Annotated in this window: 93 protein-coding genes and 2 tRNA genes (1 of these 95 running past the window's edge); 57 read left to right on the forward strand and 38 right to left on the reverse strand. The window is 71.6% G+C overall.

The window, feature by feature from the left end; genetic code table 11:
* The first annotated feature begins 60 nt into the window (after window positions 1-60).
* Entirely contained in the window at window positions 61-1551 is a 1491-nt protein-coding gene (locus tag OTB20_RS04880) for a bifunctional phosphatase PAP2/diacylglycerol kinase family protein (protein ID WP_267815376.1), read from the forward strand.
* A 99-nt stretch (window positions 1552-1650) separates the two neighbouring features.
* Here OTB20_RS04880 and OTB20_RS04885 read toward each other — a convergent pair whose 3' ends face one another.
* Window positions 1651-2280 (reverse strand): hypothetical protein, encoded by a 630-nt coding sequence (locus OTB20_RS04885; protein ID WP_267815377.1) that lies wholly within the window; start codon window positions 2278-2280, stop codon window positions 1651-1653.
* Window positions 2281-2476: 196 nt separating this feature from the next.
* On the opposite strand from OTB20_RS04885, the gene ettA reads away from it, so the two are divergent.
* The 3 genes from ettA to OTB20_RS04900 are packed head-to-tail and all read left to right on the forward strand — an operon-like array spanning window position 2477 to window position 5315.
* On the forward strand, window positions 2477-4141 hold the full coding sequence (ettA, locus tag OTB20_RS04890) for an energy-dependent translational throttle protein EttA (RefSeq protein ID WP_267753687.1): 1665 nt from the start codon (window positions 2477-2479) through the stop codon (window positions 4139-4141).
* Between the two features lie 11 nt (window positions 4142-4152).
* Complete coding sequence (locus tag OTB20_RS04895) at window positions 4153-4614, forward strand: acyl-CoA thioesterase (protein ID WP_267753689.1); 462 nt, start codon at window positions 4153-4155, stop codon at window positions 4612-4614.
* Entirely contained in the window at window positions 4611-5315 is a 705-nt protein-coding gene (locus OTB20_RS04900) for a hypothetical protein (protein ID WP_267815378.1), read from the forward strand. The genes OTB20_RS04895 and OTB20_RS04900 overlap by 4 nt, the downstream gene beginning before the upstream one ends.
* Window positions 5316-5364: 49 nt before the next feature.
* Here OTB20_RS04900 and OTB20_RS04905 read toward each other — a convergent pair whose 3' ends face one another.
* Complete coding sequence (locus OTB20_RS04905) at window positions 5365-5769, reverse strand: globin (RefSeq protein ID WP_267753692.1); 405 nt, start codon at window positions 5767-5769, stop codon at window positions 5365-5367.
* Window positions 5770-5897: 128 nt separating this feature from the next.
* On the opposite strand from OTB20_RS04905, the gene OTB20_RS04910 reads away from it, so the two are divergent.
* Window positions 5898-6884, forward strand: a complete 987-nt coding sequence (locus tag OTB20_RS04910) for a methyltransferase domain-containing protein (RefSeq protein ID WP_267815379.1) — start codon at window positions 5898-5900, stop codon at window positions 6882-6884.
* Between the two features lie 67 nt (window positions 6885-6951).
* Here OTB20_RS04910 and OTB20_RS04915 read toward each other — a convergent pair whose 3' ends face one another.
* From OTB20_RS04915 to OTB20_RS04980, 14 genes are all read right to left on the reverse strand, one after another.
* On the reverse strand, window positions 6952-7980 hold the full coding sequence (locus OTB20_RS04915; RefSeq protein ID WP_267815380.1) for an FHA domain-containing protein: 1029 nt from the start codon (window positions 7978-7980) through the stop codon (window positions 6952-6954).
* A gap of 90 nt (window positions 7981-8070) precedes the next feature.
* Window positions 8071-9396, reverse strand: coding sequence for a vWA domain-containing protein (locus OTB20_RS04920; RefSeq protein WP_267815381.1), 1326 nt, complete (start codon window positions 9394-9396; stop codon window positions 8071-8073).
* Between the two features lie 26 nt (window positions 9397-9422).
* Complete coding sequence (locus tag OTB20_RS04925) at window positions 9423-11213, reverse strand: protein phosphatase 2C domain-containing protein (protein ID WP_267815382.1); 1791 nt, start codon at window positions 11211-11213, stop codon at window positions 9423-9425.
* A 3-nt stretch (window positions 11214-11216) separates the two neighbouring features.
* Entirely contained in the window at window positions 11217-13922 is a 2706-nt protein-coding gene (locus OTB20_RS04930; protein ID WP_420716333.1) for a tetratricopeptide repeat protein, read from the reverse strand.
* Window positions 13923-13927: 5 nt separating this feature from the next.
* The gene (locus OTB20_RS04935; RefSeq protein ID WP_267815590.1) at window positions 13928-15226 is read right to left on the reverse strand and encodes a hypothetical protein; all 1299 of its coding nucleotides are present in this window, start codon (window positions 15224-15226) and stop codon (window positions 13928-13930) included.
* Between the two features lie 86 nt (window positions 15227-15312).
* Window positions 15313-16248, reverse strand: coding sequence for a glutamate ABC transporter substrate-binding protein (locus OTB20_RS04940; RefSeq protein WP_267815591.1), 936 nt, complete (start codon window positions 16246-16248; stop codon window positions 15313-15315).
* Window positions 16249-16442: 194 nt separating this feature from the next.
* Complete coding sequence (locus OTB20_RS04945) at window positions 16443-17846, reverse strand: hypothetical protein (RefSeq protein ID WP_420716328.1); 1404 nt, start codon at window positions 17844-17846, stop codon at window positions 16443-16445.
* Window positions 17847-18119: 273 nt separating this feature from the next.
* Entirely contained in the window at window positions 18120-19139 is a 1020-nt protein-coding gene (locus OTB20_RS04950; protein ID WP_267815383.1) for an N-acetylglucosamine kinase, read from the reverse strand.
* Window positions 19130-20395: a 6-phospho-beta-glucosidase gene (locus tag OTB20_RS04955; protein ID WP_267815384.1), complete on the reverse strand. Its 1266-nt coding sequence runs from the start codon at window positions 20393-20395 to the stop codon at window positions 19130-19132. The genes OTB20_RS04950 and OTB20_RS04955 overlap by 10 nt, the downstream gene beginning before the upstream one ends.
* Window positions 20396-20400: 5 nt before the next feature.
* Window positions 20401-21318, reverse strand: coding sequence for a carbohydrate ABC transporter permease (locus tag OTB20_RS04960; protein WP_267815385.1), 918 nt, complete (start codon window positions 21316-21318; stop codon window positions 20401-20403).
* Window positions 21319-21322: 4 nt separating this feature from the next.
* Complete coding sequence (locus OTB20_RS04965) at window positions 21323-22273, reverse strand: carbohydrate ABC transporter permease (protein WP_267815386.1); 951 nt, start codon at window positions 22271-22273, stop codon at window positions 21323-21325.
* 4 nt (window positions 22274-22277) lie between these two features.
* Window positions 22278-23612 (reverse strand): extracellular solute-binding protein, encoded by a 1335-nt coding sequence (locus OTB20_RS04970; protein ID WP_267815387.1) that lies wholly within the window; start codon window positions 23610-23612, stop codon window positions 22278-22280.
* Window positions 23613-23779: 167 nt separating this feature from the next.
* Window positions 23780-25027: an ROK family transcriptional regulator gene (locus OTB20_RS04975; RefSeq protein WP_267815388.1), complete on the reverse strand. Its 1248-nt coding sequence runs from the start codon at window positions 25025-25027 to the stop codon at window positions 23780-23782.
* 217 nt (window positions 25028-25244) lie between these two features.
* Complete coding sequence (locus OTB20_RS04980; RefSeq protein WP_420716329.1) at window positions 25245-26357, reverse strand: mechanosensitive ion channel family protein; 1113 nt, start codon at window positions 26355-26357, stop codon at window positions 25245-25247.
* A 259-nt stretch (window positions 26358-26616) separates the two neighbouring features.
* On the opposite strand from OTB20_RS04980, the gene OTB20_RS04985 reads away from it, so the two are divergent.
* The gene (locus OTB20_RS04985) at window positions 26617-27168 is read left to right on the forward strand and encodes an HNH endonuclease (protein WP_267815389.1); all 552 of its coding nucleotides are present in this window, start codon (window positions 26617-26619) and stop codon (window positions 27166-27168) included.
* A gap of 239 nt (window positions 27169-27407) precedes the next feature.
* On the opposite strand, the gene OTB20_RS04990 is transcribed toward OTB20_RS04985, so the two are convergent.
* Window positions 27408-30449 (reverse strand): beta-N-acetylglucosaminidase domain-containing protein, encoded by a 3042-nt coding sequence (locus OTB20_RS04990; protein WP_267815390.1) that lies wholly within the window; start codon window positions 30447-30449, stop codon window positions 27408-27410.
* Between the two features lie 395 nt (window positions 30450-30844).
* Between OTB20_RS04990 and OTB20_RS04995 the strand changes: the two genes are divergently transcribed.
* From OTB20_RS04995 to OTB20_RS05005, 3 genes are read left to right on the forward strand one after another with little or no spacing between them, the layout of a single operon-like run.
* Complete coding sequence (locus OTB20_RS04995; RefSeq protein ID WP_267815391.1) at window positions 30845-31087, forward strand: hypothetical protein; 243 nt, start codon at window positions 30845-30847, stop codon at window positions 31085-31087.
* 15 nt (window positions 31088-31102) lie between these two features.
* The gene (locus OTB20_RS05000; protein ID WP_267815392.1) at window positions 31103-33172 is read left to right on the forward strand and encodes a 4-alpha-glucanotransferase; all 2070 of its coding nucleotides are present in this window, start codon (window positions 31103-31105) and stop codon (window positions 33170-33172) included.
* A 20-nt stretch (window positions 33173-33192) separates the two neighbouring features.
* Window positions 33193-33432 (forward strand): hypothetical protein, encoded by a 240-nt coding sequence (locus OTB20_RS05005; RefSeq protein WP_267753717.1) that lies wholly within the window; start codon window positions 33193-33195, stop codon window positions 33430-33432.
* A 161-nt stretch (window positions 33433-33593) separates the two neighbouring features.
* Here the strand turns inward: OTB20_RS05005 and OTB20_RS05010 are convergent, their stop codons facing one another.
* Window positions 33594-34151, reverse strand: coding sequence for a MarR family winged helix-turn-helix transcriptional regulator (locus OTB20_RS05010; protein WP_267815393.1), 558 nt, complete (start codon window positions 34149-34151; stop codon window positions 33594-33596).
* Between the two features lie 115 nt (window positions 34152-34266).
* Here OTB20_RS05010 and OTB20_RS05015 point away from each other — a divergent pair, with 115 nt between their 5' ends.
* The 3 genes from OTB20_RS05015 (at window position 34267) to OTB20_RS05025 (ending at window position 37103) form a co-directional block, all read left to right on the forward strand.
* Window positions 34267-35196: an EamA family transporter gene (locus OTB20_RS05015; RefSeq protein WP_267815394.1), complete on the forward strand. Its 930-nt coding sequence runs from the start codon at window positions 34267-34269 to the stop codon at window positions 35194-35196.
* A gap of 70 nt (window positions 35197-35266) precedes the next feature.
* On the forward strand, window positions 35267-36193 hold the full coding sequence (locus tag OTB20_RS05020; RefSeq protein WP_267815395.1) for a DMT family transporter: 927 nt from the start codon (window positions 35267-35269) through the stop codon (window positions 36191-36193).
* A 10-nt stretch (window positions 36194-36203) separates the two neighbouring features.
* Window positions 36204-37103 (forward strand): LysR family transcriptional regulator, encoded by a 900-nt coding sequence (locus OTB20_RS05025; protein ID WP_267753722.1) that lies wholly within the window; start codon window positions 36204-36206, stop codon window positions 37101-37103.
* Between the two features lie 179 nt (window positions 37104-37282).
* Here OTB20_RS05025 and pepN (OTB20_RS05030) read toward each other — a convergent pair whose 3' ends face one another.
* The gene (gene pepN / locus OTB20_RS05030; RefSeq protein ID WP_267815396.1) at window positions 37283-39862 is read right to left on the reverse strand and encodes an aminopeptidase N; all 2580 of its coding nucleotides are present in this window, start codon (window positions 39860-39862) and stop codon (window positions 37283-37285) included.
* 138 nt (window positions 39863-40000) lie between these two features.
* Here pepN (OTB20_RS05030) and OTB20_RS05035 point away from each other — a divergent pair, with 138 nt between their 5' ends.
* Entirely contained in the window at window positions 40001-40498 is a 498-nt protein-coding gene (locus OTB20_RS05035) for a DUF1203 domain-containing protein (protein ID WP_267815397.1), read from the forward strand.
* Between the two features lie 73 nt (window positions 40499-40571).
* Here OTB20_RS05035 and OTB20_RS05040 read toward each other — a convergent pair whose 3' ends face one another.
* The 4 genes from OTB20_RS05040 to OTB20_RS05055 all read right to left on the reverse strand — a co-directional run bounded on the left by OTB20_RS05040 (window position 40572) and on the right by OTB20_RS05055 (window position 46237).
* The gene (locus OTB20_RS05040) at window positions 40572-41600 is read right to left on the reverse strand and encodes an aspartate-semialdehyde dehydrogenase (RefSeq protein WP_267753727.1); all 1029 of its coding nucleotides are present in this window, start codon (window positions 41598-41600) and stop codon (window positions 40572-40574) included.
* Between the two features lie 128 nt (window positions 41601-41728).
* Window positions 41729-41929 (reverse strand): hypothetical protein, encoded by a 201-nt coding sequence (locus OTB20_RS05045; RefSeq protein ID WP_267815398.1) that lies wholly within the window; start codon window positions 41927-41929, stop codon window positions 41729-41731.
* Between the two features lie 156 nt (window positions 41930-42085).
* Complete coding sequence (locus OTB20_RS05050; protein WP_267815399.1) at window positions 42086-45403, reverse strand: S8 family serine peptidase; 3318 nt, start codon at window positions 45401-45403, stop codon at window positions 42086-42088.
* A gap of 273 nt (window positions 45404-45676) precedes the next feature.
* A complete protein-coding gene (locus OTB20_RS05055) occupies window positions 45677-46237 on the reverse strand; it encodes a CGNR zinc finger domain-containing protein (RefSeq protein ID WP_267753768.1) in 561 nt (186 codons plus the stop codon).
* 127 nt (window positions 46238-46364) lie between these two features.
* Here OTB20_RS05055 and OTB20_RS05060 point away from each other — a divergent pair, with 127 nt between their 5' ends.
* Window positions 46365-46823: a VOC family protein gene (locus tag OTB20_RS05060; protein ID WP_267753730.1), complete on the forward strand. Its 459-nt coding sequence runs from the start codon at window positions 46365-46367 to the stop codon at window positions 46821-46823.
* Window positions 46823-47704, forward strand: a complete 882-nt coding sequence (locus OTB20_RS05065; RefSeq protein ID WP_267815400.1) for a pyridoxamine 5'-phosphate oxidase family protein — start codon at window positions 46823-46825, stop codon at window positions 47702-47704. The genes OTB20_RS05060 and OTB20_RS05065 overlap by 1 nt, the downstream gene beginning before the upstream one ends.
* A gap of 38 nt (window positions 47705-47742) precedes the next feature.
* Here OTB20_RS05065 and OTB20_RS05070 read toward each other — a convergent pair whose 3' ends face one another.
* Window positions 47743-48702 (reverse strand): hypothetical protein, encoded by a 960-nt coding sequence (locus tag OTB20_RS05070; protein WP_267815401.1) that lies wholly within the window; start codon window positions 48700-48702, stop codon window positions 47743-47745.
* Between the two features lie 192 nt (window positions 48703-48894).
* Window positions 48895-51450 carry an aminopeptidase N gene (gene pepN / locus OTB20_RS05075; RefSeq protein ID WP_267815402.1) on the reverse strand — a complete coding sequence of 852 codons (2556 nt, stop codon included), beginning with the start codon at window positions 51448-51450 and terminating at the stop codon, window positions 48895-48897.
* Window positions 51451-51560: 110 nt separating this feature from the next.
* On the opposite strand from pepN (OTB20_RS05075), the gene OTB20_RS05080 reads away from it, so the two are divergent.
* Window positions 51561-52208: a DsbA family protein gene (locus tag OTB20_RS05080; protein ID WP_267815403.1), complete on the forward strand. Its 648-nt coding sequence runs from the start codon at window positions 51561-51563 to the stop codon at window positions 52206-52208.
* Between the two features lie 76 nt (window positions 52209-52284).
* Complete coding sequence (locus tag OTB20_RS05085) at window positions 52285-53001, forward strand: hypothetical protein (RefSeq protein ID WP_267815404.1); 717 nt, start codon at window positions 52285-52287, stop codon at window positions 52999-53001.
* Between the two features lie 39 nt (window positions 53002-53040).
* Here OTB20_RS05085 and OTB20_RS05090 read toward each other — a convergent pair whose 3' ends face one another.
* The 3 genes from OTB20_RS05090 to OTB20_RS05100 form a co-directional block, all read right to left on the reverse strand.
* Window positions 53041-53697, reverse strand: a complete 657-nt coding sequence (locus OTB20_RS05090; RefSeq protein ID WP_267815405.1) for a superoxide dismutase — start codon at window positions 53695-53697, stop codon at window positions 53041-53043.
* A gap of 163 nt (window positions 53698-53860) precedes the next feature.
* Window positions 53861-55282, reverse strand: coding sequence for an amino acid permease (locus OTB20_RS05095; protein WP_267815406.1), 1422 nt, complete (start codon window positions 55280-55282; stop codon window positions 53861-53863).
* A gap of 183 nt (window positions 55283-55465) precedes the next feature.
* Window positions 55466-56848, reverse strand: coding sequence for an amino acid permease (locus tag OTB20_RS05100; RefSeq protein WP_267815407.1), 1383 nt, complete (start codon window positions 56846-56848; stop codon window positions 55466-55468).
* A 316-nt stretch (window positions 56849-57164) separates the two neighbouring features.
* On the opposite strand from OTB20_RS05100, the gene OTB20_RS05105 reads away from it, so the two are divergent.
* Window positions 57165-57746, forward strand: coding sequence for a biotin transporter BioY (locus OTB20_RS05105; RefSeq protein ID WP_267815408.1), 582 nt, complete (start codon window positions 57165-57167; stop codon window positions 57744-57746).
* 143 nt (window positions 57747-57889) lie between these two features.
* Here the strand turns inward: OTB20_RS05105 and OTB20_RS05110 are convergent, their stop codons facing one another.
* Complete coding sequence (locus OTB20_RS05110) at window positions 57890-59329, reverse strand: amino acid permease (protein ID WP_267815409.1); 1440 nt, start codon at window positions 59327-59329, stop codon at window positions 57890-57892.
* A gap of 220 nt (window positions 59330-59549) precedes the next feature.
* Between OTB20_RS05110 and OTB20_RS05115 the strand changes: the two genes are divergently transcribed.
* Both OTB20_RS05115 and OTB20_RS05120 read left to right on the forward strand, forming a co-directional pair.
* Window positions 59550-60035, forward strand: coding sequence for a ribose-5-phosphate isomerase (locus OTB20_RS05115; RefSeq protein WP_267753748.1), 486 nt, complete (start codon window positions 59550-59552; stop codon window positions 60033-60035).
* A 67-nt stretch (window positions 60036-60102) separates the two neighbouring features.
* Entirely contained in the window at window positions 60103-60909 is an 807-nt protein-coding gene (locus OTB20_RS05120; RefSeq protein WP_267815410.1) for an Fpg/Nei family DNA glycosylase, read from the forward strand.
* A gap of 100 nt (window positions 60910-61009) precedes the next feature.
* Here OTB20_RS05120 and OTB20_RS05125 read toward each other — a convergent pair whose 3' ends face one another.
* Complete coding sequence (locus OTB20_RS05125) at window positions 61010-62245, reverse strand: GNAT family N-acetyltransferase (RefSeq protein ID WP_267815411.1); 1236 nt, start codon at window positions 62243-62245, stop codon at window positions 61010-61012.
* 116 nt (window positions 62246-62361) lie between these two features.
* On the opposite strand from OTB20_RS05125, the gene OTB20_RS05130 reads away from it, so the two are divergent.
* The gene (locus tag OTB20_RS05130; protein ID WP_267753753.1) at window positions 62362-63504 is read left to right on the forward strand and encodes a PP2C family protein-serine/threonine phosphatase; all 1143 of its coding nucleotides are present in this window, start codon (window positions 62362-62364) and stop codon (window positions 63502-63504) included.
* Between the two features lie 346 nt (window positions 63505-63850).
* Here OTB20_RS05130 and OTB20_RS05135 read toward each other — a convergent pair whose 3' ends face one another.
* A complete protein-coding gene (locus tag OTB20_RS05135) occupies window positions 63851-64453 on the reverse strand; it encodes an AAA family ATPase (RefSeq protein ID WP_267815594.1) in 603 nt (200 codons plus the stop codon).
* A gap of 670 nt (window positions 64454-65123) precedes the next feature.
* Between OTB20_RS05135 and OTB20_RS05140 the strand changes: the two genes are divergently transcribed.
* The 3 genes from OTB20_RS05140 to OTB20_RS05150 all read left to right on the forward strand — a co-directional run bounded on the left by OTB20_RS05140 (window position 65124) and on the right by OTB20_RS05150 (window position 67295).
* Window positions 65124-66518: a pyridoxal phosphate-dependent decarboxylase family protein gene (locus OTB20_RS05140; protein WP_267815412.1), complete on the forward strand. Its 1395-nt coding sequence runs from the start codon at window positions 65124-65126 to the stop codon at window positions 66516-66518.
* On the forward strand, window positions 66515-66970 hold the full coding sequence (locus tag OTB20_RS05145) for an HD domain-containing protein (protein WP_267753202.1): 456 nt from the start codon (window positions 66515-66517) through the stop codon (window positions 66968-66970). The genes OTB20_RS05140 and OTB20_RS05145 overlap by 4 nt, the downstream gene beginning before the upstream one ends.
* 130 nt (window positions 66971-67100) lie before the next feature.
* Window positions 67101-67295 (forward strand): hypothetical protein, encoded by a 195-nt coding sequence (locus tag OTB20_RS05150; protein ID WP_250739483.1) that lies wholly within the window; start codon window positions 67101-67103, stop codon window positions 67293-67295.
* A gap of 87 nt (window positions 67296-67382) precedes the next feature.
* On the opposite strand, the gene OTB20_RS05155 is transcribed toward OTB20_RS05150, so the two are convergent.
* Window positions 67383-67456: transfer RNA gene (locus tag OTB20_RS05155), tRNA-Gly, on the reverse strand.
* Window positions 67457-67634: 178 nt separating this feature from the next.
* Here OTB20_RS05155 and OTB20_RS05160 point away from each other — a divergent pair.
* The 6 genes from OTB20_RS05160 (at window position 67635) to OTB20_RS05185 (ending at window position 72876) form a co-directional block, all read left to right on the forward strand.
* A tRNA-Pro gene (locus OTB20_RS05160) sits at window positions 67635-67711 on the forward strand.
* Window positions 67712-67900: 189 nt separating this feature from the next.
* The gene (gene tig / locus OTB20_RS05165; protein ID WP_267815413.1) at window positions 67901-69295 is read left to right on the forward strand and encodes a trigger factor; all 1395 of its coding nucleotides are present in this window, start codon (window positions 67901-67903) and stop codon (window positions 69293-69295) included.
* Between the two features lie 297 nt (window positions 69296-69592).
* Window positions 69593-70210 carry an ATP-dependent Clp protease proteolytic subunit gene (locus tag OTB20_RS05170; RefSeq protein WP_267753207.1) on the forward strand — a complete coding sequence of 206 codons (618 nt, stop codon included), beginning with the start codon at window positions 69593-69595 and terminating at the stop codon, window positions 70208-70210.
* 84 nt (window positions 70211-70294) lie between these two features.
* Window positions 70295-70966: an ATP-dependent Clp protease proteolytic subunit gene (locus OTB20_RS05175; protein ID WP_324290337.1), complete on the forward strand. Its 672-nt coding sequence runs from the start codon at window positions 70295-70297 to the stop codon at window positions 70964-70966.
* A 153-nt stretch (window positions 70967-71119) separates the two neighbouring features.
* On the forward strand, window positions 71120-72406 hold the full coding sequence (gene clpX, locus OTB20_RS05180) for an ATP-dependent Clp protease ATP-binding subunit ClpX (RefSeq protein WP_267815414.1): 1287 nt from the start codon (window positions 71120-71122) through the stop codon (window positions 72404-72406).
* Between the two features lie 176 nt (window positions 72407-72582).
* A complete protein-coding gene (locus OTB20_RS05185) occupies window positions 72583-72876 on the forward strand; it encodes a hypothetical protein (RefSeq protein ID WP_267815415.1) in 294 nt (97 codons plus the stop codon).
* 195 nt (window positions 72877-73071) lie between these two features.
* On the opposite strand, the gene OTB20_RS05190 is transcribed toward OTB20_RS05185, so the two are convergent.
* Window positions 73072-74031 (reverse strand): hypothetical protein, encoded by a 960-nt coding sequence (locus tag OTB20_RS05190; protein WP_267815416.1) that lies wholly within the window; start codon window positions 74029-74031, stop codon window positions 73072-73074.
* 127 nt (window positions 74032-74158) lie between these two features.
* Here OTB20_RS05190 and OTB20_RS05195 point away from each other — a divergent pair, with 127 nt between their 5' ends.
* Entirely contained in the window at window positions 74159-76807 is a 2649-nt protein-coding gene (locus OTB20_RS05195; protein WP_267815417.1) for a valine--tRNA ligase, read from the forward strand.
* An 85-nt stretch (window positions 76808-76892) separates the two neighbouring features.
* Here OTB20_RS05195 and OTB20_RS05200 read toward each other — a convergent pair whose 3' ends face one another.
* Window positions 76893-77498 (reverse strand): vitamin K epoxide reductase family protein, encoded by a 606-nt coding sequence (locus OTB20_RS05200; RefSeq protein ID WP_267815418.1) that lies wholly within the window; start codon window positions 77496-77498, stop codon window positions 76893-76895.
* Between the two features lie 140 nt (window positions 77499-77638).
* On the opposite strand from OTB20_RS05200, the gene OTB20_RS05205 reads away from it, so the two are divergent.
* Window positions 77639-78787, forward strand: a complete 1149-nt coding sequence (locus tag OTB20_RS05205) for a sensor histidine kinase (protein ID WP_267815419.1) — start codon at window positions 77639-77641, stop codon at window positions 78785-78787.
* A gap of 94 nt (window positions 78788-78881) precedes the next feature.
* Here OTB20_RS05205 and OTB20_RS05210 read toward each other — a convergent pair whose 3' ends face one another.
* Entirely contained in the window at window positions 78882-79946 is a 1065-nt protein-coding gene (locus tag OTB20_RS05210) for a rod shape-determining protein (protein WP_267815420.1), read from the reverse strand.
* A gap of 118 nt (window positions 79947-80064) precedes the next feature.
* On the opposite strand from OTB20_RS05210, the gene folC reads away from it, so the two are divergent.
* The 18 genes from folC (at window position 80065) to galE (ending at window position 104346) form a co-directional block, all read left to right on the forward strand.
* Window positions 80065-81579 (forward strand): bifunctional tetrahydrofolate synthase/dihydrofolate synthase, encoded by a 1515-nt coding sequence (gene folC, locus OTB20_RS05215; protein ID WP_267815421.1) that lies wholly within the window; start codon window positions 80065-80067, stop codon window positions 81577-81579.
* 3 nt (window positions 81580-81582) lie between these two features.
* Entirely contained in the window at window positions 81583-81924 is a 342-nt protein-coding gene (locus OTB20_RS05220; RefSeq protein ID WP_267753222.1) for a DUF4233 domain-containing protein, read from the forward strand.
* Between the two features lie 57 nt (window positions 81925-81981).
* Window positions 81982-82392 (forward strand): nucleoside-diphosphate kinase, encoded by a 411-nt coding sequence (gene ndk / locus OTB20_RS05225; RefSeq protein ID WP_214950910.1) that lies wholly within the window; start codon window positions 81982-81984, stop codon window positions 82390-82392.
* A gap of 296 nt (window positions 82393-82688) precedes the next feature.
* The gene (locus OTB20_RS05230; protein WP_112453164.1) at window positions 82689-83708 is read left to right on the forward strand and encodes a rod shape-determining protein; all 1020 of its coding nucleotides are present in this window, start codon (window positions 82689-82691) and stop codon (window positions 83706-83708) included.
* A 164-nt stretch (window positions 83709-83872) separates the two neighbouring features.
* Complete coding sequence (gene mreC, locus OTB20_RS05235; protein ID WP_267815422.1) at window positions 83873-84820, forward strand: rod shape-determining protein MreC; 948 nt, start codon at window positions 83873-83875, stop codon at window positions 84818-84820.
* A gap of 12 nt (window positions 84821-84832) precedes the next feature.
* Window positions 84833-85537 carry a rod shape-determining protein MreD gene (gene mreD, locus OTB20_RS05240; RefSeq protein ID WP_267815423.1) on the forward strand — a complete coding sequence of 235 codons (705 nt, stop codon included), beginning with the start codon at window positions 84833-84835 and terminating at the stop codon, window positions 85535-85537.
* Between the two features lie 13 nt (window positions 85538-85550).
* Window positions 85551-87728, forward strand: coding sequence for a penicillin-binding protein 2 (gene mrdA / locus OTB20_RS05245; protein WP_267815424.1), 2178 nt, complete (start codon window positions 85551-85553; stop codon window positions 87726-87728).
* Window positions 87729-87743: 15 nt separating this feature from the next.
* Window positions 87744-88946 (forward strand): rod shape-determining protein RodA, encoded by a 1203-nt coding sequence (rodA, locus tag OTB20_RS05250; RefSeq protein ID WP_267815425.1) that lies wholly within the window; start codon window positions 87744-87746, stop codon window positions 88944-88946.
* A gap of 82 nt (window positions 88947-89028) precedes the next feature.
* On the forward strand, window positions 89029-90546 hold the full coding sequence (locus OTB20_RS05255) for a CYTH and CHAD domain-containing protein (RefSeq protein ID WP_267815426.1): 1518 nt from the start codon (window positions 89029-89031) through the stop codon (window positions 90544-90546).
* A 72-nt stretch (window positions 90547-90618) separates the two neighbouring features.
* Window positions 90619-92544: a TIGR03960 family B12-binding radical SAM protein gene (locus OTB20_RS05260; protein ID WP_267815427.1), complete on the forward strand. Its 1926-nt coding sequence runs from the start codon at window positions 90619-90621 to the stop codon at window positions 92542-92544.
* Window positions 92545-92618: 74 nt separating this feature from the next.
* Entirely contained in the window at window positions 92619-93689 is a 1071-nt protein-coding gene (locus OTB20_RS05265) for a hypothetical protein (RefSeq protein WP_267815428.1), read from the forward strand.
* Between the two features lie 130 nt (window positions 93690-93819).
* Window positions 93820-94611, forward strand: coding sequence for a TIGR03936 family radical SAM-associated protein (locus OTB20_RS05270; RefSeq protein ID WP_267815596.1), 792 nt, complete (start codon window positions 93820-93822; stop codon window positions 94609-94611).
* Between the two features lie 234 nt (window positions 94612-94845).
* Complete coding sequence (locus tag OTB20_RS05275) at window positions 94846-98892, forward strand: Rne/Rng family ribonuclease (protein ID WP_267815429.1); 4047 nt, start codon at window positions 94846-94848, stop codon at window positions 98890-98892.
* Window positions 98893-99331: 439 nt separating this feature from the next.
* Window positions 99332-99652: a 50S ribosomal protein L21 gene (gene rplU, locus OTB20_RS05280; RefSeq protein ID WP_112446572.1), complete on the forward strand. Its 321-nt coding sequence runs from the start codon at window positions 99332-99334 to the stop codon at window positions 99650-99652.
* Between the two features lie 12 nt (window positions 99653-99664).
* Window positions 99665-99919 (forward strand): 50S ribosomal protein L27, encoded by a 255-nt coding sequence (rpmA, locus tag OTB20_RS05285; RefSeq protein ID WP_030384676.1) that lies wholly within the window; start codon window positions 99665-99667, stop codon window positions 99917-99919.
* Between the two features lie 179 nt (window positions 99920-100098).
* Window positions 100099-101541, forward strand: a complete 1443-nt coding sequence (gene obgE / locus OTB20_RS05290; protein WP_267753239.1) for a GTPase ObgE — start codon at window positions 100099-100101, stop codon at window positions 101539-101541.
* Between the two features lie 127 nt (window positions 101542-101668).
* The gene (locus tag OTB20_RS05295; protein ID WP_267815430.1) at window positions 101669-103291 is read left to right on the forward strand and encodes a glycosyltransferase family 2 protein; all 1623 of its coding nucleotides are present in this window, start codon (window positions 101669-101671) and stop codon (window positions 103289-103291) included.
* A 65-nt stretch (window positions 103292-103356) separates the two neighbouring features.
* Window positions 103357-104346, forward strand: coding sequence for a UDP-glucose 4-epimerase GalE (galE, locus tag OTB20_RS05300; protein ID WP_267815431.1), 990 nt, complete (start codon window positions 103357-103359; stop codon window positions 104344-104346).
* Between the two features lie 98 nt (window positions 104347-104444).
* Here galE and OTB20_RS05305 read toward each other — a convergent pair whose 3' ends face one another.
* Window positions 104445-105632, reverse strand: coding sequence for a glycosyltransferase (locus OTB20_RS05305; protein WP_267815432.1), 1188 nt, complete (start codon window positions 105630-105632; stop codon window positions 104445-104447).
* Window positions 105629-108496, reverse strand: a complete 2868-nt coding sequence (locus OTB20_RS05310) for a bifunctional glycosyltransferase/CDP-glycerol:glycerophosphate glycerophosphotransferase (RefSeq protein WP_267815433.1) — start codon at window positions 108494-108496, stop codon at window positions 105629-105631. The genes OTB20_RS05305 and OTB20_RS05310 overlap by 4 nt, the downstream gene beginning before the upstream one ends.
* 157 nt (window positions 108497-108653) lie before the next feature.
* On the opposite strand from OTB20_RS05310, the gene OTB20_RS05315 reads away from it, so the two are divergent.
* From OTB20_RS05315 to OTB20_RS05345, 7 genes are all read left to right on the forward strand, one after another.
* Window positions 108654-109646, forward strand: a complete 993-nt coding sequence (locus OTB20_RS05315; protein WP_267815434.1) for a glycosyltransferase family 2 protein — start codon at window positions 108654-108656, stop codon at window positions 109644-109646.
* A 64-nt stretch (window positions 109647-109710) separates the two neighbouring features.
* Complete coding sequence (locus tag OTB20_RS05320; protein ID WP_267753381.1) at window positions 109711-110178, forward strand: GtrA family protein; 468 nt, start codon at window positions 109711-109713, stop codon at window positions 110176-110178.
* Window positions 110179-110262: 84 nt separating this feature from the next.
* Entirely contained in the window at window positions 110263-111390 is a 1128-nt protein-coding gene (proB, locus tag OTB20_RS05325; RefSeq protein ID WP_267815435.1) for a glutamate 5-kinase, read from the forward strand.
* Window positions 111391-111487: 97 nt separating this feature from the next.
* Window positions 111488-111886, forward strand: a complete 399-nt coding sequence (locus OTB20_RS05330; RefSeq protein WP_267815597.1) for a hypothetical protein — start codon at window positions 111488-111490, stop codon at window positions 111884-111886.
* Window positions 111887-111976: 90 nt separating this feature from the next.
* Window positions 111977-113260 (forward strand): glutamate-5-semialdehyde dehydrogenase, encoded by a 1284-nt coding sequence (locus OTB20_RS05335; RefSeq protein WP_267815436.1) that lies wholly within the window; start codon window positions 111977-111979, stop codon window positions 113258-113260.
* A gap of 77 nt (window positions 113261-113337) precedes the next feature.
* Entirely contained in the window at window positions 113338-113898 is a 561-nt protein-coding gene (locus OTB20_RS05340; RefSeq protein ID WP_267753251.1) for a hypothetical protein, read from the forward strand.
* A 74-nt stretch (window positions 113899-113972) separates the two neighbouring features.
* Window positions 113973-115112 carry a hypothetical protein gene (locus OTB20_RS05345; RefSeq protein WP_420716330.1) on the forward strand — a complete coding sequence of 380 codons (1140 nt, stop codon included), beginning with the start codon at window positions 113973-113975 and terminating at the stop codon, window positions 115110-115112.
* Here the strand turns inward: OTB20_RS05345 and OTB20_RS05350 are convergent.
* Window positions 115096-115343, reverse strand: partial view of a M48 family metallopeptidase gene (locus OTB20_RS05350; protein WP_267815438.1) — the 3' portion only. 856 nt of this gene lie beyond the right edge of the window; the window shows 248 of its 1104 coding nt (coding positions 857-1104); the start codon falls outside the window, past its right edge; the stop codon is at window positions 115096-115098. The genes OTB20_RS05345 and OTB20_RS05350 overlap by 17 nt on opposite strands.

Raw genomic sequence — 115343 nt, forward strand, 5'->3', positions numbered from 1 at the left:
GTGCTCGGGGTGGGGGGAGGGGGGCGGATTCCGGGCGCGGCGTTCGGGTAGGTGCAGGGAATGGCTGATCAAGAGCTGACCTGGCGGGGCGCGGTCGCACGAGGGGACCGGTGGGTGTTCGACGTGGTGGCCCGGCGGCATTGGCCGGGGGCCGACCGGGTACTGCCGCGGCTCGGGCGGGCCGCGAACCACGGGTTGCTCTGGGGCGGGGCCGCCGCGACGATCGCCGTCCTCGGTTCGGCCAGGGCGCGGAAGGCCGCCGTGCGCGGGGCCGCCTCGCTGGCACTGGCCTCGGCGACCATCAACACCATCGGGAAGTGGTCCGTACGCAGGCCCCGGCCGATGCTTGACGGGGTGCCCGCAGTGCGGCAGCTCACGACGCAGCCGCGGACCACCTCCTTCCCCTCGGGGCACTCGGCGTCCGCGTTCGCCTTCACCGCCGGAGTGGCGCTGGAGCACCCGCTGTGGGGCGCCGCGCTGGCCCCGGTCGCGGTCTCCGTCGCCTTCTCCCGCGTGTACACCGGGGTCCACTACCCCTCGGACGTGCTCGCGGGCGCCGCGCTGGGGGTGGCGGCCGGGCTCGTCGTCCGCCGGTTCACCCGGGACGTCGAGGAGGCCCGGATCGCTCCGGGTGACGAGCGGGCCGCCGTGGGGGCGCCCGCCCTGCCCGACGGGGCCGGGCTCACGGTGGTGGTCAACACCGGGTCGGGTTCGGCCGCCATGGCGGGGCTCGACGTACTGCGGGAGCGGCTGCCGAAGGCCGAGCTCGTCGAGTGCGGGGGGCCGGAGCTCGCCGCCGAGCTGGCCTCGGCCGCCGAGCGGGCCACCGTGCTCGGCGTGTGCGGCGGGGACGGCACGATAAACGCCGCCGCCACCGCCGCGCTGCGCGCCGGGATCCCGCTGGCGGTGTTCCCCGGCGGCACGCTCAACCACTTCGCGCTCGACCTCGGCCTCGCGGGAGCCGAGGACACCTGCCGGGCCGTGGCGGCCGGGCAGGCGGTCCACATCGGTGTCGGCCGTTTCACCCCGGGGCCCGGGCCGGACCCCGAGGACACCAGGGCCGGGTACTTCCTGAACAACTTCAGCATCGGGGCCTACCCGGAGCTGCTGGGCCACCGGCTCCGCTGGGCGCCCCGCATCGGAGGCGGCCCCGCCGCCCTGCTGGCGGCCTGGCGGGTGCTGCGCGCCGAGCGTCCGGTACGGCTCAGCCTCGCCGGGAAGCCGCGCAGTGTCTGGCTGCTCTTCGCGGGCAACGGCACCTATCAGGGCACGGGCCCGGCGCCCCGTTACCGCAAGAGCCTCGGCGAGGGCCTGCTCGACGTCCGGCTCGTCCACGGCGGCGGCCGCCCCGGTCCCCGCCTGCTCGCCGCCGCGTTCGCGGGCCCGCTGACCCGTTCCCCGGTCCACGTCGCCACCCGGCTGCGCAGCCTGCGATTGAGCGACATCCCCGCCGGGACCCCGCTCGCCTACGACGGGGAGCACGCGTACGCCCCGGCCGCCCTCGTCCTGGACGACCTCCCGGACGCCCTCATGGTGTACCGCCCCCACTGACGGCCAAAAGGGCCGCGGACGCGGGTGCGGGCGGCCTGCGCCAGGGTGCCCGTACCCCGGTCGGCCTCCGGACCGTCAGGCCGACGGCCTCCGGACCCGTCAGCCCTCCCGCGGCAGGCCCGGCGGGCCCGTCGCCGGAGCCGCCGGCGGCAGGCAGTCGGCCGCGTTCGGCGCGCCGTCCGCCGAGGCGACCAGCCCGAGATCGGACCGCATCGCGCCCCGCATGCCCACCCAGCGCTGTGTGATCGTCAGGAGCTCGGCGTGGATCTCCTCGAACGAGCCGTCCGGTTCGGGAATTCCCTCCGCCAGGCGCATCGTCCGGGCATGGGCGCCCGCGATGATCTTCGTCATCCGGTCCAGCTCCGCGAGCACGTCGGCGGAAGCGATCATCTGCGCTTCCGCGAAGGCGGCGTGGTGGCCGCCCCTGGCCTCCTCGACCACCGCCCGGTCCGCCGGGGTGGCCTGTGCCCGGTGGACCGCCCACAGGAAGTTCATGAGGGCGATCCGGTAGCGCCGGTACGCCGCGTTGGCCGCCGTGTAGCAATCGCGCCGGCGGGACAGTTCCGTCAGCTCCTGGTCCCGCAGCCACCGCGTGTGGGCGTCCCGCTGCTCCCGGTCGAACTGGGCCGCCTGTACGCGCGCCAGCATCCGCTGGGACACCACGGTCGCCAGCAAAGTCCCGGTCACGCCGACCACGGCGGCCCCGAGCGCGATCAGTCCGCTGTCCATGTTGTGCCTCCCCTGCCCCGCCGCGGCCCCCGGCCACTCCTGGTCAGCGCCATCCTGCCGTGCGGCGCCTGGCTCCGGGGCCCTTTTCCGGACCGGGCAAGGGCGGCCCCGGGACCATACGGGTTTCCCCCGGGGGATGGACGTCAGGCAAGATGGGGTGTATCTGCCCACCCATCGATCTGCCGGACGGTTTCTCTTGGCTGAGTTCATCTACACCATGCGTAAGACGCGCAAGGCGCACGGCGACAAGGTGATTCTTGATGACGTCACCCTGAACTTCCTGCCCGGCGCGAAGATCGGTGTGGTCGGCCCCAACGGCGCCGGTAAGTCCACCGTCCTCAAGATCATGGCGGGCCTCGAGCAGCCGTCCAACGGTGAGGCGTACCTGTCTCCCGGCTTCACCGTCGGCATCCTCATGCAGGAGCCGAAGCTCGACGAGTCCAAGACCGTCCTGGAGAACGTGCAGGACGGCGCGGCCGAGATCATGGGCAAGCTGAAGCGCTTCAACGAGGTCGCCGAGGAAATGGCGACCGACTACACCGACGCGCTCATGGACGAGATGGGCAAGCTCCAGGAGATCCTGGACCACGCCAACGCCTGGGACCTCGACGCCCAGCTCGAGCAGGCCATGGACGCCCTGGGCTGCCCGCCCGGCGACTGGGCCGTCACCAACCTCTCCGGTGGTGAGAAGCGCCGTGTCGCGCTCTGCAAGCTGCTGATCGAGGCCCCGGACCTGCTCCTCCTCGACGAGCCCACCAACCACCTCGACGCCGAGTCGGTGAACTGGCTGGAGCAGCACCTTTCGCAGTACGCGGGCGCCGTCGTGGCCGTCACTCACGACCGGTACTTCCTGAACAACGTCGCCGAGTGGATCCTCGAGCTCGACCGCGGCCGTGCCCACCCGTACGAGGGCAACTACTCCACCTACCTGGAGAAGAAGGCCACGCGTCTCAAGGTCGAGGGCCGCAAGGACGAGAAGCGCCAGAAGCGCCTCAAGGAAGAGCTGGAGTGGGTCCGCTCCAACGCCAAGGGCCGCCAGACCAAGTCCAAGGCCCGTCTCGCTCGCTACGAGGAGATGGCCGCCGAGGCGGACAAGATGCGGAAGCTGGACTTCGAGGAGATCCAGATCCCGCCGGGCCCGCGTCTGGGCTCGATCGTGGTCGAGGTCAACAACCTCTCCAAGGCGTTCGGCGACAAGGTCCTGGTCGACGACCTGTCCTTCACGCTGCCGCGCAACGGCATCGTCGGCATCATCGGCCCGAACGGCGCCGGCAAGACCACGCTGTTCAAGATGCTCCTGGGCCTGGAGGAGCCGGACTCCGGTGCCGTCAAGGTCGGCGAGACCGTCAAGATCTCGTACGTCGACCAGAGCCGCGCCAACATCGACCCCAAGAAGTCCCTCTGGGCGGTCGTGTCGGACGAGCTGGACTACATCAACGTGGGCCAGGTCGAGATGCCGTCCCGCGCGTACGTCAGCGCCTTCGGCTTCAAGGGTCCGGACCAGCAGAAGGCGGCCGGCATCCTCTCCGGTGGAGAGCGCAACCGCCTGAACCTCGCGCTGACGCTCAAGGAGGGCGGCAACCTGCTGCTCCTCGACGAGCCCACCAACGACCTCGACGTCGAGACCCTGTCCTCGCTCGAGAACGCGCTCCTGGAGTTCCCGGGTGCGGCCGTGGTCATCTCCCACGACCGCTGGTTCCTGGACCGGGTCGCCACGCACATCCTGGCGTACGAGGGCGAATCCAAGTGGTACTGGTTCGAGGGCAACTTCGAGTCGTACGAGAAGAACAAGATCGAGCGGCTCGGCGCGGACGCGACCCGTCCGCACCGCGCCACCTACAAGAAGCTCACCCGAGGCTGAGGTCGAAGGCCATGGCCAGACATCACTACCGCTGCCCCCTGCGCTGGGCGGACATGGATGCCTTCGGGCACGTCAACAACGTCGTCTTCCTCCGCTATCTGGAGGAGGCGCGGATCGACTTCATGTTCCGCCTCGCGCCGGGGGAGGGCAGTGAGTCCTTCACGGGCGGTTCCGTCGTGGCCCGTCACGAGATCGACTACAAGCTGCCCCTCGTGCACCGCCACGAGCCGGTCCTCATCGAGTCCTGGGTGACCCGGATAGGCGCCGCGTCCCTGACCATCCGTTACGAGGTCAAGGACGAGGCGACCGACGAGACGCCCGAGACGGTCTACGTGCGCGCCTCGACGGTGGTCGTGCCCTACAACCTCGCCGAGGGGCGGCCCCGCCGCATCACGGCCGAGGAGAAGCTCTTCCTCCAGGAGTACCTGGACGAGCCCGAGGCCGCCGCCGCTGCCAGGGGCATCGCGGCATGAACGAGCAGCTGCACTTCGCCGACTCCGGGGAGGCGGCGGACCTCGCCGCCTTCCTGGGCCGGCTGGTGCACTACGACCGCGCCGCCGCCGTCCGCCTGCAGGCGCAGGCCGGCGGCGGTGCGCTCGCCGTCTTCGGGAGGCCGCCGTCCTTCGACGTAGTGGCCATCCGTACGGTGCGGCTCGCCGCGACCCTCTCCGCTCCGCTCGACCTGACCGTCTCGGCCGGGGAGCTGCTGGAGTCCGTGGACGAGGGCGAACGTGCGGGCGCCGTCACCCCCGCGGCCGTCACCGGACCGCCCTGGGCGGGAGTGCTGCCGCCCCGCGGCGGCTGGACCCCGGTTGCCGGGCTGCCCGGGCCCGAGGCGATGGCCGGCGCCCTGGCCGCGGCCGTCGCCGAGTTCCGGGCCCGCGACGAGGCCCTGCCCCCGCAGCACCGGACCCGCTCCGAGCGCGACCGCATCGGCCACGAGATCTGGTCCCGCACGCTGGGGGACACCGAACTTCCGCTGCGCGCCGTGCACGCCGCGCAGTCGCTGGGCTTCCTGCGGCCGGTACGGGCCACCGTGCCCGCCGCGCCCGGCGCCCCCGAACCGGCGGCGCTGTTCGCCTCCGGGGGCTGGCTGCGGCTGCGCACCCCGTACGGCTCCGTGGCCACGCGCCGCCCGGGCGGCCTCGGCGCCCTGCTCGTCCGGCCGGTCTAGCCGGTCCGGCCCGCCGAGCCGTACGGGATCTCCCGGAATCCCGTACCGGCTAGCCCGTCGTGTTGATCATCGACGCGGCGGCGTACGTCAGGTACCGCCACAGCTGTGCCTCGTGCTCCGGAGCGAGGGCCAGCTCGTCCACCGCCACCCGCATGTGGGCCAGCCACGCGTCGTGCGCGGCCGCGTCCACCTGGAACGGCGCGTGCCGCATGCGCAGGCGCGGGTGGCCGCGGTTCTCGCTGTAGGTGTTCGGGCCGCCCCAGTACTGCATCAGGAACAGCGCGAACCGCTCCTCGGCGGGACCGAGATCCCCCTCCGGGTACATCGGGCGCAGCAGCGGGTCCTCGGCGACTCCCTGGTAGAAGCGGTGGACCAGACGGCGGAAGGTGTCCTCGCCGCCCACCAGTTCGTAGAAGGTCTGCTCCTGTACCGTGCCCCGCGGAATCTCGTTCACCCGACCATCGTCTCAGACGCCCGGACGCAGGACTCCGGTCCTAGGACCTGCTCTCCGCGGGCGCATCCCGTCCACGGCGCGCCCGCAGCGCGGTCGCACCCCGGCGGTGTCGGCAGGACAGTGGAGACATGGGCGCACACGCCGAGGTACGCGACGTCCGGGAGACCGCGCACGCCGCTCAGGTCCGGGAGCTGACCGCCGCCGGGGCGCTGGAGGATCCGCACTGGCGGGCGGCCTTCACCGCCGTGCCCCGGCACGTGTTCGTCCCGTACTACTACACCGGCCGAGGCGCCGGCCACGAGCGGCTCTGGGAGCAGGACCCCGACCCCGGACTGCGGGCCCGCTGGCTGCGCGGGGTCTACACCGACGGCCCGCTCGCCACCCGACTGCGCGACGGCGAGCTCGTCTCCTCCAGCAGCCAGCCCTCGCTGATGGCGAAGATGCTGGAGGCCCTGGACGTGTGCGACGGGGACAACGTGCTGGAGATCGGCGCGGGCACCGGGTACAACGCGGCGCTGCTGTGCCACCGGCTCGGAGACGAGCTGGTCACCACCGTTGACCTGGACGAGGAGATCACCGAATCGGCTCGCTCGCACCTGGCCCGGCTCGGCTACCACCCGGCCGTCGTCACCGGCGACGGGGCCCGCGGCTGCCCCGCCCGCGCCCCCTTCGACCGGATCCTGGTGACCTGCACGATCCCGCTGATCCCGCACGCCTGGCTGGGCCAGTGCCGGCCCGGGGCCCGGATCCTGGCACCGCTGTCGACCGGGCTGATCGCGCTCACGGTGCGGGACGCGGAGTTCGCCGAGGGCCGCTTCCTGCACACCCCGGCCTACTTCGTGCCGCTGCGCGGTGCCACGGCTGCTCCGCCGGGCACGTACGGGACGCCGCAGGGGCTTCCCTACGAGCTGGTGGAGAACGAGCGCTTCCAGTTCATGCTGGTGCTGACCTCGGGCGCACTGCATCCGAGGGAGGCGCTGGACCTGTGGCGGCGCGAGGACCGGCCGGCGCGCGAGCGCTTCGGGGTGACGGTCGGCGCCGCGGGGCAGTGGTCCTGGCTCGACGATCCCCAGGGGCCCTACGTGTGGCCCCTGGGGGAGCCCCCGGCCGGCTAGCGCCGGGGCTTGGTGGTGCTGTGGGCTGCTGAGCCGCTCAGCGGTCGGCAGGCGGCCGGGCGGTCGGTCAGCCGCGCCGGACGGTGATCGTGGTCCAGGCGCCGACGTGGACGCGGTCGCCGTCGCCGAGCGGGACCGGCACGTAGGGCTGGATCGTGTCCTCGCCGCCGTTGATGGTGGTGCCGTTGGTGGAGTTCTGGTCCACCACGGCCCAGCTGCCGTCGGGCTGCTGGACGAGCACCGCGTGCTGGTGCGAGACGCCCGGGTCCTCCGGGGGCACCGACAGGTCGATGTCGGGGGACTCGCCCGTCGAGGCACGACGGCGGCCGATGGTGATCTGGCCGCCCGTGAGCGGGAGGTGCTGCTCGGGGGAGTAAGCGGGCAGGTTGAGCCCGGTCGCCTCGGGGCCGCTGCGCTCCATCATCGCCAGGAAGTACGAGCGGTCCGGGCCGATGGTCGCGGTCCAGGAGCCGCCGCCCTGGTGCTGCGGCTGCTGCGGCTGATAGGGCTGGTGGTGCTGCGGCGCCTGCTGCTGGTGGTGCTGAGGCGGCGCCGGGGGCGGCTGGTACTGCCCGGTCCGGGACGACTGCTGCTGGTACGGAGGCTGCTGCTGGTGCGGCGGAGGCTGCTGGTGCTGCGGCGGCGGAGGCTGCTGCTGGTAAGGGGGCTGCTGGTACTCCTGGCGCGCCGGAGGCGGCAGCAGCCAGTCGTCCTCGCGCTGCAGCGGCTCGGCCGGGCGGTTGACCCGGGAGGGCCGCGAGCCCTGGTAGTCGAAGTGGTCCTGGGAGTACGCCGGCGGGGCCGCGGGCGCGCCCGGGGACGGGGGCGGCGACATGTCCGGGGCGAGCGGCGTGTACGAGGTCGCCGTCCGGGTCAGGAAGTTGTACCGGCACTCCTCGCAGTACGGGGCCATGGCCTCGCGAGGGGTCCGGCACTGCGGGCAGAGCTCGGCCTGTGCGGTCGGCTCGCCGGCGGGAGGGTAGCCGTAGCCGTAGGAGGGCGCCCCGGGGGTGCCCGTAGGGGCGGCCATGCGGTGGCCGCAGACCTCGCACCAGTCGTCGGAGGCGGACTGGTGCCCGTTCGGGCAGGTCGGCATCGCGGCGCTTCCTCCTTCTTCCTGCGTCCATGAGGCAGGGTCTTCTTCTTCGCGTCTGATCCGCGTCTGACCAGGGCGTCAAGCTTTACTTCAAGATTTTCGCACTCGAACGGTTTGAGTGGAACGCGTTTCTAGTGTCATCTCGTCCGCGTCGGCGACCTTGGCCTTCAGCCGCACAGTACCCGCCGCCGCATCGACCACGTCCACCACCTTCGCGAGCAGCTTGGCGGTGTCGGCGTTGCCCGAGGCGCTCGCCAGCTGCACGGCCCGGCCGAGCTTGGCCGTGGCGCCGCCGACATCCCCCAGTTTGCGCGCCTCCAGGCCCTGCTGGATGGCCTGCGCGAGCTCCGCCTGCCCGGTGTAGTGGGCCACCTGCTGGTTGATGGCGGTGGACGCGGCGAGGTCGTCCGTCCAGACGGCGCGGACCAGGCCCTGGGCGAGAACGGCCGGGTCCTCGCCGGGCGCCCCCGGCATGACGAGCGAGGCGCGCGCGGCCAGCATCTCCTGGCCGACGGCCGCGCCCGCGACCCGTACGCACACGTGGTACTCGCGGGACTCGTCGCCCCACGAACCCGTCGGGTAGTCGCCGGCGCGCGGGCCCGCCTGCGTACGGCGACCGGTCAGGTCCTGTACGGCGGGAGCGACCTGTTTGACGTACAGGACCTCCGCGCCCACCGGGGTCCACAGGCGCAGCGAGACGTCCGCGACCTCCTTGCCCATGACGTTCTCCATCATGCGCGTGAAGTCCTCGGCCAGATGGGCCGGATCGGCCACGATGTCGGCCGTGCCGAGCAGCGCGCCCGCGATGCCGGTGACCTCCTTGACCTCCCAGTCGGTTCCCACACCGCGGGCGTCACAGGTGAAACGGCCCGCGCAGGCGTCGAGCGTGGCGCGGAGCACGGCCGGGTCCTCGTGCTCGTTGCGTCCGTCGGTGAGCAGGATCCCGTGCCGGATCGCCGCGGTGGACTGGCGCAGCAGGCCGTCGGCCAGGCGCAGCCAGGTGCCGATGGCGGTGCCGCCGCCGGAGGAGAGGCCGCGCAGGGCCTCCTTGGCCTGGGCACGGGTGACCGGGTCGGCGAGGGCCAGCCGGCCCTGGCCGGGGTAGACCTCCTTGGCCACGTGGGTACCGGCGAGCACGGCGAAGGCGGTGCCGTCGCGGAGGGTGTCGACGGCCGCGGCCGTCGCCTCGCGGGCGCCGCGCATCTTCTCGGGCGGGTACTCCATGGAGCCGGAGCAGTCGACCATGATCACCACGGCGGCGCCGCCCGGGGCGACGGCCGTCCGGGTGGCCGCGGCCCCACCGGTGGAGGTGACCGTGACGATGGCGTGCACGTCGCGGGAGCCCTCGGCGAGGAACTCGTTCTGGTACACCTCCACGCTGAAGCGCGGGGCGCTCGGCTTGGCGAAGTTCGCCATCGGTCGCTACTCCTCGGAGAGGGGGGTCAGGCCTGGGTCTGCGGGGTGGCGGGGCTCGAGGCCGGCGACGGCGGGGTCGGGGAGAAGGGGACGATGGCCACGGTGACGTTGTCGTGCCCGCCGCCGTCGAGGGCGTGCCCCACCAGGACCTGCGCACTGTGCAGGGGCCGGACGGCGGCGTCGGAGGGGAGGATCCGGGCCATGTCGCGCGCGGACTCGGCGTAGTTCCACAAGCCGTCGGTGCAGACCACGACCACACCGTCGTGGTCGGGCTTGAAGGTGGCCGTGTGCGGTTCCAGGTCGTACGCGTCGGCCCCGAGCCAGCCGGTGATGGCGTGCGCGCGGACGTCGGCGTAGGCCTCGGCCTCGCCCATCAGGCCCGCCGCGACCATCTGGGCGGCCCAGGAGTCGTCCTCGGTGAGGCGACGGGGGAGGGCCGCGCGGTCGTCCGGGACCCAGTACGCACGGCTGTCGCCGACCCAGCCGATGGTCAGCAGCCCGCTGCTGATGACGGCGCCGACCAGGGTGCAGGCGGGGGCGTTCTGGGCGCCGGGCACCTCGGGAGCGAGGGCGTTCACCGCGGTGGCGGCGGCCAGGATCGCCTCGTGCATGGCCTCCTGGGGGTGGGCTCCGCGGGGAAGGGCTTCGAGCAGCGCCTCGTTGGCGGCGGCGGCAGCGGCCGCCGAGGCCTCGTCGGGGCGACTGGCGGAGGACACGCCGTCGCAGACGATGGCCACGGTGGCGGCGGATCCGTCGGGCAGCGCGGTGGCGGCGACGGCGAAGGAGTCCTCGTTGCGGTGGTGGCGCAGCCCGCGGTCGCTGACGGCCGCGACGCTCCCGAGCTCCTCTTCGAGGTGGTCCCGTTCCCGGGGCTGCGCGTGGCCGCAGTGCTCGCAGTACCCGTCGGTGTCCACCCGCCCGGCACGGCAGGCCACACAGGTCTTCCCGCCGGTCTCCGCCTGCGGGGCGGGGCCGGCGTGCGGGGCTTCGCCCTCGGGGGAGTGCCCCTGGGCGGGTCCGGCGCCGTACGGGGCCTCGCCCTGCGGGGCGTACTCCTGCGGGGCGGGACTTGCGGTGTACGGGACTCCGTGCCCCGCACCGGGCTCCTGCGGGCCGTCGTCGCCCTGGGCGGCGGGGCCGTGCCCGCCGGTCGCGGCGCCGTACGGGGCCTCGGCCCCGGGGTGCTGCGCCTGTGGGACGGGGTGGTCGTAGCGGGCGGCCTGCTCCCCGGGGCCGGGGGTGGCAGAGCCGTCGTAGGCGGCTCCGGCCCCGGAACCCGCGCCCTGCGCGCTCGCGCCGTACGGGGTGGTGTCCGCCGGGTGCCGGCCCAGAGGAGGCGTGGCGTACGGGCTTTCGGGGGCCGCGGGAGCGCCGTGGGGACCGGGGGCGGACCAGCCGGTGGGGCCCGGGACCAGGGTGGGGGCGGCGGTGGAGACGCTGCCCCAGCCGGGCGCGGACTCGCCGGCGTATCCGGCGGCGGCCGGTTCGGCGTAGCCGCCGGAGTGCCGGGTCGCGCGGCCTTCGTCGGACGACGGGCGTCCGCGCGTCGCGGGGACCCCGGCCGGAATCCCGGCCGGCGGGGTGGGCGGATCCGCCGCGACCGGAGCGTGAGCGGGCGGGGCGACCGCAGCCGCAGGGGCCACCGCCGCAGGGGTCACGGGCGGAGCCGGGGCGGGTTCCGGGGCCCAGGCCCCGGAGGGGGCGGCGCCCGCGAGAGCGGCGCCCGTGAGGGCGTGGCCGCAGAGGCCGCAGAAACGATCACCCTCCTCCAGCGGTTCCGCGCAGCTGGGGCAGCCCGACAGCCGATGCATCGACATCAATCACACCCACGTCCGGGGACGGAAACGGTTTGCCCGCTCCACCAGTTCGATCCTCTCGTCGCCCCGCTGCGCCAGCCGTGCCAGCACGCGGAACGAGCGCTCCAGTCCGAAGCGCAGCCCCCGCTCGTCCAGTTGGCAGCCGAGCAGCGAGGGAAGGCCGGAGTCGGAACCCCGGCTACCCGACAGTACCCAGTCCAGCGCCGTGCCCAGAACTTCCGCCCTGAGCCGCTCATGGCGCACCGAGTCCAGGCCGAACCTGCCCAGCGCCTCCACCTGCGCCGCGGCCGCCTTCAGATCGGGCAGCAGCGCCTCCTGGGGCGACCGGTCGCGCAGGCGTGCCCGTACCGCCGCCACCCGCGCGGCGGTGTGGTGGATCGAGGCCTCCGGTACGGATTCCAGGGTGCGCACGGCTCCGCCCCGGTCCCCGGCGGCCAGCTGCACCCGGGCCAGCCCGAACGCCGCCCCGACGAAGCCCGGGTCCGTGGCCCACACCAGGCGGTAGTACTCGGCGGCGTTGTCCAGCTGCCCCAGCACCTCCGCGCACAGCCCCAGCGCCAGCTTCGGCGCCGGTTCGCCGGGGAAGGCGTCGTAGATGGCGTCGAAGGACAGGGCCGCCGTCTCGTCCTCCCCGACGGCCAGCGAGGAGACGCCCCGGGCCCACACCACGCGCCAGTCGTCGGGATGCCGCGCCTCCAGCCGGGTCAGCGCGTCGGCGACGAGCGGCGCGTCGGCCCCGCCCAGTTCGAGCCGGGCCCGCAGCTCCCGCAGCCGCAGCTCGGCGGATTCGGCCGGTGCCGAGCCCAGCGCGGCCAGCAGGTCGGCCGGCGCGTAGGCCAGCAGGCCCGCCAGGAACCCGGCGTTGGGGTCCCCGGGGTCGACCAGCGGCACGGGCAGCGCCAGCGCGGCCTCGCGGGTGTCCAGCGTGGACCGCTCCGGCCGCCGCGAGGAGGCGGCCTCGACGGGTGGCGGCGGCGCGGCCGCCGGAGCCCGGCGCGGGGCCGGCACGCCGGGACCGGCGGCCCGGTGCGTCGCCGTGGTGACCAGCCCGGTCGCGCCGTACCCCGTATGCGGCGGAGCCGCCGGGGCGGCAGCGGCCGCAGCCCCCACCGCCGGAGCCGCCGCCGGAGCGGGGACCGCGGCCGGCACCCGGGCCGGAGCCGGACCCCGCGCCACCCGCCACCGCTTCACGGGCCGCTCACCCAGCCGGGACGCCTGCGCACCCGACTCGTCGGTGAACAGCCGGTCGTCCGGCACCCGCAGCTCGGGCCCGAAGAGGGTGGACACCTGCGGCCTGGGGCGGCCCGTCTGCAGTGCGACGACCTCCCGCAGCACCCCCGTCAGCTGGTCCGCCATCTCCTGCGCGGACGCGAACCGCCGTCCCGGATCCGGGTCGGTGGCCCGTACCAGCAGCCGGTAGAAGGACTCGTACCGCCCGAACACCTCGATGTGCTCCGGGTCCGGCAGCGAGTCCACGAACACGTTCGTGTAGCCCTGGAAGTCGAAGGTCAGCACGGCCAGCGTGCGCGCCACCGTGTACAGGTCGGAGGCGACAGACGGCCCGACCTCCGCGACCTCCGGCGCCTGGTAGCCGACGGTGCCGTAGATGGCCGACTCCTCGTCGTCCATCCGCCGTACCGCGCCCATGTCGATCAGCTTCAGCTGATCGGCCTGCTGGATGGCGTTGTCGACCTTGAAGTCGCAGTACAGGAGGTTGCGGGTGTGCAGGTGGCCGAGCGCCTCCAGCGCCTCGATGCCGTACGCGCACGCCTGCTCCACCGGCAGCGGGTCGCGGCGGCCGTCCGGCCGGCGCCGCTCGTTGGCGATCTCCTTGAGCGATTTGCCGCCCACGTACTCCATGACGATGTACCCGTCGAGCGAACCGGTCCGCTGGTCCAGGTGCTCCACGAAGTTGTAGATCCGCACGATGTTGGAGTGCTCGATCTCCGCGAGGAAGCGCCGCTCCGAGATCGCGGCCGCCATCGCGTCCTGGTCCCCGGTGTCCAGCAGGCCCTTGAGCACCACCCACCGGTCCGACACGGCCCGGTCCACCGCGAGATACACCCAGCCCAGGCCGCCGTGCGCGAGGCAGCCCGCGACCTCGTACTGCCCGTGGACGAGGTCGCCCGCGCGCAGCTTGGGCACGAAGGAGTACGGGTGCCCGCACTTGGTACAGAAACCTTCCGTCCGTCCCGGCCGCTCCCCACGGGCCCGCCCCACCGGTGCGCCGCAGTCCGAGCGCGAGCAGAACCGCTTGCGCTCCGGGACCTCGGGGTTTTCCAGCACCGCAGCCGAAGGATCCGGCCGAGGCACCTCCGGTACGTTGACCAGCCCGGCCCCCAGCCGGCCGCGGCCCGACCCGGAGGCGGCCGAACCCGAACTGCGCACCGACACCGACCGGGTGGACGCCGCCCCCGAGAGAGCACGCGACAGCCGGCCCGACACGGAACGCCGGGACGAAGAGGACCGTGAGGACCGGGAAGCCCGCGAGGACGATGACGAGGACGAGGACCTTCCCGACCCGTGCGAGCCCTGCGAGTCGCCGTGGCGGGCCGCGCTCGTCATCGCCGTCGGTACCGACACCAGCTCCTCGGCGCCCGCCGCGACGGCTCCGGCCGGCGCCAGCCCGCAGGTGCCGCAGTAGACCTCGCCGCCGCCCATGTCCTCGTACGCCCCCGGGCAGCCGGGGCGCATGCACGCCGTTTCGATCAGACTCACGCGTCCCCCTCCCTCGGCCCGTCGGGCCACTCACGCACCGGTTGCGGCCCTTGCCGCTCTTGGTCCCCCTGCTGCTGCGATGGCAACGCCTCGGCCGCCGCCCACTGGTAGCGCAGCACCGCCTGCTCGGCGGCCCGTAGATCGCACGGCGCACTCCACAGCATCCGCCGAGCCGTGTCGTACCGCTCCATCAGCAGCGGATCCTCCGCCATGCCGAGCCGGGCCACCTTCGCCTTGTAGGCGTCGAGCCGCCCGCGCAGCTCCGCCCGCACCGCCAGCGGCGCAGTCACCGCGGTCAACGATTCGCGGGCCCGCCGCAGTTCCTCACCGGCCCGCTCCTCCAACGACTCCAGCAGCGGCGACAGCCGGTGCCACTGGGCCTGGCGCCGGTACTCGGCCGCCGCCGAGAGCTGCTCCTGCAGCGCCGTCGGCGGTCCGCTCACCGCGGGAACCTCGGACGCCGCGATCTTCGCCAGCACCTCGCCGCGGGCCGTGCGCGCCTCCGCCAGGGTCCGGTCGGCCCGCGAGAGCACGTCCCGCAGACCGATCAGCCGCTGCTCGGCGTCCTGCCGGACGGCCAGCACCGCCTCGACCTCCCGGCGTACGTCCTCCAGCGCGAGCGCGGCCCGGTCGTAGCGCCCGGTGTCCGGACGGCCACCGCCCGGCGCGGAACTCCCGGCCACCGCGAACCAGAACGCCAGCGGGTCCTCGATCACCCGGGCCCGCAAGTCCGCCAACTCGGCCGTGATGGCCTCCAGGTCGTCCCCCGAGGGGTGTTCCCCCGGCCGGACCCCCACCGAGTGGGCGAGGGCGCGGGTGCGGTGCAGTTCGGCCGCCAGCAGGTCGATCCGGGCCGGGAGCGCCGACCAGACCGAGTCCGCGGCGACCACCACGTCCAGCGAGCCCGCGTACAGCTCGTTCATCCGGGCCACCAGTTCGGCGAGCGAGAACCGCTCCGCCAGCGGGACCCCCTCCACCGCGGCTCCGGAGATGAGCACCCCGGGCCCCCGCAGCCGGTCCGTCAGCTCGACCAGGTCCTCGCGGCTCGGCCAGCGCCGCCGCTCCCGGATCTGCCGGGCAGCGCCCAGCGCCCCGCTGTAGGCGTCGAAGTACCGCCACAGCCGGGTGATGGCCGTGTCGGCCTCGGCCCACCGCTCCTTGGTGACCCCGGTCAGACCGGCACCCTCCAGCAGCCGGCGGCCGGCGTGGTCCTGGAGCGCGAGCAGCGAGGTCTCGACGGCCTCGTGCTCCGCGCCCAGCCGTGCCAGGGCGCGGTCCACGCCGTCCCGGTCCATCACTGACGGCTGCGCGCCCACAGGATGTGCTTCCACCGACCCCGCCTCCGGTCTCGTGACATCTGGCTCAGAATCCGCCACCGGCCTCAGTCCCGGTACTTGGGAGCGGGCGGACCGGCCACGCCGGGCAGCACGGGCTCCAGATGGGCCCGGTAAGCCGACATCCACGGGCTCTCGGCGCCGCCCGCGCGGTAATCCTCCAGCACCTTGTTGACCCGGCGCACCAGGTCTCCGGCGTCCTTGTTCATGGCCACCCCGTAGAACTCCCTGGTGAACGGGGAGCCCACCAGCCGGACCGAGGGGTCCTGCGCGGCCTGGCCGGCGGCGAGGGCGTTGTCCGTGATGATGCCGTCCACCTCGCCCAACTGCAGCCGGACCAGGCAGTCGAGCTGGTTGGGCACGCTGACCGGGACGGAGCCGAAGGACTGGACGGCCAGTTCCGCCTCCGCCGTGGAGCCGGCCGCCGTGCAGATGCGGCGGCCCTTCAGCGAGGCGTCGTAGCCGGTGATCGCCGAACCCTTGGGGGCCAGCACCTGCTGCCCGGCCTCGAAGTACGCCGTCGAGAAGGCGACGTCCTCCAGCCGCTTGCAGTTGACCGTCATCGTCCGCACCACGATGTCGACGGTGCCGTCCTTGAGCGCGGGAATGCGCTGACTGGTCGGGACGGCCCGGTAGATGACCTTGCCGTCCTCGCCGAATATGTCCTTCGCTATGGCTTTGACCAGGGCGATGTCGAAGCCGTCGAGCTCACCGGCCGGGTTGCGGTAGCCCCATTTGAAGCTGTTCTGGTCCACACCCGCGACCAGGTGGCCCGCGGCGCGGATCCGCTGGATGGCCGAGCCGTCCAGCCCGTTGGGCCGCAGGCTCGCCTCCGGGTTCTCGCAGGTGTCGGCGGGCGCCAGCGGAGCGACGGCCATCCTGGCCGGCTCGCGCACCAGCGAGGAGCCCCCCGAGGAGCCCGGAGCCGCCTGGGCCAGTGGCAGCAGCACGGCCGCCGCCGTCAGCGCGCAGGCCAAGGCCATCGCACCGACCCCGCCCCAGCCGCGCAGCCGGCCGGTCAGCCGCCGCAGGCCCCGTACCTCCTGGATCTCCGCGGCGCCCTCGTGGCCATCGGCCGCCCAGGGCCCCCCGGCTGACGCCGCGGCCGTGCCGCCGCCTCCGGCCCAGGCTGCCCCCACGGCCGTCTTCCCGCGCTTCACCCGTCCCGGCATCGCTCTCACCTGTACTCCGAAAGCCTGCGCCCGACGCCGAGCAGGGCGGCCGCCGCACCGACGACCGCCAGGGCCGCCGTGCCTGTCACCAAACCGTCGAGCGCCCCGAGCCCGTCCCGCGCAGCCCGGGTGAACTCCCGCTGCTCGTGGACCACGGCCTGTTCCAGCGAGGCGTCCACCGTGTCGAAGGCGCTCCCCGTGGGCTCCTTGTGTTCCTTGTCCCCGATGACCTGCCCGACGGCGCCCTGGTAGTCGCCCGTCAGGTCCGTCTGCCGGGCCGCCGCGTGCAGTTCCCACCACCGCTTCACACCGTCCGCGGCGCGGGTCACCGGCTCCCGGCCCGCCTCGTCGTCGGCCAGTTTCGCCGCCGTCTTCAGGCCCGCGTCCAGGTCCTTCATCTCGCTCGAGAAGTCCACGTCGTACTTGTCGGACTTCTTGTCCTCGGCCAGTACGGCTCCGCGCGAGATCAGCGTCAGGTTCTCGCTGGCCCGCGCCTGGAGCGAGGCGATCCGCGCGTCATTGAGCACCTTGAGGGACTCCTGCCCGTCCGTGCGGGCCTCGCTCAGTTCCGACCGGGCGACCGTGTGCCCCGCGGCCAGCCACAGCAGCAGCACCAGCGAGGCGGCGGTCGCGGCGACGAGCCCGTGGTTGAGGACGCGGTTCGTCCGCAGGTAGTTGCGCCGCTGGGCCCAGCCCAGGGCGACGAGTGCGAGCAGACCCGCCCCGAACGCGGCCAGGGGCAGCGCGCGGGCGTCGTCGTAGTCCGTGTAGAGCCGCCCGGTCTCCGCCTCGTAGAGCCGCTGCGCGGCGGGCAGCAGCTGGGTGCTCATCTGCTCGTTCGCGTACCGGAGGTATGCGCCGCCGAGCGGCAGGCCCTGCTTGTTGGTGGCCCGGGCCTGTTCGATGAGGCCGGTATAGCGGGGCAGCTGCTCGCTCAGCAAGGTGATCTGCTTGCGGGAGTCCTCGCCGGCCGTGGTGCTGGCCGCCGCGTTCACCAGCAGCCGGGACGCGTTGGCTATGTCCTTCTCGTACCGGCTGCGGACCTCGCGGGGCTCTTCGCCGCCCGCGAGGAAACCACTGGACGAGGCGGTGTCGGCGTCCGCGAGCGAACGGTAGATGTTCGCCGCGTCGGCGCTCAGCGGCTGGCTGCGGCCCACGACGTCGTCGGCCGCGTCGACCCGGCCCGAGATCTCCCAGACGGCCACGGCGCCGAACAGCAGGACCAGCGCGGCCAGGGCCGCGCCGATGATCCGCAGCCGGCCGGGCTCGGTGGTGGCCGCCGCGCGCAGCCGCTCCACACCCTCGGCCCAGGCGGTGCCCCGTCGGGGCAGCGCGTCGGGCGGCGGCGCAGGCGGCCCGGAGGGCGCCTGGACGCCGCCGGGCGCGGGCGCGCGTGATGTGATGGCCACCCTGACCTCCCCCTCGGTCCTTCGTGCTTCGCAGCAGTATGGCCTTAGTGGCGGTGGACCACAGCACCCGGTGCTGGATCAGGCACGATCCGCCCCGATCCGTCCCCCCGGTCCTGTCCCGGCAGGTCGCTCCCCGCCCGGTCCCGAACCGTCTGCGGCCCGTACCGGGCCGCTCCGCGATCTACGCCCCGTCCGCCGCGGCCCGTCCGCTCCGCCACCCCTTGACCGTCAGTACGCCCCACGGGCCGCGATGGTTCCGGCGGGGGCCCCGGTTCACCCGAAATGGGCACGCAGCTTCTCGTAGGCCTCGGGGCCGGCCCCCAGCGCGTCCAGGCCCAGCAGGCCGGCGCCCAGCACCGGCGGGGCCGTCACCACCGAGACCCGGGCGTACGGGGCCCGTTCGGCCAGCAGGGCCTCCACCCGCCCGTTCAGCAGCGGATGCCGGGCGGCCAGCACGCTGCCGCCCAGCAGGACGGGCGCCTCCTCGGTCAGCAGCCCGAGCCGCTCCAGCGCCACCGAGGCCAGCGCCACCACCTCCTCGGCCTGCCGCTCGACGAGGGCCGCGGCGGCCGGATCACCGGCGGCGGCCACCGCGAACAGCACCGGCACCACCTCGTGCATCCGGACGGGCTCTATGGCGCCCAGGTGCACCGCCTCGATCAGCGCGTACATGGACCCCAGCCCGAAGTGGCCCGGCAGGGCCGCCGCGAGCTCGGTGGGGCCGCCGCGGCCGTCCTCGGCGCGCGCCGCCCACCACATGGCCTCGGCGGCCAGTCCGCCACCGCCGCCCCAGTCGCCGGAGAGCTGCCCGATCGCCGGGAACCGGGCCGTACGCCCGTCGGGCAGCATCCCCACGCAGTTGATGCCCGCCCCGCACACCACCGCGACCCCGCGCGGCCCCCCGGCGGCCTCGCCGAGTCCGGCGCGCAGGATCGCGAAGGTGTCGTTGCGGACCTCGGTGGACGTGCCCCAGCCGCGCGCGCCGATGGCCTGTGCGAGCCCGAGCTCCTCCACCGGAAGGTCCGCGTTGGCCAGACAGGCCGACACGTGGACGGCGTACGGGGCTCCGGCCGCGGCCCCCTCCGGTCCGGCGGCCCCGACCGCCTCGGTGACGGCCTGCCCGAGGACGTCCACCGCCGCCTCGACCCCGACGCGCGGGGGCTGGAAGCCGCCCGCGCGCCCGGTGCCGAGGACGCGCCCGTCCGCGGCGATCAGCGCCACGTCCGTCTTGCTGTTGCCCGCGTCGACGGCGAGGACGGCCGCTTGCGGCGGAAGGGGCCGGCTCACGCCCATGCCAGGTGCTCCTTGTTGTGCGCCAGCAGCCGGTCCGTCAGGCCCTCGGCGAGCTCGAACTGGCCGACCAGCGGGTGCGCCAGCAGCGCCTTGAAGACCCGCTCGCGGCCACCCCGCAGTGCCGCGTCCAGCGCGAGGTCCTCGTACGCCGTGACGTTGGCGATGAGCCCCGCGTACAGCGGGTCCAGCCGGGGTACGGCCAGCGGGGTCGGTCCGGAGCGGTCCACCCGGGCCTGCACCTCGATGACCGCGTCGTCCGGGAGGAAGGGCAGGGTGCCGTTGTTCAGCGTGTTGACCACCTGCAGGGCGCTCCCGCCGTCACCCAGCAGGGCCGCGGCCAGGTCCACCGCCGCCTCCGAGTAGAAGGCGCCGCCCCGCTTGGCGAGCAGTTCCGGCTTCTCGTCCAGCGCGGGATCCCCGTACAGGCCGAGCAGTTCCTTCTCCATCGCGGCGACCTCGGCGGCCCGCGAGGGCTTGGTCCCGAGCTCCCGGACCACCTCGTCGTGCGCGTAGAAGTAGCGCAGGTAGTACGAGGGGACCACCCCGAGCCGGTCCAGCACCCGACGCGGCAGGCGCAGGTCTCCGGCGATGGCGTCGCCGTGCTGCGCGATCAGCTGCGGCAGCAGGTTCTCGCCCTCCGGCCCGCCCTTGCGGACCCCCAGCTCCCAGGTGAGGTGGTTGAGGCCCACGTGGTCGAGGTAGATGTCGGCGGGCGTCAGGTCCAGCATCGCGGCGAACCTGCGCTGGAAGCCGATGGCCACGTTGCACAGCCCGACCGTCTTGTGCCCGGCCTGGAGCAGGGCGCGGGTGACGATCCCGACCGGGTTGGTGAAGTCGATGATCCACGCGTCGGGGTTGGAGCGCCGGACCCGCTCGGCGATGTCGAGGACCACCGGGACCGTGCGCAGCGCCTTGGCGAGCCCGCCCGCGCCGGTGGTCTCCTGGCCCACGCAGCCGCACTCCAGCGGCCAGGTCTCGTCCTGGAGCCGGGCCGCCTGCCCGCCGATGCGCAGTTGCAGCAGCACCGCGTCCGCGTCGGCGACGCCCGCGTCGAGGTCGGAGGTGGTGGTGATCAGGCCCGGGTGCCCCTGCTTGGCGAATATCCGCCGGGCCAGACCACCGATCAGCTCCAGCCGCTCGGCGGCCGGGTCGATCAGCACCAGCTCGCTGATGGGCAGGGTGTCGCGCAGCCGCGCGAACCCGTCGATCAGTTCGGGGGTGTAGGTGGAACCGCCGCCGACTACTGCGAGTTTCATGGACACTAGCCTTTCACTCCGGTAAGGGTGACGCCCTCGACGAATGCCTTCTGGGCGAAGAAGAAGAGGACGATCACCGGGGCCATGACCAGCACGGTTGCCGCCATGGTCAGGTTCCAGTTGGTGTGGTGGGCGCCCTTGAAGGACTCCAGTCCGTAACTGAGGGTCCAGGCGGCCGGGTTGTCGGACGCGTAGATCTGCGGGCCGAAGTAGTCGTTCCAGGCGGCGAAGAACTGGAACAGGGCCACGGCTGCGATCCCGGGCTTCGCCATGGGCAGGACCACCCGGAGCAGGGTGCGCAGTTCGCCGCAGCCGTCGACCTTCGCCGCGTCGAGGTACTCGTTCGGGATGGTCAGCAGGAACTGGCGCAGCAGGAAGATGGAGAAGGCGTCGCCGAAGGCCATCGGGATGATCAGTGGCCACAGGGTGCCGGACAGGTCCAGCTGCTTGGCCCAGAACAGGTACATCGGGATGACGACCACCTGGGGCGGCAGCATCATCATGGCGATCACCAGCAGCAGCGACAGCCGCCGGCCGCGGAAGCGGAACTTGGCGAGCGCGTAGGCGACGGGCACCGAGGAGACCACGGTCAGCAGGGTGCCGAGGCCCGCGTACAGCAGGGTGTTGCGCCACCAGGTCAGGAAGCCGGGGGTGTCCCACACCTTCGCGTAGTTGTCCCACTCCCAGCTGTGCGGCCACAGGTCGCGGGTCAGCGCCTGCTGGTCGCTCATCACCGAGGTGAGGAAGAGGAACACGAAGGGGAGGATGAAGAAGAGTGCCGCCGCGACGCCGAGGGAGTGCACGGCGACCCAGTGCAGGGCGGCCTGGCGGCGCGCGGTGCGCACGGCCTGTGCGGAGTCCGCCGTACCGGATGCGGCCGGACGCGGGGTCCGCCGCGTGCCGGGGGTGAGGGTCTGGCTCATGTCCTCAGTCACCTGCCTCGATCAGGCCGCCGCGCCGCCGCATGAGCAGCGCGGTGAAGGCCATGGAGAGGGCGAACAGCACCAGGGCGACCACGCAGGCGGTGCCGTAGTCGAAGCGCTGGAAGCCGACGTTGTAGATGACCTGGGGCAGGGTCAGCGTGGACTTGTCGGGGTACCCGGGCTCGGACTGCTGGCCCGAGCCGCCCATCACGCCGGACGCCACCTTCCCCGCCACCAGGGGCTGTGTGTAGAACTGCATCGCCTGGATGACCCCGGTGACCACCGCGAACAGGATGATCGGCGAGATGTTCGGCAGGGTGATGTGGCGGAAACGCGCCGGCGCTCCGGCGCCGTCCAGCTCGGCGGCCTCGTACTGCTCGCGCGGTACGTCGAGCAGCGCGGCCATGAAGATGACCATCAGGTCGCCCACCCCCCACACGGCGAGTGCGGTCAGCGCCGGCTTGGACCAGGCGGGGTCCGTGAACCAGCCGGGCGTGGGCAGTCCGACGGCGTCCAGCAGGGTGTTCACCGGGCCGGTGCCCGGGTTGAGCAGAAACACGAAGGCCAGGGTCGCGGCCACCGGAGGAGCCAGGTAGGGCAGGTAGAACAGGGTGCGGAAGATGCCCGTACCCATCTTGATCTTCGTGATGAGCAGACCGATGCCGAGCCCGAAGGCGACCCGGCAGGCGACCATGACCACGACCAGCCACAGGGTGTTGCGCATGGCCGGCCAGAACATCGGGAGGTCGGAGAAGACGTAGGTCCAGTTGTCCAGCCCGTTGAAGACGGGCGGGCGGAAGCCGTCGTACTTGGTGAAGGAGAAGTAGACGGTGGAGACGAGCGGGTAGGCGAAGAAGACGCCGAACCCGATCAGCCAGGGCGACATGAAGGCCGCCGTGCGCAGCGCGGACTTGCGGCGCCTGGTGCGCAGCTCGGGGGAGAGGGTGCCGGCCATCGGACTACTTCGCCTTCGCGATGTCCGTGTCGATCTGCTGGTCGGTCTTGGCGAGACCGGCCGCGATGTCCGCCACGTCGCCCTTTTCGACCGAGTACGCGAAGTCCGTGAAGGTCAACTGGTAGGTGCCGCCGTCCACCTGCGCCGGGGTGGTGGTCGACTTCGGGTGCTTGGCGATGTCGATGAACGTCTTGAACTCCGGGCTCACCTGGAGCCCCGGGGAGTCCAGGGCGGCCAGCGTGGACGGCACGTTGTGGATGGCGTTGGCGAACTCCACGACCGCGTCGGTGTCGGTCGTCATGTACTTCGTCAGCTCCCAGGCGACGTTCTGCTTCTTGCTGCCCGAGGCGATGCCCATGATCGTGCCGGAGAGGTAGCCCTTGCCGTAGTCGGCGAGCTGGTCGTCGGGGACGGGCATCGGCGCGGTGGCGATCTCGAACTTCACCCCGGCCTCCTTCGCCATGGAGGCCCGCCACTCGCCGTCGATCTGCATCGCCACCAGGCCCTGGTGGAAGGGGTGCTCAGCGCTCCACTCGTCGCCGAAGGTGGTGCGGAACTTCTCCAGCTTCTCGTACCCGCCGAGCTTGGCGACCAGGTCCTTCTGCGCCGTCAGCATCTTCGTGAAGGCGGGGTCCTTGGCCAGGTTGGACTTGCCGGCGGCGTCGAAGTACGTCGGGCTCCACATGGCGGCCAGGCGCTGGGGGGCGGTCTCGTAGCCGTGATAGGTGGGCATGATGCCGAGCTGCTCGTACGAATCGCCCTTGGGCTTCGTCAGCGCCTGCGCGGCGGCCTCGAACTGGCTCCAGGTCTTGGGTGCTTCGGTGATCCCGGCGGCATCGAAGGCGGTCTTGTTGTAGACGAGGCCGTACGCGTCGTTCAGCAGCGGCAGGGTGCACTGGTTGCCGTTGAACTGGGTGTACTGCATCAGGGTCTTGGGGAAGACCTTCTCCTTCTCGATCCCGGACTTCTTCAGGAAGGGGTTCAGGTCCGCGAAGGCGCCGGTGTTGCAGAACTTGCCGACGCTGTCGGTGGTGAAGGAGGCGACCACGTCGGGGGCCTTGTCCCCGCCGGCCCGCAGCGCCTGGTTGATCTTGTCGTCCGTCATGTTGCCCGTGACGTTCACCTTGATGTGCGGGTGCGCCTTCTGGAACCGGGCGATGTTGTCCTCGATGGCCTTGATCTCACTGGGGGCGGACCAGCCGTGCCAGAAGTTGAGGGTGACGTCCTTGTTCGGGTCGTCGGAGGCCGTGTTGGAGGTGGAGCCCGCACACGCGGTGGCGAGTACGGATATCGCGGCGACGACGGTGGCGGCGAGGGTCAGGCGACGGATTCCGGGCATGGCGGAGTCACTCTCTGCGCGGGGGGACTTCCTGGAGGGGTGGTGCGGGTGGGGTGTACGGGGCTGCGTGCGCCGGGGGGCGCGTGTGGGGCGGGCGCTAGGTGCGGTGCGGGCCGTGCGGGGAGGCGCACGGCGGTTCGGGGTGGTGCGGGGCGGGGTGGTGCGGTTCAGCGGCGCGAGGTGTCGAAGACCTCGTCGCGGGTCGCGGCGAGGGCACTCTCCAATGCCCCGCGCAGTACCGGCCTTTCCCGTACCTCGCCGGTCACCAGCAGGGGCCGGGACGGGGCGAGGTCGGCGATTTCGGCTTCGAGGAGTTCGCGCAGCGGTTCCCCGCCCGCGATGGTCAGTGCGCCGGAGAGGATCACGATCTCCGGGTCCAGCACGGCGACCAGCGAGGCGAGTCCGGTGGCGAGGCCGGTGGCGTACTCCCGCAGGAGTTCCAGATTGGCCCCCTCGGGTGCGGCGGCGGCCTGGGCGAGCAGCGCGGCGGCCGCTTCGACCGCAGCCCCGGACTCGGCCCCGTGCACGGCCCCGTGCACCGAGCCGCCCCCGGCCGCGGCGGCCGGGGGTGCTTCGACGCCGAGCCGGGCCGCCATCGCGGGCAGCACCTGCACGCCGGCCAGCTCCTGGTAGCCGCCGGAGTTGACCCGGGTGACCTGGCGGACGAGCGGGTGCCCGGCGACCGGCAGGAAGCCGATCTCCCCGGCGCCGCCGGTCCACCCGCGGTGCAGCCGGCCGCCGAGCACGAGGGCGGCCCCGAGGCCCTCCTCGTTCCACAGCAGGACGAAGTCCTCGTGGCCGCGGGCGGCTCCGAGCCGCTGTTCGGCGACGGCGGCGAGGTTCACGTCGTTCTCGTACTCGACCGGCATCGGCAGGGCCGCGGCGAGCTCGTCGAGGAGCGTGGGGGACTGCCAGCCCTCCAGGTGGTCGGCGTAGCGCAGCACCCCGGTGCGGGGGTCGAAGGAGCCGGGGGTCGCGATGACCAGCCGGTGGATGTCGGCGAGGTGCAGCCCGGCGTCCTTGACGGCCTCGCCGAGGGCGCGGGTGACCTGCTCGACCGGCCCGGTGCCCTCCGCGTAGGGGAGCTCGTGGCTGCCGGTCACCTCACCGGTGAGGTCGGCGACGGAGGCGAGGATCCGGCCCGGCGTGACGTCGAGTCCGGCGACGTACGCGGCCCGCGCGTTGACGGCGTAGAGCTGCGCGTTGGGGCCGGGGCGGCCGGTGGCGGTGCCGGTGGCGACGACGAGCCCGGCGGCCTCCAGGCGGGCCAGCAGCTGGGAGGCGGTGGGCTTCGAGAGGCCGGTGAGATGCCCGATCCGGGTCCGGGACAGCGGACCGTGCGTCAGCAGGAGCTCGAGCGCGGCCCGGTCGTTCAGGGCGCGCAACAGGCTGGGCGTACCGGGGGTGGCGGGCATGGGGTTGCTTCTCCCTCACCGAGGTGAACTGTTAGGTAAGTTTCCTATTGGTGGGTCGCTCGTGTCAATGCCGAGTCAGGGCCCAGTCAGGGCCCATGCCGGCGCCGTGCTCCCACCGTTTTCTCCCCATGGTCTCCCCACGGGCCCTGCACCCCGGCATGCGGCTGCCCCCGCAGGTCGGACCTGCGGGGGCAGCGGCGTACGGATGGGGCGGGTGTTACTTGCTGATGCGCGGTCCCGAGCCCGAGCCCGATCCCGAGGAGCCGCCCACGGCCGGCGCCGGGATGGGCGTGGTGGCCAGGGACTGCGGCGAGGCCGGGTTCGCCATCGCCGACGGCGCGGCGACGGAGGCCGACGGATCGGCCGGGTCCTCGTCCTCGTCGGCCGCCGGCAGGCCCCCGACGATCCCGATACCCGCGGCGTCGAAGGCGTCCTTGATGCGCCAGCGCAGCTCGCGCTCCACGGTGAACTGCTGGCCCGGCATCGTCTTCGCCGACACCTTCACCGTCATGGAGGCCAGCAGCACCTCGTCCAGGCCCAGTACCTCCACCGGACCCCACAGCCGCTCGTCCCACGGGGACTCCTTGGCCATGGTGTCGGCGATCTCCTGGATGACCTCTCGGATGCGCGAAAGGCTCTCGGTCGGCTTGACCTGCACGGCCACGGCGGCGGTGGCCCAGCCCTGGCTGAGGTTGCCGATCCGCTTGATCTCGCCGTTGCGGACGTACCAGATCTCCCCGTTGTCACCGCGCAGCTTGGTGACGCGCAGACCCACCTCGACGACCTCGCCCGAGGCCACCCCGGCGTCGATCTTGTCGCCGACCCCGTACTGGTCCTCGAGGATCATGAACACGCCGGAGAGGAAGTCCGTGACCAGGTTCCGGGCGCCGAAACCGATCGCCACACCGGCGACACCGGCGCTCGCCAGCAGCGGCCCCAGATTGATGTCGAGCGCGCCGAGCACCATCAGGCCCGCCGTGCCGAGGATCAGGAACGAGGCCACCGAACGCAGCACCGAACCGATGGCCTCGGACCGCTGGCGGCGCCGCTCGGCGTTGACCAGCAGCCCGCCCAGGGCCGTGCCCTCGACGGCCTCGGCACCGCGGTTCATCCGGGTGATCAGCTTCGTCAGCGATTTGCGGACCACCGAGCGCAGGGCGAAGGCGATGACCAGGATGAGGAGGATCCGCAGGCCCAGGTAAAGCCATCCGGCCCAGTTCTCCTCGATGAAACTGGCGGCGTTCGTCACGTTCTCGTGCGTATCTCTGATCGTTTGGGACGCGTCCGGGGTGTCGGCTGCGAGGGGGAGCAGGGCGGCAGGCCTGGGCACGGCGGAAACCTCCACATGTAGCGTCCTGCCCGCGAAAGGGTGCGAGCGAGCAGACCATCCACCCTAACGGGGCACTTGCCCGAGCTTGTTGCCCTGTTCGAGGGAGAGACCAGACTCACGCGGGAATGAAGCGTGTGGTTGAAAACACCTCGGACCCGTTACGGGCGCGTGGTGGCGCTTCGACCAGCCGTAAGGGGAGACTGGAAGGCAGATCGTCCCGGCGCGAGCCACGCGCCGCCGACGTACAAGGAGGCAGTCCGTGCCGCACGTCCTGGTCCTCAACGCGTCGTACGAGCCCCTTGGCGTCGTACCGCTCCGTCGAGCGCTCGTCCTCGTCCTGGAGAACAAAGCGGTCTCCCTGGAAGAGTCCGGCGCCTTTCTGCACAGCGCGACAAGGGCCCTCCCCGCGCCCAGCGTGGTTCGGCTCAAGCGCTTCGTGCGGGTCCCCTACCGGGGGCCCGTTCCGCTCACCCGGCGCGCGCTGTTCGCCCGGGACGGCGGTCGCTGCATGTACTGCGGGGCCGTCGCCACCAGTGTCGACCACGTCGTCCCGCGCAGCCGGGGCGGGCAGCACGCCTGGGACAACGTCGTCGCCGCGTGCCGTCGCTGCAACCACGTCAAGGCAGACCGGCACCTCGTCGACCTCGGCTGGCGGCTGCGGCACCAGCCGGCCCCGCCGTCCGGGCTGGCCTGGCGGATCATCGGGACGGGGCACCGGGATCCGTGCTGGATGCCGTACCTCCAGCCGTACGGGGCGGAAGACGCGCTGGACCGCATCGGGGTACCGGTCGCGGTAGCGGCCGCGTCGTAGCCGGTCCGGCTCCCGGGCGCTGCCCGGCCCCGGTCCGCGAACTCACCCAGCTACCGCTGGGAGGGGCCCCCGGGGCCGGGCTGTACTGCTCCTGGGGCTCCGCCCCGGACCCCGCGCCTCAGTCGTCGGCGAGGCTTGGTCTGGCCGGCGCCCCAGGCAGCGGTGCCGCGCGGGGCGACGGGTCCGGGGCGGAACTCCGGGGAGCGGGGAAGGGCGGGGAGGGACCTGCCCCCGCAGGGTCAAGGGGCCACCGCGAAGGCTTCCGCCGAGAGCAGGCTGCAGCCGTAGCGGGTGGCCCGGGCCTCGCAGGTGACCCGGACGAAGCGGGACGGGGCCGCCGGCAGGTCCAAGTGGACCGCGTCCGGCCCGCCACGCGAGGCGACCGTCGCAGACGGATGCCAGGTGACACCGTCCGAAGAGGTCTCCACCCGGAACCGGGAGGGGTACGCCTCCTGCCACCGCAGGTTCAGCAGCCCGATCCGCGCCGGAGCCCGCAGCTCCGCCTGCCACCAGGCCCCGTCGACGGCGGGCGAGGACCAGCGGGTGGCCGGGGAATCGTCCAGCGCCCCCGAAGCGGGGAAGGCCGGGGTCTCGTCGGCCGAGGAGGAGGCCACGGCGGAGCGCAGCAGGTTCGGGCCGGCCGTGCGCGGGTGGGCGCGGACCTTCAGGATGCGGGTCTCGGTCCCGAAGGCGACCGGGACCTCGTAGGTGCCCGGCGCCGTGCCCGCGGCCACCGAGACCTCCACCGGGACGGTCGCCGTCGTACCGCGCGGGACCGCGGCCGTCTGCGGCAGCCGTACCGAGACGCCCGCCGGCGGCTTCGCCGACAGGGGCCCGCGCACCTCTTCGGGACGCAGCGCCGACAGTTCCGCCGGGACCCGCTGCGCGGCTCCGCCGATCTCCGCGTCCACGGATCGAGGCAGCTCGAAGCGGGCCTCCGGGCCGTCCTGCGTCCACGGGACCACGCTGTGCACGGCCGGAGCCGGGCCCGACCAGACGAGCCGGACCGCGTCGGCCCGTAGGCCGCCCACGTCCGCCTGGGTCCAGCCCGACGCCGCCGCTTCCGCGACCTTGCGCCAGCCCTCTCCCGGTACGTGGGCCTCCACCACCGCGCCCCGGCTGCCGGGCGGCAGCGGGTCGGTCATCACGGTCACCACCGACACCGGTCGGGCACCGGACAGCTCGACCGTCCACGCGTCGGCCCGCCGGGTCACCGTGCCCGGCGCGCGGGCCGCGCCGGTCCACGCGTCGGCCTCGGCGGCGGCCCGCGCCAGGAAGGGGTCCAGCACCGCCTTGTCGACCCGGGCGGGATCCGCCGCGGACAGCGCCTCGCGGGCGGTGGAGAGGGCCTGCGAGGACCGCCAGGCCGCCGCCCCGTCGCCGCGGGCCTGCGCCTGGAGGACGTCGAGGGCCAGTTCCCCGGCGGCCCCGTAGCGCGCGAGGCGGGACAGCCAGGGCCCCGCCTCATCGGCGAGCGCTGGCAGCCGGTCGGGGGCCTCGCGCAGCACGCGGAAGGCGGCCCGCAGCCGGTCGCCGGCCGCCGGGTCGCCGGCGCCCCGGGCCCGCCAGAACTCCTCGGCCAGCGGGGCCAGGTACGCGGACTCGGGCTGGGCGAGGCCGGAGGAGGCGCTGTTCCCGGCCAGCGCGGCCAGTGCCTCGCGGGCCTCGGGATCGGGTCCGGCGAGGGAGACCACGGCCGCCGCCCAGGAGTCGGCGGCCCGGTAGCCGCGCGGGTTCCACGTGAAGTCCGCCGCCGTGAACAGCGGGATGCGCGACAGAGTGCCCTGGGGCATCGCGTTGGCCAGTACGGCCGCCGAACCGCCCGCCACCACCGGGTCGCGTCCCGCGTACGGGCCGAGGAAGATCCGGCCCGGATCCCAGTCGTTGACGGGATAGTTGTCCATGGTGACCAGCGGATGCTGCCCGAGTGCGGAGCGCGCCCCGGCCACCTCCTGCCCGGTGATCGTGCGCGGCACCACGCCGACGCCCGTCCACGCGACCTCCACCCGGTCGTCCAGGGCCCCGGCCAGCGCGGTCCGGTAGGGCGTCGAACCCTCCTGGTAGTACTCCGTCGGCAGCAGCGACAGTGCGGGCGCCCCCGGATAGCGCCGGGCCAGGTGCGCGGCGAGTTCGCCCGCGACCTCCGCGTGCGCCTTCGCGGCCGCCGCCGGGCCCTTGCCGTACCGTTGCCGGTCGGCCCGGCAGCCCCACTCGGTGTAGCTGACGTCCTGGAACTGCACCTGGAACGCCCGGAACCCGAGGTCCCACATCGCGTCCACCTTGCGGGCGAGCGCCGCCCGGTCGGCCGAGGAGGCCAGGCACATCGACTGCCCGGGGGCCACCGCCCAGGCGAGCACCACCTTGGCGGCGCGCGCCCGGCCGGCCAGCTCCCGCAGTTCGGCCGCCCGCGGCGCCGGGTAGTCGCGGCGCCAGTCCGTGGTCCGGTAGGGGTCGTCGCCGGGCGCGAGCAGCAGCCGGTTCAGCTTGGTGCGGCCCATGAACTCCACCTGCGCGAGCCGCTGGGCGGCCGTCCACGGAGTCCCGTAGAACCCCTCCGTGATCCCGCGCACCGGCGCGGACGGCCAGTCCCGTACGAGGACCCCGGGCACCTTCCCGCCGCCCTGGGCCAGCAGCTGACGCAGCGTCTGGGCCGCGTGGAACAGCCCGTCGTCGCCGACGCCGGCCAGCGCGACCGTGTCCCGTCCCTCGGCGCGGCCCACCGCCAGCCGGTAGCCGCCGGCCGGCAGATCGCCGGCCCCGTCCGCGCCCAGGGCCCGCAGCGCCCGCTCCGTGTCCCCGTCGTACTGCCCCTGGAGCCGTACGACGGGGACCGCCTCGGGCAGCGGCTCCCCGTCGGCCCGCTCGTGCAGGGTCCGTACGCCCGCCCCGTGCAGGGCCTCGCGGACGACCTGGGCGGCGTACGGGTCCACGTCCGCGGGCCGTACGAGTACGGCCTCGGCGCCCAGTGGCACCGCGCGCGCGGGGTCGGCGGCCATCGACTGTGGCCGGGGCCACACCGCGGGCCCGTCGGCGGCGGCCCGCGCCGGATCGGAGCCGGGGCCCGGCACGGGGGCGGGTACGGGACCGGGCGCGGGGTCCGACGGCGCGCCGGGAGCCGCGGGCGCGCCGGGAACAGCAGGGGCCCCCGGTGCGGCGGGCGCACCCGGCAGGGCCGGCGCCGCGAAGGCGGCGGGTGGGCACACGACCGCCGAGCCGCCCAGCAGGCTCCCGATGACGGCGACCGCCGCGGCCGTGGCCCGCTTCCTGCCCCTGGTCTGCACGGAGCCACCCCGTCCCGAGTCGTCCCCCGCTCGTACGAATGAGCCAGAGCCCACCATCCGCACGGCCGGGGTGTCAACGCCGGCGGGGGATCCGACCTGGATCGGCCAGGAATGCGGGGCGGCCTTCTGGGTATGGCTGGGATGTTCTCCGGGATGTTCTCCGGGCCACGCGCACGGGGGCGCTCCCGACGGTCCCGCAGGCCGGGGCCGAAGGCTCCGGGCGCGTGGTGATCGGCGCGGCCCCCCGCAACACCTCTCGCGCGCGCGGCCCGAATGCAGGCACGTCTGTACGAATGGCGGGCCCGCGCAGGAGAATTTCCATTGCCGGAGATGCGCGGACACCGCGCGGACCGACACAGTGGGAGCCGTCCACGGGTCCTGCCCGATCCTCACGCATGAAGGAGTGCCTGCCGGTGAACACCGAAAACCTCACCACCGCCATATCCGCCCCGAAACGGCGTCCGCCCCTGGCCCACCTGCCGGCTCAGGCCGGACCCGACGAACGGCCCCTCACCAGCGAGCCGTCGCTCGCCGACGCCGCGCACTCGCCGTTGACCAGTGAGCCCCCGCTCGCCTGCGAGGCCCCGCTGACCAGCGAGCCGACCACCCATGCCGCGGCCGCCGCCGCCGGTGACTAGACGACAAGGAACCTGATGGACGACCTCGCCCGGCTCGCGGCCCTGTACGCAGTGGCCACCACCTACCAGCCCGCCGAGGACGTCACCCTGCGGGTTCCGGAGACCACCATCGCCGCCGTGTTGCGGCAGCTGGGGGTGGACACGCACACCCCGGAGTCCGTACGGTCCGAGCTCGCCGCCGCCGAACACGAAGCGGCGCACCGGCTGTTGCCGCGCGTGCTGGTGTGGTGGGCCGGGTCGAGGCCGCCCGCGGAGCTGTGCGCGCTGCCGCCGGGGACCCGGACCCTGCTGGAGGCGGAGCGGGACGGCCCGGTGGGGGCGGCCGGGGCGGCGGGCCGGCCGGTGGCGCCGGAGCAGCCGGCCCCGCAGGGCCCGGCGGCGCCCTGGAGTGCCTCCGGCGCCGGGGAGCCGCCGCTCGGTGTGCACCGGATCCACGCCGAGGCCCCCGACGGCCGCACCGCCACCGCCACCCTGATCGTGGCCCCCGACCGGGCCCCGGCGGCGCCGGAGCGCACCCACGGGATCCTGGTCCAGCTGTACTCCCTGCTCTCCGAGCGCTCCTGGGGCATGGGGGACCTGGCCGACCTCGCGGAGCTGGCGCGCTGGGCGGGCCGCGTCCACGGGGCCGGCTTCGTCCAGGTCAACCCGCTGCACGCGGCCGTTCCCGGCACCCCGACCGACCCCTCCCCGTACCGGCCGTCCTCGCGCCGCTTCCCCGACCCGGTGCACCTGCGGATCGAGGACGTCCCCGAGTACGCCGCCTGCCCCGACCGGGACGCCCTCGCGGAACTGGCCGGCCGGGGAGCGGAGTTGCGGCGCGAGGTGCTGGAGAAGGGCGCACTGATCGACCGGGACGCCGTCTGGTCCCTCAAGCGGGCCGCCCTGGAGCTGCTGTACGCCGTCCCGCGCACGCCCGAACGGGAAGCGGCCTACCGGAACTTCCGCGCCGAGCAGGGCCCGGAGCTGGACCGGCACGCCCTGTGGTGCGCCGCGCACGCCGGGCAGGACCCCGAAGCGGGGGCCGATTTCCACCGCTGGCTGGTCTGGCTGACGGACGCCCAGCTCGCCGCCGCCCAGTGCGCCGCCAAGGAGGCCGGGATGGCGGTCGGCATCGTGCACGACCTGGCTGTCGGGGTGCACCCGGAGGGCTCGGACGCCTCCGGATCCCCCCACTACGCCCGGGCCGTCTCCGTCGGCGCCCCGCCGGACGCCTTCAACGCGCGCGGCCAGGACTGGGGACTGCCGCCCTGGCGGCCCGACCGGCTGGCGCAGGACGGGTACGAACCGCTGCGGGCCCTGCTGCGGGGGGTGTTCCGGTACGCCGGCGCCCTGCGCATCGACCACGTCATGGGACTCTTCCGGCTCTGGTGGATCCCGGAAGGGGCCCCGCCAGCCGAAGGCGCGTACGTCTCGTACGACGGGGAGGCGATGCTCGCCCTGCTGGTCCTGGAGGCCCACCGGGCGGGGGCCCTGGTCATCGGCGAGGACCTCGGCACCGTGCAGCCGGGGGTCCGTCAGGCACTGGCCCGGCGCGGGGTGCTGGGCACCTCGGTGCTGTGGTTCGAGCGGGACTGGGGCGGCGACGGCGAGCCGCTGGAGCCGGAGCGCTGGCGCGCCGACTGCCTGGCCACGGTCACCACCCACGATCTGCCGCCCACGGCCGCCAAACTGGCCGGCTCCCACGTGGAACTGCGCGACCGGCTGGGCCTGCTGACCCGCCCGGTGGAGCGGGAGCGTGCCGAGGACGCGGCCGACACCGCCCGGTGGATGGACGTACTGGAGGACCTCGGGCTCGACACCAAGGGCGAGGAGGCCGCCGTACGGGCCCTGTACGGGTTCCTGCTGCGCACCCCGGCCCGGCTCGTGGGGGTCTGGCTGCCCGACGCGCTGGGGGACCGGCGGCCGCAGAACCTGCCCGGCACCTGGGACCAGTACCCCAATTGGCGGCTCCCGGTCGCCGACGCGGAGGGCCGGCCGCTGACCCTGGAGGCACTGTCCGCCTCACCGCGGGCGAACACCCTGCTGGGGGCGGTGCGGGGGGCGCTGGGAACCCGTACGGCACCCCCGGGCGCGCGCGGCGTTTAGGTGTTCGCTACGTTTGCACCGTGGACAAGAAGAACGCTCTGCGCGCCGGCGCCGTCACGGCCGGAACGACGCTGATGATGCTGCTGATGACGTCTCCCGCCCTCGCGGTCACCCGTGACGACGGCGACGACCCGGGTCCGGGCCTGAGCGTCGCCGAGACGCTCGGCCTCTACGTGGCCACGCCGATCGTGCTGTTCCTGATCATCGCCGGTCTGGTGATGGTCGGCGACAAGTCGCGCAAGCCGCAGAACGAGAGCTGACCCCTCCCGGGGTCTCCTCGCTCGAATCGATACGTCCGGGGCGCCGGGGGTCCATGAGGACCCTCGGCGTTTCGTCGTACCCGGATCCGGACTCGTACCGGGGTTCGGGCGCGGTCATGGACCCGTACCGGGATCCGTCGCCCCGGCCCGCCCCGGCCCGGCTACGGGGCCCCCGCGAGGACCTTGCGCAGCAGCCCGGTGACCGCCGCGATCTCCGCCTCGTCCAGCCCGGTCAGCGCCTCGCGCTGGACCGCCAGGCCCGCCTCGACGGCCTCGTCGATGAGCGCGAGACCGCGGTCGGTGATCGTCACCTGAAGCCCCCGCCGGTCGTGCGGATCGGGCTTGCGGCAGAGCAGTTCCGCCTTCTCCAGCTTGTCCAGCCGTCCCGTCATCCCGCCCGTGGTGAGCATCAGCGTGGCCGAGAGCTGGCGGGGTGAGAGCGTGTACGGGGTTCCGCTCCGGCGCAGGGTGGCGACGACGTCGAACTCCCCGCGCGTGATCCCGTAGCGCGCGTAGGCCCGTTCCATTCCGTCACCCATGGCTCTGGAGATCCGGAAGATCCGCCCGAAGACGGCCATGGGCGTGGTGTCCAGGTCGGGTCGTACCGCGAACCACTGGTCGGTGATCGCGTCGACGGGGTCCTTGGCGGGCGCGGCCCCGGCCCCGGGTGTGGTCACGGGCTTGGTCGCGGGCTCCTGCGCGGGCGTGGGCTCGGTCATGGGCGCAGTATCCGGCTTCCGCTTGTTCCTCCGCAAGAAAGTTGCTTGCTGGAAAGTAGCTTAGTGCTAAGCTACTCCCAAGTGAGCCACTCTTTCCTGCCGGAGGAGCACCGCCGTGAAGCGCACAGGCGCCATCGCACTGACCGCCCTCGCCCCCATATCCTGGGGCTCCACGTACGCCGTGGCCTCCGAGCTGCTGCCGCCCGACCGGCCGCTGTTCACCGGCGTCATGCGGGCCCTGCCCGCCGGACTGCTGCTCACCGCCCTGGCGCGGAAGCTGCCCACCGGGCGGTGGTGGTGGAAGGCGGCCGTCCTGGGCGGACTCAACATCGGCGCCTTCTTCCCCCTCCTTTTCCTCTCCGCCTACCGCCTGCCCGGCGGGGTCGCGGCCGTACTGGGCGCGGCGGGACCGCTGTTCGTCATCGGACTGGCCGCCCTGCTGCTGGGGGAGCGGGCGCGGCCGCGGACGGTGCTGGTCGCCATCGCGGGGGCCCTCGGCGTGAGCATGGTGGTGCTGACCTCCGAGGCGCGGCTCGACCTGGTCGGGATCGCCGCCGGTGTGGTTTCCTCGGTCTCCATGGGCGCCGGCACCGTGATGACCAAGCGCTGGGGGCGCCCGGAGGGGGCCGGACCGCTGGCGATGGCCGGCTGGCAGCTCACCGCCGGGGGGCTGATGATCATCCCGCTGGCCGCGCTCGTCGAAGGGGCCCCGCCGGCGCTCGACGGCAAGGCCTGCCTCGGCTACGGCTACATGATGCTGATCAACACCGGCCTGGCGTACTGGCTCTGGGTGCGCGGCATCGGACAGCTCACCGCCACCTCGGTCACCCTGCTCGGCGTGCTCTCGCCGCTCACCGCCGCCGTCATCGGCTGGGCGGCGCTGGGCCAGGCGCTGTCATCGGTGCAGGTGCTGGGCATGGGGGTCGCCCTCGGCGCCACCATCACGGGGCAGGTGGTGGCCGGATCCACGCGACCGTTCGTTTCTGCTAAAGAAATCGATCGAAATGATTCGATGGACCTGATGGGTGAGTCGGTGCGACGGTAGTCGGACGAACAAAGACGACACCGACGTACCGGTAGCGCGGTACACCGAGAGCCCCAGGAGGAGACACACAGTGGCCGTCACGGACCGCGTCCGCACCGTCCCGCAGGAAGCACTGCCCGGCAAGGCGAAGAAGGGGGCCGCCGGGCTCGGCGTACTTCTCGCCCTGCTCGCGACGGTCGTCTGGTCCGGCAGCTTCGTCGCCACCCGCGGCATGGCGGACAGCATCCCGCCCGTGCAGGCCGTCTTCTGGCGCTGGGTGATCGCCACCGTGGCCGTCGCCCCCTTCGCCGTCCGGCAGGCCTGGCAGCAGCGCGACCTGATCCGCGAGCACCTCGGCTACATCGCCCTGGCCACCCTCTTCGGCGTCACCCTCTACAACACCCTCGTGCACCAGGCCGGACTGACCACCTCCGCCTCCAACATGGGCATGATCATGGCGGCCTCGCCGGTCATCATGGCCCTGTACGCCCGGCTCGGCGGCGCCCGGCTCGGCGCCCGGCGCACCTTCGGCCTCGCCCTCGCGGCCCTCGGCGTGCTCCTCCTGGTCGGCAAGGGCTCGATCCGCTTCGACTTCGCCGCCGGCGACCTGTGGATGTTCGGCGCCGCCCTGTCCTTCGCCACGTACAGCGCGCTCCTCAAGCGCAAGCCCGCCGAACTGGGCGGCCTCGCCTTCCTGCTCACCACCTTCGTCCTCGGCGCGCTGATGCTCGCCCCCGCCTACGCCGTGTCCGTCAGCGTCCAGGGCGGCTTCCAGGTCACCCCCTCCACCGCCGGAATGCTCCTGTACGTCGGCGTCTTCTCCTCCGCCGTCGCCTTCTTCGCCTGGAACAAGGCGGTCGCGATCATCGGCGCCGCCCGCGCCGGAGTCGTCTACTACCTCCAGCCGGTCTGCGTCGCGGGACTCGGCCTGCTGCTCCTCGGCGAGACGACCGGCCCGACGCAGCTGCTCTGCATGGCGCTGATCCTGGGCGGCGTGGGTCTGGGTGCCCGGCGGTAAGTTCGGTCCCATGATCGAGTGGGACATCAAGAAGCTGCGGATCCTGCGGACCCTCGCCGAACAGGGGACCGTGACCGCGACGGCCGAGGCGCTGCACATGACGCCCTCGGCCGTTTCGCAGCAGCTGACCAACCTGGCCAGGATGCTGGGGGTCCCGCTGCTGGAGGCCCAGGGCCGCCGGGTCCGGCTCACCGACGCCGCACACCTCGTACTGCGGCACGCGGAGGCCGTGTTCGCGCAGCTGGAGCGGGCCGACGCGGAACTGACCGGATACCTCGCGGGGGAGGCGGGGGAGGTGCGGATCGGGGCCTTCTCCACCGCCGTACCGGTCCTCGTGGTCCCCGCGGTCGCCGCCCTGAGGCGCTCGCACCCCGCAGTGGAGGTCCGCGTACGGGAGACCGAGGCGGCCGAGTCCTACGAGCTGCTGTCCGCCGGGGTCGTCGACCTGGCGCTCTCCCTCGCGGCCCACGCCCCGACCGCCCGCGATCCCCGCTTCACCCGCAGGACCCTGCTGGAGGACCCCCTCGACGTGGCCCTGCCCCCGGACCACCCGCTGGCCGGCGCCGAAGAGCTGCGGCTCGCGGACCTGTCCGGGGACCCGTGGATCTACGGAGGCAGCGGACCCTGGTCGGAGATCACCCGCAACGCCTGCGAGGCGGCGGGCTTCGTACCGGAACAGGCGCATGCGGCGTCCGGCTGGACCGCGATCCTGGCGATGGTGGAGGCCGGGATGGGCGTCGCCCTGGTTCCGCGGATGGTGTCGAGCCGGGCCTCGGGGGTGTCGGTCCGGGTCCTGACCCACGACCGGCCCACGCGGCACGTCATCGCGGCGGTACGCCGCGGCGCCGAATCGGCGCCCGCGGTGGCGCACGTCCTGGAGGCCATGCGGGCGGTGGCGGCGGCGCGCTGAGCGCTGCCTGCCGCGGGAGGGCCGCCGCGCGGAGCCGTCCCCTGCACACCCGACCCCTGCCCACCCGTCCCCGGACTCTGCCCGGACCCGGCCCCGACACGCCGGACGGGCTGGAAATCCAGCCTCGCCGGCGGGTCAGGCACGGGGGCCGGGGCGGAGCCCCGGGAACCCGGGAGCCGTCAGGCCCCAGCGTCGGCCGCGTCGGCCGCCTGGGCCTTCAGGGTGCGCTCGACGCCCGCACGGGACTCCGAGACCAGGCGGCGCAGGGCCGCGTTCGGCTCGGCCGAGGCCAGCCAGGCGTCCGTCGCCGCGAGAGTCTCCTCGGAGACCTGGAGGGACGGGTAGAGCCCCACCGCGATCTGCTGCGCGATCTCGTGGCTCCGGGTCCCCCAGACCTCCTTGACCGCCGCGAAGTACTTCGCCGTGTACGGGGCGAGGAGCTCGCGCTGGTCGATCTGGACGAAGCCGCCGATCATCGCCTCCTGTACCGCGTTCGGGAGCGAGTCGCCCTCGACGACCGAGGCCCACGCCTCGGCCTTGGCCTCCGCCGTCGGACGCGCCGCCCGGGCGGCCGCCGCGTGCCGCTCGCCCGCCGCCGTCTTGTCCCGCTCCAGCTCGGCCGCGATGGCCGGCTCGCCGGCGACACCGGTGGCGACCAGGCGCTCCAGGAACGCCCACCGCAGCTCGGTGTCCACCGCCAGGCCCTTGAGCTCCGCCGAGCCGTCCAGCAGCGCCGACAGGTAGGTCAGCTGCCCCTCGGTGCGGGCCGTCGCCGCGAAGGCACGGGCCCAGGCCAGCTGGTGGTCGCTGCCCGGCTCGGCCGCACGCAGGTGCTCCAGGGCGGCCTCCGTCCAGGTGGCCAGGCCCTGGTCCCGCCACGCCGGGTCGGCGTACAGGTCCACGGCCAGCTTCACCTGGCGGTGCAGCGACTGGACGACGCCGATGTCCGACTCCTTGCCGATGCCCGACAGGACGAGGGCGAGGTAGTCGCGGGTGGCCAGTTGGCCGTCGCGGGTCATGTCCCAGGCCGAGGCCCAGCACAGTGCGCGCGGCAGCGACTCGGTGAAGTCGCCGATGTGCGCGGTGACCGTCCTCAGCGACTCCTCGTCGAGGCGGACCTTCGCGTACGAGAGGTCGTCGTCGTTCAGCAGGAACACCGCGGGCCGGGGAGCGCCCTGGGGGAACGGCACCTCGGTGCGCTCGCCGTCGATGTCCAGCTCGATCCTGCTGGTCCGGACGAGACGGCCGTCCTGGAGGTCGTAGCAGCCGATCGCGATCCGGTGCGGGCGCAGTGTCGGCTCGCCCTTGGCGCCGGCGGGCAGCTCGGGAGCTTCCTGCAGGACCGCCAGCGACACGACGTTCCCGTCGGCGTCGAGCTCTACCTCCGGGCGCAGGATGTTGATGCCCGCGGTCTCCAGCCACGCCTTCGACCAGGCGGTCAGATCGCGGCCGGAGGTCTCCTCCAGGGCGCCCAGCAGGTCCGACAGGCGGGTGTTCCCGAAGGCGTGCGCCTTGAAGTACGCCTGCACGCCCTTGAAGAAGGCGTCCATGCCCACGTACGCGACGAGCTGCTTGAGCACCGAGGCGCCCTTGGCGTACGTGATGCCGTCGAAGTTGACCAGGACGTCGTCCAGGTCACCGATGTCGGCCATGATCGGGTGCGTGGACGGCAGCTGGTCCTGCCGGTACGCCCAGGTCTTCATGGAGTTGGCGAAGGTGGTCCACGCGTGCGGCCACTTCGAGCCCTCCGCGTACGCCTGGCAGGCGACGGACGTGTAGGTGGCGAACGACTCGTTCAGCCACAGGTCGTTCCACCACTCCATGGTGACGAGGTCGCCGAACCACATGTGCGCGAGCTCGTGCAGGATCGTCTCGGCGCGCACCTCGTACGCCGCGTCCGTCACCTTCGAGCGGAAGACGTACTGGTCGCGGATGGTGACCGCGCCCGCGTTCTCCATCGCGCCCGCGTTGAACTCCGGCACGAAGAGCTGGTCGTACTTCGCGAAGGGGTAGTCGTACGCGAACTTCTCCTGGAACCAGTCGAAGCCCTGACGGGTGACGTCGAAGATCGCGTCGGCGTCGAGGAACTCGGCCAGCGAGGGCCGGCAGTAGATGCCGAGCGGGACGGACTGCCCGTCCTTGCCCTCGTAGGAGCTGTGCACCGCGTGGTACGGGCCGACGATCAGGGCCGTGATGTACGTGGAGATGCGCGGGGTGGGCTCGAAGCGCCACACGTTGTCGGCCGGAGCGGCCGGCGTCGGGGAGTTCGAGATGACGGTCCAGCCCTCGGGGGCCGTCACGGTGAACCGGAACGTCGCCTTCAGGTCGGGCTGCTCGAAGCTCGCGAAGACGCGGCGAGCGTCCGGGACCTCGAACTGCGTGTACAGATAAGCCTGCTCGTCGACCGGGTCGACGAAGCGGTGCAGCCCCTCACCGGTGTTGGTGTAGGCGCAGTCGGCGACGACGCGGAGCTCGTTGGCCCCGGCGGCGAGGTGCGCGAGCGCGATCCGGGAATCCCGGAAGACGGCGGCCACGTCCAGGGCCCTGCCGTTGAGGACGACCTCGTGCACGGCCGGAGCGACCAGGTCGATGAAGGTCTCGGCGCCGGCCTCGGCGGACTGGAAGCGCACGGTGGTCACGGAGGGGTACGTGCCGCCCTCCTGCGCGCCGCTGAGATCGAGCTCGATCTCGTACGAGTCCACGCTGAGCAGCTTTGCGCGCTGCTGAGCCTCTTCACGGGTCAGATTCGTGCCTGGCACGCGTTCATCTCCTTCGATGGTGACGGTGCCCGCCATCCTTCCACGCGGGCAGGGTCACCGGGTCGGAGTAATCCACGGGCGAACGCGACGTCCGATTTCCGCCAGCTCCGGCGCCCGCGGCCGAGCACCCTGGACCCCATGACCCCGCACACCGTGCTCCCCATCGCCCCGGCCGCCCTCGCCTCCCTGCGCACGCTCGATGACGCCGGGCGGGCCTGCCTGCCCTACGAGGACCCCGAGGGCGGCGCCCCGCTCCGCTGCTGCCTGCGCCGCAGCGCCCCCGGCGAACGGATCGCCCTCGTCGCGTACGCGCCACTGCGACGCTGGGCCGCCGAGACGGGCGCCGACCCCGGGGCCTACGACGAGCAGGGCCCCGTGTTCATCCACGCCGCCGACTGCGGCGGCCCGGCAGCGGCGGCCGGACACCCCTTCGCCCACTCCGGCGCCCTGCGCACGGCCCGCCGCTACGACAAGGCCGGCCACATCCTCGGCGGCCGGGTCCTGGCCCTCGGCGAGGACCCGGACACGGATGTCGAGCGGGCGCTCGCGGAGGCCTTCGCGGACCCGCTGACCGCCCTCGTCCACGTCCGCGCGGCCGAGTTCGGCTGCTACCTCTTCGAGGTCCGCCGGGGCTGAGCCCTTCCCGCGGATCGCCGAAGGGGCGGCGCCGTGACGGCGCCGCCCCTTGGTGTCGTGCGTGCGAGCGGGATCAGCCGCGCAGCTCCTGCGCGACCAGCTCCGCGATCTGGACCGCGTTCAGCGCGGCGCCCTTGCGGAGGTTGTCGTTCGAGAGGAACAGCGCGAGACCGTTCTCGGTCGTCTCGTCGACGCGGATGCGGCCCACGTACGAGGCGTCCTTGCCTGCGGCCTGCAGCGGGGTCGGGATCTCCGAGAGCTCGACGCCCGGAGCGTCCCTCAGCAGCTCGTAGGCGCGCTCGACGCTCAGCGGACGGGAGAAGCGGACGTTGACCTGCAGGGAGTGGCCGGAGAAGACCGGTACGCGCACGCAGGTGCCCGAGACCTTGAGCTCCGGGATCTCCAGGATCTTGCGGGACTCGTTGCGGAGCTTCTGCTCCTCGTCGGTCTCGAAGGAGCCGTCGTCGACCAGGTTGCCCGCGAGCGGGACCACGTTGTAGGCGATCGGCCGCTGGTAGACCTGCGGCTCCGGGAACTGCACCGCGTCGCCGCTGAAGGTCAGCTGGTCGGCGGCCTCGGAGACCGCGCAGGCCTGGGCCTTGAGCTCGGCGACGCCCGCCAGTCCCGAGCCGGACACGGCCTGGTAGGTGGTGGCGATCAGCGCGGTCAGACCGGCCTCGTCGTGCAGGGGGCGCAGCACGGGCATCGCGGCCATCGTGGTGCAGTTCGGGTTCGCGATGATCCCCTTGGGGCGGTTCTTGATCGCGTGCGGGTTCACCTCGGAGACGACGAGGGGGACCTCGGGGTCGCGGCGCCAGGCGGAGGAGTTGTCGATCACGACGGCGCCCTGCGAGGCGACCTTCTCGGCGAGGGCCTTGGACGTGGCGCCTCCCGCGGAGAAGAGCACGATGTCCAGGCCGGAGTAGTCGGCCGTGGAGGCGTCCTCGATGGTGATCGTCCGCCCCTCCCACTCAAGGGTCGAGCCCGCGGAACGGGCCGAGGCGAACAGCCGCAGCTCGTCCACCGGGAACTTCCGCTCGGCCAGGATGCCGCGCATGACTCCGCCGACCTGTCCGGTGGCTCCGACGATTCCGACCCTCACGGTGACTCCTCTTGTTGCGTACGACGCGGGCGCGCGTGGAGCCATCATGCGTTCGACCCCACGAGCATTGTCCAATCCATTGTCCGCAGTACGGACGATCTGCCGCGCGGCACGGGCCCGCGGACCGGTCAGTCGCTGATCCGAAGGCTCCACTTGCCACGGGCGCGGACGGTGACGAGGCCGGGCGGGACGGCGTAGACCCCGGGCTCCGCGCACAGCCGCTCGCCGGGGATCAGGTACTCGTCGAGGGCGAATAGCGGAGTGAGGGAAGCCTTCCCCTTGTCGAGCCGGACTTCCACCTTGGCCCAGGCCCCGCGTACCAGCACCACCGCCGGGTGTTGGCCCCTCTTTCGATGATCGATATACCGGCATCCTGTCATCGGGCCGAGCCGGTGGAGAAGGGCGGGGCAGCGCGAAGGGGCCGGCGCCCTTCCCGGGCGCCGGCCCCTCCATCATGCGGTCACGCGGTCACTCCGTTACGGGAGTTACGGGAGGACCTTCTCGATCTGCACGCTGCCGGTGCCGGCGGCGGTGCCGCGGGCGTTGAGCAGCTTGACCTCGCCGAAGAACTGGCGGCCTTCCGGAGCGGCGCTGCTGACCAGCACGTTCGCGGAGACGGTCGCCGAGGCGCCGTTGGCGAGGTTGACCTTCGCGGCCTCGTCGACCTGGACGGTGCCCAGGGCGGCCGAGTAGTAGACGTCGCGGTAGTCGTAGGTGGTGGAGCCGGACGGGATCGCGTAGCCGAACACCTCGATGGTGTAGGTGCCCGCGGCCGGGTTGATCAGGCTCACGGCCTCCTCGGAGTCGCCGTCGGCGGAGGAGCCGACCTTGACGCCGTCCTTGTACACGTCCAGGTCGAGGTCGGCGGCCGCGTCGGAGACCTTGCCGATCGCGATGTCGAGGCGGGAGACGCCCTCGCCGATCGTGACCTCGCTGGTGTGGGTCTCACCGGGGGCGATGGTCGGCTTGGCGACCTTCGCGGAGCCGAGCGGGCCGCCCTGGAGCTTGCCACCGGAGATGGCGGCTCCGTCGTTCTTGACGGTCCACTGGACCGGCGCCGGGGTGCCCTGCTTGACCTCGGGCAGGACCTTGACCGCGGGGTCGAAGGCCGCGCCGAGCACGGAGACGTCCAGCTTGAACGGGTTGTCGAGCAGCGGCGACGTACGGCGCGACTCGACCTCGATCTCCCAGACGCCCGGCTGCGGGTTCTCGTACGAGCGCAGGTCGGGGCGGCACTTGTTCGCCGGGTTGTCGTAGTTCGGGTAGCACTGGGTCGTCGCGCTGTCCTCGACGCCCACACCGTACGGGTGGAGCGAGATGAAGCGCGTCTGGCTGCCCGCCGCGAGTCCGCCGAGGGCGACCTCGAGGGTCTTGGCGCCCGCCGGGACGGTCACGAAGTACGACTTGTGGCTGTTGCGCTGCACGGACGAGGTGCCCGAGTAGCTGAACGAGGGCTTCGCCAGCGGGGCCGAGACGACGACCGTGGAGAGGATCTGCTTGTCGATGCCCTCGGTGGTGGGGTCGTCGAGCTGCAGGATGCCGCTGTGGACACCGGCGGTCTTGGCCGTGGCCTCGACCTTGATGGTGACCGGCTTGTTCAGCGGCAGGGTGACGTAGTCGTAGCCGCCGATGACCTTGAAGGTCCCGTCGTTGTTGCGCCAGCTGAGCTCGTGCGGGGTGCCGTACTTGACGCCCGTGGTGCGGGTGACGACGACGTCGTAGACCTTCTTCTGGCCGACCTTCAGGCCGCCCTCGCGGTCGTAGACGCCGGTGCCGAAGCCCGGGGTCTTCAGGAACTGGTCGATCGCGGTGTCGACCGGGGCCTTGACGGTGAACTCGTTGGCCTTCGCGCCGCGCTGGATGGACTCCCACGCGCCGGGGATGTTGATGAGGCCCGCGCCCTGGGCGTGCGCCGGGACGTCGTCGATCTTCTTCGCGCTGCTGGTGAGCGCGATGCGCAGGGTCGCCGGGGTGAGGGCGATGCCCTGCTGCTTGGCGGCCGAGATCAGCAGGGCGCTGGCGCCCGCCGCCTGCGGCGAGGACATCGAGGTGCCCTGCAGCATGCCGTAACCGGCCGGCAGGGTGTAGCCGGCCTCCTTCACCGGTGCGCCGGGCAGCCAGGTCTGGATGGTGTTGATCGACGCGCCGGGGGCGGTGATCGTGGGCGTGAATCCGCCGTCCTCACGCGGACCGCGCGAGGAGAAGGGGAACATGTTGTACTTCTTGGTCACGCCGGAGCCGTAGTTGGCCGCCCAGGTCTCCTTGGAGACCGCCGCACCCACGGAGACGACCTTGTCCGCGAGACCGGGGTCGCCGATGGTGTTGATGCCGGGGCCCTCGTTGCCCGCCGAGATGACGAGCTGGACACCGTAGGTGTCGATGAGGTTCTTGTAGAGCTCGGAGCGCGCGTTGTTGCCGTCGTTCAGGGCCGGCAGGCCGCCGATCGACATGTTGACGATGTCCACGCCGCGGTTGACGACGAGGTCGATCATGCCCTCGGTCAGCGCGATGTTGGTGCAGCCCCCGGACCAGGAGCAGGCGCGCGAGGAGACGACCTTGGCGCCGGGCGCCTCGCCGTTCATCGCGCCGCCGAACAGGCCGTTGGCGGCGGTGATGCCCGCGACGTGCGTGCCGTGCTCGGACTCGATGATGCCGACGTTGACGAAGTCGGCCTTCTTGCCGATCCAGTCACCGCCCAGCGGGTCCATCGGGACGTCCTTGCGGATCTCGATCACGAACGGGATGCGCTCGGCGACCTCGGTCGCCGGGTTGTCCGTGCCGAAGTAGCCGATCTGGTAGCCGTCCTTGTACGGCTTCATCGGCTCGTTGTTCGTGAAGTCGTTGTCCTGGTCGGTGTCGACGCGGACGGTGCCGGCGACCGGGTCGTAGAGGAGGCCGAACCGGTCGGTGGTGTCCCCGTCCCGGTTGACGTCGCCCTTCATGTCACCGTTGGCGGTGATCGACTCGGTGAAACGGCTCCACTGGAACGAGCCCTCCGGAGCCTTCCAGCTACCGCCGCCCGCGGTGAAGGTGCCGCCCGCGACCGGGGTGATCTGCGCCCGCCAGGTGGCGTCGCCGTCGGCGAGCGGGTCGGTCGCGGTGACCCAGTCGACGATCTTGCGCTCGCCGGTGGTGGTCTTCTGGAGCGCCGGGTGGCCGAGGTCGACGCCCGAGTCCAGAACGCCGATGGTCACGCCGCGGCCGTCGGCCTTGGGGTTGTTCTTGATGAAGTCCAGCGCACCGGTCTCGAAGGACGGGTTGTACGGGTTCTTCGCCGGGGTGTTCTTGTTCGGGCCCGGGTAGGTCTCGGCGGCGGTCCGCTTCACCGTCCCGCTCTCGCGGTCCGCGTCCGGACGGGGGTCCGGAAGCTGGATCTCGTGCCGCAGGTCGATGCCGTGCACGGAGGACAGCTTGGCGGCGGCCTTCAGCGCGGCCTCCGCCTTGTCGGTCGGCAGGGTGGCGCGTACGTAGCCGAGCTTGTCGTACGTCTGGCCCACCGAGGCGCCCTGGACGTCGTCGAGCTGCTTGGCCACCTGCTGGGTCTCGCCGGGGGCCGTCGCGAGCATGACGGTGACGGTCTTCTCGCCCTTGGTCTTGGCTTCCTGGAGCAGTTCGACGTCGGCCGAACCGATCTTCTGGTCGGCCGACTTCACCGCGGGGTTGGGCGTGGGGGTATCGGCCGCGGTCGCGGCGAAGACCGGTATGGCGCCGGTGGCCGCGAGGGCGGCCACCAGGCCGGCCGCGGCCGCGACGCGGGCAGCGCGTCGGGTCGCGGATATGGAGCTGGGGGAGTCGAGGGTCATCAGCATCCCTGGCTAAGTGAAAGGTACGGTCCGGATTTCGGTGCCGGATGACCGGTCAGCCTCGCGTAAGTGACAGCTCTTTGGGGATAGTTGTCACGGACCGATACCTACGGTGGCGGACTCCCGCCAGCTCGGGACATACGCCAGAAGGCCCGTACCGGAGTGAACCGGTACGAACCTTCGGGTCAGAAGATGGATTTGTAGATTTCCCGACCGCGTGTCAGGGGTGGGGCGGGCCTCGGTCTCAGATCGGGTGTGACAACTTCAGGGCGTTCAGCGCTCGCGCGTGCGCGCGTAGTGGCGGGAGGCTTTCGCCCGGTTTCCGCAGGCGGACATCGAGCACCAGCGCCGGGTGCCGTTGCGCGAGGTGTCGTGGAAGCGCAGTACGCAGGTCTCGGAGGCGCACTTGCGGATCCGGTCGGGCCCCGAGCCGAGCAGCTCCAGGTAGTCGCGGGCGGCCGTCCAGGCCGGTCCCCAGGTGGGGTCGTCGAACTCGGTCCGCTCGCCGGGCCCTTCGGCGGTCAGGGTGGCCCGGATTCGCCCGTGCTCCAGGACGGCGTCGACCAGGGTGCGCGCACTGTCGTCGGCCGGGTCCGCGACCGCACGGGCCAGCGCCTCGCGGGCGGTGAGCAGGTGGACCAGGGTCGAGGCGTCGGCGCGGAAGCGGCCGGCCAGCCCGGTGCTCTCCAGCCAGAGCGCGAGCCCTTCGACGCGGGTGAGCCCGAAGGCCCCCGCGAACAGGTCGAGGCGCTCGCCCTCCTGGATCCAGCGGGTGTTCAGCAGGTCCAGGGCGACCGGCTCCCCGGTCAGGGGCCGTGGGTCCGCCGCCGTCATGTCCGCCGTCGTCATGTCCGCCTCCTCGCGTCACTAACCCCTCAAGGGTACGTGAGCGGTTGACTCCTTCAGTTCTAACCTTTAATCTCAATTTAGAAGGTTAGATATTTCTGGAGAGGGAGCCGATATGACCACCGTCATCAGCAAGCTGCGCACCGGCCACGTGGGCCTGAACGTCACGGACCTCGACCGGTCGCTCGTCTTCTACCGGGACGGCCTCGGCTTCGAGCTGCTCGGCGAGGGCAAGGAGGAGGACCGGCGCTTCGCCTTCCTCGGCCAGGACGGGGAACTCGTGCTCACCTTGTGGCAGCAGGCCGAGGGGGCCTACGCGCCCGCCGCGGCCGGACTGCACCACCTCGCGCTCTCCGCGGACGCGGTCGAGGAGGTCAGGGCGTACGAGGAGCGGCTGCGCGCTCTGGGCGTGGCCTTCGCCTACGAGGGGGTCGTCCCCCACGGCGAGGGGGCGGCATCCGGCGGGATCTTCTTCCACGATCCCGACGGGACCCGTCTGGAGATCTCCGTGCCGACCGGCGCCGAAGGCGCCGAGGCTCCTACCACAGGGGCCCCGACCTGCGGGTTCTTCTAATGTCCGGGTATCACTGGGGTTCGCTGGCGGTCCAGGACCGGGTCGGTGTCCGCGAGCACGCCGTGCACGTCGGCCGCTCCGTCACCCCGCACATCAAGGACGTGGCCGCGGCCTTCCTGGCGCAGCAGCCGCACCTGGTCGTCGGCGCGGCCGACTCCGGCGGCCTGCTCTGGGCCTCAACGCTGACCGGCGCCCCCGGCTTCGTACGGGCCACCGGGCCGGACCGGATCACGGTCACCGGCGGGATCCCCGACGGCGATCCGCTCGCCGAGGCGCTGGCCACCGCCGGAACCAGGGTCGGGACCATCTCCCTCGACCCGCGCACCCGGCGCCGGATGCGGCTGGGCGGAACCCTGGAAGTGACCCCCGGCGGGTTCGCGCTGGCGGCCGAACGGGTCTTCGCGAACTGCCCCAAGTACCTCCAGAAGCGGCAGCCTGTCCAGCTCGCCGCCGAAGGGGCCGGTGTCGTGCGGCGCGGGGACGCGCTCACCCCCGACCAGGAGCGGGCCGTCCGCGCCGCCGACACCTTCTTCATCGCCACCTCCGCCGGTGCGGACGGGGCGGATGCGAGCCACCGGGGCGGAATGCCGGGCTTCGTCGAGGTGCTGTCCCCGACCGAACTGGCCTGGCCGGACTACCCGGGCAACGCGATGTTCCTGACGCTGGGGAACCTGCTGGCGGACTCGCGGGCCGGGCTGCTGTTCCCGGACTGGGAGAGCGGGGCGCTGCTCCAGCTCAGCGGGCGGGCGGAGCCCGAGTTCGGGCCGGGCGGGGAGCGGCGGGTCCGCTTCCGGGTCGGGTCGGTGGTGGAGAGCGTGCACCCGGGGCGGCTGCTGTGGAGCACCCCGGAGTACTCGCCGGCGAATCCGGCCCTGTCCTAGACGACCCGGCCGCTTCGCCTGCCCTCGTGGTTGCGCCCTCACCTGGGCAGGACGACGAGGTAGGCGGCGGGCTCGCGGTCGTCGGACGCCGTCAGGGCGGTCCGTACGACCGCCGCCTGCTGCTCGGGCCAGTCGCGGAGCTTGCGCGGGGTGATGTGCAGGACGGTCACCCCGCAGCGTTCCAGGGCCTCCCGCTTGCGTACGGACTCCGACCACTGCTCGTCCTCGCCCTGGCGCGGGGCCCGGGTGTCGATCTCGATGGCGACCGCCTGCTCCGGCCAGTAGGCGTCGACCCCGCCCAGGTGCGGGCCGCCGGGCAGTCGCAGGTCGACGTTCCAGACGGGCTCGGGGAGCTCGAAGCCCCGTACGAGCTGGTAGAGCCGGTCCTCGGCGATGGCCCGGCCCTCGGCGAGCAGCGATTCGACGGCGTCCACAACGTGCGGGCGGTTCAGCAGCCGGGCCACGGTCAGCTCCCGCACCACGGCGGCCGGTTCGCAGTGCCCGCCGCGGACGGCCTCGCTGAGCAGGCGGCGGACCGTGCCGGCGTCGGAGAGGTGGGCGACGGCGTCGGCGACGGCGCGGGCCACGGGCGCGACGGGCAGCCCGGTGACCTCCATCGGCCGGGGCGGGGTCTGCGCCCGGACGACGCGGACCTGCCCGGCGGAGCGCAGCCGGCGGGTGCTCGGGACGAGGACGTCGATGTGGGGGAGGCCGAGCAGGGCGGGGGCGGAGGAGAACCGGTACAGCGCGAGGGCCGCCAGCCCGGTGATCATGACCTCGCCGCCGTGCCGCCCCGCGTAGAGGAGCGCCGCGTGCAGCCGCTCCTCGCTGGTCGCGGTCCCCGGGTGGAGCAGGAACACCCCGGGCAGGATCTGCTGCCAGGACCGCTCGGCGGCGTCGGAGGCGGTGACCCCGTGCTCGCGGAGCTGGGCCAGGGACAACACCCGGGGGCGGTTGTCGCTGAGGTGGGCGAGGGGGAGGGGTGCGTTGTGGTTCATGACTCTGAGGTTCCCTCAGGCCATGGCCTCGCTAACCCCTGTTACACATTCGTCGGCAAATCGGGACAAGCCAGGGCTAAAGTACGGGCGTTCGATAGCCGATGGAGTGCGCCGGTACGGCCCGTTCCCCGGGGCTCGCGCCCCAGGCCGCGCGCCCCGAACGCCCGTCCGGCGTCCGAGGACCCCGCAGGGTCAGCCCGCCGCCACGTCGCAGCCCTGCGCGCGCAGCGCGCGGGCCAGGTCGTCGCGGGACTCCAGCACCAGGCGGCGCAGCGCCGGCGGGGCCGGCTCGTGCGCCGCCAGCCACGCGTCGGTGGCGTCCACCGTCGCCTGGGAGCTCTGCAGCGAGGGGTACAGGCCCCTCACCACGTCCATGCCGATCTGGATCGACCGCTCGGCCCAGATCCGCTCGATCACGGCGAAGTAGCGCTCCGTGTACGGCGCGAGCAGGGACCGCTGCGAGGACTGCTGCATTCCCGCGATCGTCGCCTCGACCAGCGCGTTCGACAGTGTGTCCGACTCCACCACCGCGGCCCACGCCTGGTCCTTGACCGCCGCCGACGGCCGCGCCGCCAGGCACCGCACCTGGTGCCGCTTGCCCGACGCCGTGTCGTCCCGCGTCAGTTCGGCCGCCAGGACCTCTTCGCCGATCGCCCCGTGCGCGGCCAGCGGCAGCAGGAAGTCCCAGCGCAGCTCCTGGTCCACCTCCAGCCCGTCGATCCGCGCCGATCCCGCAAGCAGCCCGAGCAGCAGCTGGAAGTCGCCCTCGGTCGTCGAGCTCGCCGCGAAGAAGCGGGCCCACGTCAGCTGGTGCTCCGACCCCGGCTCCGCGAACCGCAGTTCCTGCAGCGCGCACGCCGCCAGCACCTTGCCGCCCTGCTCCCGCCAGGCGGGCGCCGCGTAGTTGGTGACGGCGGTCAGCGACTGCGCGTGCAGCATCTGGAGCACGCCGACGTCCGTCTCCCGGCCCGCGTGGGCCAGTACCAGCGAGACGAAGTCCCGTGCCGGCATCAGCGCGTCACGCGTCAGGTTCCACAGCGCCGACCAGCACAGCGCGCGGGCCAGCGGATCCGCCACGGAGCCCAGGTGCGAGCGCAGCGTGGCCAGCGACACCTCGTCGAAGCGGATCTTGCAGTAGGTGAGGTCGTCGTCGTTGACGAGCACCAGGGCGGGCTTCTCCTGCCCGGCCAGTTCGCCGATGACCGTCCGGGCCCCCGCGACGTCCGCCTCGGCCCGCGCGTAGCGGACCAGCGCCCCGTCCGGGTCCAGCCGGTACAGGCCCACCGCGACCCGGTGCGGGCGGAGTTCGTCGCCGTCCTGGACCACCGCCAGTTCGGTCACCCGGCCGCCCGCGTCGCAGGTCACCACCGGGGTCAACGCGTTCACGCCGGCCGTCTGCAGCCAGGCCCGCGACCATTCGGCCATGTCGCGTCCGGAGACCTCCGCGAGCACCGACAGCAGATCGTCCAGGGTGGTGTTCCCGTAGGCGTTCGCCTTGAAGTAGCGCCGCGCGCCCTCCAGGAAGGCGTCCCGCCCCACGTACGCCACGAGCTGCTTGAGCACCGCGGCGCCCTTGGCGTAGGTGATGCCGTCGAAGTTCAGCTTCGCGTCCTCCAGGTCACGGATGTCGGCCGTGACGGGGTGCGTGGACGGCAGCTGGTCGGCCCGGTAGGCCCACGCCTTGCGGCTGTTGGCGAAGGTGACCCACGCCTGGTCGAAGCGGGTGGCCTCGACCAGCGCGAAGGAGCCCATGAAGTCCGCGAAGGACTCCTTCAGCCACAGGTCGTCCCACCACTTCATGGTGACCAGGTCGCCGAACCACATGTGGGCCATCTCGTGCAGGATCGTGTTCGCACGCCGCTCGTACGAGGCCTGCGTGACCTTCCCGCGGAAGATGTACTCCTCCCGGAAGGTCACCATCCCCGGGTTCTCCATGGCGCCCAGGTTGTACTCCGGCACGAAGGCCTGGTCGTACTTCCCGAAGGGGTAGGGGTAGTCGAAGATCTCGTGGAAGAGGTCGAAGCCCTGCTTCGTGACGAGGAACACCTCGTCGGCGTCGAAGTGCTTCGCCAGCCCCTTGCGGCAGATCGCACCGAGCGGGATCGTCAGCTCCCCGCGCGTGTAGGAGTCCGTGACGTAGTGGTACGGCCCCGCCACCACACAGGTGATGTACGTGGAGATCGGCGCGGTCTCGGCGAAGCGCCGGGTCTGCCCCTCGCGGGACTCCTCGGCGCCGTTGCTCCAGACCTGCCAGCCCTCGGGCGCCGTCACCTCGAAGCGGTACGGGGCCTTGAGGTCGGGCTGCTCGAAGTTCGCGTACACCCGCCGGGCGTCGGCCGGCTCGTACTGGGTGTAGAGGTAGACCTCGCCGTCCTCCGGGTCCACGAAGCGGTGCATGCCCTCGCCGGTCCGGCTGTACGCGCAGTTGGCGTCCACCACGAGCACGTTCTCGGCGGCCAGCGCGTCCAGGGCGATTCGCGAGCCGTCGAAGACGTCGGCCGGGTCCAGCTCGCGCCCGTTGAGGGTCACGCCGTTCAGCGAGGGCGCGATGAGGTCCGCGAAGCTCGCGGCTCCCGGAGCGGCGGCGCGGAACCGGACGGTGGTCACCGAGCGGAACGTCCTGGGGCCGTCGGCCGGTTCGGCCTCGTCCACCGCGGACCTCAAGTCGAGGACCACCTCGTACCCGTCGACGGACAGCAGCTCGGCCCGCTCGCGGGCCTCGTCACGGGACAGATTCTCTCCGGGCACGTGCACTCCTTCGTGCGTGATCGCGATACCTGACAGAATCTTCCCACGGGGGAATGAGTGTGCGGTCGGAGCCGTTGGGCAGGGAGGAACGTTCCGATATGAGGAGAGACATGGCTGACAGCCAGGCGCGCGAGAAGACCCCTGTCGACTTCTGGTTCGACCCCCTGTGCCCGTGGGCCTGGATGACGTCCCGCTGGATGCAGGAGGTCGAGCAGGTCCGTGACGTAGAGGTCCGCTGGCACGTGATGAGCCTCGCGATCCTGAACGAGAACAAGCTCGACGAACTGCCCGAGGTCTACCGCGACCTGCTCGGCCCCAAGGGCTGGGCCCCCGTTCGTGTGGTCGTCGCCGCCCAGCAGAAGTTCGGCGACGAGGTCACCGGCAAGCTCTACACCGCGCTCGGCACCCGCTTCCACAACGAGGGCCAGGGCCCGACCCGCGAGGCCATCGCCGCGGCCCTGGACGAGGTGGGCCTGCCCGCCGAGCTGATCCACTACGCCGACTCGAACGAGTACGACGAGGTCCTGCGCGACTCCCACAACGACGGCATCAACCGGGTCGGCCAGGAGGTCGGCACGCCGGTCATCTCGGTGCCCGGCGCCGACGGCGACGAGGTCGCGTTCTTCGGTCCGGTCGTCACCCCCGCCCCGCGCGGCGAGGCCGCGGCCCGCCTCTGGGACGGCACCCTGCTGGTCGCCTCGACGCCCGGCTTCTACGAGATCAAGCGCACCCGTACCCAGGGCCCGATCTTCAACTAGTCGGGAGGTCCCCCAGGGGGCCCAGGAGGGCCGCTCCCGAGAGGCGGGCGTCGCTTTCCTCCCTTAACGTCCCCCTATGGTGACCAGCTCGACGCATGAGGGTACGCGCGGGGAACCCCTCGGCCGCAGCGGCGGCCGGGCGGAGCCCGCGATACCGAACGGCAACGCCGCACACGCCAGCCTGCCCGCACGCCCCCGAGACCGGGTGCTGCGGGCAGTTTGCGTTGCGGTGCCCCCGCTGTGGACGGCCCTCGGGGTCCGCCACGCCGCCGGCACCCTGCGCCACTACCTCCGGGGCACGGGCCGCCCGTACCGGGTCGACGCGCGGGCCCTGCTCGCCGTGCCCGCCGTGCGCCAGGAGGTGGACCGGCGCCTGGCCGAGTGGCGGGAGGCCGCGCGGGCGCTCGGCGAGCCCGGCGCGTACGCGGCGGACAGCGGCTGGCGCGGGGTGCTGATCACCCGGCGGGGCAGTGCGGACTGGTGGCTGGCGCTGCGCGGGGCCCAGTACCGGATCAGCGGCACGGTACGGGTCCACGAGGGCGGGTCCGTGGTGAGCGACTACCGCTTCCAGGTGCACAAGAGCTGGAACTTCGACCGCGGGGAGTCGGAGTTCGCCATCCCCTTCACCCCGTTCGCGCGGCTCCACGAGACGGGTCTGGCCCGGGAGTTCACGGTGGTCGGCGAGGTGGACGGACTCGTCGACGGGGCGGACGGCGGGGGACGCACAGAAGACCCCCGCGAGTCATGTCCTCGTGAGGGCCTTCTGGTGGACACGCCCGCACGCGAAGGTTGAGAAGACGATCACGAGGCGGACGGGCTTTCGGGGGTGCGATCAGCCCTTGACGGGGATCAGCAGCGGGGTGTTCGCCCTGGCGTCGGCGTAGCGCTCGGCCACGTCCTGCCAGTTGACGACGTTCCACATCGCCTCGATGAAGTCCACCTTCTGGTTCTTGTACTGCAGGTAGAAGGCGTGCTCCCAGGCGTCGAAGACCAGGACCGGGGTGCTGGCGATGCCGACGCTGCCCTGGTGGTCGTAGATCTGCTCGACGATCAGGCGACCGCTGACGGGCTCGTACGCGAGTACGCCCCAGCCGGAGCCCTGCGTCGCGGAGGACGCGAAGGTCAGCTGCTTGCGGAACTTCGCGAAGGAGCCGAAGGACTCGGTGATCGCGTCCGCGAGCTCGCCCAGGCCGTCGGCCGCGGTGGGCTCGCCGCCACCCTCGTCGGTCTTCGGGTTGGCCATGTTGTGCCAGTAAATGCTGTGCAGGATGTGGCCGGAGAGGTGGAACGCGAGGTTCTTCTCCAGGCCGTTCAGCGCGCCCCAGTTCTCCTTTTCGCGCGCCTCCTCCAGCTGCTCCAGCGTGTTGTTGGCTCCCGTGACGTAAGCCGCGTGGTGCTTGTCGTGGTGCAGCTCGATGATCTCCGGGTTGATCACCGGCTCAAGAGCCGCGTAGTCGTAAGGAAGCTCAGGAAGCGTGTAGATGGCCATGCGTGTGATCCGGTCCCCTCAGCGTGCCTGCCAGCTGCTTATTGCAATAGATATGCAACTGCACGCTAACAGTATCTATTGCTCGCCACGCATGAGGGTTGCCTGCAAAACGAAGGCGCGCCCCATGCCATCGCATGAGGCGCGCCCGGGAGTTCCGTCCTGGTCAGGCCGCGGTCGCCGCCCGGCGTTGGAGGGCGTAGCCGGTGACGGACAGCGCCACGGTCAGGCCGCCGGTGAAGATCAGCTGGATCCGAGTGTCGTCACCCATGGCCATCAGCACCAGGATGGCGAGGATGCCCGCCAGCGCGACCCACGTCAGGTACGGGAAGCCCCACATCTTCACGACCGGCTTCCCGGGGGCCTCGCGTTCGATGCGGCGCCGCAGCATGAACTGCGAGACGGCGATGAAGCCCCAGACGACGAGGATGACGCCGCCGACCATGTTGAGCAGCCAGGCGAAGAGGGTCTCCGGGTACCAGTACGACAGCAGCACGGTGACGAAGCCGAAGGCGCAGGAGGCGACGACCGCGCGGCGCGGCACCCGGCCGGTGACCTTGCCCAGGGCCTTGGGGCCCTGGCCACGGGAGACCAGGGAGTAGGCCATGCGCGAGGAGCCGTAGATGTTGGCGTTCATCGCCGACAGCAGGGCGATCAGGATGACCACGTTCATGACCTGGCCGGTGTGCGCGATGCCGAGGTGGTTCAAGGTGGCCGCGTACGGGCCGTCGGCGGTCACGGACGGGTCGTTCCACGGCAGTAGCGTGACGATGACCAGCATGGAGCCGACGTAGACGATGGCGATCCGCCACATGGTGGTGCGCACGGCCTTGGCGACGCTGCGGACCGGGTTCTCGGATTCGGCCGCCGCGATGGTCACCGTCTCCAGGCCGCCGTACGCGAACACGGAGGCGAGCAGCCCCAGCAGCAGCCCGTCCACGCCGTTGGGCAGGAAGCCGCCGTCGTGCAGCAGGTTGGCGGAGCCGGGGGAGTCGGTGCCGGGCAGCACGCCCAGGACGGCCAGGACGCCCAGGCCCAGGAAGAGCCCGATCGCGCCGATCTTGAGGGCGGCGAACCAGAACTCGAACTCGCCGAAGTTGGAGACGGCCCCCAGGTTGGACCCGCAGAACATCGCCATGAAGATCAGCACCCACATCCACGACGGGGTGCCCGGCAGCCAGTTCGTCATGATGTGCGCGGCGCCGATGGCCTCGACGGCCACGCCCACGCACAGCAGCGTCCAGAACAGCCACCCGGCGGTGAAGCCGGCCCAGGGGCCGATGGCGCGGTCGGCGTGGACCGAGAAGGAGCCGGAGGAGGGGTTGGCCGCGGACATCTCGCCGAGCATCCGCATGACGAGCATCACGAGCACGCCGGACGCGGCGTACGCGAGGACGATCGAGGGGCCGGCGGCGGCGATGCCGGCGCCGGAGCCCACGAAGAGTCCCGCGCCGATGACGCCGCCGAGGGCGATCATCGAGAGGTGGCGCTGCTTGAGTCCGTTGCCGAGGGGCGAGCGGCCGCCGGGTCCGGTGCCGGATCCTGCCGGGTTCTGCTGCTCGGGCGGGGTCAGAGTGCTCTGGCTCATGGGGGTGCTGCCTGTCCGGTGTGCGGGGGACGGGGGAGGTGCTCCAGTCTGCCCACCGTCCGTTTATCGGACATTTACCGTCCAAGATCCGGACACCTGCTTCACCCGGCGTGATCACCCACCCGCGCAAACAGGTCGGGCCCGGGGCGAAAGCCCCGGGCCCGGCCCGTAGTGTCCCGCGCCTCAGGGACGAACGACCCGGGACTCCCGCTTCTCGCGGAACTCCCGGATCCACGCCACCAACAGCACCGCCCCCGCGGCGCCCGCGGACCACAGCAGCTGCGGCCGCGCCGAATCGTCGAACAGCATCAGCACCAGCACCGCGGCCATCCCGATCAACGCCGCCCACGTCGCGTACGGGAACAGCCACATCGGCAGCGTCAGCCGCTCCGGCATGTCCCGCTCGATCTTCGGGCGCAGCTTCAGCTGCGAGATCGCGATCAGGGCCCACACGAAGAGCAGCACCGCGCCGACCGCGTTGAGCATGTAGAGGAAGATCGTGTCCGGCCACAGCAGGTTCAGCACCACCGAGACGAACCCGAAGGACACGGACGCGAAGACCGCCCGGCGCGGCACCCCGCCGGCCGACACCTTCAGCAGGGACTTCGGCGCTTCGCCCCGCTCCGCCAGCGAGAACACCATGCGCGAGGACCCGTACAGGTTCGCATTGAGCGCCGACAGCAGGGCCACGAAGATCACGACGTCCATGATCTGGCCGGCGTGCGCGATGCCGATCGAGTCGAGGACGGCTACGTACGGGCTCTGGCCCGGCGCCAGCGAGTCCCACGGCAGCAGGGTCACGATGACCACCATCGAGCCGACGTAGAAGAAGAGGATGCGCCACACGGCGCTGCGCACCGCGCGGGACACGGACCTGGCCGGGTCGTCCGACTCGGCGGCCGCGATCGTGACGACCTCCAGGCCGCCGAAGGCGAAGACGACGGCCAGCATGCCGGCCACCACACCGCTCGCGCCGTTCGGGAAGAAGCCGCCCTGGCCCGTCAGGTTGGCCATGCCGACCGGGTCCGTGTCGGGCAGGAAGCCGAAGACGGCCAGCGTGCCGAGGATCAGGAACAGCACGATCGCGCCGACCTTGAGGGCCGCGAACCAGAACTCGAACTCGCCGAAGTTCTTCACGGCGGCCAGGTTGCTCACGGTGAAGACCACCATGAAGAGGAGCACCCAGACCCACTGGTCCACCGCGGGCAGCCAGCCGTTCGCGATCGTCGCCGCGGCGGTCGCCTCCACGGCCAGCACCACGACCAGCAGGAACCAGTACAGCCAGCCCGCCGAGAAGCCGGCCCAGCGGCCGAGCGCCTTCTCCGCGTAGACGGAGAAGGAGCCGGAGGCGGGCATCGCCGCCGACATCTCGCCGAGCGCCCGCATCACCAGCATCGCGAGGACGCCCGCGAGCAGGTACGAGCAGATGATCGCGGGACCGGCGATGGTGATGCCGGCGCCGGAGCCGACGAACAGCCCGGCGCCGATCACGCCGCCGAGGCCAAGCATGGTCAGGTGGCGCTGCTTGAGGCTGTGGCTCAAAGGCTCCGGTGGGAGCTCGTCCATGGGGGCAGGAGGGGCGGACGGGAGGTCGCGCATGAGGGGTGCTCGTACTCTCTGAGGCCTGGCGGCGGTGGGGGCTCCGCGACAGTTGGAGGGATCCAACAGTCTGTCCGGAGAGCGTCCATCCGCGCAAAACGGACGTGTCATCCGTCATCGCCCGTGACGCGGATCACTTCAACTCGGGCTCCGAGCGGGATCTTTGTGTACTCCCCACCAAACCGGGGAGTACGGCTTTGTCCCGGGCCACCCTGATGCGGCGCCCGGCCCGGGACTAACGTCGGTGATCGTCCTGTCGCCCCCACCTCCCGCGGAGTCCCCGATGAGCACTGCTTCCGTCTCCTTCCGGCCCGGCGCCGTCCTCGCCGACCTGCTGCCCGCGAGTCGCGTCCGCGACATCGCGCTCGTGGCCGGCGGCGCTGCCCTCACCGGTCTGGCCGCGCAGATCGCCGTGCCCGTCCCCGGCTCCCCGGTCCCCGTCACCGGCCAGACCTTCGCGGCCCTCCTGGTCGGGACCGCCTTCGGCGCCCGCCGCGGCTTCCTCGCGCTGGCCCTCTACGCCCTCGTCGGCATGGCCGGCGTGCCGTGGTTCGCGGGCGGCACCTCCGGCGCGGGCGGAGCCTCCTTCGGCTACGTGCTCGGCATGCTGCTCGCCGCCACCGTCGTGGGCGCCCTCGCGCGGCGCGGCGCCGACCGCTCGGTCCCGCGTACGGCGGGCGCGATGATACTGGGCTCCGCGGTCATCTACGCCGTCGGCGTCCCCTACCTCGCGCTGTCCACCGGGATGTCCTTCGGCGCGGCCGTCGCGGCCGGGCTGACGCCCTTCCTGATCGGCGACGCACTCAAGGCCGTACTGGCGATGGGCCTGCTGCCGGCCACCTGGAAGCTCCTCGGCCGCGGCTGACGGCCCCTGGCGCCCTGCCTGACGCCCCACCTCCTGGCGCCCTGCCTGGCGCCCGCCCCTGACGCACAGCGGCCCCGGACCACGCGTGGTGGTCCGGGGCCGCTGCACGTGCGGTGCGGAGCGTCGCTCTCGCGGCGCCGTACCTACGCGGAGACGCGCGCGGCGGCCTTGCGGCGCACGTCGCGGACCACGCCGATCACCAGCACCACGGCCGCGACCAGCAGCGACAGCAGGACGGTCTCGCGGTTGTCCTTGTCGTAGACCATGTAGCCCAGGACAAAGGTGATCATCGCGGCGGTGGCCCAGGTCAGGTACGGGAAGAACCACATCTTCACCGTCACCTTCTCCGGGGCCTCGCGCATCAGGATCCCGCGCATCCGCAGCTGGGTCAGGCAGATGGCCAGCCACACGAACAGCGCGATCGCACCCGAGGCGTTCAGGAGGAAGCTGAAGACCGTGTCCTTGAAGGCGTAGTTGAAGTAGACGGCGACGAAGCCGAACACCACCGAGCCCAGGATCGCGGCCGTCGGCACGCCCCTCTTGTTCACCTTGGCGAAGGCCTTCGGCGCGTCGCCGCGCTCGCCCAGCGAGAACGCCATGCGGGAGGCGGTGTACAGCCCCGAGTTCAGGCAGGACAGCACGGCCGTCAGGACGATCACGTTCATGATCTGGCCGGCGTGCGCGATGCCGATCGAGTCCAGGGCGGCGACGTACGAGCCCTTGTCCACGATCGACTTGTCGTTCCACGGCAGCAGGGTCAGCACGATGAAGATCGAGCCCAGGTAGAAGATGCCGATCCGCCAGATCACCGAGTTGGTGGCCTTGGTGACCGCGCGCCGCGGGTCCTCGGACTCCCCGGCGGCCAGCGTGACGATCTCGCTGCCCATGAAGGAGAAGACGACCATCAGCACGCCGGTGAGGACCGAGCCCCAGCCGTTCGGCATGAAGCCGCCCACGTCGGTGAGGTGGGCGAAGCCCGCACCCGGGTTGTCCGAGCCCGGCAGCACACCGAAGACGGCCAGCAGGCCGACGATCACGAAGCCGCCGATGGCGACCACCTTGATGCCGGCGAACCAGAACTCGAACTCGCCGTACGAGGCGACCGAGCCGAGGTTGGTGACCGTCAGCACGGCCATCACGATCAGCGCCCAGGCCCACTGCGGGACGGCCGGGACCCAGCCTTCGAGGATGACGGCGCCCGCGGTGGCCTCCACGGCCAGCACGACGACCCAGAAGAACCAGTACAGCCAGCCGATGGAGAAGCCGGCCCAGCGGCCGAGCGCCCGGTCGGCGTATGCGGAGAAGGAGCCGGAGTTCGGGCTGGCGGCGGCCATCTCGCCCAGCATCCGCATGACGAAGACGACCATCGCGCCGACCAGCGCGTAGGAGATCAGGATGGCGGGGCCGGCCTTGGCGATACCGCCGCCGGAGCCGACGAAGAGTCCGGCGCCGATGACACCGCCGATGGCGATCATGGACAGGTGGCGGTTCTTGAGACCTGCCTTGAGGCCGTCGGAAGGCTGGGCGTCGCCGGGGTTACCGGTGGGGTCGCCTGCCTTCTGAAGGGTCGTCGTGGAACTCATGCACGATTCCTTAGCTTCTCGGGTTGCGAGCCCCGGCATTCAAACCTGAGATGAACGCAGGACGGAAGACCCCAATCCGGATCGTTGCGTATGGACGAAGGTCCGGGACTTCGGTCCTGCGGTGTCCCATCTGCGTTCTTTGGGTTTACTTGAGCTTTAGAAGTGACTTACGCGACACCCCGCAGCGGGTCGCCCCGCCCGCTCGTGCCACACTCGTCCCATGCGCGTGTACCTCGGATCCGACCATGCCGGCTTTGAGCTCAAGAACCACCTGGTGGACTGGCTCAAGAACAACGGCCACGAGCCCGTCGACTGCGGGCCCCACATCTACGACGCGGTGGACGACTACCCGCCGTTCTGCCTCCGCGCCGCGGAGAAGACCGCCGCGGACGCCGACTCCCTCGGCATCGTGATCGGCGGCTCCGGCAACGGCGAGCAGATCGCCGCGAACAAGGTCAAGGGCATCCGCGCCATCCTCGCGTGGAGCGTCCAGACCGCCGAGCTCGGCCGCGAGCACAACAACGCCAACGTCATCTCCGTCGGCGGCCGCATGCACACCGAGGACGAGGTCGTCAGCTTCGTCGACGCGTTCTTGAAGACCCCGTACTCCGACGAGGAGCGCCACACCCGCCGCATCGACATGCTCTCGGCCTACGAGCAGACCGGCGAGCTCCCCCCGATCCCGGCGCACCACCCGCAGGGCTGATTTCCGCTTCCGGCCGCGGCGCCCCCAGGGCGGCGCGGCCGGTTTTTTCTTTCCGAGGAGTACCGCCGTGCCCGAGGGGCATACGATCCACCGCCTCGCCCAGGACCACACCGAGCGCTTCGCCGCCCGCCGGGTCCGGGTGAGCAGCCCGCAGGGCCGTTTCGCCGAGAGCGCCGCCCTGCTCGACGGGCGCGAGCTGGAATCCGCCGAGGCACACGGCAAGCACCTCTTCCTCGAACTCGGCGACGCCTGGATCCACATCCACCTCGGCCTCTTCGGCAAACTCGGCTTCGGCCCCGCCCCGGCCCCGCCGGCCACCGACACGGTCCGGCTGCGGCTCCTGAACGATGACCACTACGCCGACCTGCGCGGCCCCACCGCCTGCGCGCTGGTCGGCGACGGCGAGAAGAAGGCCGTCCACGACCGGCTCGGCCCGGACCCGCTGCGCCCGGCCGACGACCCCGACCGCGCCTGGGCCCGGATCTCCCGCTCCCGCACCACCGTCGCCGCGCTGCTCATGGACCAGAAGGTGATCGCGGGCGTCGGCAACGTCTACCGCGCCGAGGTGCTCTTCCGGCACGGCATCGACCCCTACCGCCTCGGCAAGGACCTCACCCGGGGCGAGTGGGACGCGATCTGGGCCGACCTGGTGCTGCTCATGCGCGAGGGCGTGCGCAACAACCGCATCGACACCGTCCGCGACGAGCACCTGCCCGAAGCCATGGGCCGCCCGCCGAGGGTGGACGACCACGGTGGCGAGGTGTACGTCTACCGGAGGGCGAACATGCCCTGCCACATCTGCGGGGGCGAGATCCGCACCGCCGGTCTCGCCGCCCGCAACCTCTTCTGGTGCCCGGGATGCCAGGCCCGCTAGCGCTACGCCGGGCGCCGCGACACGGCGAACCCCCCGGTCACAGCACCAGGGCCTGCTCAACCAGGGCTGCTCAGCTACGGCCTGCTCAACCAGGGCCTGCTCAGAACCCGTGCGGCAGCCACGGGGCCACGTCGCCCGCGAAGGCCCGTGAGACGCGGGCCAGTGTGCCCGGACGCAGCTCGCGCACCTGCCCCGCGGCGGCCAGCGAGGTCAGCGTGATCCCGCCGAGGTAGGCCGCGCCGAGCTCCCGAACGGACAGTTCCAGGTCGGCCGGGTCCTTTGTCCGGGTACAGACCGGGGTGCCGTCCGCTTCGGCGGTCAGCCGCCAGCGCCCCGTGTTCCAGGGGCAGAAGGCGTCCTCGACCTCCAGCACCACGTCCACCGGAGCCCCGTAGGTCCGCGCGGTCAGCGCCGCCGGAAGGTCCACGAGCCGCAGGTGCAGCATGTCGCGGTGGCGCGGGCGGGTCCGGCGGATGTCGGTGGCCAGGTGCAGGATCGGGTCGTCCATCGGACGCTTGAAGGTCCGGATGGTCCAGGTCAGGTCGATCCCGAAGAGGTACCGCCACAGCGCCGCGTACGCCGCCGGGTCGAGCGCGTCGAGGTCGGCGAGGTCCACCTTGCCGTCCGAGCCGGTCACGCTCCAATCGGGCTTGACCCGGTAGCGGGCGTAGCCGACCACCTCGCCGTCCGGCCGCTCGGCGACCACGCACTTGAGCGGCGATCCGCCGTTCCTCATCGACTCCGTGTCCAGCAGCGCTTGCAGCTCCCAGCCCGGCTGCCGGGCCGGCGTCCCCGGACGGCCGGGGACCAGCGCCGCGTAGACCCGCTCGCAGTCGGCCAGCGCCTTCTGCGGATCGACGAGCCGCAGGGTCAGTTCGTCGGTGCCCGGCGGCACGGAGAGCCGTACGCGGGTGGTGTCGATGTCGAAGGCCAGCGAGTAGATGGCGGTGCCGTAGCCGAAGCGCCCGTAGATCGCCGGATCCGAGGCCGTCAGCACGGCGATCGGTTCACCACCCGCCCGGATCTCGTCCAATTGACGGCGCATGAGAGAAGTGAGCACACCCTGCCTGCGGTGGGTGGGGGCGACGCCCACCATCGTGACCCCGGCGGCGGGCACGAGCGCCCCACCGGGCACGGAGAGGCGGAAGGAGAAGGCCCCCGCCGAGCCCACGCAGGCTCCGCCGTCCCAGACGCCGAGCGAGCGTTCCATCTCGGTCAGGGACTTGTAGAGTTCACGCTCCTCGGGGGATTCGGGCACACCACCGAACGCCAGTTCCAGGTGGTCGTACCAGACATCCCACTCATCAGCATTCAATACGCGCGTCTCAAGAGCCATACGGCCATCCCTATCAGGGCAATCCGTCCCAGGCGAACCGTTTTCGAGCGCCAATGGGCCCATGTCCGGGGGTACCCCTGCGCACGCACAGCCAGGATGGATAGGGTCCCGAAGCAATGGCCGGAGCACACGTGGAGTCCCTCCTGGCCCGGACGCGCATGCTGTCGCACCGGGCCCGCACAGCCCTGCGCAAATCGGCCGTCGACTACTTCCGCGGCGACGCCTCCGACTGGCTCGCCTTCGTCGGCCTGCTGCTCGCCATCCCGGCCATCGCCTGCGGCACGCTGATGCTGCCCGTGTGGTTCTCGCCCTCCGCACTCGTCCTGCCCATCGTGGCCGGCGGCCTGCTGCTGCGCCCCGCCAGCCTGCTCACGCTGTACGCGGCCTCCGCGGGCGCGCTGATCGTCGAGGCCCTCGTCCTCGGCCCCTACACCCAGGGCCCCGCCCGGGTCACCCCCGGCACGGTGCTGGTCGTCGCGGCCTGCGGCTTCTTCGGCTTGGTCATCGCCCAGTTCCGCAGCCGCGTCGGCGTGCCCTGGCGGCGCGGCGGCACCATGCTCTTCGACCTGCGCGAACGCATCCGGGTACAGAGCAAACTGCCCGCCCTGCCACGCGGCTGGCACCGCGAGATGGCCCTGCGCCCGGCCGGCGGGCAGTCCTTCTCCGGCGACTTCGTGGTCGCCGCCCGCACGAACGGCGGCCGCACCCTGGAGATCGTCCTCACCGACGTCTCCGGCAAGGGCATGGAAGCGGGCTCCCGCGCCCTCCTCCTCTCCGGAGCCTTCGGCGGCCTCCTCGGCGCCCTGCCCCCGCACGGCTTCCTGCCCGCCGCCAACGGCTACCTGCTCCGCCAGGACTGGGACGAGGGCTTCGCCACCTCCATCCACCTCGTCCTCGACCTGGAGACCGGCGACTACGAACTCCTCTCCGCCGGCCACCTGCCCGCCCTCCAGCTCTCCGCCGGCACCGGCCGCTGGCAGGAGATGTCCGGCGAGGGCCCGCTCCTCGGCGTCTACGACGGCGCCGAATTCACCCCCGCCCGCGGCAGCCTCCGCCCCGGCGACGTCCTGATGCTCTTCACCGACGGCCTGGTCGAAACGGCCGAACGCGAGATCAGCGAGGGCATCGACCGCCTCACCGGCGAAGCCGACCGCTACGTCGGCGCCGGCTGGGAGGGCGCGACCTGGCACCTCATCGAAAAGGTCGCCAAGGACGTCAACGACGACCGCGCCCTGCTGCTGATCCGCCGCTCGGTCTGACACGATGCGCGGCTCGGCCTGAACCGCCCGCCGCTCGGCCTGACCGGATCCACCACTCTTTCCGCCGTTCCTTCCCCCGGCGGTCGGTCCTCCCGGCCGTCCGCTGCCCGGCTGATCGTCTCCACCCCTCGGCCCGACCGCTCGCCGCCTGGTCCGACTGATCCACCCGGCTGCCGATGCGCCTGGTCTGCGGATCCTCCGTGGCAGGGGCCGTCACCCGCGGCTCGCCCAGTCCTTTGCCCGGTCCGGCTGTCTGCCGACGGGTCTGGCGTACGGTTCCTCCGTGGCGGCCGCCGCCACCCCGACCCCGGCCTCCACGGCCTCCCTGCCCGCCGCACCCTGCGCCTCAGTCGAACCTGATGTGCCGCACCCCGACCAGCGCGCGCCGAACCCGCCCGCGGAGCGCGCCGTCGGTGTCCGGCGCCACGTACAGCCCGGCGCAGGCACCGACCCGCGCGGCCACCTCGGCCACACCGATCCGATCGGTCTCCACCTGCTCGGCGAACTCCGGCGCCCGCAGGGCCTCCAGACACCCGTCCAGCCGGGCCACCGCGAAACTCTCCCGCTTCAACCCGCGCCCCAAACCCCGCTCGCGCAGTCGTCGCAGCACGGTCGCACGCTCGGCCAGCAGCGCGAAGTGGCGTACGTCGTGCCCGCGTTCGCGCAGCCGGCCCACCGTTTCGGCGAAGTACCCGACATCGGTGAGGGTCATGGGCACGATCACCGCACCGGGGTGCTCACGGGCCGCCAGATCCAGCACCTCGAACACGCCCTGCCGCCACGCGGGAAGATCCTGGAAGTCCCCGCGCAGCGCCGGCGGGGTCATCCGGTGCAGCCCGAACCCGACGTGCTCCGGATCGCACACCACACTCCCGGACACCCGCCGGTGCAGGGCGTACGCAGTCTGCGTCTTCCCGCCGCCGAAGGGCCCGTTGAGCCACACGATCACACCCACGCCCACACCTCCCACCCGGGCCCGCTCCTGCCGAGGCCCGCGGGCCGCGTCGCACGAACCTTGCCGACGTCCGTCAACTGCGCCGGCCGCGGCCTGGTCGCATCACCCCGAGCCACCACCCTGCCCACCCGCCCCGCCACCACACCCCCGGCCGGGGCCCACTCCACGACACCACCGCCCCGAACCCACCGCTTCGCGACCATCTCCAGACCCTACGGCCCGGCTCCCCGCCAGCCCGAACCCCGCGCGCCTGCACTGCCCCGCACGCAGAGGCGCGCGAGGTACCGCCGCGTGCGGGTTTCGGCCGCTGCAGCGATCCGTACGGCTTTGTGCGGGCTCCGGCCCGCGCGGCGACCCACACGGCCGCGTGCGGGCCGCGCCCCGCGCAGCGCAGCGAACCGCACGGCCGTGCATCCGCCCCCGCCGCGCAGCGCCCGGCACCGCTGTGTGCAGGCCCGCCTCGCGCGACGAACCGCACGGCCCTGCATGGGTCCGGCCCGCGCAGCGCCCCACACCGTCGTGCATCCTCCCTAGCCGCGCAGCGATCCGCCCCGCGCGGCGAAGCCCGCCGTCGGGTACCCGTCCCAGCCGCGCAGCGACCCGCCCGGCCACTCGGTTGCGATTGGCCCGTTCGGCGCGGCCCGGCGGGACATAGCGTGCCCCCATGGACCGCACCCTCGCCGCCGACCTGGCCCGCCTCCCCGAGCTCCTCGCCGCCACCCGCGACGCCGCCGCCGCGACGCTCGCGGCGCTGGACGCGCGTCCCGTCGTACCTCCCCGCCCGGACGGGAGCCCGGCTCCGGAGCCGCTCCCCGAACACGGCGCCGGCACCGACTCGGCCCTCGCCGCCTTCGGGGAGCGCTGGGCCGGGCGGCTGTCGGCCTCCGCCGGGCCCCGCTACCTCGGCTTCGTCACCGGCGGCGCCACCCCCGCTGCCCTCGCGGGCGACTGGCTCACCGCGGTCCACGACCAGAACTCCAACTCCGCCCTGGACGGCGCCGGACAGGACCTCGAACGCGAGACCGTCACCTGGCTCCGCGAGCTCTTCCACCTCTCCGACGCCCACACCGGGACCTTCGTCAGCGGCGCCACCATGTCCAACACCACCGGCCTGGCCATCGCCCGCGAATGGCTAGGCGAACGCCTCGGCGTCTCCCCGGCCGAGGACGGCGCGGCCGCCCTCGGCCCGGTCCGCGTCCTGTCCGGTGCCCCGCACTCCTCCATCGCCAAGGCCCTCTCCGTCCTCGGGCTCGGCCGCGCCGCCCTGGTCCCCGTACCGACCCTGCCCGGCCGCGAGGCCGTGGACCCGGCCGCCCTGGACCGCGCCCTCGCCGACTCGGCCGGCCGGCCCGCCGTCGTCGTCGCCAACGCCGGCACCGTCAACACCGTGGACTTCGACGACCTCCGCGCGATCGCCGCCCTCCGCGAACGCCATGACTTCTGGCTGCACACGGACGCCGCGTTCGGCGCCTTCGCCGCGCTCTCCCCGGAGCACGCCCACCTCACCGACGGCCTCGACGCCTCCGACTCCGTCTGCGTCGACCTGCACAAGTGGCTCAACGTCCCCTACGACAGCGCCGTCCAGTTCACCCGCCGCCGCGACCTCCAGGCCCGCGTGTTCCAGAACGCCGCCGCCTACCTCGGCCCACTCGGCGAGGATCCCGACCTGGTGCACCTCACCCCGGAGAACTCCCACCGACTGCGCGCCCTCGCTGCCTGGTTCACGCTGCGCGCCTACGGCCGCGAGGGCCACCGCGAGATCGTGGAACGCGACATCGCCTGCGCCCGTTCCCTCGGCGAAGCCCTCTCCCGGGACCCGTACTTCACCGTCCTCGCCCCGGTCCGGCTGAACGTCGTCTGCTTCACCCTCGCCAAGTCGCCCACCCCGGCCCGCCTCACGGCCCTGCGCGAGGCCGCCGGACCCGAGGTGTTCGTCACCCCCACGACGTACGCGGGAACCCCCGCCCTGCGCGCGGCGTTCTCCAACTGGCGTACCACGCAAGCGGATGTACGCCGGGCCGCGCAGGCCCTCCACGCGGCGGCAAAGGAGCTCGTATGACGGACGGACCGCTGACACTCATCGAGGTCGAGGCACTGGCCCGCGCCGCACACGAGGGCCAGACCGACAAGGCCGGCCGGCCGTACGCCGAACACCTGGCCGCCGTCGCCGAGGGCGTCCGCGTCCGCGGCGGCACCGCCGAACAGCAGGCGGCGGCCTGGCTCCACGACGCGATCGAGGACGAAGCCCTCACCCCGGCCTGGCTGGAATCGGCCGGACTCCCGCAGTCCGTCAAGGACATGGTCCTGGCCGTCACCAAACGGCCCGGCGAACCGGTCGAGGCGTACACGGCCCGCATCCTCGCCACCCCCGGCGCCCTGCTGGTCAAGGAAGCCGACCTGGCCCACAACGCGGACCCCGCCCGCCTCGCGGTCCTCGACGCCCCCACCCGCGACCGGCTGTCCGGGAAGTACGCCAATGTCCGTTCCCTGCTCGGCCTCACCACGCCCTGACGCAAACGCAACCCTGTCTCTTCTTCACGAGACGGATAGCCGGGGCCCGTTGGTGGGAAGATGGACGATGTGGGGGTGCGCACGGCCGCACCCCGGGCCGACCAGGGGACGACCGAAGGTGTGATCAGAAGTGGCCATTTCGCTGTCAGTAGTGGTTCTGTTGGCGATCATCCTGGTGGTGCTCGTCCGTGGAGGCCACCTCAAGGCCGGCCCCGCGATCGTCGCCGTCCTCTTCGGTTTCTTCCTCGCGTCCAGCTCCATAGCTCCGGACGTCAACCGATTCCTGAACTCCCTCGCGGACACGATCGCGGGCATCAAACTCTGAGCAAGCAACCCCGAGGCACCACACAACCCCGGGAACGCATCAGGGCCAGGTCCGAGGAAACATCCTCTGACCTGGCCCTGAGCCATCTGGAGCGGGTGACGGGAATCGAACCCGCGTAGCTAGTTTGGAAGACTAGTGCTCTACCATTGAGCTACACCCGCAACGCGTGCGCCGCAGGTCCGGGGACCTCGGCACGAACAGCATCCTAGCGGGTCCCGGTGGGGGATCGCACACCGCATTTGCCGCCCGCGCGTGGCCGCGGGGGTGCCGGGCCGGTGTTTTCGCCGAAACTCCGCGCGGCGGAGGGTCTCCAGGCATGTACCCTACGTGTCGCACCGACGGGGTGTGGCGCAGCTTGGTAGCGCGTCCGCTTTGGGAGCGGAAGGTCGTCGGTTCGAATCCGGCCACCCCGACCAGCAGGAGTAGCGCGCGGATCTTCTACGGAGACCGCGCCGATGATCGCGTTGTGGGCTGATTGCCGCTTGCGGCTACTATGCAAGCTGCGTGCCCGTGTGTCTGATGTACCGGGCCCGATCCGCTGAGAACCGCTAGACCGCGGCGACAAGCGGAGACCCCCAGCAGTCAGCCACCAAGGAGACCGAACCGTGAAGAGCGCCGTGGAGACCCTGAACCCGACTCGGGTTCGGTTCACTGTTGAGGTGCCCTTCGAGGAGCTCAAGGACAGCCTCGACGCGGCCTACAAGAAGATCAACCAGCAGGTCACGGTGAAGGGCTTCCGCAAGGGTAAGATCCCGGCCCGCGTCATCGACCAGCGCTTCGGCCGCGGTGCGGTGCTGGAGGAGGCCGTCAACGACGCCCTCCCGAAGTTCTACACCGAGGCCGTCACCGAGGCCGACCTGAACCCGCTGGGCCAGCCCGACGTCGACATCACGGAGCTGAAGGACGGCGAACTGCTGGCCTTCACCGCCGAGGTCGACATCCGCCCCGCGATCGAGATCCCGGACTACTCCGGCATCGAGGTCACCGTGGACGCCGTCGAGGTCTCGGACGAGGACGTCGAGAAGTCGGTCGAGCAGCTTCGCGGCCGTTTCGCGTCCACCAAGGACGTCGAGCGCGCCGCCGAAGAGGGCGACGTCGTGACGATCGACCTCGAGGCCAAGGTCGACGGCGAGGTGCTGGAGGACGGTGTCGCCCAGGACGTCTCCTACACCATCGGCTCGGGCGAGCTTCTTGAAGGCATCGACGAGGCCGTCAAGGGCCTGGAGGCGGGTGGCGAGGCCACCTTCGCCTCCCAGCTGAAGGGCGGCTCCGCCGAGGGCAAGGACGCCGAGGTCACCGTCAAGGTCACCAAGGTCTCCGCCCGCGAGCTGCCGGAGCTGGACGACGAGTTCGCCGGCATGGCGAGCGAGTTCGACACCCTCGAAGAGCTCAAGGCGGACAGCCGCAAGCGCCTCGAGAACATGAAGCAGTACGACCAGGCCACGCAGGCCCAGGAGCGCGTCCTGGAGAAGCTGCTGGAGCTCGTCGAGGTCCCGATCCCCGAGAAGCTCCTCGCGGACGAGGTCCAGACCCGCAAGCACAACCTCGAGCACCACCAGCTCGGCCAGATGGGCATCGACCTCGAGAAGTACCTCGAGATCCAGGGCAAGACGGTCGAGGAGTTCGACGCCGAGACCGCCGAGCAGGCGATCAAGGGCATCAAGACCCAGTTCGTCCTCGACGAGCTGGTCAACAAGGAGAAGCTGAACGTGAACCAGGAGGAGCTCACCGAGCACCTCATGCGTCGCGCCGCCTCCTCCGGCATGTCCCCCGACCAGTTCGCTCAGGCGGTCGTCGAGGGTGGCCAGGTTCCGATGCTCGTCGGCGAGGTTGCCCGCGGCAAGGCCCTCGCGGCCGTCGTGGAGGCCGCCAAGGTCACCGACACCAACGGTGAGGTCGTTGACCTCTCCGATGACGAGGACGAGGCCGAGCAGGCCGCTGAGATCGTCGAGAACGCGGTCGAGGCCGACGGCGAGCTTGCCGCCGACGACACCAAGTAACACCCGGGTTCACCCCCGCTGAGCAGCGCCCGAGCACGCCCCGAAGGGCCCGTACGCCATCGCGTCCGGGCCCTTCGGCTTTCCCCCTGGAGGCCCTTCGCGAGGGGCCTTTGACCTTGCGCTCCGAGCGAACAGTTCGGGAAGCGGGATGGCGTTGTCGTAGCTGCGCGTTAGGGTCCATGAATACGAGGGCACGGGAGTACCCGACGCCGGCGGGCATCGTCCGCACGGCCGGTCCGCGCCCCAGAACGAGACGCTGAGACGGCACATGGCCGTCGGAGACGAGCAGGTGGATACGTGACGAATCTGAAGCCTTACGCCGCGGGTGAGCCGTCCATCGGTGGCGGCCTCGGCGACCATGTCTACAACCGGCTGCTCGGCGAGCGCATCATTTTCCTCGGTCAGCAGGTCGACGACGACATCGCCAACAAGATCACGGCGCAGCTCCTGCTCCTGGCCGCCGAGCCGGAGAAGGACATCTACCTGTACATCAACAGCCCCGGTGGCTCGGTGACGGCAGGCATGGCGGTCTACGACACCATGCAGTACATCCCGAACGACGTCGTCACCATCGGTATGGGCATGGCGGCCTCCATGGGCCAGTTCCTGCTCACCGGCGGCACCGCGGGCAAGCGCTTCGCGCTCCCGAACACCGACATCCTGATGCACCAGGGCTCCGCCGGTATCGGCGGCACCGCCTCGGACATCAAGATCCAGGCCCAGTACCTGCTGCGCACGAAGCAGCGCATGGCTGAGATCACCGCCCACCACTCCGGTCAGAGCGTGGAGACGATCATCCGCGACGGCGACCGCGACCGCTGGTACACGGCGGAAGAGGCCAAGGCTTACGGCCTCATCGACGAGATCATCTCCGCCGCGTCCCTGGTCCCCGGCGGCGGCGGCACCGGGGCCTGATCCCGGCCCCGGCGCGCGGGACCCCGCGAAGGGCCCGTACGCCCGCCAGCACAGGCAAGCCTCAGCCCGCAGAACGCCACCAGGATGGTGAACACCCAGATGCACATGAACAACCTCTCTCCCGCGAGCGGCCTCTACACCGGCGCGCCGGTGGACAGCCGCTACGTCATCCCGCGCTTCGTCGAGCGCACCTCGCAGGGCGTGCGCGAGTACGACCCGTACGCGAAGCTCTTCGAGGAGCGCATCATCTTCCTCGGCGTGCAGATCGACGACGCCTCCGCCAACGACGTCATGGCGCAGCTGCTGTGCCTGGAGTCGATGGACCCGGACCGCGACATCTACCTGTACATCAACAGCCCCGGTGGTTCCTTCACCGCGCTGACGGCGATCTACGACACGATGCAGTTCGTGAAGCCGGACATCTCGACGGTCTGCATGGGCCAGGCGGCCTCCGCCGCCGCCGTCCTGCTCGCCGCCGGTGCGCCCGGCAAGCGCATGGCGCTGCCGAACGCACGCGTGCTGATCCACCAGCCCTCGGGCGGTACCGGCCGTGAGCAGCTCTCCGACCTGGAGATCGCGGCCAACGAGATCCTGCGCATGCGTGACCAGCTGGAGAACATGCTGGCCACGCACTCCTCGACGCCGATCGAGAAGATCCGCGACGACATCGAGCGCGACAAGATCCTCACGGCCCAGGACGCGCTGGCGTACGGCCTGATCGACCAGGTCGTCGCGACCCGTAAGACTTCGAACTGATCCTTGCCGTCAGTTGGCGTGGGCACGTCGCCGGATTGGGCGATGTGAACCACGTCAAGGGGGCCCCGCTCGGGGCCCCCGGCAAGGTACCGTCGGATATGAGGCACCAGGAGCGCTGAACCAGGCGTCTCCCAGGCGAAGGGGAAGCACCTCGTGGCACGCATCGGTGATGGCGGCGACCTGCTCAAGTGCTCGTTCTGCGGAAAGAGCCAGAAGCAGGTGAAGAAGCTCATCGCGGGACCCGGTGTGTACATCTGCGACGAGTGCATCGACCTCTGCAACGAGATCATCGAAGAGGAACTCGCGGAGACCTCCGAGGTTCGCTGGGAAGAACTTCCCAAGCCCCGTGAGATCTACGAGTTCCTGGAGAGCTACGTCGTCGGCCAGGAGCCGGCGAAGAAGGCGCTCTCCGTTGCTGTGTACAACCACTACAAGCGCGTCCAGGCCGGCGAGAACGGCGGCGGGACGGGCCGTGACGACGCGATCGAGCTCGCGAAGTCCAACATCCTGCTGCTGGGCCCCACGGGCTCGGGCAAGACGCTGCTGGCCCAGACGCTGGCCCGGATGCTCAATGTCCCGTTCGCCATCGCGGACGCGACGGCGCTGACGGAGGCCGGGTACGTCGGCGAGGACGTCGAGAACATCCTGCTCAAGTTGATCCAGGCCGCTGACTACGACGTCAAGAAGGCCGAGACCGGGATCATCTACATCGACGAGATCGACAAGGTCGCCCGCAAGAGCGAGAACCCGTCGATCACGCGCGACGTGAGCGGTGAGGGCGTGCAGCAGGCCCTCCTGAAGATCCTGGAAGGCACGACCGCTTCCGTACCGCCGCAGGGCGGCCGTAAGCACCCGCACCAGGAATTCATCCAGATCGACACGACGAACGTGCTGTTCATCGTGGGCGGCGCCTTCTCCGGTCTGGAGCGCATCATCGAATCGCGCGCCGGCGCCAAGGGCATCGGCTTCGGGGCGACCATCCGCTCGAAGCGCGAGATCGAGGCGAGCAACCAGTTCCAGGAGGTCATGCCGGAGGACCTGGTGAAGTTCGGGATGATCCCCGAGTTCATCGGCCGTCTGCCCGTCATCACCTCCGTGCACAACCTGGACCGCGAGGCCCTGCTCCAGATCCTCATCGAGCCGCGCAACGCCCTGGTGAAGCAGTACCAGCGGCTGTTCGAACTCGACGGCGTGGAGCTGGAGTTCGAGCACGAGGCCCTCGAAGCCATCGCAGACCAGGCGATCCTCCGCCAGACCGGCGCGCGCGGCCTGCGCGCCATCATGGAAGAGGTCCTGATGTCGGTGATGTACGAGGTTCCGTCCCGCAAGGACGTGGCCCGCGTGGTCATCACCTCGGACGTGGTCCGCTCCAACGTCAACCCGACGCTGGTCCCGCGGATCGTTCCGAAGGACCAGGGGCCGCAGGAGAAGTCGGCTTAACAGCAGGCAGCAGGCACGAGGAAGGGGCGCCCCCGACACGGGAGGCGCCCCTTTTTCATGCCCAAGATCATCCAAATGAGACATGTTCGGCCATAGGGGTGATATTTAATGGACTCCGCAAACGGTGAGTGATCAACTGCTGCCCGGCGGTAATTCACTTGAGCGGGGAGTTGTCGATGATCAAGGTGCGGCGGACGGTCGGGATCCTGGCGGCAACGGTAATGGCAGGTGCGCTGCCCGTCCTCGTGGCATCGCCCGCGCACGCCACGTACGGCGACTGCGCCAACTACATGCGGAACATGGGCTACAAGGTCGGGCCCAACGTGATCTCCGCGTGCGAGCGGGGTGCGACCAGGGGCCTGAACGCCGTCATCGGCAGGTCTGCTTGCCAAGGCCTCCTGGTGCAAGCGGGAGTGCCGAACGCGAATCACATTCAGGAAGCGTGCTACCAGGCCTCGCGTCGAGCGTGAACTCGCCGGTGTACGGCGAAAGGCACTGATGCGCCACGGCACGGCGCGGCGCCGGACCCGACCCGGCCCAGGTGACCGCGCTCAGTGGCGAGCACCCGTACCCGGGGGCCGAGCCCGCGCCCTGAGCTGGTCAGCGCCTCCCGCGCGCGATGGGGGAGCCTCAACCTGCGGACGGACGGGGTGTCTGTCGATCCGTCAAATCTTGGTGCGTGACGTGTTGTACAGCTTTGCGGCCAGCTCGGACACGTCCTCGAGCGAACCGCTGCTGCCCCCGGTCACGCCTGCGATCTGGTCGACGAGACTGGTCCCGGACATGACGGAATAGTCGGCCCAGGCGCAGCTGGGGATCGTCATCTCCTTCGGCATTCCGGGCTTGACGTCCTTGGTGGCGGTCATCTTGATCTCGACGCACTTCATCACGGCACCCTTGAACCCGCTCGGCGTGAACGTCTTCGGGGTGCCGACCAGCCCGTACTTGAACCCGAGCGTCTCGGCCTCTTTGTTGTTCAGGCCGATGTTGGCGTAGTAGGAGTCGACGCTCTTCTCCGGGTCGGCGATTTCGCCCCACAGTCCATTGGCGCTGAGGATCTTGCCCTTGCCGCTCGGGCTGTTGGAGTACGAAGCCGACGCGTTGTGCGGCTTCTGCACACCGAGAGCCTCGGCCTTCGCCTTCTGCTCTCCCGCCAGAGGGGCGTCCGGCACGGGCTTCGACGTCGATGCCTGTGCGTACCCCGCGACGACCTGCGGGTAGGTCAACTTGTAGCCCTTGGTGGAGGCGGAGACGCCACCGTTGCCGGCGCCCGCACCCAGGAACCAGTACGCGCCGCCGCCGATCACGGCGACCGCCAGGACCACCGCGATGATCACGCCGGCCTTCGACTTCTTCGGGGCCTGCGGGGGCGTCCCGCCGTACGGAGGCTGCTGCTGGTAGCCGCCGTACGGAGCCTGCTGCTGGGGGAAGCCGGGCTGCTGCTGCGGGTAGCCCTGTTGGGGAACTCCCTGGGGGGCCTGCTGCGGGTAGCCGTAGCCCGGCTGCTGCCCGTAAGGCCCGGGCTGCTGCCCGTACGGTCCCGGCTGCTGCTGCGGCTGCTGCCCGTAGGGCCCCGGCTGCTGCGGCTGCTGGCCTCCGTACGGCCCCGGCTGGTTGTAGCTCATCCCGCGTCCCCCCATGAGGTTGTTTATGCGTCCCACACATCCTGGCGGAAGCCGGAGGGGCACAGGGCGCCGGGCCCCGGTAAAGCCGGTTTCATGACTGGACTGTTACCGCTCTAAACTGTGCCGCGTGACCGAGAACCCGCAGACACCCAGCAGCCCCGACTCCGAACTGCCGACCGCCTACGCGCCGGCCGCCGTAGAGGGGAAGCTCTACGAGCGCTGGGTAGAGCGTGGGTACTTCGAGGCGGACGAGAAGAGCGAGAAGCCTCCCTACGCCATCGTCATCCCGCCGCCGAACGTCACCGGCAGCCTCCACCTGGGGCACGCCTTCGAGCACACGCTGATCGACGCCCTCACCCGCCGCAAGCGCATGCAGGGCTACGAGACCCTGTGGCAGCCCGGCATGGACCACGCGGGCATCGCCACCCAGAACGTCGTCGAGCGCGAGCTCGCCAAGGAGGGCAAGTCCCGCCACGACCTGGGCCGCGAGGCCTTCGTCGAGCGCGTCTGGCAGTGGAAGGGCGAGTCCGGCGGCCAGATCTCCGGCCAGATGCGTCGCCTCGGCGACGGCGTCGACTGGGCGCGCGAGCGCTTCACCATGGACGAGGGCCTGTCCGAGGCCGTCCAGACCATCTTCAAGAAGCTCTACGACGACGAGCTGATCTACCGCGCCGAGCGCATCATCAACTGGTGCCCCCGCTGCCTGACCGCGATCTCCGACATCGAGGTCGAGTACCAGGACGACGAGGGCGAGCTCGTCTCCATCCGCTACGGCGACGGCGACGCCTCCATCGTCGTGGCGACCACCCGCGCCGAGACGATGCTCGGTGACACCGCCGTCGCGGTCCACCCCGAGGACGAGCGCTACAAGCACCTCGTCGGCACCGAGATCGAGCTGCCGCTGACCGGCCGCCGCATCCCGGTCGTCGCCGACGAGCACGTCGACCCCGAGTTCGGCACCGGCGCCGTCAAGGTGACCCCGGCGCACGACCCGAACGACTTCGAGATCGGCCAGCGCCACGGCCTGCCCAACCTCGCCGTCATGGACGAACACGCCGTCATCACCGTCCACGGCCCCTTCCAGGGCCTGGACCGGCTGGAGGCCCGCTCCGCCATCGTCGCCGCGCTGCGCGCCGACGGCCGGATCGTCGCCGAGAAGCGCCCGTACACCCACTCGGTCGGCCACTGCTCGCGCTGCAAGACCACCATCGAGCCCCGCCTGTCGCTGCAGTGGTGGGTCAAGGTCGGCCCGCTCGCCAAGGCCGCCGGTGACGCGGTCCGCGACGGCCGGGTCAAGATCCACCCGCAGGAGATGGAGAAGCGCTACTTCGACTGGGTCGACAACCTGCACGACTGGTGCATCTCGCGCCAGCTGTGGTGGGGCCACCGCATCCCGGTCTGGTACGGCCCGAACGGCGAGATCGTCTGCGTCGGCCCCGACGAGCAGCCGCCGGCCGGCGAGGGCTGGACCCAGGACACGGACGTCCTGGACACCTGGTTCTCCTCAGGCCTGTGGCCGTTCTCCACGCTCGGCTGGCCGCAGCAGACGGACAGCCTGGCGAAGTTCTACCCGAACGCCGTCCTGGTCACCGGCTACGACATCCTCTTCTTCTGGGTCGCCCGGATGATGATGTTCGGCCTGTACGCGATGGACGGCACTCCGCCGTTCGGCACCATCGCCCTGCACGGCATGGTCCGCGACGAGCGCGGCAAGAAGATGTCGAAGTCCTTCGGCAACGCGGTCAACCCGCTGGACTGGATGGACAAGTACGGATCCGACGCGGTCCGCTTCACCCTGGCGCGCGGCGCCAACCCGGGCGTCGACGTCCCGATCGGCGAGGACTGGGTCCAGGCCTCCAGCAAGTTCGCCAACAAGATCTGGAACGCCACCCGCTTCGCGATGATGAACGGCGCCACGATCGAGGGCGAGCTGCCGCCGGTCGAGGAACTGTCCGCCACCGACCGCTGGGTGCTGTCCCGTCTGAACAAGACGGTCGCGCAGGTCGACGCGTACTACGAGGACTACCAGTTCTCGAAGCTGTCGGACGCCCTCTACCACTTCGCGTGGGACGAGGTCTTCGACTGGTACGTCGAGCTGTCGAAGACGACCTTCTTCGCGGGCGGCGAGCAGGCCAAGGTCTCCGGCCGGGTTCTCGGCGAGGTCCTCGACGTCATGCTGCGGCTCCTGCACCCGGTGGTCCCCTTCGTCACGGAGACGCTGTGGACCACGCTGACCGGCGGCGAGTCCCTGGTGATCGCCGACTGGCCCAAGGCTGTGTCCGTTCCTGGGGCTGACGCCCCGGGCGGCTTCCGCGACGCGGCCGCCGAGGCCGAGATCGAGGGCGTCCAGAGCCTGGTCAGGGAGGTCCGCCGGTTCCGCAAGGAGCAGGGCCTCGACGACAAGCAGAAGGTCCCGGCCCGCCTGGACCTGTCCGCCACCGCGCTGGCCGCCCACGAGGCCGCCATCCGTCAGGTGCTGCGCCTCCAGCCGGAGGGTGACGCCTTCAGCGCCACCGCGACCCTTCCGGTCGGCGGCGGCACCGTCGCGCTCGACCTGTCGGGCACCATCGACATCCCGGCGGAGCGCAAGCGGCTGAGCAAGGACCTGGCCGCCGCCGAGAAGGAGAAGCAGCAGGCCGAGGCGAAGCTGGGGAACGAGGCGTTCATCGCCAAGGCCCCCGACAACGTCGTGGACAAGATCAAGGGCCGCCTGACCAAGGCCGAGGGCGACATCACCCGGATCCAGGCCCAGCTGGACGCGCTGCCCCCCGCGTAGCCGCCCGGAGTACGTACGAAGGCCCCCACGCCGTCGGTCGACGTGGGGGCCTTCGGCGTATGCCTTCCCCGGACGGGACCGGCCGTCACAGCAGCCGGGTACCGAACTTCGTCAGGATGAGCGCCACGACCACCCCGTACAGGGCCAGCGGGACGAACCAGTGCGGCAGCGCCCGCAGCCGGGAGCCGGCCGGGGCCAGGTGGCGGGTGACGTACCAGAACAGCGGGATCATCACCGCCCAGACGACCATGCACCACGGGCACAGTGCCCCGATCACGTACAGGCACTGGCTGATCAGCCACACCGTGAAGGCGAACCCGGCCGCGATCCCGGCCCACAGGCCGCGCCACAGCAGACGGGGGAGCACCGCCCCGGCGACCAGGGCCGCGCCCAGAGCGGCGAGGGCCGCGAAGCCGGCGATGCCGAGCAGCATGTTGGGGAAGCCGAGCAGGTTGCCCTGCCAGGTGGTCATCACGTCGCCGCAGCTCAGCACCGCGTTGAGGTTGCAGCCCGGGGTGAAGAGCGGGTCCTCCAGGGTGCGGATGCGGTCGTAGGTGAGGACGCCGGAGGCCAGGGTGCCGATGAGGCCGCCGATGAGCAGGAGCAGCGGGACGCCCCGGGAGGGGCGGTCGGGGCCGGTTTCCTCGGGGCTCGGCCGGGGGCTCGTTCGGAGGGTCGTTCGCGGGGTCATTCCTTCGACGCTACGGAAGGCGGGCGTCCCGGCGGCAGGGCCATCCGGCCATGGCCGGACCGGTTGGAAGTGCCGTATATCACTGCATGACGGGCGCCGACGACGCGGTTCCCCGGCGCGGACCCCGGATGATGGGGGACATGCACGTCAAGCCCGCCGCCCGCGCATTCCACCGGGCCATGGCCTCAGGCCGCCGGTTCAGCGAGAGCTGGAGCGGGTCGCCGCGGGCGATGGACGTGCTCACGGCAATCGGCTGTTTCGGCCTGATGGCGCTGGACCTGCCGGGTCTGGCGGCCGCCGACAACTCCCTGAACGGCCCGCTCGCCGTCGTGGTGCTGACCGCGGGCTGTCTCACCCTCCTGGTGCGCCGGCGGGCGCCTTGGATCGCCTACCTCACCGCGCTGCTCTTCATCGGCTGGCTGCACGAGCTCACCCTGATCCAGTTCGCCCTCTACTCGGTCGGGCGCTACCGCGGCCGCCGCACCGGGATCCTCGCGACCCTCGGGTACGTGGCCTTCACGCTCGTGGTGTTCGCCGTGCCGGGCTGGCCCGAGCCGAGGGTCGGGACGCTCAGTTCCTTCCTCAGCCTCGTGGTGCCCATCGGGGTGCTGGCCTCGGCCGTGGGCATCGCCGCCTACCGCCACGACCTCGTGCGCGAGCTCGACACCCGGCGCGCCGAGTCGGCCGTCCTGCAGGCCGTCCAGCAGGAGCGGACCTCCGTGGCCCGCGACGTCCACGACTTCGTCGGGCGGGAGCTGACCCTGCTGACGGTCCGCTCCGAGGTGCTGTCGATGCGCTCGCGCGAGACGGCGTACGCGAAGGACTTCGAGGAGCTCGCCGACACCGCCCGCCGGGCCCACCTGGTGCTCAACGAGATCATCGTGCAGCGTGGGGAACGGGCGGCCACCCCGGGCGTGGACGGGCTGGCGGCGCTCGCGGAGGAGAGCGGGCGCGCGGGGTCACCCGTACGGCTGGATCTGGATCCGGATGTGCACGGGCTGTCGCCGCTGAGGCAGGCGGCGGTCTACCGGGTGGTGCAGGAGTGCCTGACCAACGCCGCCAAGCACGCCCGGGGCGAGACCATCGAGGTGTCCATCGCGGCGCACGGCCCGCAGCTGCGGATCGCCGTCAGCAACGGGCTGGCGACGCGCGGCCCGGGCCGGGCCCCCGTCTCGGCGGGCTCGGGCACGGCGAGCATGTCCGAGCGCGTGCGCAGTCTGGGCGGAACCCTGACGGCGTCGCGCACGGAGGACTCGTACGAGGTCGTCGCGACCCTCCCCAAGGGCTGAGGCGAGGTCCGCAGGATCAGGGCGACGTCCGCCAGGATTGGAGCGACGTCCGCAGGGCCAGCGCGACGTCCGCCCCGTCGTGAAGCCCCGCGCGCTACGCCCGCGCCGGTGCCAGCAGGCTGCTGAGCGCGTCCATGTCCTCCACGCAGCGGCCCGATCCCAGTGCCACGCAGTCCAGCGGGTCGTCCGCCACGGAGACCGGGATCCCGGTCGAGGCGGCCATCCGCAGGTCCAGGCCGGGCAGCAGGGCGCCGCCGCCGGTCAGGACGATGCCACGCTCCATGACGTCGCCGGACAGTTCGGGAGGGCATTGCTCCAGGGTGGTGCGCACCGCCGCGATGATCGCCTCGATCGGCTCGTCGAGGGCGGCCCGCACGTCGCGCGCGTCGAGCTGGAGCGTCTGGGGCATGCCGCCGACCTTCTCGCGGCCCCGCACCGTGAAGGTGGCGGTCTCCAGGTCCGGCCGGTCCGGCACCGGCCATGCCGAGCCGATGGCCATCTTGACGTCCTCGGCGGTGCGGTCGCCGATGAGCAGGGAGTGCTCCTTGCGGACCCGGTCGGTGATCGCGGCGTCCAGCCGGTCGCCGCCGACCCGCAGGGACTGCGAGGTGACGATGCCGCCCAGTGAGATGACCGCCACCTCGGAGGTGCCGCCGCCGATGTCGACGACCATCGAGCCGCGCGGTTCGGACACCGGGAGCCCGGCGCCGATCGCCGCGGCCATCGGTTCCTCGATCAGGTGCACGGTCTTGGCTCCGGCCCGGGTGGAGGCGTGGATGATGGCCCGCCGTTCCACCGGGGTGACCCCGGAGGGTACGCAGATCACCATGCGGGTGCGCACCCGGCGGCCGGGGACGGCCTTGCGGACGAAGTGCCGGATCATTTCCTCGGCGGCCTCGTAGTCGCAGATCACGCCGTCCTTGAGGGGGCGGATCGCGGTGATGGAGCCGGGAGTGCGGCCGATGGTCTCCTTGGCCTCGGTGCCCACGGCCAGTGCGGTGGTGGTGCCCGCCCTGACGGCGACCACGGACGGCTCATTGAGGACGATGCCGTGCCCCCGTGCGTAGACGAGGGTGTTGGCGGTTCCCAGGTCCATCCCTATGTCGCGGCTGGAAGCCGTCTTGGTGGGCCCCGGCTTTTCAATGCGCGCCTGCGGCATTTGTTCCCCAATCTCCTGTCCGCAAGGCTTGCATAACGATCTGGTCGCCCTCGCCGTCGAAGGTCCCCAATGGACCAGGCCGAAAGTCCTTCCGGCCCACGTCCGTAGACTGGGTCCCGTGAGTGAGCAGCAGCCCGAGAGCCACGATGACAGCTTCGACGAATTCGACCAGATCGTGGCGGAAGAGTCCGACCGCGACCCCGACCTGGCGGTGATCGAGGCGGGCAGCCGCACCCTGCGCGCGCAGGCCGGTCCGCCCCAGGGCGACGCGGTACCCGAAGAGCCCGCCGACCCCGAGGTGGCCAAGGCGCTGAGGGAGGTGGAACAGGAGCTGGCCGGCCGCTGGGGCGAGACCAAGCTGGAGCCGTCCGTCACGCGGATCGCCGCGCTGATGGACGTCCTGGGCGAGCCGCAGCGCGCGTACCCCTCCATCCACGTCACCGGCACCAACGGCAAGACGAGCACCGCCCGCATGATCGAAACCCTGCTGAACGCCTTCGAGCTGCGCACGGGCCGCTACACCAGCCCGCACGTGCAGTCGGTCACCGAGCGGATCAGCCTCGACAGTGCGCCGATCACCGCCGAGCGCTTCGTCGAGACCTTCCACGACATCAAGCCCTACGTGGACATGGTGGACGCGGCCGAGGAGTTCCGGCTGTCGTTCTTCGAGGTCCTCACCGGCATGGCCTACGCGGCCTTCGCGGACGCGCCCGTGGACGCGGCCGTGATCGAAGTCGGCATGGGCGGCACCTGGGACGCGACGAACGTGATCGACGGCGCGGTCGCCGTGATCACCCCGATCAGCCTGGACCACACGGACCGGCTCGGATCCACGACCGGCGAGATCGCGACGGAGAAGGGCGGGGTCATCAAGCAGGGCGCCACCGTGATCCTGGCGCAGCAGCCGGTGGACGCGGCGCAGGTGCTGCTGAAGAAGGCCGTGGAGGTCGACGCGACCGTGGCCCGCGAGGGCATGGAGTTCGGCGTCGTCACCCGCGAGGTCGCGGTGGGCGGGCAGCAGCTGACGCTGCGCGGGCTGGGCGGCGAGTACGACGGGATCTTCCTGCCGCTGTACGGCGCCCACATGGCGCACAACGCGGCGGTCGCCCTGGCGGCGGTCGAGGCCTTCTTCGGAATCGGCGCGGCCCACGCGCGGCCGCTGGACGTGGAGACCGTGCGAAAGGCCTTCGCCTCGGTGACCTCGCCCGGCCGCATGGAGGTCGTGCGGCGCAGCCCGACGGTGGTCCTGGATGCGGCGCACAACCCGGCGGGGGCGCGGGTCACGGCGGAGGCGGTGACCGAGGCCTTCGGCTTCAGCCGGCTCGTCGGGGTCGTGGGCGCGAGCGAGGGCAAGGACGTGCGCGGGTTCTTCGAGGCCTTCGAGCCGATCTTCGCGGAGGTCGTGATCACGGAGAACACCAGCCACCGGGCGATGTCCGCCGACGATCTGGCGGCCATCGCGGTCGAGGTCTTCGGCGTGGACCGGGTCCAGGTGGAGCCGCGGCTGGACGACGCCCTGGAGGCGGCGATCACGCTGGCGGAGGAAGAGGCGGAGTACGGAGGGGCCGGAGTCCTGGTGACCGGGTCCGTGATCACGGTGGGCGAGGCCCGCCTGCTGCTGAAGAGGGGCTGAGGGATGCGCACGCTGTGTGCTTCGACGCTGATCGGCGAGTTCTTCGTGATCGGCTTCGCCGGGCTGGTCGCGATGAAGGGGGATCTGAGCCAGGCCGCGGTCTGGACGGTCTGCGGGATCGCGATGCTGCTGTCGGTACTGCTGTGCGGGATGCTCTCGCGCCCCGGGGCCGTCCAGATCGGCTGGGCCCTGCAGATCGGTCTGGTGCTGAGCGGGTTCGTCGTGCCGATGATGTTCATCCTCGGCGTGGTGTTCGCGGGCCTGTGGTGGTGCTCGGTCCACTACGGCCGCCGCATCGACGAGATCAAGGCCCGCTGGGCCGCCCAGGCCCAGGCCGAGGCGTAGGCCGGGGCACCTGTAGCCTCGTCGGACCGCACCCGTATGCCGCAAGGAGTTACCCATATGACCCAGCGCACGCTCGTCCTCCTCAAGCCCGACGCCGTTCGTCGCGGCCTGATCGGCGAGATCGTCGGCCGTATCGAGCGGAAGGCCGGCTGGACCATTCCCGCGCTGGAGCTGCGCACGCTGGACCAGGAGACCCTGGAGGCGCACTACGGCGAGCACAAGGGCAAGGTGTTCTACGAGCCGCTCATGGGCTTCATGGCGAGCGGCCCGGTCGTGGCCCTGGTCGTCGAAGGGGAGCGCGTGATCGAGGGTGTCCGCCAGTTGGCCGGACCCACTGACCCGATTGCCGCCGCACCCGGCTCCATCCGGGGTGACTTCGGTACCGTCACCCGGGAGAACCTGATCCACGCGTCGGACTCCGAGGAGTCCGCAGAGCGTGAGCTGAAGCTGTTCTTCCCGGCGCTCTGATCACTCTTTTCTGACGCAACATCAGCCGAATAGCGCTCATGACCTGGGGCGACCGAAGTAATTTCGGTCGCCCTGCGGTATTACCGGGCGTATTCGGGAACGCATGGACAGGACACGACGTCACCACTAAGGGGGCGGGTAACCGTTCCGGCGGTATCGCCGGAGTCCCGTCGCGCGGTGTCCGTACTCGCGGCACTACGATGGGGCCTCCACCCACACACCCGCCTCGCCGACCTGACAGCAGCCGCTATCAACTGGAAGGCCAGACGCTCCTCATGGGGAACAAGGGGAACTACATGTCGTTCATCGGCCGTGACATGGCGATCGACCTCGGGACCGCCAACACGCTGGTGTACGTGAGGGGCCGGGGAATCGTCCTGAACGAGCCGTCCGTGGTCGCCATCAACACGAACACCGGTGGCATCCTGGCGGTCGGCACCGAGGCGAAGAAGATGATCGGGCGCACGCCCGGCAACATCGTCGCCGTGCGGCCCCTCAAGGACGGCGTGATCGCCGACTTCGAGATCACCGAGCGGATGCTCCGGTACTTCATCCTCAAGATCCACAAGCGCCGCTACCTGGCCCGCCCGCGCGTCGTGGTCTGCGTGCCCTCCGGCATCACGGGAGTGGAGCGCCGCGCCGTCATCGAGGCGTCCACGCAGGCCGGTGCCCGCCAGGTGCACATCATCGAGGAGCCGATGGCCGCCGCCATCGGCGCGGGCCTGCCAGTCCACGAAGCCACCGGCAACATGGTCGTGGACATCGGCGGCGGCACCACCGAGGTGGCCGTCATCTCCCTCGGCGGAATCGTCACGGCACAGTCCATCCGGGTGGCCGGCGACGAGCTCGACAACGCGATCATCCAGCACATCAAGAAGGAGTACTCGCTCCTCCTCGGTGAGCGCACCGCCGAGCAGATCAAGATCACTATCGGGTCGGCGTACGACCTCGACAAGGACGAGCACACCGAGATCCGCGGCCGCGACCTGGTCTCGGGCCTGCCCAAGACCGTCGTGATCTCGGCCGCCGAGGTCCGCAAGGCGATCGAGGAGCCGGTCAACGCCATCGTCGACGCGGTCAAGACCACCCTCGACAAGTGCCCGCCGGAGCTCTCCGGCGACATCATGGACCGCGGCATCGTCCTCACCGGAGGCGGCGCCCTGCTGCGAGGCCTCGACGAGCGGCTGCGCCGCGAGACGGGCATGCCGATCCACATCGCCGAGGATCCGCTCGACTCCGTCGCGCTCGGATCCGGCAAGTGCGTAGAGGAGTTCGAGGCGCTCCAGCAGGTGCTGGACGCCCAGCCCCGGCGCTGATCCGGCCCGCCGCGAGGCGGTGGAACACAAATGATCCGCCGTACGGGTGCTGCCGGGCCCGTGCGGCGGATCGTTGATATACAGGCAAGGTCCGGTTCGAGCCCCGGCTCCACCGGAGCGGCTTCGCCGCACAGGTAACTATGAGGAAGGCACGGCCGCCGCACGTGAGGGACACACGAGAAAGCCGGCTGCTCCTGGTGCTTCTGATCGCCATCGCGTTCGCGTTGATCACGGTGGACATCAGGACGGGCGAGGACTCGCCGGTCGACGGTGCCCGGCAGGCCGCCGCAGCGGTCTTCGGGCCGGTCGAAAAGGGCGTGGCGAAGGGTGTCGACCCGGTCGCCAACGCCATAGGGGCGGTACGGGACTCCGGCGAGCGGCACAACCGCATCGCTTCGCTGGAGCGCGAGAACGCGGCGCTCAAGGCCAAGCTGGGCAGCGACGACCAGACCCGCAGCCGGATCCGGGAGCTCGACGAGATGCTCAAGCGGGCCGGCGCCGGGCAGTACGGCATCAAGGGCGCCGAGGTCATCGCCATAGGAGCGGCCCAGGGCTTCTCCTGGACGGTCACCATCGACGCGGGCAGCAAGGACGGCATCGAGCGCGACATGACCGTCCTCAACGGGGACGGACTCGTCGGCCGGGTCTCCACCGTGGGCCCCGACACCGCCACGGTGGTCCTCGCCAACGACCCCGACTTCACCGTCGGCACCCGCCTGGAGAAGACCGGCGAACTGGGCTTCGCCACTGGTCAGGGCGACCGGGCGCTCTCCGTGCAGATGCTCAACGGCAAAGCCAAGATCAACACGGGTGACCGCCTCGTCACCTTCGGCTCGCGCGGCAACAAGCCCTTCGTCCCCGGCGTCCCGATCGGCGAGGTGGTCAAGGTCGACCCCTCGCGCGGCGACCTGACCCGCACGATCTGGGTCCGCCCGTTCGTCGGCTTCTCGCGCCTGGACATCGTCGGCGTCGTGGTGATGCCCCCGCGCGAGGATCCCCGCGACGCGGTCCTGCCGCCCAAGCCCGAGGCACCCAAGCCCACCCCGACGGTCACCGTCACGGTGACGCCGTCAACCGGCGCGTCCGCGTCCGGCAAGCCGGTCGACGAGTAGGAGCCGATCACCATGCGTTTCAACCGGATCCTCCTCTCGGGCACGCTCGTCGTGGTCGCCCTCGTCGTCCAGGTCTCCGTCCTCGGCCGGCTCCAACTCCCCGGAGCCGTACCCGACCTGGTCCTCCTCACCGTCGTCGCCCTCGCACTCGTGTACGGGAGCGTCAGCGGCGCACTCATCGGCTTCACCGCCGGCCTCCTCACGGACCTGGCCCCGCCCGCCGACCACGCGGCCGGCCGCTACGCGCTCGTGCTCTGCGTCATCGGCTACGTCGCCGGCCTGGTCCGCCCCGACACCGGACGCTTCCGCTCCGCCTGGGGCCCGATGCTCACCGTCGTCGGCGCAGCCTTCGCCTCCACCCTGCTCTACGCGGGTGTCGGCGCCCTGGTCGGCGACACCGCCGCCCGCCACGTGGGACTGACCGGACTGCTGTTCACGGCGGTCCTCTACGACCTGCTGCTCGCGCCCTTCACCGTGCCGTTCATCATGGCGCTGGCCCGTCGCGCGGAGAACGACCCGATGGCCGTCGACGCCAACGGGGGCCCGCCGAAGGGCAAGGACATCGCCTCCGGCTGGCTGGCCGGCAGTACCGGGCTGCGGATCGGCAGCCAGCGCGGCGGCCTGCGCATGAAGACGGCCCGCAGCCGCGCCAACCGGGCCGGCCGGATAAAGGGCGTCAAGGGAATCAAGGGTGTGAAGAGCGTCAAGAAGCTGTGAGGGAGGAGTCCACGTGACCAACATTGCGGAAACCGGCCGAACTTCCCGGGTTCGGATCCGGCTCGTGATCATCCAGGTGCTCGTCTTCTCCCTGTTCCTCACGCTCGGCGGGCGCCTCTGGTACCTCCAGATCCGCAACGGCGACGAGTACTCCGACGAGGCCAAGAACAACCACGTCCAGCAGGTGGTCCAGCCGGCGGTGCGCGGCTCCGTCCTTGACGCCCGCGGGGTCGCCCTCGCCGACAACGAGACCCGCCTGGTCGTCTCCGCCAGCCGCACCGAGCTGATGAAGATGAAGGACCGCGGCAAGACGGTGCTCGCCCGGCTCGCGGGCGTCCTCGACATAAGGTCACAGGACGTCTCCGACAAGGTCCGGCTCTGCAACAACGAGACGCCGCAGCCCTGCTGGAACGGCTCCCCGTACCAGCCCATCCCGGTCACCAACAAGGCCACCACCCAGCAGGCCTTGCAGATCCGCGAGCGCCCCGAGGACTTCCCGGGGATCACCGCCGAGCCCACCGCCGTACGCCGCTACCCGGCCCCCGGCGGCGCCAACACCGGGCAGGTCCTCGGCTACCTCTCCCCGGTCACCGACGACGAGATCGTCAGGGCGAAGGACACCAACTCGCCGTTCCTGCGCTCCGACCAGGTCGGCCGCTTCGGCATCGAGCGCACGTACGACAAGGAACTGCGCGGGAAGGCGGGCGTCACCCGCTACGAGGTGGACAACCTCGGCCGGGTCATCGGCATGGCCAGGAACGACCGGGCGGTCCCCGGCGCCAACCTCGTCACCAGCATCGACGCCCGGGTCCAGGGAGTGGCCGAGTACGAGCTGAACGCGGCCATGCTGGAGGCGCGCAAGCAGATCGACCGCAACACCAGCGTCCCCTACAAGGCCGACGCGGGCGCCATCGTCGTCATGGAGTCCAAGACCGGCCGCATCGTGGCCATGGCCTCCAACCCCACCTACGACCCGAACGTGTGGGTCGGCGGTATCTCCGGCAAGGACTACGCCAAGCTCACCGCCAAGGACTCCAACGTCCCCCTCATGAACCGGGCCATTCAGGGCCAGGCCGCCCCCGGCTCCATCTTCAAGGTCATCCCGACGGCGGCCGCGGTCAACGCCGGATACAAGTTCGACGGCGAGTACCCCTGCCCGAGCTCGTACTCCATCGGCGGCCAGGTCTTCAAGAACTTCGAGTCCCAGGGCCACGGCTCCATCACCCTCGGCCGGGCCCTCGAAGTGTCCTGCGACACCGTCTTCTACGCCCTCGGCCACCAGCAGTGGCTCAAGGACGGCGGACTCCACCCGAAGAAGAGCCCGGCCGAGATCTTCTACAAGACCGCCCACGAGTTCGGCCTCGGCGCCGAGACCCGTGTGGACCTGCCGGGCGAGGAGAAGGGCCGCGTCCCCGACCGCGGCTGGAAGCAGCGGTTCTGGGAGGTCAACAAGGACGGGTGGTGCAAGACCGGCAAGAAGGGCGGCACCTACGTCGAGCTGCTGTCCTACGAGAACTGCCTCGAAGGCAACCTCATGCGCGCCGGCGACGCCGTCAACTACTCCATCGGCCAGGGCGACACCCTCGTCACCCCGATCCAGATGGCGACCATCTACGCGGCCATCTCCAACGGCGGCACCCTGTGGAACCCCACCATCGGCAAGGCCATCATCAGCGCCGACGGCAAGAAGATCGAAGAGATCAAGCCGCAGGCCCACGGCAAACTGCCGATGACCGAGGAAACCCGGAGCAAGATGGAGGCCGCGCTGGAAGGCGTCGCCACCCGCGGCACCGCCGCCTGGCGCTTCGGCGGCTGGCCGCAGAAGCAGATCCCGATGCACGCCAAGACCGGTACCGCGGAGGTCTACGGCAAGCAGACCACCTCGTGGTTCGCCACATACACCGCGGACTACACGATCGTGATGACGATCTCCCAGGGCGGCACCGGCTCCGGCGCCTCCGGTCCCGCGGTGCGCAACGTCTACAACGCCATCTACGGCCTCACCATGGCCGGAGTCCAGGACCCGAAGAAGGCCCTGTTGCCCAAGCCGGAGGCGAAACTGCCCAGGATCCTGCCCGACGGCAGCATCGAGAACCCCGAGATCACGCCCTACGTGCCGCCGTCCCCGGAGGAACTGGCACCGCCCGCGCTCGCCGGACCACCCGCACCACCCGCCGCGCGCCAGGACTGAGGACCGAGACCCGACATGCAGACCGCGAACAAGTTCTCCGTCTCCGGCTACGCGCCGGAGCAGCGGGGAGCGATGGCCAAACTCACCGCCCGCGACTCCGTGGTGCGCCGGCTCGACTGGCCGATACTCCTCTCGGCGCTCGCCCTCTCCCTCATCGGCGCCCTGCTGGTGTGGTCGGCGACCCGCAACCGGACCTCGCTGAACAACGGGGACCCGTACTACTTCCTCTTCCGGCACGCCATGAACACCGGCATCGGCCTCGTGCTGATGATCGGCACCATCTGGCTCGGCCACCGCACCCTGCGCGGGGCCGTACCGGTCCTCTACGGGCTCTCCGTCGTCCTGATCCTCGCCGTCCTCACCCCGCTGGGCGCCACCATCAACGGCGCCCACGCCTGGATCGTGGTCGGCGGCGGCTTCTCGCTGCAGCCCTCCGAATTCGTCAAGATCACGATCATCCTGGGCATGGCGATGCTGCTCGCCGGCCGGGTGGACGCGGGCGACCTCGCCCACCCCGACCACCGCACGGTCGTCAAGGCGCTCTGCCTCGCCGCCGCCCCGATGGGCATCATCATGCTGATGCCCGACCTCGGCTCCGTCATGGTCATGGTCGTCATCGTGCTCGGTGTCCTGCTGGCCTCCGGCGCCTCCAACCGCTGGGTGCTGGGCCTGCTCGGCTCGGGCGCCGCCGGCGCCATCCTGATCTGGCAGCTCGGCATCCTCGACGAGTACCAGATCAACCGCTTCGCGGCCTTCGCCAACCCCGAGCTCGACCCGGCCGGCGTCGGCTACAACACCAACCAGGCGCGCATCGCGATCGGCTCCGGCGGACTGACCGGCTCCGGGCTCTTCCACGGTTCGCAGACCACGGGCCAGTTCGTGCCGGAACAGCAGACCGACTTCGTCTTCACGGTGGCGGGGGAGGAGCTGGGCTTCGTCGGAGCCGGGCTGATCCTGGTGCTGCTCGGGGTCATCCTGTGGCGCGCCTGCGTCATCGCCCGCGAGACCACCGAGCTCTACGGAACGATCGTGTGCGCCGGGATCATCGCCTGGTTCGCCTTCCAGGCCTTCGAGAACATCGGCATGACCCTCGGGATCATGCCCGTGGCCGGACTGCCACTGCCGTTCGTGTCCTACGGAGGATCGTCGATGTTCGCCGTGTGGGTGGCCATCGGGCTGCTCCAGTCGATCAGGGTGCAGCGGCCGATGTCGGCCTGATCCGGCAGTTCCGGAGCCGTTTTTCCGCCTCGCCTCCCAATTTCCCCTCCCGTCGTGTTCCGTACAGGACTACGTTCGATTCATGGCGGACACGAAGCGCGAGATCGAGCGCAAATTCGAGTTCAGGACCACCAAGGCCGGACGGCGCGAGGTGCCCGACCTGACGGGCACGGCCGCCATCGCGGCCGTCACCGACCAGGGCACCGCCGAGCTCGACGCCGTCTACTACGACACCCCCGACCAGCGGCTCGCCTCCGACGGCCTCACCCTGCGCCGCCGCACCGGCGGCAAGGACGCCGGCTGGCACCTCAAACTGCCCGTCGCCCCGGGCGTGCGCGACGAGATCACCGCACCCCTCGGCGACACCGTCCCGGACGAGCTGACCGCGCTGCTGCGCTCCCGCGTCCGCGACACCCCACTGGAACCACAGGTCAGGCTCCTGTCCTCGCGCAAGGTCAGCCACCTCCTCGACACCGACGGCGCCCTCCTCGCGGAGCTGTCCACGGACGCGGTGGTGGCCGAACGCGCGGACACCACCGCCGCCTGGACCGAAGTCGAGGTGGAGCTCGCCGACGGGGCCGACCCGGCACTGCTCGACGCCGTGGAGAAGACCTTCCACAAGGCCGGCCTCCGGGTCAGCGACGCCCCCTCGAAGCTCGCCCGGGCGCTGACCGAGACCGGCGCGCAGCCTCCGGCCCGGCCCGGGCCCGGCCCCGCCGGGGACACGGCCGGCGCACACGTGCTCTCGTACCTGCGCGAACAGCGCGACACCCTGATCGCCCAGGACCCCGCCGTACGCCGGGACCTGCCCGACTGCGTCCACCAGATGAGGGTCGCCACCCGCCGGCTGCGCAGCGCCTTCAAGACCTACCGCCGGATCCTGGACCCCGCCGAGACCGGCCCGCTCGGCGAGGAACTCCGCTGGCTCGCCACCGCACTCGGCATCGACCGCGACCAGGAAGTCCTGATGGAGCGGATCCGGACCGGGCTCGACGACCTCCCGCGCACCCTGGTGCTGGGCCCGGTCCGCGGCCGCCTCAAGGTCTGGAACACGACCCGCCGCAGTGGTTCGCGCCGCGCCGCGCTGGCCGCCCTCGACAGCAGGCGCTACGTGGCCCTGCTCGACGCCCTCGACGCCCTGCTGGCCGACCCGCCGCTGCGCAAAGCCGCCGGCCGGCCCGCCACGACGGCCCTGCCCGCCGCGGTCCTCGGAGACTACGAACGCCTCACCGGCCGGATCGAGGGCGCCCTGGCCATGGACCCGGGTCAAGGCCGCGACCTGGCCCTGCACGAGGCCCGCAAGGCCGCGAAGCGCGCCCGGTACGCGGCCGAGGCGGCGGCCCCGGCCCTCGGCAAACCAGCCCGCCGGCTGGCCAAGGCGGTGAAGGCCGTCCAGACCCTGCTCGGCGACCACCGGGACGGGGTCGTCGCCCGGGAGGCCCTGCGCGGCCTCGCCATCCAGGCGGCGGGCGCGGGGGAGTCGGCCTTCACCTGGGGCGTGCTCTACGCCCGGGAAGAGGCCCTGGCCGAGCGCCGGGAGCGGGAGCTGCCGCACCTGTGGGCGGCGGCCGCGGATCCGGCGGGGGCGGTGCGCGGTTGATCTTTCGGGCGGTGGGCGCCGGGCCCCGGGGTACGCTTGAGAGTCGCCCCCTGCCCGCTTCACGAAAGTCGCGTGATGACCGAGTCGGTCTTCCCTCAGCTCGAAGCCCTGCTTCCGCACGTCCAGAAGCCGATCCAGTACGTCGGCGGTGAGCTCAACTCCACCGTCAAGCCCTGGGAAAGCACCGACGTCCGCTGGGCGCTGATGTACCCGGACGCGTACGAGGTCGGACTCCCCAACCAGGGCGTCATGATCCTTTACGAGGTGCTGAACGAGCGCGAGGGCGTGCTCGCGGAGCGCACGTACAGCGTGTGGCCGGACCTCGAAGAGCTGATGCGCGAGCACAAGGTGCCGCAGTTCACCGTCGACTCCCACCGTCCGGTCGGGGCCTTCGACGTCTTCGGGCTCTCCTTCTCCACCGAGCTCGGCTACACCAACATGCTGACGGCACTGGACCTCGCGGGCATCCCGCTCGAGGCGAAGAACCGTACGGTCGACCACCCCATCGTCCTCGCGGGCGGCCACGCGGCCTTCAACCCCGAACCGATCGCGGAGTTCATCGACTGCGCGATCATCGGCGACGGCGAGCAGGCCGTCCTCGACATGACCGACATCATCCGCGCGTGGAAGGCCGAAGGCCGCCCGGGCGGACGCGAAGAGGTCCTGCTGCGCCTCGCGAAGACCGGCGGCGTGTACGTGCCGGGCTTCTACGACGTCGAGTACCTGCCGGACGGCCGCATCGGCCGCGTCGTCCCGAACCGCTCCGGCGTGCCGTGGCGCGTGTCCAAGCACACCGTCATGGACCTCGACGAGTGGCCCTACCCCAAGCAGCCCCTGGTCCCGCTCGCCGAGACCGTCCACGAGCGGATGTCCGTGGAGATCTTCCGCGGCTGCACCCGCGGCTGCCGCTTCTGCCAGGCCGGCATGATCACGCGTCCCGTACGGGAGCGAAGCATCACCGGCATCGGCGAAATGGTGGAGCGCGGCCTCAAGGCCACGGGCTTCGAGGAAGTCGGCCTCCTCTCCCTCTCCTCGGCCGACCACAGCGAGATCGCGGACATCGCCAAGGGCCTGGCCGACCGCTACAGCGACGACAAGGTGGGCCTGTCCCTCCCGTCGACCCGCGTGGACGCCTTCAACGTGGACCTGGCCAACGAGCTCACCCGCAACGGCCGCCGCTCCGGCCTGACCTTCGCCCCCGAGGGCGGCTCCGAGCGCATGCGCAAGGTCATCAACAAGATGGTCTCGGAAGAGGACCTGATCCGGACCGTCTCCACGGCGTACAGCAACGGCTGGCGCCAGGTGAAGCTGTACTTCATGGTCGGCCTGCCGACCGAGACCGACGAGGACGTGCTCCAGATCGGCGACATGGCGGTCAACGTCATCGCCAAGGGCCGCGAGGTATCCGGCCAGAACGACATCCGCTGCACGGTGTCGATCGGCGGATTCGTCCCCAAGCCGCACACCCCCTTCCAGTGGGCGCCGCAGCTGTCGGCCGAGGAGACGGACGCCCGCCTGGGCAAACTCCGCGACAAGCTCCGCGGGGACAAGAAGTACGGCCGCTCCATCGGCTTCCGCTACCACGACGGCAAGCCCGGGATCGTCGAAGGCCTCCTCTCCCGGGGCGACCGCCGCATCGGCGACGTCATCCGCGCCGTGTACGAGTCGGGCGGCCGCTTCGACGGCTGGCGCGAGCACTTCAGTTACGACCGCTGGATGCAGGCGGCGGAGAAGACCCTCCCCGCCTACGGCGTCGACGTGGCCTGGTACACGACCCGCGAGCGCACCTACGAGGAGGTCCTGCCCTGGGACCACCTGGACTCCGGCCTGGACAAGGACTGGCTCTGGGAGGACTGGCAGGACGCCCTCGACGAGACCGAGGTCGAGGACTGCCGCTGGACCCCGTGCTTCGACTGCGGGGTGTGCCCGCAGATGGACACGAGCATCCAGATCGGCCCCACCGGCCAGAAACTGCTGCCGCTGTCGGTCGTGAAGTGACCTGATCGGGTAACACATACGCATCGAGGGGCCCCCGTCGCAACGACGGGGGCCCCTGGTGTGTCCTTACCTTCATGACCTTCATGGAACGAGAAGAGCCGAGGCCACCGCAGGGCGACGGCTGTCTGGTCGGGGTCGTGCGGATCCCCGTGAAGATCGTGGCCGTGCTGATCGTGCTGCCCGTGCGGGTGGTGTGGGACCTGCTCGCCGCCGCCGCGCGGATGCTGCACCGGACCGTCCTCGGGCCGCTCTGGGAGCAGGTTTTGCTGCCGGTGCTGCGCGGGCTCGGCCGGGTAATCGGGGTGCTGCTCAAAGCGGTCTTCTACTGGCCGTGGGTGGGACTCTGGCGGTACGCCGTCGTCCCGGTCGGGCAGGGGCTGGCCTGGTGCGGGCGGGCTGTGTACGCGTACGCGCTGCTGCCGCTCGGGCAGGGGATCGGGTGGCTGGCGCGCGGCGCCCACACCTACCTGCTGCGGCCGCTCGGGGACGGGCTGCTCCGGTACCTGCTGCGTCCCGTGGGCAAGGGGCTGGCGTGGGCCGGCTGGGCGCTGGGGATGACGTTGTTCGTCTGGCCGTGGTTCGGACTCTGGCGGTTCGTGCTGGTCCCGGTCGGACGGTACGTCCTGCTGCCGCTCGGCCGGGCCGCCGCCTGGCTGGTCACGGCCCTGGTCACGTACCTGCTCGTGCTGCCGGCGCAGGCGCTGTGGAGGTACGTGGCCGCGCCGCTCGGGCGAGGGGTGTACGCCTACCTGCTCGCGCCGCTGGGCCGGCTGCTCGTCAGCGCCTGGCACCTCGCGGGGCGAGTGAGCCGAGCGCTGTGGCGCGGGCTCGTGTGGTTGTGGCGCGGGCTCGTCGTGCGGCCCGTGGTCTGGGTTCGCCGACACGTGGTCACCCCCCTCGCCAACGTGGCGCGCGTCGCGGCCCGCTCGGTGCACCGGCAGGTCCTCACCCCCGTCGGGAACGCCGTCCGCGACGTGTGGCGGACCTCCCGCCTCGCGGCGCGCGAGGCGCGGGCCGACGTGCGGCGGGCGCTGTTCGGGGGGACCGGCAGGGAACCGGCGAGGTCACGGGCGCGTACTCTGGGTAGTAACACAGCCGCAGGCGACGCGCCCGCCCCCGAGATCTCCTTGCACAAGCAGGGGTGAGCCGGAGGGCACGGCAGGCGCCGCCCGCAGGCCCCACAGACCTTGGGCGACGCGCGAGCCGCGGAGCCCCGCACAAGGAGATGAACCACTGGGCAAGCGACAGCCCGAAGGCCCGCCTCCCGCACCGGTGGTGCAGCGCATCCGCTTGCGCTACACCAAGCGCGGCCGCCTCCGGTTCACCAGCCACCGTGACTTCCAGCGCGCCTTCGAGCGGGCGCTTCGCCGCTCCGAGGTGCCCATGGCGTACTCGGCGGGCTTCACCCCGCACCCCCGCGTCTCGTACGCGAACGCCGCCCCGACCGGGACCGGCAGCGAGGCCGAGTACCTCGAGATCGCCCTCGCCGAGCCCCGCGACCCCGCGAAGCTGCGCGCACTGCTCGACGAGTCGATGCCCGTCGGCCTCGACATCATCGACGCCGTGGAGGCGCACACCTCCGGCCTCGCCGAGCGGCTGACGGCCTCCGTGTGGGAGCTGCGTCTGGACGGCGTGGACCCCGCGGACGCCGAGCGGGCGGTCGCAGCCTTCCTCGCGGCGGAGAGCGTGGAGGTCCAGCGCCGCACCAAGAACGGCATGCGGACCTTCGACACGCGCGGCGCCGTGGTCAGTCTGGAAGTGGTTCCCGTCACGGCCGCCGCAGCGGCTGATAGGCCTCTGGACAATGCTTGTGCGATACTGCGGCTGGTTGTTCGGCATTTGACACCTGCCGTGCGACCCGACGACGTCCTGTCCGGTCTCCGAGCTGTGGCCGACCTAACGCCGCCGGTCCCCGCTGCGGTGACCAGGCTGGCGCAGGGGCTCTTCGACGAGGAGTCCGGCACGGTGACCGACCCGCTCGCGCCCGACCGCGAGGCTGATACGACCGCCCCATCCACGGTGGCCGTACCCGCCGACGCGAAGGCGCCGGAAGGTCCCGCCGCGTAGGGATCGTCGTCGTCGCGCAGCCCTGGGACTCGGGAGCCACCTGGGTCGGGCCGCGCACAGACCTGAAGACTTCCGCCAGGCCGTACGGACTACCACGTACGGAACCGGCGGCCATTGAACTGAGCTCCCGTGTGGCGAACGCGCCCCGGAGGCCGGCTCCCCGCTCATCGCGCGGAGCCGTGCCGGACCGGAAGTCAGCCGCGGCGCCCGGGAGCGTGACGGGAGAAACCCCGCATGCTCAACAACGAAAACGACAACAACACCGCTGCCGACAGTGGCAGCCCGAGCGACAACCTGCCGCCGCGCAGGCGCCGCCGTGCCGCGTCCCGGCCGGCCGGCCCGCCCGGCGGCGCCGTAGCCCCCGCCGAGACCGCTCCCGCGGCCGTGGTCGCTGCCGCTCCCGCCGAGGAGGCCGCCCCGGCCGCCGCCCCGGCTCGTACCCGCCGCCGTGCCACCCGCGCCGTGACCGCTCCTGAGGCGCCCGTCGCCGAGGCCGTCGTCGAGGCTCCGGCCGCAGTGGCCCCTGTGGCGGCTCCGGTCGTCGAGGAGTCCGCTGCTCCGGCGCCGCGTGCCCGTCGCCGTGCCACCCGCGCCGTGACCGCTTCCGAGGCGCCCGCCGCCGAGGCCGCGCCCGTGGCGGCCCCCGTAGCCGCTCCGGTCGTCGAGGAGCCTGCCGCTCCGGCGCCGCGTGCCCGTCGCCGTGCCACCCGCGCCGTGACCGCTCCTGAGGCGCCCGTCGCCGAGGCCGTCACCGAAGCCCCCGCCGCCGTGGCGGCTCCGGTCGTCGAGGAGCCTGCTGCTCCGGCGCCGCGTGCCCGTCGCCGTGCCACCCGCGCCGTGACCGCCCCTGAGGCGCCCGCCGCCGAGGCCGTCGTCGAGGCTCCCGCTGCCGAGGTCCCCGCCGCCGTGGCCGCTCCGGTCGTCGAGGAGTCCGCTGCTCCGGCCCCGCGTGCCCGTCGCCGCGCCACCCGCGCCGTGACTGCTCCTGAGGCGCCCGCCGCCGAGGCCGCCGAGGCCGCTGTGGAGGAGACCCCCGCTCCGGCGCCGGTCGCCGCCTCCAAGGCCACCGTCACCGTGGCCGACGCCGTGGACTCCCCGAAGCGCGGCGGCCGCCGCCGCGCCACCCGTTCCACCACCGCTCCGGCCGTCGCCGCCGCGCCGCAGGCCGTGGCCCCCGCCGCCGAGGCTGAGGCGCCCGCCACGCCGGCCCCGTCCCGTGGCGGCCGCCGCGCCGCGCGCCCCGCCGTCGCCGTGTTCCAGGCCCCGGTGTTCGCCGAGCCGATGTTCCAGACCCCGGAGACCGCCGCCCTGGCCGCGGCCGCCGCTGCCGTCGCCCCGGCCGATGAGGCCGAGGAGGAGGAGATCGAGCTCGCCGAGGCCGAGGTCGAGGCCGCCCAGGCCCCCGCGCAGCAGCCGGCCGGCCGTCGCCGCCGCCGTGGCCGTGGCGCCGCCGCCGAGAGCGCCGCGCCCGTGGCCCCGGCTCCGGCCGCCGCCGCGCCGTCCGGCCCGGTCTCGCTGGCCGACGTAGAGCAGGTCGAGGACGAGGCCGCCGAGCTCGACGAGGCCGCCGAGGACGACTTCGACGAGTCGGGCGACCGCCCGTCGCGCCGGCGCCGCCGTGGTGGCCGTCGCCGCCGTCGCGGTGAGGCCGCCGACCTCGACGAGTCCGCCGAGGAAGAGGCCGAGTCCGCCGAGGAGGCCGACGAGGAAGAGGACTCCGCCCAGGAGGACGACGACGAGGAGAACGGGGCCCTCGGCTCCAGCTCCAGCCGTCGCCGCCGGCGCCGTCGCCGTCGCAGTGGTGACGGTGGCACGGACGCCGACGCGGCCGAGGACGACGGTGTGCGCACGGTCGTCAAGGTCCGCGAGCCGCGCCCGGCGCGCGAGCGCTCCGAGGCCCTCTCCACCTCCTCCGACGAGGTCCAGTCCATCAAGGGCTCGACCCGCCTGGAGGCCAAGAAGCAGCGCCGCCGCGAAGGCCGCGAGCAGGGCCGCCGCCGCGTCCCGATCGTCACCGAGGCCGAGTTCCTGGCCCGTCGCGAGGCCGTCGAGCGCGTCATGGTCGTCCGTGAGGCCGGCGAGCGCACCCAGATCGGTGTCCTCGAGGACAACGTGCTCGTCGAGCACTACGTCAACAAGGAAGAAGCCACCTCGTACGTCGGCAACGTCTACCTGGGCAAGGTCCAGAACGTGCTGCCGTCCATGGAGGCCGCCTTCATCGACATCGGCAAGGGCCGCAACGCGGTCCTGTACGCCGGTGAGGTCAACTTCGAGGCGCTCGGCATGGCCCACGGGCCGCGCCGCATCGAGGCCGCCCTCAAGTCCGGCCAGTCGGTCCTGGTGCAGGTCACCAAGGACCCGATCGGCCACAAGGGCGCCCGCCTGACCAGCCAGGTCTCGCTGCCCGGCCGCTACCTGGTCTACGTGCCCGAGGGCTCGATGACCGGCATCAGCCGCAAGCTGCCCGACACCGAGCGCGCGCGTCTGAAGACCATCCTCAAGAAGATCGTCCCCGAGGACGCGGGCGTCATCGTGCGCACCGCCGCCGAGGGTGCGAGCGAGGACGAGCTGCGCCGCGACGTCGAGCGTCTGCAGGCCCAGTGGGAGGACATCCAGAAGAAGTCGAAGCAGATCACGACCTCTTCGCCGAGCCTCCTGTACGGCGAGCCGGACATGACCGTCCGTGTCGTGCGCGACATCTTCAACGAGGACTTCACGAAGGTCATCGTCAGCGGTGACAGCGCCTGGGAGACCATCCACGGCTACGTGAACCACGTGGCCCCGGACCTGGCCGACCGGCTGTCGCGCTGGACCTCCGAGGTGGACGTCTTCGCGACGTACCGGATCGACGAGCAGCTCGCCAAGGCCCTCGACCGCAAGGTGTGGCTGCCCTCGGGCGGTTCGCTCGTGATCGACAAGACCGAAGCGATGATCGTCATCGACGTCAACACCGGCAAGTTCACCGGTCAGGGCGGCAACCTCGAAGAGACCGTCACCAGGAACAACCTGGAGGCGGCCGAGGAGATCGTGCGTCAGCTGCGGCTGCGCGACCTCGGCGGCATCGTGGTCATCGACTTCATCGACATGGTCCTGGAGTCCAACCGCGACCTGGTCCTGCGGCGCATGCTGGAGTGCCTGGGCCGCGACCGCACCAAGCACCAGGTCGCCGAGGTGACCTCGCTGGGTCTGGTCCAGATGACCCGCAAGCGGGTGGGCCAGGGTCTGCTGGAGTCCTTCTCCGAGACCTGCGTCCACTGCAACGGCCGCGGTGTCATCGTGCACATGGAGACCCCGACCGTGATCGGCGGCGGTGGCAACGGCAAGCGCTCCAAGCGTCGCGGCGGCAAGTCCGAGTTCGACCAGCACGACCACGAGGCCGACACGGCCGAGGTGGAGTTCGAGACGGAGGCCGAGAGCGAGGCCGAGGTGGCTGCCGAGGCCGCCGCTCCGCGGGCGCTGCCCGAGCCGGAGTTCGTCGCGGACGAGGAGCTGTACAGCAGCCCGGCCGAGGCCGAGGCCGGCGTGAGCGGCCGCCGCAACCGCCGCCGTGCCACCCGTAAGGCGACCGCTCCGGCGGGCGCCCCGCGCGGTGTCGCCGCCCCGGCCCCCGTGGCCGAGGCCGTCGCGGAGCCGGTCGCCGAGCCGGTCGCCCCGGAGCCCGTCGCCCCGGCGCCCGTGGCCGAGGCTGTCGTGGAGCCGGTGGCGGAGGAGGCCCCCAAGGGCCGCACCCGCCGTCGCGCCACCCGTAAGGCGACCGCTCCGGCGGGCGCCCCGGCCGAGGCTGTCCAGGCCCCGGAGCCGGTCGCGAAGGCCCCCGTGGCCGCGCCGGAGCCCGAGGTCGTCGTCGAGGCCGCGCCGGTCGTCGTGGAGACCCCGGCCGAGCCCGTGGCCGAGGCCGCGCCGGCCCGTACGCGTCGCCGTGCGACCCGTAAGGCCACCGCTCCGGCCGGTTCCCCGGCGGGCGCGGAGGCGGCCGTGCTGGTCGTCGAGGCCCCGGTCGAGGCGCCGGCCGAGGTCGTCGTCGAGGAGGCCGCCCCGGCGGCTCCCGCCAAGAAGGCGGTCCGCAAGACGGCCGCCAAGAAGGCGACCGCGACCGCTGCGAAGAAGGCCCCGGCCAAGAAGGCCGCGACCGCGAAGAAGGCCGTTGCCAAGAAGGCCGCTCCGGCCAAGACGGCTGCGAAGACGGCTGTGAAGAAGACCGCTACGAAGCGGGCGACGAAGAAGACCGCGGCAGCGGAGCAGCAGACGCTGCCCTCCGTCTCGGCCCCGACCGAAGCCTGATCCGCGGATCCTGCTCCGGTTTGTTCGACCCGGCCCCGCCCGGCACCGTGATTCGGTGCCGGGCGGGGCTTTTCGCCGGCTGAGCACACGCCGGGAGGCGGCCCAGGACCGTCCCTGACGGCCTGGGACGGCCCCGAGGGCACCGGGACCGAGCGCACCGGGCAAGCGGTACGACAAGGCGCCCGGATGGGCCGCGGGCGCGCCTCGCCGCGCTCCGTCAAGCGGTGCGGCGGGCGACTGCGAGCGCCCCAGGAGGCCCGGTTTGATTCCTCGGGCCGGGCCCCGTAATCTAGGTCGCTGGCGTGTCTTTGCATACGCCATCCACTGAGCAACTCACCTCCCGTACCGCCTCGCGGCTCGGGGGAGGCCGGCCTGCGGTTTCTTTCGCGGGGCCGGCTGGCTTCAGGGGTTCCCGCACTCGAGTGAGAGAGAGATCCGCGTGTACGCCATCGTGCGCAGCGGTGGTCGCCAGCACAAGGTTGCTGTCGGCGACATCGTTGAAGTTGACAAGATTCCCACCGCCAAGGTTGGCGACACGGTCGAGCTCTCGACCCTGCTCGTTGTCGACGGCGAAGCCGTGACCAGCGACCCGTGGGTCCTGGCCGGCGTCAAGGTCACGGCCGAGATTGTGGACCACCACAAGGGTGTCAAGATCGACATCCTTCGTTACAAGAACAAGACCGGCTACCGCCGTCGCCAGGGTCACCGCCAGCAGTACACGGCGATCAAGGTCACCGGTATCCCCGCGGCTGCGAAGTAGAGGGACTGAGACATGGCACACAAGAAGGGCGCATCGTCCACCCGGAACGGGCGCGATTCCAATGCCCAGCGGCTCGGCGTGAAGCGCTTCGGCGGTCAGGTCGTTTCCGCTGGTGAGATCCTCGTCCGCCAGCGCGGCACCCACTTCCACCCGGGTTCGGGTGTGGGTCGTGGTGGCGATGACACGCTGTTCGCGCTGCTGGCCGGTTCGGTCGAGTTCGGCACGCACCGTGGCCGCAAGGTCGTCAACATCGTTCCGGCCGCCTGATTCAGCTCTGCTGATCTGAAGCGTTCGTAACACCCCGAGGGCGGATCTCAGCTCTTCCCGGCGGAAGCCGGGAAGAGAGGTCCGCCCTCGGCGCGTTGTCACTTAGACACGTTTAATGGGTAGCAAGGCCTACCCCCCGGGCTTTCCGGGATATTCCCGCTGTATCTGGAGGAACAACCATGACCACCTTCGTGGACCGCGTCGAGCTGCACGTCGCCGCGGGTAACGGGGGCCACGGCTGCGCCTCCGTTCACCGGGAGAAGTTCAAGCCGCTCGGCGGCCCCGATGGCGGCACCGGCGGCCGTGGCGGCGACGTCATCCTGGTGGTGGAGCAGGCTGTCACCACCCTGCTGGACTACCACCACAGCCCCCACCGCAAGGCCACCAACGGCAAGCCCGGCGCGGGCGACAACCGTTCCGGCAAGGACGGCGAGGACATGATCCTCCCGGTGCCGGACGGCACCGTCGTCCTCGACAAGGAGGGCAACGTCCTCGCCGACCTCGTCGGCCAGGGCACCACCTACGTCGCGGCCGAAGGCGGCCGTGGCGGCCTCGGCAACGCCGCGCTCTCCTCGGCCCGCCGCAAGGCGCCCGGCTTCGCGCTCCTCGGCGTCCCCGGCACCGGCGGCGAGGTCGTCCTGGAGCTCAAGACCGTCGCCGACGTGGCGCTGGTCGGCTTCCCGAGCGCCGGCAAGTCCTCGCTGATCTCGGTGCTCTCCGCGGCCAAGCCGAAGATCGCCGACTACCCCTTCACCACCCTCGTCCCCAACCTGGGCGTCGTCACCGCCGGCTCGACGGTCTACACGATCGCCGACGTCCCGGGCCTCATCCCGGGCGCCAGCCAGGGCAAGGGTCTCGGCCTGGAGTTCCTGCGCCACGTCGAGCGCTGCTCGATCCTGGTGCACGTCCTGGACACCGCCACCCTGGAGTCCGACCGCGACCCGCTGGCCGACCTCGACGCCATCGAGAACGAGCTCAAGCTCTACGGCGGCGGCCTGGAGAAGCGCCCGCGCCTCGTCGTCCTCAACAAGGTCGACATCCCGGACGGCCAGGAGCTCGCCGACATGGTCCGCCCGGACCTCGAGGCCCGCGGCTACAAGGTCTTCGAGGTCTCCGCGGTCTCCCGTACGGGTCTGAAGGAGCTGTCCTTCTTCCTCGCCCAGGTCATCGCGAAGGCCCGCGCGCGCACGCCGAAGCAGGAGGCGACCCGCGTCATCATCCGGCCGAAGGCCATCGACGACTCCGGTTTCACCATCAAGTACGACGAGGCCGAGGACGTCTACCGCGTGCGCGGCGAGAAGCCGGAGCGCTGGGTCCGCCAGACGGACTTCAACATCGACGAGGCCGTCGGCTACCTCGCCGACCGTCTCAACCGCCTCGGTGTCGAGGACGCGCTGCGCAAGGCCGGTGCCCGTGCGGGTGACGGCGTCGCCATCGGTTCCGACGACAACGCGGTCGTCTTCGACTGGGAGCCGACCATGATGGCCGGCGCCGAGATGCTGGGCCGCCGCGGTGAGGACCACCGTCTGGAGGCGCCGCGTCCGGCCACCACGCGCCGCAAGGAAAAGGAAGCGCAGCGGGATTCCTCGCAGCAGGAGTACGACGAGTTCCGTCCCTTCTGACCGGATCGCGTACGTGACGGCGGCCGGGTCCCGGCCGCCGTCACAGGCTCGTCACAGGTTCCGGTTATCCCCCCGTCGGGTGGCCGGTCTTAAGGTGACGTTTACTCTTGTGGCCTAGGATCCACGGGTGACGAGCACCCATACCTCCACAGTTGCCATCGTGGTGATCGCGTACAACGACGCCGAGCTCGTGGGCCAGGCCGTCGCCTCGGCCCTCGCCCAGGGTCCGGTTGTCGCCGAAGTCATCGCGGTCAACGATGCGTCCGCCGACGGCACCGCCGAGGTGCTGGACGAGCTGGCGGCCCGCCACCCCCGCGTGAAGGTCGTGCACCGCACGGAGAACAGCGGGGGCTGCGGCACCCCCCGCAACGACGGGATCGCGGCCGCGACCGCCCCGTACGTGATGTTCCTGGACAGCGACGACGTCCTGCCCCTCGGGGCGGTCGACGCCCTGGTGAGTGCCGCCGGGGAACACCGGGCGCCGGTCACGGTCGGATCCTGCGTCCGCCGTGAACTGCCCGAGAGCCGTGACGTGCCCTGGGTGCCCGGGCTCTACACGCCGGGAGAGGTCATCGAGCGTCCGGCGGACCGCCCGGAGCTGGTCCGCGACACCCTCTGCGTCAACAAGCTGTACGAGCGGGCCTTCCTCGACATGTACGGGATCCGCTTCCCGGACGGCCGGTTCATCTACGAGGACTTCGTGTTCACCGCCCGTGTGCTGGCGGCCCGCCCCCGCATCGCGGTGATCGCTGACCTCGTCTACGTGTGGCACGTGCGCCGCAACGCCGCCCAGGTCTCCATCTCGCTGGACCGCAAGGACGTCGGCAACTGGAGTGCGCGCGTGGAAGCCCACCGCGTGGCCTCCCGGCTGATGAAGGCGTCCTCGCCCGAGCTGGGCCGGGCCTGCCAGGTCAAGTTCCTGGAGTACGACCTGCGCATGTACCTGCGCGAGCTCGGCCAGGACCCTGGCTACCAGGCCGCCTGGTGGACGCTGACCCGTGACTACGTGGCCGGGTTCGCCGAGGCCGACGTCGAGGCCGCCGGGGCACACGCCCGCTGGATCGTACGGGTGCTGCGCGCCACCGAGGTGCCGCCCGCCCCCGCCGACCTGCAGCGGCTGACCGGCTTCGCCGCCGACCCGCCCCGCCTGCTGCCCCCGTACGCGACCGGCCCGGGCGGAGTTCCGGTCTGGAGCGACACGCTGCCCGTGGAGCTGGACCGGCTGGACGAGCTGGAGACGGCGGAGCTGCCGGTCACCATCGACGCCGAACCGAGGGGCTGCATCGGCCTCCGGATCCAGGTGCACGACCTGTACGGGCGCCTCGCCGCCGCCGGGCCGCGCACCATCCAGCTGCGCTTCCAGCCCCGGGGCGACCTGGGCGAGCTGCTGGTCGCCGAGCCGGTGGAGCTGCACCCCACGTCCGACGGCGCCCGGTGGACCGCGGAGCTGCCCTTCCGGCTCACCACGCTGGCGAGCCTCGGGCGGGGCGAGGGGCGGCGGGGACTGCAGGCCTGGGACGTGAAGCTGAGCGTGGAGTGCGCGGACGGGAGCTCCCTGCTCACCTCCCCGCGTCCCCTCAGTCGCCTGCTCCACCGGCGGGTGCTGCCCAGCAGCCGGTACGGTGTCCTGTTGGCGCAGCCCTACCGCACGACCGGCGGGTCGCTGGCGCTGAGGCTCGCGCCCGGTTACTCCGGCGTCCTGAGTTTGGCCCGACACCGCTTCAACCGGGCCCGCATAGTCCGCGGCTAGAGCGGAACCCGGCCGGACGGCATGGCGCCGGACGAGAAGTACGAAAGAGAACTAGGGAGACACGCATGACGTTTCTGATCACTGGTGGTGCCGGTTACATCGGGGCGCACGTCGTCCGCGCGATGCTGCTCGCGGGTGAGGAGGTCGTGGTTCTGGACGACCTCTCCACCGGGAACGCCGACCGCGTCCCGCAGGGCGTCCCGCTGGTGGTCGGTTCCGTGCTCGACCGCCAGGTCCTGGACGAGACCTTCGCCCGGCACCGGATCACGGGCGTGGTCCACCTGGCGGGCAAGAAGCAGGTCGGCGAGTCCGTCGAGAAGCCGTTGCACTACTACGAGGAGAACGTGGGCGGCCTCACGGTCCTGCTGCAGGCCGTGGCCGCCGCGGGCGTGCGCAACTTCCTCTTCTCCTCCTCCGCCTCCGTGTACGGGATGCCGGACGTGGACCTCGTCACCGAGGACACCCCGTGCCTGCCGCTGAGCCCGTACGGCGAGACGAAGCTGGCGGGCGAGTGGCTGGTGCGCGCCGCGGGCAAGGCCCACGGCATCTCCACCGCGTGCCTGCGCTACTTCAACGTGGCGGGCGCCGCGACCCCCGAGCTCGCCGACACCGGGGTCTACAACCTGGTCCCGATGATCTTCGAGCGCTTCGACAAGGGCGAGGGCGCCCGGATCTTCGGTGACGACTACCCGACCACGGACGGCACCTGCATCCGCGACTACATCCACGTCGCCGACCTCGCGGAGGCCCACGTGGTGGCCGCCCGCAAGCTCGTCGAATGGGGCGCGCAGGGCGAGTACAAGGACCTCACCGTCAACATCGGCCGCGGTGAGGGCGTATCCGTCCGCGAGATGGTCGAGCTGGTGAACGAGGCCACCGGGCACACCGGTCCCGCCTACGCGCCCGCGGTCTCCCCGCGCCGCGCCGGCGATCCGGCGAAGGTCGTCGCCTCCGCCGACCGGATCTCGGCGGAGCTGGGCTGGAAGGCCCGCCACGACGTCCGCGAGATGATCACCTCGGCCTGGGAGGGCTGGGAGGCCCACCGCAAGGCCTGACCGCCTGCCGCGCGGCCGCCTCCCGCGCGGAAGAACCTACGAAGCCGCCCGCCCCGGAATCGACCGGGGCGGGCGGCTTCGTACGTACTCTGTCGGGCTCAGCGCTCCAGGAAGGAGAACAGCTCTTCCCACCGGTCGGTGATGTCGGCGCTGGAGTACCGCTGCACGTTGTGGAAGGCGGCGTCGCCGAGCCGGTCGCGCAGTTCGCGGCTGGCCATCAGCCGCTCCAGCTGCCCGGCCAGCTCCATCGTGTTGCCGAGCCGGGCCAGCAGCCCGTCCTCGTCGTGCGTCACGATCTCCCGTACGCCCGGCGCGCAGTCGAAGGCGGCCACCGGCACACCCGCGGCCATCGCCTCCAGCAGGGTGATCGGGAACCCTTCGGCGCGCGAGGCCTGGGCGAAGACGGAGGCGCCACGCAGTGCGCCCAGCACGTCGTTGGTGCTGCCCATCCACTCCACGGAGTCCGTCAGGCCGAGCCCGGCGGCGTGCGCCCGCAAGGCTGCCTCCTCCGCGCCCGCCCCGTAGATCCGCAGGACCCAGTCGGGGTGGTGCGCAGAGGCGTCCGCCCAGGCGTCGAGCAGCAGGTCCATGCCCTTCTCGAAGGCGAGGCGGCCGACGCTCGCCACCACCTTCCCGGTGCGCGGGGCGGGGGAGGCGGGCATGAACGGCAGCGGGTTCGGCATGCTGGAGACGTTGTCCATGCCCGAGCGGATCCACCGGTCCGAGTCCTCGGGGGTCAGGACGAGCATGCGGTCGACCTCCCGGTAGTACCGGCGGACGCGCTGGCCCCGGGTGGACTTGTTGCTGGCCTCGAAGGACTCGTGGCTCATGCCGATGACCGTGCACCCCTTGGTGTCGGCCAGGGCGAGCCACTCCATCGCCCAGACCTGGGTGACGATCACCACGGCGCCCGGGCGGGCCGCGCGCAGCAGCTCGCCCAGCTGGTCGGCCTTGGCCCGCATCGTCGCCCGGCGGGCCGCCTGGCGGCGCCGTTCGGGCGCGTTGAGCCGGCCCTTGATGCCTTGCAGCTGGCGGGCCGCCGGCGGGTGGGCCTCGTACAGCGTCGTCGTCGCGTAGGGCAGGTCCGCCGGGAGCTGCTGGCGGAGCTCCTCGGCGACGGGGACGATGCCGATGACGTGGACCCGGTGCCCGCGGTCGCTGAACAGCCGGGCCATCTGGTGCGACCAGGTGGTCACGCCGCCGAGCTCGTCCAGGCTGTTGGAGATGAGGAAGATGTCACGACCGCCGACGGTGTCTTCCGGGGCGGTGGAAGTCTGCTGGCTCACTTGCCGCTCCTGAAGAACTTGTCGACGATCCGGCGGGCCGCGTCCCCGCGGTCGTACTCGCCGAACTCGGCGAGGAAACGCTGACGCGCCTCGGCGTACTTGGCGTCCGCCTCCTCGAAGGCGGAGAGGGCCTGGAGAAGTTCGTCCGCGGTGGCGACCACCGGGCCGGGAGCCTTCTCCTTGAGGTCGAAGTACGTGCCGCGGATGTCGTTCGCGTACTTCTCGTAGTCGTACGCGAAGAACAGCATCGGCCGGTCCAGGACCGCGTAGTCGAACATCACGGACGAGTAGTCGGTGATCAGTCCGTCGGCGAGTTCCAGCAGCGGCGTGATGTCGTGGTGCCGGGACACGTCGATGATCCGGCCCGCGACCGACGGCGGCAGCGAGACGCTGTTGAGGTAGTGGGTGCGCACCAGCAGTGTGAAGCGGTCACCGAGCCGGTCGGCGAACTCCTCCACGTCGAAGGGGAACTGGAAGCGCTCCACCGCCCCGTCCGCGTTCGCCCGGAAGGTCGGCGCGTACAGCAGCACCTTCTTCTCCGGGTCGATCCCGAGCTCGCCGGCCAGGGGACCGCGGACCCGCTCCCCGCTGTTCGCCTCTGAGCGGTGGGCCGCGACCAGGGCGTCGTTGCGCGGGTAGCCGGTGCGCAGCAGCACCTCGTCCCGCAGCCGGAAACCCTTGGCGAGGGTGCGGGCATCGTGCTCGGAGCGGATCAGGAAGTGGTCGAAGCGGTCGACGGCCGTCTGGAAGCGGACCTGGCCCGGACGGTCCTGCGCCTTGGTGCGCGGCTCGTGGAAGCCCATCCGCTTGAGCGCGGAGCCGTGCCAGGTCTGGATGTACGTGGTTCCCGGGCGCTTGGCCAGCGCCAGGGGGAAGCCCTGGTTGTCGATCCAGTACTCGGCCTGCGCCAGCGCCCTCAGGTAGGGCCAGCTCCAGCGCCGGACCAGGGTGGCCTCCTTGGGGAAGCCGACGGGCTTGCCGCCCGCGTACGACCAGATCGCCTCGAAGGGCACGCCGGAGCGCACCAGCTCCTCGTAGATCGCCTTCGGGCTGTCGCTGTACTGCTTGCCCATGTGGCTCTCGAAGACGACCGTGCCCTTCTTGATCGGCAGCTTCGAGAAGACCTCGTGGTAGACCTTCACCTTCTGCTCGCCCGAGCCGAGGTTGCGGCGGGCCCGCAGGGCCTTGCGCAGGCCCCGCTTGACCACGCCGGCGGTCTTTCCGTGCATCGCGCCGTTGAGCAGCGTCTGGGTGCGCACGGCGGCGGGGCCCTCGGCGGTCAGGACGTAGGAGAGGTTGCCCTTCTTGGTCATCTCCGGCTCGAAGCGGTCGGAGACCAGCCGGGTCAGCCGCGGGCGCACGCGCAGTCGGGTCGCCTTGTCCAGGTCGACCCCGCCGACGGAGACGCGGGTGGTGAGCTGGTCGCCGCCGGCCTTCAACTTCAGGCGTACGTCCCAGACCGCGTCGATGATGCCGAGCGGGCGGACGGTGCCGGCGACGTCGGCCGTGGCCTTCCACACGATCGTGTCACCGGCGTGGCGCACGGTTGCCACCGGGAAGCTGAAGGAGCGCACACCGATCTGCCTGCGGGCGCGGAACTCCAGCGTGGCCTGCAGCTCCGCCTCGGGGCGGATCCTGCCCAGCGGGTTCACCACGGAGCCCGACAGGGTGACGGTGCCGCGGCCGTCGTCCTCGTACGCGGTGAGGCGGTTGCCCAGCGTGAGGGAGGTGAGCGGCACGGAGTCGAAGCCCTGGTCGGTGACGTCCAGTATCCGGCGGCCCTCGGCGTCGTCGATGTGCCGGTCGCACCAGTAGACGCGCCCGTCGCGCTCGGCGAGCGGGGAGGTGAGCCGGCCGTTGTTGGTCATGGCGTCGGCGGCCGACAGGAGGTTGTCCCAGTCCTCCTTGCCGAGCAGGTAGGCGCAGATGGCCTGCAGGCTCGTGACCTGCTCGTACGCGGCCGGGTCGATGCCGGCCAGGTAGCCGTTGGCGAGCCGGGCGAACTCCCGGCGGTAGTCGTCACTGAGCAGGGGCAGGTCCCGCAGGTGCAGCACCAGGTCGTGCTTGAGGAACTTGCGGTCCTTCGCGGACTTGATCTCCGAGTGGCCCTTGGCGGCCAGCAGGTCGTCGACGCGGCGGTGGATCTCCATCCGGTGGACGAAGTTCTCGATCTCGTGCCGCCGGTTGCTGATCGACTTCGCCGAGGCCTTCTCGATCACGTTCCAGAAGTAGACGTGATTCGGGATGAGCGTGATGCGGCTGGCGGCGACGTAGGCCTGCGCGGAGAACAGCAGGTCCTCGTAGTGGATGCCGACCGGGAACTCCAGGCCCTGCTCCAGCAGGAACGCGCGCCGGTAGCACTTGTTCGTGGAGAGGGTGTCGTAGACCAGCAGGTCCGGGTACTCGGTGATCGACTCCAGCGTGCGGGTGCGCGAGTAGATCCACGGGTACCACTCGGTGGTCTTGGTCGAACGGCTGTCGAGGTGGACCCGGACGCACATGCCCGAGACCAGGTCGGAACCGGTCCGCTCGGCGGCGTCCAGCATGTTGCGGCAGGCGTTGCGTTCCAGCACGTCATCGCTGTCCAGGAACATGACGTACGTACCGGTGGCCTGCTGGATGCCGTGATTGCGCGGGGCACCGCAGCCGCCGCTGTTCTCCGGCAGCTGGAAGGCGCGCACTCTCCCCGGGTGCGCGGCTTCGAGCTCTTGGGCGGCCGCGTAGGACCCGTCCTTGCTGCAGTCGTCGACGATCACGACTTCGACCCCGTGCAGGGTCTGGTCCAAAACCGACTGGACGGCAGCCGGGAGACGCTCTGCGTCGTTGTAGACGATGACGACCACGGAGACGTCAGGCACGTGCACCTCAATCCCTCTGTTTCATTGCTCTTATCCCGTCAAAGCTACCGTGTGCGGCACTCGCCTCGGTCAGGGCGCCCCCCGGCGTGCATACTTCTCAGAAAGAGGTGAGTGGCAGGTCCGGTCGCCCTAAACCACCCGTTCGGACCCGCAGGAAGTATTCATGAAGCTGTCTGTCGTAGTCCCTTGCTACAACGAGGAAGCTGTCATCGACAGCTTCGACACGGAGATCCGCAAGGTCCTGGACGTTCTTCCCGTCGAGTATGAGGTGTGCTACGTCGACGACGGCAGTCGCGACGGGACCCTCGGCAAACTCCGCAAGATCGCGGCGCAGCACGCCGACCAGACCCGCTACGTCTCCTTCAGCCGGAACTTCGGCAAGGAGGCCGGCATGCTCGCCGGCCTGCGCGAGGCGACCGGCGACGCCGTGGTGATCATGGACGCGGACCTCCAGCACCCGCCGGAGCTCATCGCCACCATGCTCGACTACTACCGGCAGGGCCACGACCAGATCATCGCCCGCCGCACCCGCGAAGGGGACAAGAAGCTCCGCAGCGCGCTGAGCCGCCTCTACTACCGGGGTGTCAACCGGTGGGTCGACGTGGAGCTCACCGACGGGGTCGGCGACTTCCGGATGCTGTCCCGCCCGGCCGTGGACGCCCTGCTGTCGCTGCCCGAGTACAACCGCTTCTCCAAGGGCCTCTTCTCCTGGATCGGCTTCGACACGGTCCACTTCGACTACCGCAACGCGCAGCGCGAGGCCGGCGAGACGAAGTGGAAGTTCGGGGCCCTGCTGAACTACGGCATGGATGGGCTGATCTCCTTCAACAACCGGCCGCTGCGCATCGCCATCTGGGTGGGCGTGTCGCTGGTGGCGATGACGGGGCTGTACGCCCTGTGGATCGCGGCCTGGGCGATGACGCACGGTGTGGAGTCCCCGGGATACGTGAGTCTCGTCGCGCTCATCGCGGGTCTGGGCGGCGTACAGATGATCATGCTGGGTCTGATCGGTGAGTACATCGGCCGCATCTACTACGAGAGCAAGCGCAGGCCGCACTTCCTGGTGAAGGAGTCGCACGGCGCCGACCGGCCGTCCACGGACGTCCGCAGCGCCCGGCCCGAGACCCCGGCCGTGATCGCGGAGCGCAGCAGCTGATGTCGCGCACGACGAACGGGCCGGCCGAGCAGGATCAGACGGACAAGCGGACATGACGAGCGAGATGAACGAGCAGCCGACGGCCGGCCGGGCGACGAACAAGCCGGACCGCAAGACCCAGCTGGGCCAGATCATCCGGTTCGGCCTGGTGGGCGGGGTCAACACCGCCACCTTCTTCACGCTCTACCTGCTCCTGCACCCGTGGATGCCCTACTTCGCCGCCTACTCCCTCGCCTTCGTGCTGGCGATGGTCGGCTCGTTCTTCATGAACACCTACTTCACCTACCGGACCCGGCCGACGTGGAAGAAGTTCCTCCTCTTCCCGCTGACCAACATCACGAACTACGTGATCCAGTCCGCCGGCCTGTACGCCCTGGTGAGCTGGGCGGGCATGAACACCAAGATCGCCCCGCTGGTCGCGGCGGTCGTGGCCATCCCGTTCACCTTCGTCCTCTCCCGCAAGATCCTCATCCCGGGGACGGCCGACGCGGCCGCGGAGCCGGAGCAGACTCACAGGTCGTCCACGGTCTGAACCCGAGGGCGGCCCCGCCCGGACACCCCGTAGATTGAGCGGGAGGTTTCGTGTTCGGCGAGGTTCAAGGGTCAGGGGACAGACGTGTCAGCGGCTAGGCAGGGTGTGCTCGACGCGCGCAGGATCGTGGTCAAGGTCGGCTCCTCCTCCCTGACCACGGCGGCCGGCGGACTCGACGCCGACCGGGTGGACGCGCTGGTCGACGTACTCGCCAAGGCGCGCAGCGGCGGCGAGAAGGAGATCGTCCTGGTCTCCAGCGGAGCCATCGCCGCCGGTCTCTCCCCGCTCGGCCTGCGCCGCCGCCCCACCGACCTGGCCCGCCAGCAGGCAGCCGCCAGCGTCGGGCAGGGCCTGCTCGTCGCCCGCTACACGGCCTCCTTCGCCCGGTACGGCGTACGCGTCGGCCAAGTGCTCCTGACCACCGACGACACGAGCCGGCGCGCGCACTACCGCAACGCCTACCGGACCCTGGACCAGCTCCTGGCCATGGGGGCGCTGCCCGTGGTCAACGAGAACGACACCGTCGCCACCGACGAGATCCGCTTCGGCGACAACGACCGCCTCGCCGCACTCGTGGCCCACCTGGTTCGCGCCGACCTGCTCGTCCTGCTCTCGGACGTGGACGGCCTCTACGACGGGGACCCGGCCCAGCCCGGCACCAGCCGCATCGACGAGGTGCGTGGCCCCGAGGACATCGCCCACGTCACGATCGGCAGCGCCGGCAAGGCGGGCGTCGGCACCGGCGGCATGGCCACCAAGGTCGAGGCGGCGCGCATCGCCGCGGCGGCCGGCATCCCGGTGGTCCTGACGTCGGCCAGCCAGGCCGCGGACGCCCTGGCCGGGCGGGCGACCGGCACCTACTTCCACTCCACCGGACGCCGCTCGACGGACCGGCTGCTCTGGCTCCAGCACGCCTCGGCCCCGCAGGGGCACCTCGTACTGGACGAGGGCGCCGTCCGCGCGGTGACCGAACGCGGCAGCTCGCTCCTGCCGGCCGGCATCGCGGCGGTCGAGGGCGACTTCGTCGCCGGGGACCCCGTGGAACTGCGTTCGGCCGACGGCCGGGCGGTGGCGCGCGGCCTCGTCAACTTCGACGCCAAGGAGCTTCCGCGGCTCCTCGGCCGCTCCACTCGCGAGCTCGCACGGGAACTCGGACCCGAGTACGAGCGGGAGGTCGTCCACCGTGACGATCTGGTCCTGCTGCAGGGCTGAGGTTCGGTAAAAGCGCCGCGCGGCGAGCCGAGGACTGGTCAACTGTGAGGGGCGGACACGCATAGCGCAGACAAGGAGGCGGCTGGTGGGACGAGCGCTGACCAGCGTCGGCACCGGGGACGGTGACGTCGGCGCGAGCGGGGAGGACCGGGACTCCTCCCGCCTCTGGCACATCACCCTGAGCGTCTCCGGAAAGCCCGCCCCGCTGTGCGAGGTACGCCGCGGGCTGGAGCAGCTCGCCTATGACCACCCCTTCCTGCTGACCAGCCGCTACGCCGACGACCACGCCGAGATCCGCTACTGGGAGGAAGCCCGCGACCTCCACGACGCCGCGGCCGTGGCCCTGCGGCTCTGGGGCGAACACCGCTCCTCGGCGAAGCTCCCGCCCTGGGAGATCGTCGGCCTGGAAGTCATCGACCGCGCCACGTACCACCAACGCGTCGCCGAGGGATACGGCCCGCCCCCCGCCCACCCCATGGGCGTGCACCCGTACTGAGGCGCCCCCCCGGCCGGATCCCGGTCCGATCGGCGTCTCGGGGGATGGAACCCCATCGGGCCCGGGCCCGGCGGGGATTACCCTGACCGCATGACCTCGCTCGACGACGCCACCGCCACGTCCCCCGTCCTCCGCACGGCGCGAGCCGCCCGCACCGCCGCCGCGGCCATCGCCCCACTCCCGCGGTCCGCCAAGGACAAGGCCCTGCTGGCCATCGCGGACGCGCTGGAGGCCCGTACGGCCGAGATCGTCGAGGCCAACGCCGTCGACACGGCGAAAGCGGCCGCCGCCGGGACCAGTGAGACCGTCATCGACCGCCTCACCCTCACCCCCGACCGCATCGCGGCCATCGCCTCCGACGTCCGCGACGTCGCGGCCCTGCCCGACCCCGTCGGCGAGGTCGTCCGCGGCTCCACCCTCCCCAACGGCATCGACCTCCGCCAGATCCGCGTCCCGCTCGGCGTCGTCGGCATCATCTACGAGGCCCGCCCCAACGTCACCGTGGACGCCGCCGCCCTCTGCCTGAAGTCGGGCAACGCGGTCCTCCTGCGCGGCTCCTCCTCGGCCTACGCCTCCAACACCGCCCTCGTCGGCATCCTGCGCGACGCCGTCGTATCGGCCGGTCTCCCCGCCGACGCGATCCAGCTCGTACCGGGCGAGTCCCGCGACTCCGTCCGCGAGCTGATGCGCGCCCGCGGCCTCGTCGACGTCCTCATCCCGCGCGGCGGCGCCTCGCTCATCAAGACCGTCGTCGAGGAGTCCATCGTCCCGGTCATCGAGACCGGTACCGGCAACTGCCACGTCTACGTCGATGCCCAGGCCGACCTCGCCATGGCCGTGGACATCCTCGTCAACTCCAAGGCCCAGCGCCCCTCCGTCTGCAACTCCGCGGAGACCCTGCTGGTCCACCGGGACATCGCCGACGCGTTCCTGCCGCTCGCCCTGGACGCCCTGGCCGACGCCGGCGTGACCGTCCACGCGGACGAGCGGGTGCTCGCGTACGCGGAGAACTCGAAGGTCACCGCGCTTCCCGCCACCGACGAGGACTGGGCCGCCGAGTACCTCTCGTACGACATCGCCGCCGGTGTCGTGGACTCCCTCGACGAGGCCGTCGCCCACATCCGGCGCTGGACCTCCGGCCACACCGAGGCGATCGTCACCACCTCGCAGGCCGCCGCGCGCCTCTTCACCCAGCTGGTCGACTCGACCACGGTTGCCGTGAATGCCTCCACCCGGTTCACGGACGGTGGTCAGTTCGGCTTCGGCGCGGAGATCGGCATCTCCACGCAGAAGCTGCACGCCCGGGGCCCGATGGGGCTTCCCGAGCTCACCTCGACCAAGTACATCGTCACCGGCGACGGTCACGTACGGTAGTCGACCCCTGAACGGGGTGTGGCCGGATTTCGGCGTATGCCCTGCCCAAAGGTGTCCCTCCGGTCTACGCTGGTCTCGTGCCGGACGACGTGGGGGGCAAACCGTTCCCGGACGACGGGGAGCCCGACGACGACCGCGGAGGCGCGGACAAGGACTTCGCCTCCGTGGTGTTCGACGAGGACTTCGTCCGGAACGCCGAGATCCGTGAACCGAGCGCCGCAGAGCGCCAGCGGGCCGGCGACCGGGCGCGCGCCGAGGCGGCCGAGGCCGCCCGCGCCGCCTTCGCGGGGGGCTGGACGGGCGACGAGGACTACGACGCGTACGCCTACGGCGCCGCCGACGGGTACCACTCCGACGAATCCGGCTGGGACCACGGCCACAGCGTCGGCTCCGCGGAAGGCCCGTACGGGGCCTACGGCGGCAGCCTGCGCCCCTACCGCGGCCGCTCGCCGTGGCTGCGCCCGGTCGCCTGGGTCCTCGCCTGCGTGCTGGGCCTCGGCATGATCGCGCTCGCCTTCAGCGCCGTCTACCGCAGTGCGGCGAGCGACGCGGAACCGGTGCCGGCCCCTGCCAGTACCCCGATGGGGGAAGTCACCGGCGCCGGAAAGTTTATGGACCGCGTCGGCCGCCAACCCTGAAGGTACGACCCCGTTCCGCATCGCCGGAGCCGGGGGCTTCTCTGGAGCGGGAACAGCGGGGAGAAGCGATGGCCATGTCAGGAAATCCTCCCAACGGAACCCCCGAGGGCGCCGGCGGGTCCGACGACGAATACCGCTCCGACGAGTACCGGTCCGTGGTGTTCGACGAGGACTTCGTCCGGGCTGCCCGGCTCCAGGAATTCTCGGCGCAGGAGCGCATGGGCGAGCACGCCCGCGCCGTCCGGAGCCGGTCGATCTGGTCGAGCGGCGGAGGCCCACCGAAACCCCTGGGCGGCTCCGGCGGGGCGGCCCGGCAGGGCCGGATCATCGTGCTGTGCATCGCCCTGGCGCTCGCCGGCGCCGTCTACATGGGGCTGCGCAACCCCTACGTGCCGCCCGCCGGAGCCCCGGCCCAGGCGATGAGCAGCACGGTCGTCCCGCTCGCACCCTCCGAGCCCGTGCCGGGCGGCCGCCCGGCCGACCTGTACGCGGGCAGTCCGGCGGCCCAGTACCGCATCGGGGCGGCCGGGATCGCCTTTCCCGGCGTGCGCCGCACCCGCCACTTCACCGAGGAGCAGGTCCAGACCGCGCTGACCATCGCCAAGGACTACCTGGTGCAGTCCTCGCTGGACCCCGACGTCCTGTCCGGCGCGGCCTCCCGGCCGGTGCGCGTCCTGCTCGACCCCGACCAGCTGACGCAGTTCGACCAGAGCATGCTGGCACCGGCCGGCAACGGGCGGCACGCCGTCACCGGCTGGCTGGTCCGGTTCGACCCGGCGCGCGCCGTGGTGGCCGACACCAGGGTCCGGGTCAGCGGGGTCCTCACCGCCGGGGAGGCCGCCCCGAACGCGCTGGAGGTGACCTCCGACCACACCTTCGTCTACGCCGTGCGGCCGGCCACCGGCCAGCCGGCCGCGGCGGACGGGGCCTCGCTCTTCACCGTCCGGCGCGAGCTGCGGCTGCGCTTCGACCGCGACGACCTCATGGCCCGGCGGGCGGAGCTCGTCTCGGCGTACGTGATGGCGGGCCCGCAGGCCTGTGCCGACGACCCGGCCGCGGGCTTCCGCCCGCTGACGGCCGGTGCCGGGCCGACCACCACCGGCCCGGCCGCGAGCGACCCGTATGCCAGCGGCAGTCCGCGCCGCACGGCCGGGCTGTGCGGCGTGCTGGCGCCGGCGGCCACCCCGGAGCAGGGCGTCAGCCCTGCTCCGTAGCCCCGCCCCTGCCCGTGCCCTTGTCATCGCCGCTGCCGCTGCCGCTGCCCGAGCCCGGGGCGCCGCCCGCGCCCGTGAACCTGTCCCGCAGCTTGCCGCCCAGGTCCGCCGTACCGCCGGCGATGTCGCCGACCAGCTTCAGCAGCGGGTCCTTGCTCGTGCGCACCGTGTCCGCGTAGTGCGCGGCGGACTGCCGGAAGGAGTCGGTCACCGAGGTGTCCTTGTCGTCCT

The sequence above is a fragment of the Streptomyces sp. H27-H1 genome, assembly GCF_026627445.1.
GTDB lineage: Bacteria > Actinomycetota > Actinomycetes > Streptomycetales > Streptomycetaceae > Streptomyces.

Excerpts from the sequence above, each read along its gene's own strand:
- OTB20_RS05145 (WP_267753202.1), top strand. The coding sequence starts at position 66,515 with ATGACGGACGGACCGCTGACACTCATCGAGGTCGAGGCACTGGCCCGC.
- OTB20_RS05130 (WP_267753753.1), top strand. The coding sequence starts at position 62,362 with ATGGCCGGAGCACACGTGGAGTCCCTCCTGGCCCGGACGCGCATGCTG.
- OTB20_RS05255 (WP_267815426.1), top strand. The coding sequence starts at position 89,029 with ATGGCGGACACGAAGCGCGAGATCGAGCGCAAATTCGAGTTCAGGACC.
- OTB20_RS05190 (WP_267815416.1), bottom strand. The coding sequence starts at position 74,031 with ATGAGCTACAACCAGCCGGGGCCGTACGGAGGCCAGCAGCCGCAGCAG.
- OTB20_RS05175 (WP_324290337.1), top strand. The coding sequence starts at position 70,295 with ATGGTGAACACCCAGATGCACATGAACAACCTCTCTCCCGCGAGCGGC.
- OTB20_RS05095 (WP_267815406.1), bottom strand. The coding sequence starts at position 55,282 with ATGAGCCAGAGCACTCTGACCCCGCCCGAGCAGCAGAACCCGGCAGGA.
- rpmA (WP_030384676.1), top strand. The coding sequence starts at position 99,665 with ATGGCACACAAGAAGGGCGCATCGTCCACCCGGAACGGGCGCGATTCC.
- galE (WP_267815431.1), top strand. The coding sequence starts at position 103,357 with ATGACGTTTCTGATCACTGGTGGTGCCGGTTACATCGGGGCGCACGTC.
- OTB20_RS05065 (WP_267815400.1), top strand. The coding sequence starts at position 46,823 with ATGTCCGGGTATCACTGGGGTTCGCTGGCGGTCCAGGACCGGGTCGGT.
- OTB20_RS05335 (WP_267815436.1), top strand. The coding sequence starts at position 111,977 with ATGACCTCGCTCGACGACGCCACCGCCACGTCCCCCGTCCTCCGCACG.
- OTB20_RS05115 (WP_267753748.1), top strand. The coding sequence starts at position 59,550 with ATGCGCGTGTACCTCGGATCCGACCATGCCGGCTTTGAGCTCAAGAAC.
- ndk (WP_214950910.1), top strand. The coding sequence starts at position 81,982 with ATGACCCAGCGCACGCTCGTCCTCCTCAAGCCCGACGCCGTTCGTCGC.
- OTB20_RS05345 (WP_420716330.1), top strand. The coding sequence starts at position 113,973 with ATGTCAGGAAATCCTCCCAACGGAACCCCCGAGGGCGCCGGCGGGTCC.
- OTB20_RS05105 (WP_267815408.1), top strand. The coding sequence starts at position 57,165 with ATGAGCACTGCTTCCGTCTCCTTCCGGCCCGGCGCCGTCCTCGCCGAC.
- OTB20_RS05265 (WP_267815428.1), top strand. The coding sequence starts at position 92,619 with ATGACCTTCATGGAACGAGAAGAGCCGAGGCCACCGCAGGGCGACGGC.
- OTB20_RS04940 (WP_267815591.1), bottom strand. The coding sequence starts at position 16,248 with ATGGCCTTGGCCTGCGCGCTGACGGCGGCGGCCGTGCTGCTGCCACTG.
- OTB20_RS05220 (WP_267753222.1), top strand. The coding sequence starts at position 81,583 with ATGCGCACGCTGTGTGCTTCGACGCTGATCGGCGAGTTCTTCGTGATC.
- rodA (WP_267815425.1), top strand. The coding sequence starts at position 87,744 with ATGCAGACCGCGAACAAGTTCTCCGTCTCCGGCTACGCGCCGGAGCAG.
- OTB20_RS05230 (WP_112453164.1), top strand. The coding sequence starts at position 82,689 with ATGTCGTTCATCGGCCGTGACATGGCGATCGACCTCGGGACCGCCAAC.
- OTB20_RS04935 (WP_267815590.1), bottom strand. The coding sequence starts at position 15,226 with ATGGACCGGGACGGCGTGGACCGCGCCCTGGCACGGCTGGGCGCGGAG.
- OTB20_RS04965 (WP_267815386.1), bottom strand. The coding sequence starts at position 22,273 with ATGGCCGGCACCCTCTCCCCCGAGCTGCGCACCAGGCGCCGCAAGTCC.
- OTB20_RS04895 (WP_267753689.1), top strand. The coding sequence starts at position 4,153 with ATGGCCAGACATCACTACCGCTGCCCCCTGCGCTGGGCGGACATGGAT.
- OTB20_RS05050 (WP_267815399.1), bottom strand. The coding sequence starts at position 45,403 with ATGACCCTCGACTCCCCCAGCTCCATATCCGCGACCCGACGCGCTGCC.
- OTB20_RS05125 (WP_267815411.1), bottom strand. The coding sequence starts at position 62,245 with ATGGCTCTTGAGACGCGCGTATTGAATGCTGATGAGTGGGATGTCTGG.
- OTB20_RS04975 (WP_267815388.1), bottom strand. The coding sequence starts at position 25,027 with ATGCCCGCCACCCCCGGTACGCCCAGCCTGTTGCGCGCCCTGAACGAC.
- OTB20_RS05060 (WP_267753730.1), top strand. The coding sequence starts at position 46,365 with ATGACCACCGTCATCAGCAAGCTGCGCACCGGCCACGTGGGCCTGAAC.
- OTB20_RS05315 (WP_267815434.1), top strand. The coding sequence starts at position 108,654 with ATGAAGCTGTCTGTCGTAGTCCCTTGCTACAACGAGGAAGCTGTCATC.
- OTB20_RS05085 (WP_267815404.1), top strand. The coding sequence starts at position 52,285 with ATGGTGACCAGCTCGACGCATGAGGGTACGCGCGGGGAACCCCTCGGC.
- OTB20_RS05185 (WP_267815415.1), top strand. The coding sequence starts at position 72,583 with ATGATCAAGGTGCGGCGGACGGTCGGGATCCTGGCGGCAACGGTAATG.
- OTB20_RS05140 (WP_267815412.1), top strand. The coding sequence starts at position 65,124 with ATGGACCGCACCCTCGCCGCCGACCTGGCCCGCCTCCCCGAGCTCCTC.
- OTB20_RS04880 (WP_267815376.1), top strand. The coding sequence starts at position 61 with ATGGCTGATCAAGAGCTGACCTGGCGGGGCGCGGTCGCACGAGGGGAC.
- OTB20_RS04910 (WP_267815379.1), top strand. The coding sequence starts at position 5,898 with ATGGGCGCACACGCCGAGGTACGCGACGTCCGGGAGACCGCGCACGCC.
- OTB20_RS05100 (WP_267815407.1), bottom strand. The coding sequence starts at position 56,848 with ATGGACGAGCTCCCACCGGAGCCTTTGAGCCACAGCCTCAAGCAGCGC.
- OTB20_RS05070 (WP_267815401.1), bottom strand. The coding sequence starts at position 48,702 with ATGAACCACAACGCACCCCTCCCCCTCGCCCACCTCAGCGACAACCGC.
- OTB20_RS05080 (WP_267815403.1), top strand. The coding sequence starts at position 51,561 with ATGGCTGACAGCCAGGCGCGCGAGAAGACCCCTGTCGACTTCTGGTTC.
- OTB20_RS04960 (WP_267815385.1), bottom strand. The coding sequence starts at position 21,318 with ATGAGCCAGACCCTCACCCCCGGCACGCGGCGGACCCCGCGTCCGGCC.
- OTB20_RS04915 (WP_267815380.1), bottom strand. The coding sequence starts at position 7,980 with ATGCCGACCTGCCCGAACGGGCACCAGTCCGCCTCCGACGACTGGTGC.
- OTB20_RS05010 (WP_267815393.1), bottom strand. The coding sequence starts at position 34,151 with ATGACCGAGCCCACGCCCGCGCAGGAGCCCGCGACCAAGCCCGTGACC.
- OTB20_RS05025 (WP_267753722.1), top strand. The coding sequence starts at position 36,204 with ATGATCGAGTGGGACATCAAGAAGCTGCGGATCCTGCGGACCCTCGCC.
- OTB20_RS04950 (WP_267815383.1), bottom strand. The coding sequence starts at position 19,139 with ATGGGCGTGAGCCGGCCCCTTCCGCCGCAAGCGGCCGTCCTCGCCGTC.
- OTB20_RS05035 (WP_267815397.1), top strand. The coding sequence starts at position 40,001 with ATGACCCCGCACACCGTGCTCCCCATCGCCCCGGCCGCCCTCGCCTCC.
- OTB20_RS04955 (WP_267815384.1), bottom strand. The coding sequence starts at position 20,395 with ATGAAACTCGCAGTAGTCGGCGGCGGTTCCACCTACACCCCCGAACTG.
- OTB20_RS05320 (WP_267753381.1), top strand. The coding sequence starts at position 109,711 with ATGAACGAGCAGCCGACGGCCGGCCGGGCGACGAACAAGCCGGACCGC.
- OTB20_RS04885 (WP_267815377.1), bottom strand. The coding sequence starts at position 2,280 with ATGGACAGCGGACTGATCGCGCTCGGGGCCGCCGTGGTCGGCGTGACC.
- OTB20_RS05210 (WP_267815420.1), bottom strand. The coding sequence starts at position 79,946 with ATGCCGCAGGCGCGCATTGAAAAGCCGGGGCCCACCAAGACGGCTTCC.
- OTB20_RS04925 (WP_267815382.1), bottom strand. The coding sequence starts at position 11,213 with ATGTCGATGCATCGGCTGTCGGGCTGCCCCAGCTGCGCGGAACCGCTG.
- OTB20_RS05205 (WP_267815419.1), top strand. The coding sequence starts at position 77,639 with ATGCACGTCAAGCCCGCCGCCCGCGCATTCCACCGGGCCATGGCCTCA.
- OTB20_RS05055 (WP_267753768.1), bottom strand. The coding sequence starts at position 46,237 with ATGACGGCGGCGGACCCACGGCCCCTGACCGGGGAGCCGGTCGCCCTG.
- OTB20_RS05000 (WP_267815392.1), top strand. The coding sequence starts at position 31,103 with ATGGACGACCTCGCCCGGCTCGCGGCCCTGTACGCAGTGGCCACCACC.
- mreD (WP_267815423.1), top strand. The coding sequence starts at position 84,833 with ATGCGTTTCAACCGGATCCTCCTCTCGGGCACGCTCGTCGTGGTCGCC.
- OTB20_RS04970 (WP_267815387.1), bottom strand. The coding sequence starts at position 23,612 with ATGCCCGGAATCCGTCGCCTGACCCTCGCCGCCACCGTCGTCGCCGCG.
- obgE (WP_267753239.1), top strand. The coding sequence starts at position 100,099 with ATGACCACCTTCGTGGACCGCGTCGAGCTGCACGTCGCCGCGGGTAAC.
- OTB20_RS05275 (WP_267815429.1), top strand. The coding sequence starts at position 94,846 with ATGCTCAACAACGAAAACGACAACAACACCGCTGCCGACAGTGGCAGC.
- OTB20_RS04920 (WP_267815381.1), bottom strand. The coding sequence starts at position 9,396 with ATGGCGAACTTCGCCAAGCCGAGCGCCCCGCGCTTCAGCGTGGAGGTG.
- OTB20_RS04995 (WP_267815391.1), top strand. The coding sequence starts at position 30,845 with ATGAAGGAGTGCCTGCCGGTGAACACCGAAAACCTCACCACCGCCATA.
- OTB20_RS05110 (WP_267815409.1), bottom strand. The coding sequence starts at position 59,329 with ATGAGTTCCACGACGACCCTTCAGAAGGCAGGCGACCCCACCGGTAAC.
- OTB20_RS05090 (WP_267815405.1), bottom strand. The coding sequence starts at position 53,697 with ATGGCCATCTACACGCTTCCTGAGCTTCCTTACGACTACGCGGCTCTT.
- OTB20_RS05200 (WP_267815418.1), bottom strand. The coding sequence starts at position 77,498 with ATGACCCCGCGAACGACCCTCCGAACGAGCCCCCGGCCGAGCCCCGAG.
- OTB20_RS04900 (WP_267815378.1), top strand. The coding sequence starts at position 4,611 with ATGAACGAGCAGCTGCACTTCGCCGACTCCGGGGAGGCGGCGGACCTC.